Origin of the sequence: Rhizobium metallidurans (assembly GCF_014196505.1) — a bacterium.
Classification (GTDB): domain Bacteria; phylum Pseudomonadota; class Alphaproteobacteria; order Rhizobiales; family Rhizobiaceae; genus Rhizobium; species Rhizobium metallidurans.
This window is the reverse complement of the sequence record NZ_JACIDW010000001.1, coordinates 170,245-283,319: the sequence shown is the minus strand read 5'-3', so window position 1 is coordinate 283,319 and position 113,075 is coordinate 170,245. Positions and strand designations below refer to the sequence as shown.

Genomic DNA, 113,075 nt, shown 5'->3' with positions numbered 1-113,075 from the left:
GCGCCGATCGCCCTGTTCGAGGCCGAACCAGTCGCCCTTCACGCAAAAGGACAATATGTGCCTGTGCCCATCCGGCATCAGCCGATAGATCCGGATCGCGCCGGCTTCCACCTGGTAGAAGGCAAGCACTTTCTGGCCCTCGCTGTAGATCGTCTGATCCTGCTTCAGCCGGATCGTCTGGTCGGCGCGGGCGGCAGGTTCGAAGGCGCGCGGACGCGTGGGAACTTGGATAGGCTCCTGTCGCAGATCGTGAACGTGCAACATCGTATCTCCCTCCGTTCCCTGGAAGAATAGGCAAGTCCCGCGACGCGGCACATTCGAAATTCCCCTTACGTAGTCCTACGGAAGCTCTCTTCGCGCGGGCGGTGTATAACGCCCAAGCCCCACAGAACGACCGGGTCTTTCCGCAGGAGGGATCGATGGCATCGAGCGACGGCGAAGACCGCGACGCCGAACAGAACCGTGCCGAGATCATCGAACAGCTCGAGCGGATATTGAAAAGTCGCGAGTTCCAGGCGCCGGATCGGGGGCGTCGCTTCCTGCGCCATATTGTCGAGGAGGCGATCGGCGGACGAAGCGAGTGGTTGACCGCCTATAATATCGCGCAGGCCGTTTTTGGCCGGGGCCCGGACTTCGACGCGCAGAGCGATCCCGTCGTGCGGATCGAGGCCGGCCGCATCCGCCGCGCGCTGGAGCGCTATTACCTCGTCAGCGGAAGCGGCGATCCCGTTCATATCACCATTCCCAAAGGACATTACGCGCCGCATTTCGAGCGAAGAGCCGGGGTCGGCGAATCGGCAAATGGGCCTGCCGCCCGCTCGGGCGAGACGAGCGCAACGGCGCAGCCACGGCGGGGCGAACGCAAGCTTTCCTATCGGGATCTGCTGGTGCCGGTCGGTGTTCCCGCCATCTTCGCGGTGCTGGCCATGTTGGCTCTTATCCGTCCGCTCGAGGAATACCTCACGCCGGCGCCTAGCCGGCCTGCAGCAACCGAGGACCAGGCGGGCGGTGCGCGGATCGTCGTCGAGCCGCTCGCCACCCTCGGGGCTCCATCGGGCGGGGCGGAAATCGCCAGAGGCCTGAATGACCAGATCATCTCGCAGCTCACGAAGCTTGATGGCGTCGTGGTCCTGACCCCCGCCGGCTCATCTCCAGCGGCGACAACAGGGAGCGCGGTGTTCGCGTTGCAGGGCAACGTCACCTTCGAGGACGATGCCCTTCACGTGCAGTTGCGGTTGATCCGCCGCGCTGACGGTCGCGTGATTTGGGCGAAGCGGTTCGACCACGACACGACGGGTAAAACCGCCTTCGATCTCCAGGATGCGATCGGGACACGTGTCGTCAAGGAGATTTCGGCGATCAGCGAAATCAGGGACGCGTCGCGACCGCGCTAGCGACCTCATACGAGGAAGCCCGGCGCTCGGGGCCGTCGAGCGCGATCTTATTTCGGTCGTTCGGTTTTGAGGTTGGCGATCTCGGTGCCGACACCCAGCACCCGCAAGCCGCCAAAGAAGCGCTCCTGATCTTCGGCGCGCTGAAGCCGTCGGGAGACTTCCTCGCGGACGTTCTTCATCATCTCCGGCGCGTTGGCGTTCAGCCAGCCCTTCAGCTGGAGGGCCTCCTCGGTCTTGCCCTGCGCTCCGAGGATGGACATGAGGACCAGGCGGTGCATCGGGTTGTACTCCAGGTCAGACATACGCGACCAAAGCTCTGCGGCCTGCAGATCACCGCGCATGAAGGCGCAGAGCGCCATGCCGACTTCGTAATATCCCTTCGGTCCGGCATCCTTGTTGATGGCGCGAGACACGAGCTCGCAGCCGGATTGCCACTTTCCGGACATGGCAAGCCGCAACCCATATTCGCCGGCAACCTCCGTATCGTTGGCGTTGGCGGCATAGGCGGCGGCGCCGGATTTCAGTGCCTTGTCGATATCGTTGGTGAAGAAGCTGACCAGCATTTCCGCCTGCAGCGCCCGGGTGTTGCTCGGATCGATCGCCGTCGCCCGCTCCGCCGCCTCCGTCGCCCGCGTCATGGCATCGGGAGACGGCTGCGAGCCGAACTTGTAGCGAAACCGGATTTCATCGAGATAGACGAGGGAGAGCAGTGCCCATGACGAGGCGTTGGTCGGGAAGCGATCGGTGGCGCGAAGAAGACAGTCGCGGGCAACGGCTTGGCTTTGCGGATCCATTTCGCGACGATAGCTGTAGTAGGCCAATGTGCAGTCGTAAGCCCCGCTCATTGCGGTCATCGACGGCTCCGCGATCTGGTCGGTGCCGGTCGCGAAGATCGCGCCATAGGGTCGGGCCACCGCGACGGCGATATCCTGTCCGATGTCCGCTTGAATTTGCAGAATGCTCCTGGTGCCAAGATCGGCGTCGTAATTGTTGGCCCAGATTACGGCGGCGTCCGACCGCCGGATCAACCGGGAGATGGATCGCAGCTTGTTGCCGTCGCGTTGTACGCTGCCCTGCAGGGCAAAGCCGCTCGCGTTCCCATCACTGGTCCGAGATGGATCGGCGACGACGACGATGTCGTCGAACGTCGCGAGCTGACCGATGACCTCGTCCCTCAACCCCTGCGCGATGTCGGCGGTCGACCCTTCGGTCCCATCCGATTGAAACTCGTCCACGATGATCATCGGGCTGGACGTATCGGCGAGCGGGGATTGCCGCATGCCGATGCTGCTCTTCAAGGAGCCCGCGGGCAACAGGAGATAGCCGCCTGCAAGCGCGATCATGAACACGGCGCCGGCCGCCAGCACGGAGATGAACCGTGTGTCCCGCGTCTTGCGATCGACCGGCATGTGCAAGGTCTCGCGCTCCGACCGAGGCTCGGGATCGGCGGCTGCGCCGGTTGGCTCGGCATGGTCGAAATGGGGAACGTAGCCCCCCTTCGGAATCGTGATCACGATCGGATCGGCTTGCCCGGCAACCAGATAATAACGCTCGAGGCCACGGCGAATCCGGCCGGCTTCGATCCTGACGACGGGGTCGTTCTGTGCGTCGAACGAACTCTGCCTGCCGAAGATTTCGTTGGCGATGGTGAAGGCCTTGAGGAACTGGGCACGTCCCTCCAGCGTCTCGGTGACCACGAAGCGAAGGAATTTCCTGCCACGCTCCGGCGAGTGAAACTCGTCGCTGGCGAGAACGCGCTCTAGTTGTTGGAGAATGTCTTCGGGATTAGGTCTCGGTTCGCCCGAAAACTCGACCTTTGCGTTGCTCATGATGCCCCTCCGACACGACCACGCAATTCTATTCAGTCCCTGCTAATTAAGCATAGCTTATAACCATGAGTGGTTTCAATGGCTTTGTTGAACGCAGCCTAGAGTAGGCGGACGGGAACCGCCGGCAGGGCCTGACTGCGTGCAGCAACGGGCTGCGGCATACCGCCCGAGGTCAACACCATCCGCAACAATTCCGCAAGGTTGCGCGCTTCCATCTTTGCCATGACATTGGCGCGATGAACCTCGACCGTTCGGGCGCTGATGCCGAGATTGAAGGCGATCATCTTGTTCTGCAGGCCATCCAGAACGGCGGCGAGAACCTGGTGTTCCCGATCGGTCAACTGCCGCAGCCGATTGGCGACCATCTCGGTATCGACAGGCACTGGCGATGGAGGTGTTCGGCGTAACGCGGCCTGGTTGATCGCCGCGATGAGCGTCTGGTCCTCGAACGGCTTCTTGATGAAATCGGCGGCCCCGGCCTTCATCGCCTGCACGGCCGTTTCCACGTCCCCGTCGCCGCCGACGAGGATCGTGGGAATGTTCGCGTTCAGCGCATTCAGCCGCTCCAGCAGCTGCAATCCATCGACGCAGGACATCCGCGTGACTTTGACGAGGCATGCCCTGCCGGATACGGGTAGCTGATCCAGAAACGCCGAGGCGCTTTCATAGGCGCGGACCGCGAAGCCGGAGGATATCAGCAGGAACGTCAACGATCGCCGCGGTATCTCCTGGTCATCGACAAGGTGCACGGTCAGGTCATTCGCCATCGAGTAAGCTCTCCCTCAAATGCAACGAAAGCGCGAGAGCGCGGTTCCCCAAATCCACCCTCTATCTAACTGTATATTACCACTAACTGTATATTACCACGTCGCTGCCCTGTGCAGGCGTAGCATCGCGTAAACTCTATGGTAGCTTGAGCGTTGAAAACATTGCTCTTGGGTGCATCGGCTCGACCTCGAGCGCCGGGATGCGTTGATCCCGCTCAATGCCTGGTGGCCCCGAATGGCCTATGATCTCGGGACTTTCCCCAAGTTCTCGACGGAGCCCCTACGATGAGAAAGCTCGTCCTTGCGACAGGAATTGCGATCGCCGCCGTCATGGCGGCCCCTGTCGGTGCGCAACAGGATCGCAAGGAATATCGGCGCATGAACTGGGCCGAGAATCTGCCCGATGCGGTCAAGGCCTACCATGGCAAGAGGTTTTCGGTGGTCAGCTATCGCACGGCGATCGAGACTGGCGCGCTGCCTCAGCCGGGTACGGCGGATGAGGTTAAGGCGGTTCGGGCCGCGGCGCGGTCCAACAAGTGGCTGGTCGAACAGCTGAAGGCGAAGAAACTGACACCCAACGATATCGAATGGGTGATGCGGGCGCGCAACGGCAATCTCGTCTTCTACGTGGAATGATCCGGGCTTGCGGGTTGGTGGCGGTCCCGGCGGCTGGCTCCGCCGGGACCGGCATTCGCGATGTCGCGAATCTCTATAGCCGATCCGGAATAGCGCGCGGCGGATTGCTTGCGATCAATGACACGGTCGAACCCGTCCCGTTAGGCTCATGCCATCCGTGGGTAGCAGGGCGATCGCTATCCCAGGCAGCTTGGAGGACAGCTTGATGCGTGGTTTTGGGGTTCATTCGGAAGTCGGCAAGCTCAGAACGGTGATGGTCTGCCGGCCGTCGCTGGCTCACCAGCGTCTGACGCCGGGCAATTGCCATGATCTTCTTTTCGATGACGTGCTCTGGGTTCATGAGGCGCAGAAGGATCACTACGACTTCGTGCTGAAGATGCAGGAGCGCGGCGTCGAGGTTCTCGAGTTGCACGATATGCTGGCGCAGACGCTCGCCGACAAGCCGGCGCGCGATTTCGTGCTCGATCGCCGCATTACGCCGAATGTGCTCGGCTCGCAGATCGCCGAGGCGGTGCGGCCCTGGCTCGACGAGATGCCGGCGACACAGCTCGCGGCCTTCATGATCGGCGGGATCGCCATTTCCGACCTTCCCGACGTCGAGGCGAAGACGTTGATGCTGAGCGCGCTGTCGGAGACCGAGTTCGTCATTCCGCCCATCCCGAACACGCTCTTCCAGCGCGATCCCTCCTGCTGGATCTATAATGGCGTGACCTGCAATCCGATGTTCTGGCCGGCGCGACAGCCAGAGACGCTGATCCAGCGCGCGGTCTACAAGTTTCACCCGCTGTTCCGCGATGGCGATTTCAAGATCTGGTGGGGCGATAGCGACGAGGATTTCGCCAACGCCTCGATCGAGGGCGGCGACGTCATGCCGATCGGCAACGGCACCGTGCTGATCGGCATGGGCGAGCGCACCACCTATCAGGCGGTCGGCCAGGTCGCGCGCTCCTTGTTCAAGAACAAGGCCGTCACCAGGGTCATCGGTTGCCTGATGCCGAAGAGCCGCGCGGCCATGCACCTCGACACGGTCTTCAGCTTCTGCGACCGCGATGTCGTAACGCTTTTTGCCGAAGTCGTCGATCAGATCCGCTGCTACAGCATGGTGCAGACGGATGACGACGGCAATTTCGACATTCGTCCCGAGACGGAGCCGATGCTCGATATCGTCGCCAAGGCGCTCGGTGTCGGCAAGCTCAGGGTCGTGGAAACAGGCGGAAACGCCTACCAGGCCGAGCGCGAGCAATGGGATGACGGCAACAACGTCGTCGCCTTGGAGCCTGGCGTGGTGGTCGGTTACGACCGCAACACCTACACAAACACGCTGCTTCGCAAGGCGGGCATCGAGGTCATCACCGTTCGCGGTTCCGAACTCGGCCGAGGTCGCGGCGGCGGGCACTGCATGACATGCCCGATCTGGCGCGACCCCGCCTATTGACATCAGACATCCTGAAACAGCCCTACGGAGCAAGACCATGAGCTTCAATCTGCGCAACCGTTCGCTTCTGACCGTGCAGGATTATACGCCGCGTGAATTCCGTTATCTCCTCGATCTCGCGCGCGACCTGAAGCGGGCCAAATATGCCCGCACCGAGCAGCAGCACCTGAAGGGCAAGGAGATCTGCCTGATCTTCGAAAAGACCTCGACGCGCACGCGATGCGCCTTCGAGGTCGCCTGCTCCGATCAGGGGGCGAACGTGACCTATCTCGATCCGTCCGGCTCGCAGATCGGCCACAAGGAATCCTTCAAGGACACGGCGCGCGTGCTCGGCCGAATGTATGATGCGATCGAATATCGCGGTTCGGCGCAGCACGGGGTGGAGACGCTTGCCCGCTATGCCGGCGTGCCCGTCTATAACGGGCTCACGGACGAATATCATCCGACGCAGATGATCGCCGATGTCATGACCATGCGCGAGCATGCCGACAAGCCGATCGCCGATATCAAATACGCCTATATCGGTGACACACGCTCGAACATGGGGCATTCGCTGCTGATCGTCGGCTGCCTGATGGGCATGGATGTCCGGATTTGCGGGCCGAAATCGCTATGGCCGGCCGAGGAATACATCAAGATCGCGAGGGAATTGCAGGAGCGATCCGGCGCGCGGCTGTTGATCACCGACGATCCCAAGGAGGCGGTGAAGGGCGTCGATTTCATCCACACCGATGTCTGGGTGTCGATGGGCGAGCCGAAGGACGTCTGGCGCGAGCGCATCAAGCTGTTGACGCCCTATCAGGTGAACGAAGAGCTGATGAAGGCGAGCGGCAATCCGCAGACCAAGTTCATGCACTGCCTGCCGGCCTTCCACGATACCGAGACGACGCTGGGCAAGCAGATCGCCGAGGACTACGGCATGAGCAATGGCCTGGAGGTCACCGGCGAAGTGTTCGAATCCGAGGCCAACGTCGCCTTCGAGCAGGCGGAAAACCGGCTGCACACGATCAAGGCGCTGCTTGTCGCGACATTGGGAGACTAGGATGCGGATCGTCATCGCGCTTGGCGGCAACGCTCTTCTCCGGCGCGGGGAAGCGATGACCGCGGATGTCCAGAGACGCAACACGCGGGTGGCGGCCGAGGCGATCGCGCCGCTGGCCGCCGAGCATCAGCTGATCATCACTCATGGCAACGGGCCGCAGGTTGGCTTGCTTGCGCTGCAGGGCGCCGCCTACAAGCCGGATGAGGCCTATCCGCTCGACGTACTCGGCGCCGAGACCGAAGGGATGATCGGCTACATGCTGGAGCAGGAGCTCGGCAACGTGCTGCCTTTCGAGCAGCCGCTGGCGACGCTGCTCACCATGGTCGAGGTCGATGCCGACGATCCTGGTTTCACGAACCCCACCAAGTTCGTCGGCCCGGTCTACGAGAAGGGGGATGCCGATCGCATCCGCTCGGAAAAGAACTGGGTGTTCAAAGAGGATGGCGACAAGTGGCGCCGCGTCGTTGCCTCGCCGCTTCCCAAGCGCATCTTCGAGATCCGCCCGGTGCGCTGGCTGCTCGAGCAGCGCACCATCGTCATCTGCGCCGGAGGCGGCGGCATACCGACCATGTACGAGAAGGGCAGGGAGCGTCACCTTGTTGGCGTCGAGGCCGTCATCGACAAGGACCTTTGCTCGGAACTCCTGGCGCGCGAGATCGGCGCCGATCTCCTGATCATGGCGACAGACGCGCCAGCCGTCTGCCTCGACTGGGGCAAGCCGTCGCAAAAGGCCATTCACAAGGCCCGCCCCGGTGACATGAAAGAGTTCGATTTTCCGGCGGGATCCATGGGGCCGAAGGTCGATGCCGCATGTCATTTCGCCGAGACGACGGGCAAGGCTGCGGCGATCGGATCGCTCGCGGATATCGCCGGGATGGTGCGGGGCGATTTGGGCACGATCATCGATGGCCGCTTCGATGGGCTTAGCTGGCACGGGTGAGCAGTCGGACCGGAAGAGGCAAAGGTTAGAGAGAAGCAGCGGGGCGTATCGGCGCCCCGCTTTGCGTTTCGACGCTTTCCAGCCGCGCGATATCACCGTTTCGCCGTTGCCAGACATAGACGGGAATGCCGAGCATCAGAAGCACCATGCCGTAGAGCACCGGCTCGGCGCCCGAGCCATAGAGCGTGAACATGGCGAAGAGGAAGGCGATCAATTCGATGATCGTGACGCGCGGCGTCTTTTGCCCGTTGCTCAGCCGCGATGCGACAAGGGTTCCGGCAAGCGCGCAGAAGGCATAGGGGACGACGGCCGTCATCGTGCTCAGCCCGACCATCAGCCGGTAGACCGCCGCGAAGCTGTCCGATCCGACTGCCTGGACGAGGACGAGCAGGGTCGCGAAGGTGGCGGAAACGACCATGCCGATCGCCGGCACGCCGCGCGTGGAGAGGCGGGCGAAGAGCGGCGGAAACAGCCCGTCGCGGGCGGCGGCCATCGGCACCTGACCCATCAGCAGCGTCCAGCCATTGAGCGCGCCGATCGAGGAGATCACCACCGCGATCGAGATTGCCAGTTCGCCGCCTCGACCCCACATCAACCCCGCCGCTTGAGAGAAGGGCGCGACGGAATTGACAAGCTGCGCGCGCGGCACGACGCCCATCACGACGACGGTTCCAAGCACATAAAGAGCCGCGGCGATGGAGATACCGAGCACGGTCGAACGGGGGATTGTCCGGCGCGCGTCCCGGACATCGCCAGCGGGAACAGTGGCCGATTCCAGACCCAGATAGGCAAACATGGTCAGCGGCGCCAAGGCCGCGAAGGATTGCAGCAGCGACTGGCCGCTCGGGTTGAATTCGGCGAAATGAGAGGTGTCGATATAAAGAAGGCCGATGATGGCGACGGCGCCGAAGGGGATGAGCTTGGCATAGGTCGTCACCTGCGCGAAGAGCCCGGCCGCGTGGACGCCGCGCAGGTTGACGAGAACGATAGCCCAGATGACGCCGAGCGTCAGGATCGTTGCGGTGAGCCGGTTGCCGAAGACAGGGAAGAGATCGACCATTACGCCGGTGAAGGCGATGGCGATGACGGGAAGCGAAGACCAGATCGAGATCCAGTAGCCCCAGGCGATGAGAAAGCCGGCGAAATCACCATAGGCAAGCCGCGTATAGGCGTAAGGACCGCCGACGGCAGGCACCATGCCGGCAAGTCGCGCGAAGGTCAGCCCAAGGCAGATCGCGCCGGCACCCATGATCATCCACACCAGGATCGCCAGATTGCCGTAGGGCGCCACCGCGGCCGGCGAAAGATAGAAGCCGGACCCGACCATATTGCCGACGACGATCGCGGTACAGGCGGCAAGCCCGAGGCTTTTCCCGTTCTGCGAGGTTGTCATGAAATCCCTCCCGAAGATCGGTTCCCGCTGTGGGCGATAGCCGTGAGACGTTGGCCATGACACGCCTTGGATGGTGTCCCCTGTCGTGTGGCCACTCGCATCCTCTTCCCAATCCGCAGGCCTCGCAATCCGGATCAATGCGTAGTCCGCGACCCCTCGTCACGCCTTCACCAATCGCTTGAACGCGCTAGAATGCGATAGGGAGCTCAAGCGGAGACGACGATGCGGAACGAGCAGCGCTTTTTGACCATATCGATCGCGGCAACTATGGTGGTGGCGGCCCTGGGCATCGTCTTCGGCATTGTCTCGGGCTCGTTTTCGATCGCCTTCGACGGCGTTTATTCGCTGGCCGATGCGGCGATGACCGGGCTTGCGCTCTGGGTGTCGAGCCTGATCGTGCGGTCGGCGCAGAGTAATGAGAAGGCTGGCCGCATTCGCAATCGCTTCACCATGGGATTCTGGCATCTGGAACCCATCGTTCTGCTGCTGAATGGCTGCCTGCTGGTCACGGTCGCCGTCTATGCGCTAATCAACGCCGTCATCAGCATCATCAACGGCGGGCACGAGCTGTTTTTCGGCGCCGCGATCGTCTATTCCGGCGCCACGCTTGTCGTCTGCGTCGTGATGGCGTCGATCGGCATCGCGTTGAACCGCAGCCTGAAATCCGATTTCATCGCGCTCGACATCAAGGCCTGGATCATGTCGGGCGGTATCGCCTTCGCACTCCTCGTCGCCTTCGTGATCGGTCTCGCGGTGCTGCCGACGCCCATGGCCTGGATCGCCCGCTACGTCGATCCCGTTGTACTCGGCCTCGTCTGCCTGGTGATGATCCCACTGCCGATCGGCACGATCTGGAAGGCGCTGAGCGAGGTGCTGCTGATCGCGCCCGTCGACCTGCAGGAGCATGTCGACCAGGTGGCGTCGGAGACCGTCGAACGCCTTGGCTTCCTCTCGTACCGCGCCTATGTCGCCCGCGTCGGAAGGGCGACTGAGATCGAGCTCTACTTCATCGTTCCGCAGGGGTTGCCCGCCAAGACGATCGAGGAATGGGACGCGTTGCGCGACGACATCGGAGAGCGGATCGGCGGCGAGAGCGCCAATCGCTGGCTGACGATCGCCTTTACCGCCGATGCCGAATGGGCCGAGTAGGCGTCTTTTCGCCTCGCCGTCTGCTTTTGCCTTCACGTTGACTGCAATCAACGACGGTCCGCAACCTGCCGTGTACCATCCGCCCAATCTCAGACGCACGCAGCGGCATGACAGCCGTTGTCCAAACTTGGGTTCTGGAGGGGCGCATGGAATTCCACAAGTCATTTCCGATCGCCGTCATCGACGAGGATTTCGACGGCAAGAGTGCCGCCGGCCGCGGGATGCGCGCTTTGGCGGCCGCCATCGAGGCGGAGGGGTTTCGTGTCGTCTCCGGCGTGACTTATGAGGATGCGCGGCGTCTGGTGCATATCTTCAACACCGAGTCGGCCTGGCTGGTTTCCGTCGACGGCACGGAGGACAAGGCGTCGCGCTGGCAGGTGCTGGAGGAGGTCCTGAGCGCCAAGCGCCGCAAGAACGACCGGCTGCCGATCTTCCTGTTCGGCGACGACACCACGGCCGAGGACGTGCCGGCCAGCGTGTTGCGCCACGCCAACGCCTTCCTGCGGCTTTTCGAGGATTCCGCCGAGTTCATGGCGCGTGCCATCGTGCAGGCGGCGCGCAACTATCTCGACCGGCTGCCGCCGCCGATGTTCAAGGCGCTGATGGATTACACGCTGGAGGGAGCGTATTCCTGGCATACGCCGGGCCACGGCGGCGGCGTCGCCTTCCGCAAAAGCCCGGTCGGGCAGCTCTTCTACACCTTTTTCGGCGAGAACACGCTGCGGTCGGATATCTCGGTGTCGGTCGGCAGCGTAGGCTCGCTTTTGGATCACGTCGGGCCCATCGCGGAGGGGGAGCGCAACGCGGCGCGCATCTTCGGCACGGATGAGACCCTGTTCGTCGTCGGCGGCACATCGACCGCCAACAAGATCATCTGGCACGGCATGGTCGGGCGCGGCGATCTCGTGCTCTGCGACCGCAACTGCCACAAGTCGATCCTGCATTCGCTGATCATGACCGGCGCGACGCCGATCTATCTCATTCCGTCGCGCAACGGGCTCGGCATCATCGGGCCGATTTCCAAGGATCAGTTCACGCCCGAGGCGATCGCACAGAAGATCGGGGCCAGCCCGTTTGCCGGCGAGACCAGCGGCAAGGTGCGGCTGATGGTGATCACCAACTCGACCTATGACGGCCTTTGCTACAATGTCGACGCCATCAAGGCGTCGCTCAAGGATTCCGTCGAGGTGCTGCACTTCGACGAGGCCTGGTATGCCTATGCCAACTTCCACGAGTTCTACGACGGCTTCCATGGCATCTCGTCGACGCAGCCGGCGCGCTCGCAAAATGCCATCACCTTCGCCACCCATTCGACGCACAAGCTTCTCGCGGCCTTCTCGCAGGCGTCGATGATCCACATCCAGCACGCCGAAAACAAGAAGCTCGATGTCACGCGCTTCAACGAAGCCTTCATGATGCACACCTCGACCTCGCCGCAATACGGCATCATCGCGTCGTGCGATGTCGCCGCCGCGATGATGGAGCAGCCGGCCGGCCGCGCGCTGGTGCAGGAGACGATCGACGAGGCCATCAGCTTCCGCCGGGCGATGAACGCGGTACGCGGGCAGATGGGGCAGAGCTGGTGGTTCGACGTATGGGAGCCCACGATCGCCGAGGAGACGCCGAGCGACACGCATGCGGAGTGGGTGCTGAAGCCCGGCGACGCGTGGCATGGCTTTACGGGGCTTGCCGAAAACCATGTGATGGTCGATCCGATCAAGGTCACCATCCTGTCGCCCGGGCTTTCGGCGGATGGGACGATGCAGGAGCACGGGATACCGGCGGCCGTCATCACCAAGTTCCTCTCCTCGCGTCGGATCGAGATCGAGAAGACCGGGCTCTATTCCTTCCTCGTGCTGTTCTCGATGGGGATCACGCGTGGCAAGTGGAGCACGCTCGTTACCGAGCTCATCAACTTCAAGGATCTCTACGACAGCAACGCGCCATTGACGCGCGCGCTGCCGGCGCTGGCCGCCGCTCATCCGGAGGCTTACGGCAATATGGGCCTGCGCGATCTTTGCGAGCAGATCCACGCCATCTACCGCAAGGACGATGTGCCGAAGGCGCAGCGCGAGATGTATACGGTGCTGCCCGAGATGGCGCTGCGGCCGGCCGATGCCTACGACCATCTCGTCAAGGGGCGGATCGAGAGTGTCGAGATCGACAATCTGATGAACCGCATCCTGGCGGTGATGATCGTTCCTTATCCGCCGGGTATTCCGTTGATCATGCCCGGCGAGCGGATCACCGAAACGACGAAATCCATTCAGGATTACCTGCTTTACGCGCGCGATTTCGACCGCAAATTCCCAGGCTTCGAGACCGATATTCACGGCCTGCGCTTCGAGGCAGGGAGCAACGGGCGACGCTATCTGGTCGATTGCGTGGCGGATGGAGCGGTCCAATGATCCCGCGCGACGTGAAATCCCCGACGGTTGCGATACCGTTCAACAAGATGCTGAAGATCGTCGCGGTCGTCGATCGCGACAATCGCCAAGTGCAGGAACTGCTGGCGCAGCTGGCGGCAGACAACTTCGAGGTCGAGCTCCGCGATGACTACACGGCCGACGTTTCGGAAGACGCGTCGGTGGGCGCCTATATCGGCTCCGTGGAAGGTGGGCTGCTGCCCTATGCGCGCGGCTTTCTCCGCTCGCTGCGCGAGGCGGGTTTCCGCACGCCGGTCTGGGCGATGGCGGATACGCTCAGCATTGCCGACATGGATGTCGTCGAGATGGCGGGCGAGGTTGATGGCTTCGTCTATCTCGGCCAGCAGACGCCGGCCTTCTACGCCAAGCAGATCATCTCCAGCCTGATCAACTACGGCAAGTCGCTGCTGCCGCCGTTCTTCGGGGGCATGATGGCCTATGACGGAGAGGCCAATATCGCCTTCGATTGCCCCGGCCACCAGGGCGGGCAGTTCTATCGAAAGTCTCCGGCCGGCCAGCTGTTCTTCAAGTATTTCGGCGAGAGCATCTTCCGCAACGATCTGTGCAACGCCGATGTCGATCTCGGCGATCTCCTGATCCACGAAGGCCCCGCCGTCGAGGCGCAGAAGCAGGCGGCGCGGATTTTCGGGGCGGATCGCACCTATTTCATCCTGAACGGGACGAGCACCTCGAACAAGGTGGTGACCAACGCGGTGCTGCGCCCCGGCGATCTCGTGCTCTTCGATCGCAACAATCATAAGTCGCTGCACCAGGGCGCGTTGGTGCAGGCGGGTGCTATCCCGATCTATCTGCCGACGGCGCGCAATTCCTTCGGTATGATCGGCGCCGTCGATTGGGCGGCGTGGGACGAGGGCTGGCTGCGCCAGCAGATCGCGGCCCATCCGCTTCTGGCAGACAAGAGCCGGGCCAATGCCGAGCGGCCCTTCCGGCTCGCCTGCATCCAGCTCGCTACCTATGACGGCACGATCTACAATGTCCGCCAGGTGATGGAGAAGATCGGCCACCTCTGCGACTACGTCCTCTGGGACGAGGCCTGGATAGGCTATAACGCATTCCATCCGCTGTTCGAGGGCCATAGCCCGATGCGGCTCAAGGACCTCAAGCCCGACATGCCCGGCCTGTTTTCGACGCAGTCGGTGCACAAGCAGGGGGCGGGATTCTCGCAGGCGTCGCAGATCCACAAGCGCGACGAACATATCAGCGACCAGCGCCGCTTCATCGAGCACAAGCGCTTCAATGAATCGCTGCTGATGCACGTCTCGACATCGCCCTTCTACCCGCTGTTTGCCTCGCTCGACGTCAATGCGAAGGTGCATGAGGGCAAGGCCGGAGAGATGCTCTGGGACCGCTGCATCGGCCTCGGGATCGAAGTGCGCAAGAAGCTGCGCGGCTTCGTCCAGCACTATGAGAGCAAGGCGACAAGCGCCGAGGAACAATGGTTCTTCGATCCCTTCGTGCCGGACAAGATTTCCGTCACGGGGTCCAAACATACCGGCGATCTCGCTTGCATCAAATGGGAAGACGTGCCGACCGATGTCTTGAAGCGCGAGCAGCAGTGCTGGCGGTTCGACCCCGAGGCGACGTGGCACGGCTATGCCGGCTATGCGCCCGGTTACACGATGGTCGATCCCAACAAGCTGACACTGCTGACGCCGGGTATCGACCGGAAGACGGGGGAGTATCGCGATTTCGGCATCCCGGCGACCGTCGTTGCCAATTATCTGCGCGAGCAGCGTGTCGTGCCTGAGAAGTGTGATCTCAACAGCCTGCTCTTCCTGCTGACGCCGGCCGAAGACGAGAGCAAGCTCAACACGCTGGTCGCCAAGCTGGTGAAGTTCAAGAACCTGTGGGATCGCGACGCGCCGCTGCAGGATGTGCTGCCGACGGTCTTCGCCGCCAATCGCGAGCGCTATCAGGGCTACACGGTGCGGCAGGTCTGCAAGGAGATGCACAGCTTCTATCGCTCGGCCGGCGTCAAGGAACTGCAGCGCCTGTGCTTCCGCTCCGAGAGCTTTCCGGAGCCGGCGATCTCGTCGAAACAGGCCTACGAGGCGCTGGTCGCCAACAATGTCGACTACGTGCCGCTGTCGGAAGCAGCCGGGCGCATCTCGGCGACGCTGGCGCTGATCTATCCGCCCGGCATCGGCGTGATCGTGCCCGGGGAGCGCTGGGACAACAGGGCGCGGCCGATGCGCGATTATTTCCTGGCCTTCGAGGAGTCCTTCAACCGTTTCCCGGGCTTCAACTACGAGGTCCAGGGCGTGTTCCAGGAACGGATCGATGGGCGCATCAAGTTCCACACATATGTCGTGCGCGAGTAGGGCGAGGGGAGAGTGTCATCATGACCGATCACACAATGCATGCTGCGGCCGATACCACGGCCAAGAAAAAGATGAACCTGATGCAGCTGACCTTCATCGTTGCCGTCAACATGATGGGGTCGGGGATCATCATGCTGCCGGCGAACATGGCTCAGGTCGGCGCCATCTCGCTGCTCTCCTGGATCGTCACCGCGCTCGGCTCGATGGCGATCGCTTACGGTTTCGCGCAGGCCGGGCTGTTCAACCAGCGGCCCGGCGGCATGTCGGCCTATGCCGAGGATGCCTACGGCAAGGACGGCTATTTCCTCGTCTTCTTCCTGTATTTCCTGTCATTGGCGATCGGTAACGTCGCGATCGGCATCTCGGCGGTGGGGTATCTCGCCGGCTTCTTCCCGGTGTTGACCTCCACACCGGTCATGACCTGCGTCGCGCTGATCGCCCTCCTGTGGCTGACCACGGCCGCCAATTTCGGCGGCCCACGCATCACCGGGCGGATCGGGTCGATCACCGTATGGGGCGTCATCATCCCGGTCGGGTTGCTCTCGATCATCGGCTGGTTCTGGTTCAGCTCGAGCACGTTCGGCGCTGCCTGGAACCCGAAGGGGCTGACGCTGGCGCAGGGCATGGGATCGAGCATCTCGCTGACGCTCTGGGCGTTCCTCGGCATGGAGTCCGCGGCGCAGAACTCAGATGCCGTCGAAAATCCAAAGCGTGACGTGCCGCTTGCCTGCATGTTCGGCACGCTCGGCGCCGCCGTCATCTACATCCTGTCGACGACTGTGATCCAGGGCATCGTGCCGAATGCCGATCTCGCGGCGTCGACCGGTCCCTTCGCGCTTGCCTATGCGACCATGTTCAATCCGACCATCGGCTCGATCATCATGGCGCTCGCGGTGCTTGCCTGCGTCGGGTCGCTGCTCGGCTGGCAGTTCACCATCGCGCAGACGGCGCGCACGGCGGCCCAGGAGCGTATGTTCCCGGCGATCTTCTCGCGCGTGAACCAGATGGGCGCGCCGGTGCAGGGCATGATCATTCTCGGCATCGTGCAGACCGGCCTCGCCCTGATGACCATATCGCCGACGCTCAACGAGCAGTTCTCGGCCCTCGTGAACCTCGCCGTGGTGACCAACGTGCTGCCTTACATCGTGGCGCTTTCGGCTCTCTTCGTGATGATGAAGAAGGCGGGCGTGCCCCCGGGCAAGTACCGGCTGAACTCCATCATCGCCACGCTCGGCATGCTCTACAGCGTCTTCGCGATCTATGCCTCAGGCAAGGACGCGGTGCTTGGCGGCATGCTGGTCACGGGCATCAGTTTCATCATCTACGGCCGGATCGCGCCGCGCTTTGCCAGCGGCCTGAACCGTGCCGCGGCCGCAGAATAGTTCCGGGGAGGATGTGACATGCCAGGGAAAAAACAAGGGAACAAGCATTTGAAGACATTGCTGGCCGCGTCGATCCTCGCCGGCGCGACCGCCTCCACGGTGCTGTCGCCTGCCGAGGCGCAGACGCTCGATCGCATCAAGACAAGCGGTGCGCTGAAGCTGGGCTATGAGCCGGATGCCCGGCCATTCTCGTTCAAGACCGAACAGGCCGAGCCGGGCGGCTATGCGGTCGCGCTTTGCGGCAAGATCGCCGACAGCCTGAAGACGGCGCTGAATCAGCCGCAGTTGAATGTCGAGTGGGTGCCGCTGACGGATAAGGGCCGGGAGCCGGCTGTAAAGGATGGTACGGTGGATCTTGTCTGCGGTGCCGCGCCGATCACGCTTGCACGTCGCGCCGAGGTGTCCTTCTCGCTGCCGATCTTTCCGAGTGGCACCGGCGTGGTCCTGAGCAAGAGCGCGCCATTGGCTTTGACGGAAGTGCTGGCCTACGGGCAGCCCAGCAGCCGGCCGATCTGGCGCGGTTCTCCGGCCCGAACCGTGCTCGAGCACAAGACCTTCTCGTCGATTGCGGGAACGACCAGCGAGGGCTGGCTGGCTGAACGGATCAAGACCTTCCAGCTGGCGGCCACGTCGGTGCCCGTCGAGAGCTACACGATCGGTATCGAGCGCGTTGTCGACGGCAGCTCGGCCGCGCTGTTCGGCGACATGCCGCTTCTCATGGACGCGGTCGCTCGTAGCGACAATGCGGATAACCTCGTGGTGCTCAGGCGACATTTCACCTACGAGCCGCTGGGGCTCGAACTGGCGCGTGGTGACGAAGACTTCCGGCTCGCCGTTGATCGCGCTCTCAGCCAGACTTATGCCTCGGCCGATTTCGCGGGGCTTTTCACGACATGGTTCGGCGTGCCCGACGAGGCGATCGTCACCTTCTTCCGGCAGACCGCGTTGCCTGAATAAGCACACGGTTACGGCGCCGGCAGCCCTGCTCGCCGGCGTGCACGGCCGTGCGTGGCAGACGCCAGCATTTTGCAAACCGCCGCACTTCTTTCTCGAAATGCTTAGTCGGGCACCGATCGGAGCCCGCGTCGTCACGCTTTTTCCGTTGATAAGCATCATATTTGCTGCATCGCGGAACAATCCGACCCTCGAGCGAATTCGTACAAGGAGTGATGTGAATGCGGAGATAATCCATGAATCGGGAGCGCGGACGGAGGAGGCTGATGCTCAGACTGCCGGATATTCGGCATGTCCTGTCGGGCGTACCGACGGAAGCGCTCGGTGACATGTTCGAGTCCTACGCCTTGGCCGCCGACGCATTGGACCGGTTTCGCAGTGAAACACCGCTACAGGAAAGCCTGATCGCCGAATATGCGCAGTTGTGCCATGAGATAGAGCAGGAGGTGATCCTCTATTGCTCTGGCGGGTTGCGATCTCGCGGCTGATGGCGTTAGGCATTCCTGCTTTGATAGTCCAATTAGCCGGGGGCTTGCGCAAGCGGCGTTGCTTCGGTGTTCTCGCGCGGGGGCCACGCCCAGGCGCGCAGCAGTTCGTAGAACACGCTGAGCACGATCGGCCCGAGAAACAGGCCGAGCAGCCCATAGGATAATGTTCCGCCGATCACCCCGATCAGGATCACCAGCATCGGCGTCGAGAGACCTTTCGCCATCAGGATCGGCTTCAGGACATTGTCGACCAGCATGATCGGCACCGCCACGACGGTAAGCGCGAAGGCGACCGAGGTCGGCCATGAGAACCAACCCCAGATGACCGCGGGCACGAGGACGAGCCCGGGACCGAGCTGCATCACGCAGAGGATGAAGATGATGAAGGTCAGCGCTCCGCGCGCCGGCAGGTCGAAGAAGGCGAAACACAGGCCGCACATCAGCGTCTGCAGGAAAGCAACGCCGATCACCCCGCGCGAGACATTCCTGACTGTCGTTCCCGCCAGCTTCGCGAAGCCGACGCCCCGCTCGCCGGCGACGCGGCTCGCGAGAACCCGGATCGCCTCGGCAAGGCGCGTCGACTGGGTGAGGAAGAAGCCGGAGAGGATGACGGAGACGACGAAGCTCAAAACGCCGCCGCTGATCGAAGCCAGCTTCGCCACCACGATGCCCATCACGTTGAGGATCGGCTTTTGAAACTCTATGATGTTGGAAGCCAGATCGCCGGCCACCTTGTTCCATGCGGCGTAGGCGCGTTCGCCGATAACAGGCCATGCGCGAATGCTTTCAGGCGCGACCGGTAGTGCGAAGCTCTGCGTCTGGAGTTTGCCAACCAGCCCTTCCACCGCCCCTGCGAAATTGACGGCAACAAGCGCCAGCGGCGCGATGATGAGGACAAGGCAGGCGAGGACGATGGCTGTCGCGGCAATCACCGGTCGGTTTCCGATCAGCCGCGACAGCGCGTTGAACATCGGGTACAGCGCGACGGCAAGGATGGCCGACCAGACGACGATCAGCGCGAACGGCGCGATGAGAAGCATCGTCCAATAGGCGAACAGCCCGATGATCCCAAGTCGCACGAGGTCGCTAACCCTCGCCTCGATCGAGATCTGTCCGGCGTCTTTCGCTCCAATGCCCACGTCGTTCGTCTGGTCCATCGTCATATCCCGCGCAACGCGTTCCAGTGCGAACCCGACATCACTGCGTAATGTCGGGCACGACGTGGCGGACGCTGCCGTCCTCGACGAAGTCCGACGGCCGCTTCTGGCGCTTTCCAAGGTCTGGCTCCTCGAATTTGATGCGCTCGTAGGGGATGGATTGCAGGATGTGCGAGATGCAGTTGATCCGGGCACGCTTCTTGTCGTCCGAGGGAACGATCCACCATGGGGCGTGATTGCTGTCGGTCATCCTGAGCATCTCGTCATAGGCGCGGGTATAATCCCACCAGCGCTGATAGGACTCGACGTCCATCGGGCTGAGCTTCCACTGCCTGACCGGATCGTCGATGCGGCGCCGGAAGCGACGCTCCTGCTCCTCCTCGCTGACAGTCAGGAAGTATTTGAGCAGCGTCACGCCGCTTTCGACGATTGCCGCCTCGAAACGCGGCGCGAGCTCGAGGAACCGCTGCACCTTCTTCTCGCTGCTGAACCCCATGACTCGGTCGACGCCGGCGCGGTTGTACCAGCTGCGGTCGAAGATCACGACTTCGCCGGCCGCCGGCAGGTGGTTGATGTAGCGCTGCATGTAGATCTGCGATTTCTCGCGCTCGGTCGGCGCGGGCAGCGCGATCACGCGGAAGACCCGCGGGCTCACCTTCTCGGTGATCCGCTTGATCATGCCGCCCTTGCCGGCGGCGTCCCGACCTTCGAAGACGATAACCACCCTCGCGCCCGATTTCTTGACCCACGCCTGGAGATGCGCCAGTTCCACCTGCAGGCGGGCGATCTGCTTGTCGTAATCCCACGACTTCTTTTTCTTCTTGTCCTTGCCGTTGGATTTTGCTGATGGCTCCGGGTCGTGACCCTTGGTTTCCAGTATCTCGTCCATGGTTCTCCCTCCGTGCTTTTAAACCGTACGGCCTGCCGACGCCGTGCCTGCCCGGTCGTAGTTTCCGATCAGCGCCCGCAACGCTTCTTCCCTGCCGTTGAAGATGTTTTCCGGGCCGATCGTCGTGATCACGCCGGCGCGGCTCAGAATGCCGCGGCTCTCCTCGCTGAGATCGGCGATCGAGAAGGTGATGTTGCGCCTGGCAAGGATGTCGGCCACGGCCTCGAGCGCCGTGGCGCCGGTGCTGTCGATATGGGTGATCGCGCTGGCATCGAGCACCAGGCATCGGGTCTCTGGGGCAAGGTTTCGCGCCACCGAGGTCAGGCGGTTTCTGATGTAGTCGGCGTTGTAGAAGAGGATGCTGCCCTGCACCGCGAAGACGGCCGCGCCATCGATCGGGCGTGCCTCGGGGTAGCGGGCAAGGTCGAAGAAGCCGTGCCGGCCTTCGATCCGGCCGAGCAGGCCATCGCGGGGAAACATCGTCTGGCGAAGCAGATAAACCAGTGTCGCGGCGACCGCGACAATGACGCCATTGAGCACGCCGAAACTGATGGCGCCCCACATGGCGATCAGCGCGAAGATGAATTCCATGCGGCTGATGCGCCAGATCTTGCTCAGTTCGTGAACGTCGATGAGGCTGATTGCCGCCATGGCGAGGATTGCGGCCAGCGCCGGGATGGGAAGGATGCGGAGCGCGCTGTGGAGGAAGACGAGGGCCGCGATCAGCGTTGCGGCCGACACCAAGCCCGCAGCCTGCGAGACGCCGCCGGTCGACAGGTTGATTGCCGTGCGGGAATCCGAGACGCTGATCGGGAACGAGCCGAAAAGGCCGGGCGCGATGTTCGCCGCGCCGAGGCCGATCAGTTCCTGGTTCGCATCGACCTCTTCGCCGGTGCGCGAGCCGAAGCTGCGGGCCGCTACGATGCCCGCGCCGAAGCTTACCAGAAAGATCGCGGCGGAGCCGAGGATGATCTTGTCGAGCGGCATCTGATGGAGCGGGGGCAGCGAGAAGTTCGGCAGGCCGCTCGGGATGTCCCCGACGACGGCAATGCCGCGCCCTTGGAAATCGAAGACGGCCGAGAGCACCACCGAGAGGACGACGACCAGGACCGGCCCTGGAATCTTGAGCTGGAAGGCCCGGACCAGCCAAAGCAGCGCGAACATCAACAAGCCGAGAAGGAGCGAGGGCCAGTGGATCAGGCCGCTTTTGCCGGCGATTTCGACCAGTGGCGGCACGAGCCCGTCGGATTCGATTTTCACGCCGGTAAAGCGGCCGATCTGGCCGACGAGGATCGACAGCGACACGCCGGCGAAAAAGCCGACGAGGATGGGGCGCGACAGGAAGCTTGCGAGAACGCCGAGGCGTAGCAGCTTGGCGGCGATGCAGCATAAGCCGACACCAAGCGCGAGCGCCGCCGCGATGCCGACCCGATCGACCGGCGTACCGGCAGGGTAGGCGGCGACGATCGTTCCCATCGCCGCGGCAAGCACGGTCATGGTGGCGGCATCCGGGCCGACGACGAGTAGTCGCGAGGGTCCGAAAATCGCGTAGGCGATCGGCGCGACGATGCTGGCGTAGATGCCCGTCTCCGGCGGCAGGCCGGCAATGGCAGGATAGGCGATCGCGCTCGGCAGGCCGACCGCCGCGATCGATAGCCCGGCTGGAATGTCCCGGCGCAGCCAGTCTCGATTGAAACCGGCCAAGCCGCGCAACATCGGAATGCTGCCTATCACCGTTCGCTCCTCTTGCTCTCCGCGTTCTCCCGACATCTCCTCCCTTGCGGGCGGTCAGTGCTCGAGGAACACGTAGTTCATCCAGCTGTTCATGCGCAGAAGCACTTTCCGGAGAATGGCGACCTGGCGCCAGTATTTCGAATAGACCGCTACCTCGGCGACCACACCGCCGGGGAGTTGATAGCCCTCGGTGCTTTCCAGCAACTGGATCTGTGCCAGCGTCTGCCCCGGTGACAGGCGCTCCGGCGATTGCGGGTCGATCAACGCTCCGCTCGGCTGCAGCTGGCCCTGTGCCATCACGTCGATAATGCCTTGCACCTTGGCCTTGAAGATCTTGCCAGGGACGGCCTTGAACGACACCTCGGCTTCATCGCCAACGCGTACGCGTTGCAGCGAGTTCTGAATGAAGGCCGCGCCGAGCATCTGGTCGTCGCTGTTGATGAAGACCATCACCGGCCGCAGTGGCAATGGATTTGCCATCATGCCCGGGCGAAGGAAGACCTGCGTGACGTAGCCGGCGCTCGGCGCGCGCACGACCGTCTGCTCGAGATCGTATTCGGCATTCCTGAGTTCGGCCTGGAGGCGTGCGACGGTTGGGTTCGTGCCGTTGATCTCCGATTCATAGGCGAGCTTTGCCTGCGTGGCCTGCGCGCGCGCCGTGTCGACCGCTGCTTCCGAGGTCAGGTAGAGACCGCGCCGGTTTTCGACTTCGAGTTCGGAATAGACGGCTCCCCTGCCGCTCGACTTGGAGTTCTCATTCGATTGCTGAAACTTCTCGAATGCCTGCAACGAGCGATCGCGCGAGGCTTCGGCGCCGGTGACGGCGGCGTTCGCCGCATCGAGTGCCGCCTTCAATTGCAGCACCGTCTGCTCGGCTTCGGCAAGCGCCGCCTTTTTCTGGTCGACCGTGAACTGGTAGGGTCGAGGGTCGATGCGGAAGAGAACGTCACCCTTCTTGAGCGGCGCGTTCGGGATCACCGGGACCTCGACGACCTGCCCGCCGACAACCGGAATGACCGGGGCCGACGTGAAATAGACGCGCGCTTCGCTCGTATAGGGGTGGTTGTAGCTCATCAGCAGCAACAGGGTCGCGATCAGGAATATCCCGCCGAGAACCGCTGTTCCCAGCGTCCACTGGTTCACCGGAATGCGGAATATCTTGAAGATGGCGTAGCAGATCGCCGCGTAGATCAATATGAGAAGCAGGTCCATCAGGCGTTCTCCTTCTCCGGCGCTTGGCCTTCAAGTTCGGCGATGCGCGCATGCAGTCGCGCGATTTCAGCGTTGGCTTCCTGCGCCGGCGACAGCTTGCCGTCCGTGCGCATGCCCCAGCCGCGATCCTCGCGGTAGATCGTCGCCCAGATGAACAGGAACGGCCAGATGACGTGGAGGGTGAACAGGCTCACCCATCCCGCGATGTGGATCGCATCCTGATGCGGATGGTTTCTGGCCTTTGCGATCAGGTGCGGGATGTCGTGGATCGCGATCACCGCGTAGAACAGTGTGATCACGACGAAAAACAGAACGCCCAGTGCGAAATAGTCGAGGAACACGGTCTTTGCCTTTCGACAGCGAATGGTCGAACCTTGCGGGTGTGATGAATACGCAAAAACAATAGACCTGCGCCGACGGCGACGCCCGTAGCATCACGTAACATCTATCGGATCAGCGCCTGTCGATCGGCTGCTCGCGCCATGAAGACGCGTCGCCGATCGACGGTCTCAAGCCGGGAGGCGCCGCCGCCATGCCCGGTGCAGCCGCCATGGATCGCCATTCACCTGGATCGGAGGCGCCGCGTATCTTCGCGTATCTTACGTCTGCGACCATCCGAACCGCCCTATAATCGGCTCGTCTTCCGGGGGGAGATCGGCGGTGGGGGGTGCGATGAGCTGGAGAGAAAGCAATACGCCGCGACTGTCCGCTCTCGCCGTCGCCGAGGTCCATTTCCCCGATCAGGCCAGCAGGGTCCGGCATCTGTATCAGGTCAGCGACGCGTTTCGCAGCATGTGCGACGACCTCGCGGTGATCCTGGAGACGCTGACGCATCTCGATGATCTGCCACGCGCCGAGCGGGAGGTGCGCAGGCAGGAATACAAGGAACTGGAGAAAGCGCTTCTCAGCGAGATCGGCGAGGCGCTGTCCCAATCGAACGTCGTATCACTCAAGCGCTCCTGAGCGCTCGGACACGGATCGTGTCGCGTAGCAGCATTCATCGCCATTTGCACGGAAAGGTCGATGCGTCATGAAAGCAAGATCGTTCAAACTAGCCAACAGCCTGACCACCGGACTGGCGGTGCTGGCTCTTGTCATGCAGCCTGCGCCGTTCGTGTTCGCGCAAACGGCGGCTCCCGCTGCCGCGCCGGCCCCAACGGCACCGGCGGCTGCCGCGACCGCGCCGGATCTTCTGTCCGAGGACGAGCTGGAAATCCTGGTCGCCCGCATCGCGCTCTATCCCGACGAGCTGGTCGCCGCGATTTCGGCCGCGTCGCTTTTTCCGCTGCAGATCATCGAGGCGCAACGCTTTCTTGAAGCGAAGAAGAAGAACGCCGATCTCAAACCCAAGGACGATTGGGACGGCAGCGTGATCTCGCTGCTCAACTACCCCGACATAGTGAAGATGATGAGCGACGATCTCGACTGGACGCAGTCGCTCGGCGATGCGCTTACCAACCAGCAGAAGGATGTGCTCGTTGCCATCCAGCAGCTGCGCGACGAGGCGGTGGCGAAGAACATCATCAAGACGGACGACAAGGTGACCGTCGTTACCGAGAACAACAATGTGGTGATCCGCCCGACCGATCCGCAGAAGGTCTACATCCCGCAGTATGAGCCGCAGATGCTTTATGAGCCGGGTTACGCGGTCGAGCCGATCTCCTATTATCCAAGCGCTTACGACAATTATTATTATCCGGGCGCCGCGTTCTTTGCCGGCGCGGTCACCGGCGTGGCCTGGGCGGCGATCGTCAACTGGGATGATTGGGGGGTATGGGGTGGCCGTTGGAACGGCGATGTCGATATCGACTGCAACAATTGCTTCAACGACCGGAATTTCAACGGCAAGGTCAAGTGGAACGACGTCGACTGGACGAAGGTCGATCGCAGCAAGCTGAGCATGGACAAGAGCCAGCTCGCCAATCTCGACCGATCGGCGATCAGGTCCGGCCTTGAAGGCGACAAGCGTAACCAGCTGAAGAACCAGGTCGGCGATCGCCGACAGGATCTGGGGGCAGGGGGACGCAACACGGCCGCACGCGCCGACGACATCCGCAAGGGGACCGTCAACGGCCTCAAGGCCAACGCCAATCCGGGCGCCGCGAACAGGGCGGCGCAGAACCGGCCGAATGCGGCGAACCGTCCCGCGAATGCGTCACGGCCGGACGGCCGTCCCGGCAATGCCGGGGCCAATCGTCCGTCGAAGCCGTCAGGGAATGTGAAAAAAAAGTCCTCGGCGCCGAAGATGGCGGCAAGACCCGACAACCGCTCGCGGCAGCCGAGCGCGCTCGGTAACCCGCAATCCGGCCGCCGCGAAGCCATGGCGTCGCAGCGTGGCGGCCAGAGCATGGGAGGCGGTCAGCGCGGCGCCCCGCGGGCCAGCCGCCCACCACCCCGATCTTACGGTGGTGGCGGCGGCGGCCGTGGCGGCGGTGGCGGTCGTGGTGGCGGCGGAAGACGGTAGGATCCGACGAAGTTTATCGAGCCAATGGAGGCAACCATGGCATTGCGATTGAAGTTGATGCGTTTGCTGGTTGGCGTGGTGCTGCCCTTGACGTTCGCAAGTTCGTCCGTGGCGCAGACCGCCCTATCGGAGTTCATCGGTACGGCGCCGCAGCCGTCCTTCGACACGCCGGAACTGGCGCTCGACCGGTTGAAGGCGGTGCTTGCATCGAACGACGTGGACGGGCTTGCGGGGCTGCTCGGCCTGAAGGCCGACAAGCTCAGGGGAAACAATGCGGCAATGATCAGCTACGGGCTGATCCGCGAAGGCGCGTCACGGCTGATGAGGCTGGAGGACCTTGATGGCCGCAAGATCGTCGCCATCGGAGACAGGCTCTGGCCGCTGCCGTTTCCGCTCACGAAGGGTGCCAATGACAAATGGTCGTTTGACACCCGCACCGGACTGGAGGAGATCGTCAATCGACGCATCGGCGAGAACGAGCTCGCGACGATCGAGACCATCCATAATTTCGTCATCGCCCAGCACATCTATGCCTCTGAGGATCGGACCGGCTCGGGCATATACGAGTATGCGCAGAAGCTGATCAGCGCTCCCGGCAAGCGCGACGGTCTGTACTGGCAGGCAAGCCCTGGCGAGGAAGACAGCCCGGCCGGCCCTCTGGTCGAGACCGCCGCCTTCGGCAAGGCCAAGCGTGGTGACGGCTATTTCGGGTACCGCTATCGGATATTGACCTCGCAGGGCGATAACGTGCTGGGCGGCAAGCAGAGCTATATCGTCAACGGCCATATGACGGCCGGGTTCGCGGTGATCGCGTGGCCGGTCAAATACAGGGTGACGGGTGTCCAGACATTCATCGCCAACGGCACGAGCGTGATCTACCAGCGCGATCTCGGGCCGGAGACGGAGAAGAAGGCGGCCGCGATCAAGACGTTCAATCCCGATGAAAACTGGTCGGTCGTTTCCGAATAGACCGGAACGGGTTCGGGTGGCGGTTGTCCGAAGCAACCGCCACCCGTGAAGTCGATCAGCCGAAATCGAGAAGCCCCGACGAGGCGCTATTTGACCGGGGGCTCCCAGGTCAGGAACAGGCCGACATCGCCGGGGATGCCCTCCGGGAAGTTGATGATCATGGCCTTCAGACCATAGCCTTGTGGTTTGGCCAGTTGCTCGAACATGTCGAGAAGTTCCTTCGCCTTGCCCTGAAGCGTCTTCTGCCATCCCGGCAGGTTGTTGTTGATGGCGCGGCCGCCATCGTCACAGAAGCTTGAGGGGAAGCTGTAGATCATCGCCTCGTATTTTCCGTCCGCCGCGGCCTTCATGACGAGGCGCTTGATCATCGCGCGTTCTTTCTCGTCGATATGCTTGCGAAAGAAATCCTCGACGAACTCGGCATGCTTTTCAGCCTCCCGCGCCTTGATCCTCTCGTCGCGCTCCATCTCGGCGATCTGGAGCTCAAGGGCGCGTTTGCGCAATTCTTCGGCGCTGGCCATGGAATGGGGTGCGGATGTCTGCGTCGATGTCATCTCTACGTCCTCCAAGTTCATCCTCAACGGATGATAGGGCCTATGGAGAAGCGAAGGCAGTATGATACGCGGGGGTGGCTGTAAGATACGGTATGTTACGGCTTTGGCCCGGATCGCCCCGGAAAACACCGAAAACACCGGCCGCGGCGATCTATCCGCCCCGTTTCCAGCGGCGTGCCGCCTCCGCTTGCCGGCCGACGAAACGAATGTGCGTTACGGTAATATACGCTCCATTCGCGCGACATCATGCGATCGTCCCGCCCGTCGATCTAACCAGCCGGGGACGGACAGGATGAAAAAGATAAGACGAGGGATTTTGATAACGGTCGTTGCGTGTGTCTCCATGGGTCTTGCCGGGGAGACATCCGCGCAGACGATGAGCTACGCGGATGCGGTGACGAAACTCGCAAGCGATTGCGGCGCCGACATCCAGAAGCTGTGCAAGGGGCTGAACCTTGGGAATGGACGCATTGCCGACTGCCTGCAGCAGAACGCGGCGCAGGTCTCGCCGAGCTGCAAGGCTTCGCTGAGCACCGTTTTCCAATCGATCACCCAGCGCGAGCAGGCGCAGACGGCCTATGAGCGTGTCTGCCAGCGCGACATGTCGAAGAGTTGCTCCGGCATCAAGGGCGACGGGTTCGTGCTCGCCTGCCTGATCAAGAAGCAACCGCGTGTCAGCGACGAATGCAATCAGGCGATCACCAACGCGGGCTGGAGATGAAACGATGAAGCGGGTTCTTTCGAGAGCAGTCATTTTCGCCGCGGCGGCAATCCTTTCTCCCGCCCTTGCGTCGGCGCAGGAGGTGTCGCAGGAGCGCATCATCAACGGGCTCGGCAAGCTGACATCCGCCGCCCCGGCTATCGATCTTGAAATCCTGCGGCAGGAGGCGATCACCGGTGGCGACAAGCCGATGTCGGCGCTGCCGAACTGGAAACGGATCGCCAAGCTGCCGCAGATGGTCGTCGAGATCAATTTCGAGAACGATTCCGTCGCGATCCTGCCGAGCTCCTACCGCACGCTCGGGCTGCTCGCCGATGCGCTGCACCATCCGAACCTCTGGGACTACAAGTTCCTTGTCGTCGGGCACGCAAGCTCGACCGGCGATGACAAGTACAATCTCGACCTCAGCGAAAAGAGGGCGGCCGCCATCAAGGAGGCCCTGTCCACCACCTTCGCGGTCGATCCGCAGCGGCTTTACGCGGTCGGCGTCGGCGAATACATGCCGATCCCAGGGACAGATAGCACGGGTTCGAACAACCGGCGCGTACAGCTCATCAATCTTGGGGTCTTCAAGAAGAAGTCCTGAGCGAGCCGGGCAGGGCAGGGGACGTTCCGTCTTTCGCTCGTTAGCCCATGGCCATGTTCAAGCCGTCCCGCCGACAGGCAGCGGGACGGCTCGCGCCCCCGCGTTGGCGAAGCCGTTCGTCGATGCGATTTGTGCGAACTCCAAGGCCCGTTCCCGGCCTGGTGCTATCTTGGCTGTTGCGCTCACCCCTTGCCGATGGTCACGGAACCGGTAGCGCTAACAAAAACCTAACAGCAATAAAACTAGATCGCCGTCTGCTGCGTATAGCTTGCCAAAATGGCATGAAATGACGTGGAGCAGCAGTTGCGTCTTTTAATAATGGTGCTTGGTATACTGACAATACTCGCCTGGATTGTGGCTTTCTATCTCACCTCAGCCTATTATTAGCATTGGTTGAGCAGTCGCTGGTTCCAGCCGCACCAAATTTCGAAAGTCCATCTAGCCTGCCGCTCAAGCAACAGGCTAGACGCTTTAAACGCCCAATCAGAGGACAGAGACGTTCTCAGCCTTCGACTTGCCGGTCTTGCGATCCTGGCCGAGTTCGAAGCTGACCTTGTCACCTTCGCGGAGCGAGGCGCCGCGCGGGAGCGCGGTGATATGAACGAAAACGTCGGTTCCGCCGTTTTCTGGCGTGATGAAACCGAAGCCCTTGTCCTCGTTGAAGAATTTAACAGTACCCTCAGGCATGGATATTCCCTTTTAAGTGTTTTGCTTGCAATGGCGACGCGAACCTATAGTGCTGCGGCGCGTCCATCAACTAGAAGCATGCGTCGAAGCCGCTTCATTTGTATGAAATTCGGATTTTTGCCGGTGCGAGGCCCGATTTGGCGTCTCTCCAAGCGCCGTGGCGCCAAAATCGACAAAGTCCCGTTGCATCTTGCGCGGTGTGTCCTCTGGAAAAGAAAGCGACGATGACCATTCCAGCTGATTTCGATTGCCAGACCTGCGGCGCCTGCTGTTCGTACTCATCGAGTTGGCCAAGGTTCTCGACCGAAACGGATGCCGAGCTCGACCGCCTGCCCGCTCGCTACGTCGCGGATGACCAGGCGGGCATGCGCTGCCATGACAACCGCTGCTCGGCTCTGGACGGCACGGTCGGTTCCGGCACCTCCTGCCTGGTCTACGAGATCAGGCCGCAAGTGTGCCGCGACTGCCTTCCCGGTGACGGCGAATGCCTCGAGGCGCGCGCCGCCTATGGTTTCGTCTAGCCCGCTCTTCTATCCAGATACCGCCGCATCGCATCGAAGGAAAAAGCGCCGATCGGAAGCTCGCTCCCGCCATCAAGGGCGAGATCGGCGAGGATTTCCCCGACCACGCTGGTAAACTTGAAGCCGTGTCCCGAGCAGGGCGAGGCGATGACGACGTTGGCGCTCGATGGGGCGATGTCGAGCAGGAAGTCCTCGCTGGGAAGCATCGTGTAGCGGCATGTCGTGGCATTGGCCCGCACGCCGGCCGCGGCCGGCAGGCGCTTGCCGATAAAGCCGTCCAGCAATGCGGTGTCTTTATCGTTGACCGGCGGGTTCGGCTGGTTGGGGTCGATCGGCTCGCGGAAATGCGCATGTCGGCCGACCTTGACGCCGTCGACACCGATGGCCGGGAAGCCGAAATAGGAGCCCTCGTCACCCTCGTCGCGCAGGAAGCACGGCATGCGGCCGGGTTGCGTCACGAAGCCGTCCTTTGGCTGGTACCAGGCGACGACCTGACGGATGGGAACGGCATGGCCCCGCAATTCCGGCAGGAGTTCGGCAATCCATGAACCCGTGGCGACGATCACCTTGCGAGAGCGGTACGTTCCCCCGGCGGAACGGATGGTGACGCCTGCGTCGTCGTGTTCGATCGCCGTGACGCGTTCGCCGAAATGGAGCACGGCGCCATCTTCGGCCGCGAGCTTCAGATAGCCCAAAACCGCCGTTTCCGGCCGCAGATAGCCGCCTTGCGGGTCGAGTACGGCGATATCGTCCCGGTCGAGCTGGAACACGGGAAAGCGGCGGGCCGTCTCGTCGCGATCGAGCACCTCGTGCGCCAGGCCATGCATGGCGCAGGACGCCCGTGTTCCGCTGACGATCTTGCTGTCGGGAGCTCCGATCTGCAAGACGCCCGTTATCTCGAGCACGTCCGCCCGCAGCCTGGCTTCGAGCGCGCGCCAGTTCCGGTAGGCGCGCTGCAGCAGCGGCACATAGGAGGGGTCTTCGAAGTAGCCGAGCCGGATCAATCGGCTGTCACCATGCGACGAGCCAAGGGTATGGGCGGGATGATAGGCATCGATGCCTATCACCTTCACTCCCCGGGCGGCGAGGAAAGCCAAGGCGGCGCTCCCCATCGCTCCAAGGCCGACAACGGCGACGTCATATTGAGCAGTCATGGCTTTTCCTTCAGGCGATGGGAGGCGGCGTGTGCCTGATCAGTGCCCGCGCGTGTTCCATATCGAGCGATAGCGGTCTGTCGTCGGCGTAGTGGGGGACGACGCTCCGAACGGCGACGTGGAGCCTGTCGGTGCCGACCGCGCGTCGCGCCGTTGACGACAGAAAATCGTGCGCCTGGGCCGCCGCCATCAATTCGATGGCAAGTATGTATTCGGCGTTGTCGATGATCGAGAGAAGCTTGTTTGCGGCCGCCGTCGGATGGGCCAGGAAATCTTCCTGCAAGGCCGATGTCAGTCCGCCATCCAGCGACGCCGGGGCGGCAAGCCGCCGGTTTTCGTTGCTCAAGGCGGCGGCCGTGTACTGGGCGATCATGAAGCCGGAATTGCTTCCGGCATCGCTTGCCAGAAACGCCGGCAGGCCGCTGACAAGCGGATTGACGAGACGGTCCATGCGGCGCTCGCTCATGGCGGCGATCTGCGCAAGCGCGATGCCAAGGCTGTCGGCCGCCTGGCCGAGCGCTGGCGCAACGGCATGCGCTTCCGATGAGACGATAGGCGCATCGGGTGTGCCGGATACCGCGGGGTTGTCGGTGACGGAAGCGAGTTCGCGGTCGACCACGGCACAAGCCGTGTCGAATACATCACGCGCGGCCCCATGCGCATGCGGGACCGATCTCAGGCTCAGCGCATCCTGCGTGCGCTTGCCACGTGCGGCCTCGATCAGGTCGCTGCCCGCGAGATAGCGACGTAGCCGCGCGCCCACGTCCTGGATACCCTTCGAATGTCGCAGCGCCAGGACCTCAGCGTCGAAGGCCGCCATCTGGCCGCCGACGGCCTCAAGCGTGAGGGCGGCGATGGCGTCGGCCCAATCGAGCAATCGCTCCGCCCGGGCCAGCGCCACGCTGGAAAGGCCGGTCGCGCAGGCGGTGCCGTTGACGAGGCTCAATCCTTCCTTGGCGCCGAGCACCAGTGGCGCGAGATCGAGCGCTGCAAGCGCGTCGCGGCCGGACATGGATTTCCCGGCAAGGCGCGCGCTCCCCTCGCCAAGCAGCACGAGCGCCGTATGGGCGTTGTGCGTGAGATAGCCGGCCGAGCCCTTGGAGGGCACATCGGGAATGCAGTCGCGTTCCAGGAACGCCAGGAGATAGCGAAGAATATCGGGCCGCACGCCGGAGTGACCGTGGCCGAAATTGGCGATCTGTGTGGCGATGATGGCACGCACCTCGCGTGGCGCCAGCCTGTCTCCGACCCCGCAGGCATGGCTGAGGACGATGTTGCGGGACAAACGGCTTTGCGACTGGCGATCGACCACCGTATCGGAAAGCGCGCCGACGCCGGTGTTGACGCCATACGCCCGGACACCGGTCTCGACGATCCGCTCGACGATGCGGCTGGCGTTTTCCACGCGCTGCCAGGCGGCCTGCGAGAGCGCCAGCGTGTCTCCCCCGGCGATGCGGACGACATCCCGCCAGCCAAGGACGTTATCGAGGACGATTGTCATTGCCCGGTTCCGAAGTGACCGATGAACTGGCGGAACGCCGGTGAGCCGCCACCGCCGAACATTTCGTCGGGCGTGCCGCTGCTGTCGACAACGCCTTCGCGCATGAAGACGACCCGGTTCGAGACGTTGCGGGCAAAGCTCATTTCGTGGGTTACGACCAGCATGGTCATGCCTTCTTCGGCAAGCGCGCGCATGACGCGCAGCACCTCGCCGACGAGTTCGGGATCGAGCGCCGACGTCGGTTCGTCGAACAGCATGACCTTCGGCTTCATGGCGAGCGCGCGGGCGATCGCGGCGCGCTGCTGCTGGCCGCCCGAAAGATGAGCCGGATAGGCGTGGCGCTTGTCGGCGATGCCGACTTTCTCCAGCAAGGCTTCGGCCTCCGCGATGCATTCGGAGCGCGGGCGCTTCAACACATGCACCGGGCCCTCGATGATGTTCTGCAGGATCGTCATGTGAGACCAGAGATTGAAGGACTGGAACACCATGCCGAGTTCGGAGCGGATGTGGTCGACCTGCTTCTGGCTCGCCGGTCGGCTCTTGCCGCCCTTGTGGATCATCCTGATCTGTTCTCCGTCGACCCAGATCTCGCCGTCGGTCGCGGTTTCCAGCAGGTTGATACAGCGCAGAAAGGTCGATTTGCCGGAGCCGGAAGCGCCGAGAAGCGAGATGACATCGCCATCCTGTGCATCCAGCGAGATGCCGCGCAGGACTTCATGGATGCCGAAGCTCTTGCGGATATTGCGGACCGAAAGTCGGGTTACGCCGGGCATGGATGCTCCATCGGTTTGGTTCTGCTCTTATGCCTTCAACGCGGGCGGCGCGGCGCGGCGATGTCGCGAAAGCGAGTATTCAAGCAGGGCCATGGCCTGCAGGATTATGAAGTTCAAAACGAGATAGATGATGGCCGCGCAAAGGAAGACTTCCATCGTGCGATAGGTCTGCGAGATCAACCTTTGCGCGACGCCGGTTACCTCCCAGACGGTGACGAGGCTTGCGAGCGCCGTCGATTTCATCATCAGCACGACTTCGGTGGAATAGGCAGGCAAGGCGTGACGGAACGCGATCGGCGCCAGAATGCGGCGCACGAGCAGGAAGCCCGACATCCCGATTGAGCGCGCCGCTTCGATTTCGCGCGGCGAGACGGCGCGAATGCCGCCTCGGAAGATCTCGGCCGAATAGCCGGCCGTGCACAGCGCCAGCGAAAGCACGGCGCAGATAAAGGGCTCGCGCAGGAAGGGCCACAGGAACGAATAGCGGATGAAGCCGAACTGGCCGAGACCGTAGAAGACCAGGAACATCTGGATCAGCAAGGGCGATCCACGAAACACGAAGATGTAGCCCTTGGCAAAGGCGGAGAGGACCGGGTTGCCGCTGACGCGCATCCACACGATCAACAGCGCAAGCAGGCAACCCGAGACCACCGATACCGAAAACAGCGCCAGCGTGGTGGGGACGGCCTTTAGCAGCGTCAGCATGGTCTGGGTGAGAAAGGCGATATCCATGGGCTTGTCCTTATGCCTTTCCCATCGCCGCCGTCGGCATGCTGCGGTTGGCGCGTCGTTCGGCGCCGTTGAAGACGCGGTCGGACAGGCTCGTCAGGATCAGATAAAGAATGCCGCCGACGATGAAGAAGAGGAAATACTGCCGCGTCGAGCCCGCCGCCACCTGGCTGGTGCGCATCAGTTCGGCAAGGCCGGTCACGGAGATCAGGGCCGAATCCTTCAGGCTCAGCTGCCAGACATTGCCAATGCCGGGGATGGCGAAGCGAAAGACCTGGGGCATGATGATGCGACGGAAGCGCAGGGCGCGATGCATGCCGATCGCCGACGCCGCCTCGAGTTCGCCCTTGGAAATCGCCTGGAAGGCGCCACGAAAGACTTCCGCCTGATAGGCGCCGGAGATGATGCCGACGGCCAGCGCGCCGGCGATGAAGGACGGCATGCCAAGGAAGCCCTCGTAACCCATGGCCTTGCCGATCGCGGTCACGGCCGAAGAGCCGCCGAAATAGATCAGGTAGATGATCAGAAGCTCGGGCACGCCGCGAAAGACGGTCGTGTAGATATTGCCGAGCGTGGCGAGCGCCAGATTGCCGGATAGCTTCGCGGCCGCGACGATCGTGCCGATCACGGCGCCGATCGCGAGCGCTGTCGCCGTTACGCACAGCGTGATGAAGGCGGCAAAAAGCAGCAGCGCGCCCCATCCGCCGGAGCCGAATCCAATCAGTGACAATGATGCCATGGCGCGTTCCCCGCGTGCGTCGCTCGATCGACGTTGTCAGACATGCGGTCCCCGGCGCGAGCGCCGGAGACCGGGCCGTGTTCGCCTCAGGCCTTACTGCTGCGGGCTGACGTCGACCTTGAACCACTTCATCGACAGGTTCTTCACGGTGCCATCGGCAAGCGCCGACTTGATCGCTTCGCTGAACTTGTCGCGCAGGTCGGTATCGGCCTTGCGGATGCCGAGCCCTTCGCCTTCGCCCCAGATCGGCCCGATGATCTCCGGACCGGTAAAGGCGAGCGCGCCGCCCGCGGTCTCGAAGGCGCTGTTGAAATAGACGGCGTCATCGAAGCCGAGATCGATACGGCCGTTCTGCAGATCGAGGTCGCGATCGGCGCCCGTCTTGTACTCGCGAATCTGGGCGATCTCGCCGAAATTGTCGTAGACAAACTTGGCATAGACGGTGGCGGCCTGGATGCCGATCGTCTTGCCCTTGAAGGCTTCCTTCAGCGCGTCGATTTCCTTCACGCCGGTCTGGCCAGGCGTCATCTTGATGATTGCGCCGGTGCCGGCGGCATTGGCGAGCGGGCTGTCCTTGGCTGTGGCGAAAGCAGCCGGCGTGGCGGCGTAAGGAACCGTGAAGTCGATGATTTGCTTGCGCTCCTCGGTGATCGAGAGTGCGTCCATGATGACATCGAACTTGCCGGCGTTGAGCGCCGGGATCATGCCATCCCAGTCCGAGGCAACGAGCGTGCATTCGATCTTGGCGCGTTCGCAAAGGACTTTCGCCAGTTCTGGTTCGAAGCCGCCGAGCGTGCCGTCGGCATTCGTCATGTTCCACGGCGCATAGGCGCCCTCGAGCGTGATGGTGGCGGTCTTCCAGTCCTTGGCGGAAACGGGAGCGACAAGCGCCGAAAGCGCGACGGCGCTGGAAAGAAGAATGGCTGCGATTTTCATAGAGATCTCCTCTGAAGTTGTCGGTGGCCTTGCGGCTGCGTAATGCCGATCTGCGCCGGCTTGCCTGACACCTTCGAAGAGAAGTTGATCAGGTGGTTGTATAGGGTACCATATGAGATAATTTATGATATGCAAGAGGAAAGTCGATTGAATGGGCGGATTTCATTCGTGCAAAAGGAATAGGCAATGAAGCATTCCAGCGAGATGAAGCGTGAACTGGCGCAGAACGATAGCGCCCCGCTCTATGTCGGTGTCAAGCAGATGATCCTCGACCGTATCCAGAGCGGCGAATGGCCGCCGAAATTCCGCGTTCCCTCCGAAAACGAATTGGTCACCGAGCTCGGCGTCAGCAAGATGACGGCGAACAGGGCGCTGCGCGAATTGGCGGCGGAAGGGGAGCTTGTTCGCATCCAGGGCGTGGGCTCGTTCGTGGCGGAGCGCAAGGGCTATTCACCGCTGTTCGAAGTCAGGAACATTGCCGAGGAAATCGCCGAGCGCGGGCATTCACATGAGGCATCGGTCATTGTTATCGCAGAGGAACCGGCCTCTCCGGAGACTGCGGACGCGCTGGATCTGGATATCGGCGCGCCGGTCTTTCATTCCCTGATCGTTCACAGCGAGAACGGTGTCCCGGTTCAGATCGAGGATCGTTTCGTCAATCCGGCCACTGCGCCGGATTATCTCAAGCAGGACTTCTCATCGCAGACGCCGAACGCCTATCTGGTGGAGGCGGCGCCGCTGAGCGGTTCCGAGCATGTGGTCGAGGCTGCCATGCCGCAGGCCTGGGAGTGCAAGCTGCTGACGATCCTGAGAAACGAGCCTTGCCTGACCATCCGGCGCCGGACATGGTCGGGCCGGCAGGTCGTCTCGACGGCCCGGCTCGTCTATCCCGCGCACCGCTATCGCCTGGAGGCGAGAAGCGGCAAGGTTTTTGAAGAGTAATAGCCTATGTTGTATATGGTACTTAGGGTATAGGCGCGATGTTGCCAAGCGTCACGCGCGCCGAGCCGGACCGCTCGAGGACGCGGTCAGTGACTTTCCTCGGTGGGCATCAGGCCGATCCGTGCGGTCTCGACGAAGGGGAAAGAGCTTTGGGATGTGCCGTGTCGGCGCAAAGTGCACGCTATGCTCGCCGGCAATCCATCTGACCGCGTGGGTCAAGCTGCGCGAACCGGCGCTTCCTGGCTTGCAGGCAGCGCCGGACGTATCCGCGTAAAAGATGGCGCCATCCGCTGGCGCCGTCCTTATGCTTAGAAGCTTACGTTGAGACCGGCCTTGAGCGTGTGGTCGCGGACGTTGCCCGTCGTGCCGACGCCGTTGGAGAAGGTGCGCACGCTGTTGGTGATCACGTAGTTGTATTCGACGCGGGCTGAAACGTTGGACGTCAATTTCTGCTCGACGCCGGCGCCGAGTATATAGCCTGGCTTCCAGCCATCAGGACCGGCAACATTGCCGTTGTCGCGGAAGTTGGTCATTGCCAGGCCGGCCGTGCCGTAAATCAGCGTCTGGTCGATCGGCGCGCCGACCTTGCCCTTGGCGCTCAGGCGGTGACGTTCCTTGATCCGGCCGCCTTCCACCTTGACCCGGCTGTCGCCGAGATAGGAGGCTTCGACTTCGCCACCAACGACCGCGCCACCGACGGTGGTGTTGTAGCCTGCCTGCGCGCCGGCGCTCAGGCCCTTGTTGCCGGAAAACGGGTTGAGGTTCGGCGAGGACATGCCGCCGCTAACACCGACATAGGCGCCGTCCCATCCGCCCACGGACGGCTGGTCGTAGGAACCCAAATCGGCGGCGAGAACCGGCGTGGCAAGAAGGCTGATGGCAAGGGCTGCCGCAAAGGGATTGATACTCATGATTACGCTATACTCCATACGCATTGCTACGCACCTTGTCGCGCGTGAGCTTCTACTCGTTAAACCACGTCACTTGGATGCAATGCGCCCGGAACTTCGCCCCGGAACGTAGCATTGCCACGATCGTCCATCTCTAATTTTCACGATTTCATAAATAGTTTCTTAACTTGCTGACCAATCTCGCAGATGTGAACGGCTCTGTATTTCTGGCGTTCGATGGCTGAGGCAAGTGGTACTGTGGACAGATTCTTCTGCGCCGCAGCATGAATTTTCGGTCCGGCGATTGCCAATTGCAATGTATTGCACCATGGTGAGTATGAGCTTTAACTTATGATCCAGCCGCGAAGGTGATGGATTTGATGAGTGATGCATCGCAAGGACCGGTAAAAGTGCCGTTGCGGAACAATATCCGCGGATATGGCCGGTCGGTATTCTTGTTTCTCTTGCCGTGCCTCGCGGGCACGGCGCTGTTTCTTGGCGATCCACAGCGGTTTGAGAGCGTCGCTCGCTATTTCGGAGCTCAAATATCCGAAAATGCACCGCCTCAGCCCGTGGTTGCCGAGCCCGCCGCCGTGTCCACGCCGGCGCCGCCGCGATCGACAGATATCCCCGTTCGCCTCATCGAAGCCCCGGAGCCAGAGGTTGCGGGCCAGTTCCTGCGCATGTGGCGCGTGTCCGGGCCGGTGATCTGCAAGGCATTTCGCGACGCCGGTATCGAGACAAGCGAATGGCGCGCGCCGTCGATGCGCAGCACCAGTCGCGAATGCTATTTCCAGCGCATATACAGAAGGAACGACGTTCGGCCGCTGAGTTCGGTTTTCCTGAGGGTCAAGGGTAGCGCAAGCGGCGACATTGTCGAGATCAGAGGAAAACTTGTCGACCCGCCGATGGACGCGGATGGGCGGCTGGATGCCGGGCATATGAAGATATTCGAAACCTTGGTGCGGCAGGCAGGATGGAGTGACTTTCAGGATGCGCTCGCACCCATTCGAAGCCTTCGCGACTTCGAGAACGAGCGGTTCGGTGCCTATTTCAGTTTCAAGCGGGATGCCGCGAGCCCGGATAGCTACAATTTCATGCTTGTGGTCGCTGCCGGCGCGGGACCGCAGACGCGAACCAAGGCGTACTTCTCGGCGGAGCGTTGGGTCGAGGCGCCCGATCCCCGGATTGCGGAACTCTCCGTGCCGATAAGCCAACTGGCGTCGAAACAGGGTGCGTATCGGCAACAAGGCGTGGCGTCCCGGTGACCGCGGTCAACGGTGACGAAGGCGTCCGTTGCGGCACCGACGATCTTCCAGAGATGCTTGCTGCTGAAGGAATACATGCGAGGTGAGCCGATGCCGGGATCGAATTCAACCGGCTTTCGTGCCCAGCCGATTTGCGGACCGCGGCCAAGTCTCGACGGAAATTAGCGCTGGCGATATCGATAATCGCGATGTTAAATTCCCCGCGAACTTATGCAATGGATTCATGGATTCATGGATGAAGCGCGATGAACTCGGAGATCTTGCCGCCTTTCTGATGGTGGCTGAGGAGCGGAGCTTTACGCGCGCGGCGGCACAGCTTGGGACATCGCAATCCTCCCTCAGCCACACGGTTCGCCGCCTTGAGGAGCGGATGGGCGTGCGCCTGCTGACGAGGACGACGCGCAACGTTTCGCCGACGGAAGCGGGCGAGCAGCTCGTCGAGACTTTGCGGCCCGCCTTCAACGATATTCGTGGCCGGATCGACGCCTTGAGCGCGATGCGGCAAAAGCCTGCCGGTACGATCCGCATCACGTCGAGCCGGCACGCGGCGGAGACCATTCTCATGCCGGTCGCAAAGCGGCTGATGGCGGAGTATCCCGACATCAGCATCGAGATTTCGATCGAGCAGAGGCTGATCGATCTGGTGGCCGAACGCTACGACGCCGGCGTTCGGCTGGGAGAGCGGGTCGAGAAGGACATGGTCGCGGTCAAGATCGGACCGGAGTTGCGGATGGTGGTCGCCGGATCGCCAGACTATTTCAAGCGACATCCAAAGCCGGTGACGCCACATGACCTGACGCATCATACCTGCATCAACCTGCGGCTGCCCACGCTCGGCGGCCTCTATGCCTGGGAATTCGAGAAGGATGGGCGACCGCTCAACGTGCGCGTGGACGGGCAATTCATCTGCAACGATGTGCCGATGATCATCGACGCGGCGATCAGCGGTCTGGGGCTGACCTGCCTGCCGGATGATCACCTGGGTCCGTTGGTTCAAGAGGGGAAGCTGACAGCGGTTCTGGAAGACTGGTCGACGCCATTTCCCGGCTATCATCTTTATTATCCGAGCCGCCGCCTTGCTTCGCCCGCTTTCGCGCTTCTGGTCGACGCGCTGCGCTATCGGTGACGACAGGACGCAAGCCGTTTATGAACCGCTCGCATAGCATCATGCGGAACGGCGCACCTAGTCCTCGGCAATTGCCTGGCCTATTTCGTCTCGTGAGACAACAGGTGAAACGCTCATAGGAGTGCGACGGTGGAGATTAAAAGAAGCGGCGTGCTGGCGTCGGCGAAGGGGCCGGATGACTATTTCACCGGTTCCGTGCGACTTGATGCGCGATTTAGCGGCAGCGGAAATCTGAGCGGCGCGACCGTCATCTTCGAGCCCGGCGCGCGCACCGCGTGGCATACGCATCCTCTCGGGCAGACCTTGATCGTGCTGTCGGGGCTCGGCTTGGCTCAGCGCGAGGGCGGAGCGATCGAGGAAATCCGCCCCGGCGATATCGTCTGGTTCGAGCCAGGCGAAAAGCATTGGCATGGCGCCGCGCCCAACTGCGCCATGAGCCATCTGGCGATCGCGGAAATGAAGGACGGGTCCGCTGTCACCTGGATGGAGAAGGTCACGGATCTGGAATACGAGGGTCGGGATGCGCCATGAAGCCTTACATCATCTGCCACATGATCACCTCGCTCGACGGCGGTCTTCATCCGAGCCGCTGGACGGCCAGCCCGGATGGCAACCGGGCAATATGGTCGGCCGCCTATGAGGCCATACACAAGACGTTTGGCGCCGATGGCTGGCTGGTCGGCCGCGTCACGATGGCCGAGATGTCGAAGGCTGGTCCACATGCGCCAGCGGGACCATTTGACGTCGACCGCACGGTGCATGTTGCCAGGCCCGATGCCAGGAGCTTTGCCATTGCTGTTGATCAGCACGGCAAGCTGCATTTCAACGGTGGTGATTTCGATGGCGACCATGTGATCGTCTTGCTCGGCAAGCAGGTTTCCGATCAGCATCTCGCGGAGCTCGTCGCCGACGGTGTGTCCTATATCGTCTCCGACGGCCAAGAGATGGATCTGGCCCGCTTGCTGGAAACGCTGGGACGCGAATTCAGTATCCGCCGTCTGCTTCTGGAAGGCGGTGCCGGCGTCAATGGTTCGTTCCTCGCGGCCGGGCTGGTCGACGAGTTGAGCCTGCTCGTGGCGCCGGCCGTCGATGCGCGCAAGGGAAGCGACCGTGTCATCGAGTACGGGCAGGATGGCCTGGCGGGAAAATGCGAACTCTCGCTACTCTCCTGCGACAAGCTGGACGACGGGCTTCTGCACCTGAAATACGCGGTCAAGGCGTCGAGCTAGCAGCTTTCAAGCAGAGCGTCGCGCCGAGCATGGCGCAACGCCTCGCTTGCAGCCGGGGATTATTTCAGCGTTTCGGCCATGAACGAGCCGGCCCGGGCGGCGCCTTCAGCCGAAATCGTATGACCGAGCCCGGGAACGATGATCGTCTCCACGCTCATGCCAAGCGGCTGCAGCGCCGCTGCGGCGCGGGTCGTTTCAGCAGCCGGAATGACCGGATCGGCGCTTCCGTGCACCAGTAGCACGGGCGTCCTGACCGCTGGCGCAAGCGGAAGCGGCGAGGCGAGGCGGCCGGAGAAGCCGACGACGGCGCCGACTGGCCAGCGTCCCGACGCCACGGCGTCGAGCGCCATGATGGTGCCCTGCGAGAAGCCGACCAGAACGACGCGTTCGAGCCGGTCGGCAAAGCCGTTTTCGTTGATGATCGCCGACATGGTTGCGTCAAAAGCCGGGCGCGCCTCCTTGATGCGCCCGCTTCTGTTCTCCTCGGTCACGCCGGCGACGCTGAACCACTGATAGCCCGCGCCGAAGCTGGACGGGCTTGGCGCATTCGGCGACGCGAAGACGGCGCCGGGCAGGGCGTTCTTCCAGAGATCGGCCAAGGGCGCGAGATCGGGGCCGCTCGAGCCGACACCGTGGAGCATGATAACGAGCATAGGGGATGCGGTTGTCGACATGGCTATTCCTCTCGGATCGCGAACGGGAGCCGTGGACCGACGGGCACGATCCCCGTCGGGTTGAGCGCCTTGATCGAGTAGTAGCCGCGCTTGATGTGATCGATGCTGACCGTCTGGCGGACGCTTGGTATCGCAAGCATGTTGTCGACGTAACGCGTTAGGTTGGGATAATCCGCTAGCCGGCGCAGATTGCACTTGAAGAGCCCGTTGTACGCCGCATCGAAGCGCACCAGCGTTACGAAGAGCCGGACGTCGGCCTCTGTCAGACGCGTGCCGAAGAGGAACGGTCGCTGCCCTTCGAGGCGTGCCTCCAGTTCGTCGAGCATCGCGAATACGTCGGCGAAGGCTTCCTCGTAGGCGACCTGTGTGGTCGCGAAGCCGGTGCGATAAACGCCGTTGTTGAGCCGTGGATAGATACGCTCGTTGAGAGCATCGATCTCGGCGCGCAGATCTTCGGGGTAGAGATCCACCGCGCCATCGGCAAGTGCGCCGAAGCCGGAGTTGAGCATCCGCAAGATATCCGCCGACTCGTTGTTGACGATAGTGCGGCGTTCCTTGTCCCAGAGCACGGGAACGGTCGCACGGCCGGTGTACTGCGGGTCGGCGCTGGTGTAGATCTCGTGCATATAGGTGGCGCCGTTGAGCTCATCGCGATTGGCGCCCGGATAATCGCCGAAGCGCCAGCCCTGATCGGAAAGAGCCGGTTCGACCACCGAGACCGAAATCACATCTTCCAGCTTCTTCAGTGCGCGACCGATCAACGTACGCGAGGCCCAGGGGCAGATCAGCGCGACATAGAGATGGTAGCGACCAGCCTCGGCCTTGAACCCGGCCTCGCCGGTAGGCCCGGCGCTGCCGTCGGGGGTGATCCAATTGCGGAAGCCCGAAATTTGCCGGACGAAGCCGCCCTTGGCGTCGGTCGCCTGCACGGGATGCCAATCGGCGGTCCACTTTCCATCCACGAGCATGGCTGAACTCCTCATCTGTTCTTGCGCGTTGTCGGATGGAGATATGGCCCAGTTCCAGACTGATGATTATCCGGTCACGAAGATAATATTCCCTTCCGAAATGGAAACAATCATGTCCAGTCCTTGTCCCACACCGGTTGGCCACGAAAGGCGTTCGCCAGGAAGTCGACGAGCACTCTGACTTTCAGCGCCAGATGCCGGGCAGGCGGATAGACGGCGTAAAGGCCGCGCGGTTCATCCTCGAAGTCGGACAGCAGAGGAAGCAGCGCGTTGAGACGAAGCCGCGCGCCCGCAACGAAACTCGGTACGCGCGCGATGCCCAGCCCCGCTTCGGCTGCCGCGACGCAAGCCTCGGCGTTCGAGAACTGTATGCGTCCGCGAACCTCCGTCACCAGCGGCCGCGATCCGGCCTTGTCGCGGAATCGCCAGCTCAGCGGATCGCGGAAATTGGTGTCGATGATGCAGTCATGAGCCGCCAGGTCCGCCGGCGTCATCGGCACACCACGGCGGTCGAGATATGACGAGGCGGCAACGAGCACGATGCGCGCGGGGCAAAGCTTGCGCGCGATCAGGCTGCTATCGTCGGGTCGCCCGATGCGCACGGCGGCATCAAATCCTTCGTCGACGAGATTGACCGTCCGATCGGAGAAGCTGACGTCGAGATTGATGTCGGGGAAAGCCGTCGCGAATTGACTGAGCACGGGGGTGAGTTGCGTCGTGCCGAAGGTGATCGGCGCGGTGATCCGAAGCTGGCCGGATGGTGCACGCGAGGCATTGCGTACCGATGCATCGAGCGCGTCGAATTCTTCGAGAAGCGATTTCACGCGTGCGTAATAGGCGCGACCGGCCTCCGAAAGAGACAGTGCGCGCGTCGTTCGCATGATCAGTTGCACGCCGAGGCTTGCCTCGAGCCGCGAGACCAGCTTCGAAGCCTGGCCGCTGCTGGTGCCGAGACGGACCGCGGCGGCGGCGAAGCTTCCCGTATCAATGACGGCAACGAACATCCGGTCGCATTCGAGACGATCCAAATAGTTGTCCCCTTACCAACTCGCCGTAACGGTCATCCAATGTTGACTGCCTGACATGTGGCTGCCCAGGCAAAGAATTCCGGCGGCGCATGGCGCCGCCGGAAGACGTTGTCAGCCGAAGACCTTGAAGCGATCGCCGTCGTCCATGAACGCCTTTTCGCCGAAAGCGGCGGAGTTGGCGCCGAACGGCATCTGGGCGCGCAGCTTCCACGAGGCCGGGATGTTCCATTCGGCCGCGATCTCGGCGTCGGCCAGCGGGTTGTAATGCTGCAGGCTGGCGCCGATGTCGGATGCGGCGAGCGCCGACCAGACGGCGAATTGCGTCATGCCGCTCGACTGTTCCGACCAGACTGGGAAGTTGTCGGCGTAAAGCGCGAATTTTTCCTGCAGGCCCTTCACGACGTCCTGGTCCTCGAAGAAGAGAACGGTGCCGGCGCCGGCGGCGAAGCTGTTGATGCGCTTTTCGGTCGATTCAAACGCGTCGGCAGGGACGATCTTGCGCAGTGCGTCCATCACGAAGCCCCAGAGCGTGTCGCTCTCCGCGCCGTAGAGAACCAGAACACGCGAGCTCTGCGAATTGAAGGAAGACGGCGTGTGCTTGACGGCTTCCTGGATGAGCGTGGTGGCTTCGTCCTGGGAGATCGGCAGGGTCTTGCCGAGCGCATACTGGCTGCGGCGCTTCTTGATGGATTCAATCAGTGTATTGGTCATGTGGGGCACTATCCTCTTATATATATGCGGCCGCCCTACCGCTGGGAGGAGCAGTGAAATACGGCCGACAAGAAGGGATAGTCCATACGAGCGACGATGCATATTGCGTTGCACCAAGCGCTGAAGATTTTTTTGGCTACGGTTTCAACGGCAATTCGTCGCGCGCCAGTCGCGCCAACTCCCTTTCGTCCCGCACGCCGAATTCGAACCAGTCGATCAGCGCCTTGGCGGTCGCCTGACCACGGTCGCTGGTCACGTCGCAAGTCTGTTCCGTGCACCATTGTCTCAGAACACGATCCAACATCTCCATTGCTTCCGATGTCAGCGCTTCTTTCGGCCAGTCCGTCTTCGTCATCATACCCGCCCTCGTTTCGCACCACCGTAACGCGTATTGGATGCCGCGCTATGACCGCCGAAGCACAGTCGCTGAAAATCGTCGATGATCGTCCGCTATCGACCATGACGTTGAAATATTGGAACGCCACAACCGCGCCCGCGTTTACCCGTATCGGAGGTATTGCGTTATGGACCCGAAACGATGGAGCCGGCCGATCTACTTCCAGGCGAGCAGATACGGCGAATTTCGAACAGTGACGAATACAAGCGAAGCCGCGACGGCGCTGAATACGGCGTGGCCGATCTCGCGCGGGCGCAGTCTGAAGACGGCCAAGCGCACCTGCCAACAGGTTCTGAGCGGCAAGAGACCGCCTTCAGAGGCGCGAAATGCGTTCATCGCGGCCGCCGTCGAGGCCAATGTCTACGTAAAAGAACGATAGTCGGCACGGACACAACGTCGTCAATTCCTGTTCCCGTGGCTTGAGATTAAAAATCAGGAAAATCTTATTTAGATATGGTGCAAGGATAGAATTTTAACGATGCATTCAATCCGATCTGAACGAGCACATGCCACTGTGGGTTTCGTAATCTCGAGTGGGACAATCATGCTGACGCTGCAGAACGCCATTCTCGAAATGATCGCCAAGGGCGAGCCGGTGAGCGCCGTCGTGCATGAACTGTGCACGCGCGTGGAGGCTGCGATCCCATGGACCGTGTGTTCTGTGCTGACGGTCAAGGACGGGCGCATGCACCCGCTCGCAGGGCCATCGCTGCCCCCCGCCTATTCGCAAGCCATCGACAACATGGCCATCGGCCCGCTCGCCGGCTCCTGTGGAACGGCGGCCTATCATGGCGTGCCTGTCACGGTGACAGACATCGAAAACGATGCTCGGTGGCAGGACTTCAAAGCCATGGTGATGCCGCTGGGCTTCAAGGCCTGCTGGTCGACGCCGATCATGAGTGGCGATCGAGTTCTCGCGACCTTTGCCTTCTATTTTCGTGAACGACGCGGCCCGAGCCAGCTGGAGCGCGATATCGTGGATGCATGCGTCCATCTTTGCGCGATCGCGCTGGAGAGAAACGAACGCGCGCTCGAGCGTGAGGCGCTCACCTATACCGACGCCTTGACGGGTTTGCCCAACAGGGCGCGGTTCAACGAGGTTCTCAAGCAACAGCACCGGTCCGCCGATCGGAGTTGGGGCATGCTGCTTGTCGATGTCGATAATTTGAAACTGGTGAACGATACATTCGGTCATGGGGCGGGTGACGCGCTCATTCAGGTCGTGGCGCGCCGGATGGCCGCCACCATGCCCACCGAGACGACCTTCCGATTGGGTGGCGACGAGTTCGCGGTCATTCTGCATGACGGCCCGGAACCCGACCTCGCAGCGAAGGCCGAGGACATATTGCGGGAGATCAAGAGACCGGCCCAATGCGATAGCCACGTCATCTTTCCGGCCGCTACCGTCGGCGGTGCGATTGCCGCGATCGACGACACGCCCGATCAGGTCCGGCATAATGCGGATGTGGCGCTCTATCACGGCAAGGAGCGCAATCGTGGCCAGTATTCAGCCTATCATGCCGGGCTGGGCACCGCACTGACACGGCGCTTCCGCGCCATTCGCGACGTCAGTGTGGCGCTCGCGCAAAACCGCATCGATGCCCACTACCAGCCGATCCTGCGCCTCGACACGCGCGAGGTCGTTGGCTTTGAGGCACTCTGCCGGATGACCACGCATACCGGCGATGTCGTCTCGGCCGCGAACTTCCACGACGCGACGCTGGATGCCCAGGTCGCGTCCGAGTTGACCGAGCGCATGCTTTCGCACGTGGCCGCCGATGTCCGCCGCTGGCTCGATATGGGCCTGCCGTTCCAGCATGTCGGCATCAACCTGTCGGCGGCGGATTTTCACGCCGGGGACCTGCAGGAGCGGCTGTACAGCGCCTTCGCGGCGTCAGGCGTACCTCTGAAGCACGTCATCATCGAAGTGACCGAATCGGTCTATCTCGGCCAGGGCGATCATGTCGTGGCAAGCGAGATAAAGGCCATGCGCTCGAAGGGGCTACGTGTGGCGCTCGACGATTTCGGCACCGGCTTCGCCTCCTTGACGCATCTGCTGACCGTGCCTGTCGATATCATCAAGATCGACAAGTCCTTTGTCGATCGCCTGGTGCCCGGCGATGCGGGCGCGGTGATCATCGAGGGCCTGATGGGGATCGCCGAGAAGCTTGGCATCCGTGTCGTCGCCGAAGGAATTGAAACGGAGATGCAGGCCGAACACCTGCGCGCGCTCGGGTGCATGCTCGGGCAGGGCTATCTGTTCCACAAGGCGGTCGACCGCCACTCGGCCGCCTGGTTGTTGCAGGAGTTCGGCCAGTGTCAAGCGCCTGAGGAGCAGGCCATGTCACGTCAGGCGTAAAGGCTGCGATCAGGCCGTCAGCCGGAGATCCTGCCCGTGGAAATCCGCGAGCGTCATCACGACGTCGTCGATTTCGCTTTCCGTCCGCGCCGCATCCCAGCCGAGCGCTTCAGCCGCAACCCTTGCCATATCCAGCAGGCCCGCCATCGTCAACGCACCCTCGATCGCAATGGTCGTCCGGCGAAGAACGATGTCGGAGAGGTGGACGACGAACTCCCGCCGGGCGATCCAGTCGATCTCCAGCAGGCTGTAATGCCCGGCATCGGAAAGCCGGTCGCTGTCGCGATAGGGTGACGTTGCAGCGTGATCGAGGATTTCGGATGCCGTGGTGCCGTATCGCGACAGCAGCGTTTCGGCGCGCGTGATATCGATGCCGCTCTTTCGCGCCGCTGCCTCTATCCATGCTCCACGCTGAGCGGGATCGGCTGGAAACTGACGGCCGCCACCGATTGCCAGTTGCTGGGTCGACTTGCGACGCTGACGCTGCAGGCGCTTCAGCACGAGGTCGGCGACCTCCTCGGAGAAGCCACGGAACGTCGTCCACTTTCCCCCGACCAGCGAAACGACGGGGAAAGGACGCTCCGCCGTCGCTTCCATCACCGGTGCCGAGTGGTCGCGGCTGATGAGGCCCGGAGAGGAGGCATCGGAGGCCGGCAGCGGACGGATGCCGCTATAGGTGTAGACCACCTGATCGCGGCTGAAGCGCAGCGAAGGGAGAAGGGAGCGCACACTCTCGAGGAAATACTGGATTTCCGGCTCCTCGCAGCGCACCGTCTCGGGATCGTTCGCCGGTATGTCGGTCGATCCGACCATTGCGAGACCGAGATAGTCGTAGACCAGGCAGATGCGGCCGTCATCGGCCTCGAAGTAGATCATGTGGCCGTTGAGGCTTTTCACAAGTTCCGGATGATCGAGCAGGATGTGCGAGCCCTTGGTGCCGCCGATCAGCTTCGAGGGCGCGTCGAGCGATGCGTTGGCGTGATCGATCCATGGTCCGGCGGCGTTGATGACCAGCTTCGGGCGAACGGAAAACGTCTCGCCATTCGCGCGCCTGAAGGTGAGAACGCCGTTTTCCGATGAAAGCAGCGTCGTGAAGTTGGTGGCCAGCGCATTTTCGTTGGCTTGTAGCCCGTCCGCCACGAGTTCGTAAACCAGGCGTTCCGGGCGGCTGATCTTGGCGTCGTAGTAGATGCCACCCGCGACGATGGCGGGCGTGACATGCGGCATCTCCTTCAGCGCCTTCTTCTTGAACAGAAAGCGATGGTTCGGCATCACCCGGTTGCGGGCGCCGAAGAAGTCGTACATCCGCAGGCCGATCTTCACGAGAACGGCACCACGGCTGCGCGGTGCCGTGGTCGAGCCCGTCAGCGTCCTCAGCGCTGCCCAGATGCCGCGCGTCCAGGAGAACACGGGAATGAAGGTCGGGAGCGGCTCGACGCAATGCGGGGCGTTGCGCAGCAGTAGATTGCGCTCCAGCGTCGATTGCGCGACCAGCCCGAACTCGCCGGTTTCCAGGTATTTCAATCCGCCATGGATCAGGCGTGACGGCGCTGAACTCGTGCCGGAGCCGAAATCCGCCTTGTCGACGATCAGGCAGTCGACACCCTGCACGCAAAGGTCGCGGAACGTTCCCGCGCCGTTGATACCCGCGCCGAGGATGACGACGTCAATGTCCTTGATCGCGCCTAGGTCTTGGAAACGAAGCGTGTTGGCGGCGGAAATGTCGATCATCTGAAATCGTCCTGCTGAATGTCGTCTGTGAACCGTGCCCGGCGGGCGCGGTTCATATCTCAAGCCGACGGCTTGTCCGCCGTGAGCTTGCCGATCTTCGGCCAGATCGGCGCCATCGCATCGGCGATCTCGCGGAAGAGGTCATAGCGTTCTTGGTATGCGGCACTTCGCGCCGCATCGGGATAGCAACGGTGCGCGATGGCCGTCGTATCGCGTGGATCATGTCGAGGGCTTGCATAGAGGCCAGCACCCGCGCCGGCGCAAAGGGCGGCGCCCCATGCGGCCGCTTCGTCGGTTGCCGTAACGGTTGCCGGCATGCCGAGGATGTCGGCGAACATCTGCACGACGCGCTTGTTGCGCGAAATGCCGCCGGCAAGCCTCGCCTCCGAAAAGGCGAAGCCATCCCGCAAGGCGTCGACATGGATGCGGTGGTTGAAGGCGATGCCCTCGAGCACGGCGCGCAGCATGTCGCCGCGATTGTGCCAGCCGCCGAGGCCGAAGAAGCCTGCGCTGGCCGCCGCCCCATAGGGCGAGCCGAAGAGATAGGGGTGAAAGAGCGCGGTCAGCGGGCGCTCGAAGGCGGCCTCGATCTCCGGCGCGAGTAGCGCGTGAACCGAACCGCCGGATGCCTCGACCTTCTGGCGTTCGCTGGCGCAAAGCGTGTCGAGAAACCAGTCGTAGTTGGCCGTCGATGCCGGCGAAATCGACATGTTGTTCCACTGGCCGGGTTCGATGGCGTTGCGGCAGAACCAGCGGCGGTCCATCCGCGGATGAGGCGACAGCGTCTCGTTGATGGAGTAGGTGCCGGCGATGACGGCGACAACGTCATCGGCATAGCCGCCGGAACCAAGCGCGGAGGCGGTGACGTCGTGCAGGCCGGCAACGACAGGCGTTCCGACGGCCAGGCCGGTACGCTCCGCCGTTTGCGCGGTCACGTAGCCGATGATCTCGTCCGAGCGGGAAATCGGCGGCAAGGCCGACGCCATCTCCTCGATGTCGAACAATCTCAGGGCATCGAGATCGTAATCCTGCGTCCTAACGTTGGTGAACGAGGTGCTCGCCTCGGTGCGATCCGTGCCGATCACGCCACTCAGGCAGAAGCGCAGCCAGTCCTTGCACGACAGAATATGGCCGATCTGTCTGTAGCGCGCCGGCTCGTTCTTTTTGATCCAGGCGAGCAATGCGGATGGAGCCGAGACATGCGGGACCTGCCCGGTCAGTTCAAGCGCCTCGTCGGCGAGCGGACTGGCAAGCCAGGCCTCGACGATGTCGACCGAACGGCTGTCGAGCGACAGAAGCGCCCGGCCGAGAGGCGCATTGGTCTTGTCGGTCAGATAGATGCCGTCGCCATGCGCCGTGGCCGCGATCGCGGCGATGTCGCCGGCGGGACGTCCGCTGAGTTCGATGGCCTCGCGGACGGCGTCGGCCGTCTGTGTCCAGAGTTCGTTCATGTCACGCTCGACATGGCGCGCATGCGGCATGAACTGGGTCACGCGGCGGCGCGCAACCGCGATCGGCGTTCCGTCGACGTCGAAGATCACGGCCTTGGTGACGGTGAGGCCGCTGTCTATTCCAAGCAGACTTGGCATTCAGGCTTTACTCCGGCTGATGTGGTCGCGGACGCGCCTTGTCCTCCCGCGCGATGATCACGTTGATGTCTCGTGATCGCATGCGGTCGATATGGACGGCGGGCGTCTTGTCGTCGACGATGATGACGTCGAATTCGCTGAGGGCGGCGAAGCGATGCAGGGCGCGCCTCTCGAATTTCGTGTGGTCGGCCAGAAGGATGCGTTTGGCGGCGCAGTCGAACATGGCGCGTTTCGTGTCGACCATTTCCGGCGACTGGTGAAACACCAGATCGTCTGTGATCGCAGACATGGAAATAAAGGCGACGTCGGCACGCAAGCGGTGGATCTCGTTGACGGTGGTGCGGCCGACGAAGGCGTTGCACCAGTTATAATACTGCCCGCCGAGCGCCAGCAATGTCAGGTCCTGCATGCCCTTCAACGCGTTGATCAGCGTCAGCGAATTGGTGATGGCGGTGATCGGAACCTTCGCGGGAAGGTGATCGGCCATGGGCAGCACGGTGGTGGAATCGTCGAAGAAAATGGCCTGGCCCGGCTCGACGAACTGCATGGCCGCCGCGGCGATCATGTTCTTCTCCACCGACTGGCGGCCAGAGCGATAGACGTCGCTGGATTCGATCAGGCTGGAAGCGGCGGCGGTTACGATGCCGCGCGTCTTGCGGAACAGTCCGCGGCTGACGAGGTCGTCCACGTCACGATGGGCGGTCATCAGGCTGATGCCGAAGCGGTCGGTCAGATCCTCGATCCGCATCTGTCCTTCCGCCATGACCGCCTCGGCGATCATTTGCCGGCGCACCAGCTGACGCGTCTGGCGGCTGTCGCTCGGGAGTTCGTCGATGGGGAGCGCGCCTGCGCCTATCTTCTGTGTCACGATGGCCTCTGCGCTCGAACGACGGATATGCGCGTTGTATCGCGAAGATACGCAACTGTGGAGGAAAAAGGGGGCGCCTCGGCGAGGCGTCCCCTTCCTGTCTTACTGCTCGAGAACGAAGGGAGCCGTGTACTTGTCGACATTGTCCTTGGTGATCAGCAGGCAATCGAAGAGCTGCTTTTCGCTCTTGGCGCCGGTGCTGCCGGTCTTGATGACGTTGTCGGCCTGCTTGACGGCTTCTTCAGAGAAGACTGCGACCGGCTGGAGGACGGTGTACTGCAGTTCGCCGGCCTTGATCGCGGCAACCGCGTCGGGCGAACCATCGAAACCGCCGACCTTGACGTTTGCCAGCTTGCCGGCCTGCTTCAGAGCTGCGATCGCACCGAGAGCCATTTCGTCGTTGCCGGAGATGACGCCGATGATGTCAGGATTTGCCTGCAGCATCGACTGCATCTTGTTGTGGCCCTGCGTACGGTCCCAGTTGGCGACTTCCTTGGCGGACTTCACCAGATCGGGATACTGGGTCAGGACCGACTCGTAGCCGTTGGAGCGGGTGGCGGCGTTGTTGTCGGACGGAGAGCCGAAGAGCTCGGCATACTTGCCCTTGTCGCCGACAGCTTCGACCCACTGCTGCGCGCCGAGGGCCGCGCCCTGGGCATTGTTGGAAACGAGCTGCGCCTTGGCGAGGCCTTCCTGGTTGATTTCGGCGTTGACGAGGATAACCGGAATGCCCGCGGCAACGGCCTTCTTGACGGCGCCGACGGAGCCATCGGCGTTTGCCGGGTCGAGGATGATGGCAACCGACTTGTTGGTGATCGCGGTGTCGATGAGGTTGCTTTCGGTGTTGGTGTCACCCTTGTGCGCGCCGACTGTTGCGGTGTAGCCGAGCTTTTCAGCGGTCGCCTTGGCGACGTTGCCTTCGGTGAGCCAGTAGGGGTTGGACGGGTCGTTGACGATGATCGTCATCAGGCCCTCTGCCCATGCGGAGCTTACGAAGATCGGCGCTACGGTAACGGCCGCCAGAAGAACGCGCATGCCCTTTTTAAACATAGTCTCTCTCCCATTGATGAGTTCGTGTGGTGCCGGCTTCCCGGCGGTGCTTTCCGCGTCGTTGCGGAGAAGGTCTTGAGCGTGCGTCAGGAGGATTTGACCCGACGCCCGTATTGGATGCTGTTCATGAGAACGGCGAGAACGATGACCGCGCCGGTGAAGACCGTCTGCCAATAGGCCGACACGCCGATGATCACGAGGCCGTCGGACAGGAAGCCGATGACGAAGGCGCCGAGCATGGTGCCGCGTACGGTCCCCCGTCCGCCGGTGAGCGCGGCGCCGCCGATGACCACGGCCGCGATAGCCGTCAGTTCATAGGTGGTGCCGGCGGTCGGACCGGCGGACGTCAGCTGGGAGGAAAGGACCAGGCCGGCAACGGCCGCGCAGACGCCGGAGAACACGTAGACCAGGATCTTGACGCGCTTGACGGGTACGCCCGAGAGTTCGGCGGCGCGTTCGTTGCCGCCGGAAGCATAGAGCCAGCGGCCGAAAGCGGTCTTGCTGAGCACGATGGCGCAGATGATGGCGATGGTCGCGAGCACCAGAACACCGATCGGAATGCCGCCGAGGCTGTTGAAACCGAGCCAGTCGAAGCCGGTGTTGCCGAGTTCGGGGCGGCCGCCGAGGCTGTTGTAGGTCAGGCCGTTCGTCATCAGGAGCGCGATGCCGCGGGCAACGTAGAGAACGCCGAGCGATGCGACGAAGGCGGGCACCTTGAGATAGGCGATCAGCACGCCGTTGACGGCGCCGACCAGCGCGCCCATCGCGCAGGTGATCACGACCACGGCCCAGACCGGCGGATAGAGGATGACGCCGAAAGAGGAGAGCGTAACGCCCTGCATCAGGAAGCCCGCGATACAACCGGCGAGGCCCAGCGTCGAGCCGACCGAAAGGTCGATGCCGCCGTTCAGGATGACGAGCAGCATGCCGATCGCCAGAATCCCGAAGATCGCCACGTGCGAGGCCATGACCAGGAAGTTGTTGAGGCTGAAATAATAAGGCGACAGGAAGGAGAAGACCGCGATGATGACGATCAGCGCGAAGAACGCGCGACCTTCCAGCAGCAGGCGTACGATATTGAAATCCCGCCGTGGCCCGTTCGAAACTGTCTTTTTGTCGTTTGCTTCAGTGACTGACATAATCAGTGCTCCATAATTCCGGGCTAGTGCGCGACCACTGCTTCGCCAGAGGCGGCCATGATCTTTTCCTTGGTGACGTCAGAGCTGAACTCGGCGGAAATCTTGCCGCGATGCATGACGATGATGCGATGTGCGATGCTGAGGCATTCGGCGACTTCCGAGGTGGAGTAGATCACCGCCAGCCCCTGCTTGGCGCGTTCGGCGAGAAGCTTGAACACCTCGGCCTTGGCGCCGATGTCGATGCCTCGGCTCGGCTCGTCGAGCAGGATGACCTTCGGATGCGTCGCCAGCATCTTGCCTATGACGACCTTCTGCTGGTTGCCGCCGGAGAGCGATCCGATCGGGGCCGCGCCGCCGTCGGTCTTGATGTGAACCTTGCGGATCGAATCCGTCACCAGCTCGCGCTCGCGACCGCCCGACGTGAAAAGCCCCTTGGTGAAGGCGCCGATGCTGGCAAGCGACAGGTTGGAGCCGACGGTCATCGTCTGCACCAGGCCGTCTCGCTGGCGATCCTCGGGAACAAGGCCGAGGCCGCTTGCGATGCGGTTGGCGATGCTGAGGCCGGCCACGTCGCGCCCTTCGAGAAGGATGTGGCCGCCGCTTGCGTGCAGCCGACCGGCGACGCATTCGAGTAGCTCGGTGCGGCCGGCGCCCATGAGTCCGTAGATGCAGACGATCTCGCCGGCGCGCACGTCCAAAGACAACCGGTCGACCGCGTTGTAGGCGGCGCCGGAGGGGCCGGGAACCGTGAGTTCCTTGATCGAGAGGGCGACCTTGCCCATCTCGTAGCCATCAGGCGGGCTGCCGAGGTCGAAGTTCTCACCCACCATGTTGCGAACGATCCATTCGAGATCGATGTCCTTGCGCTCGGCATAGGCGGTCATGGTGCCATCACGCAGGACGACGGCATGGTTGGTGATCTGCAATGCTTCTTCGAGGTGGTGCGAGATGTAGACGATCGATACGCCGCGGCTGGTCAGATCACGGATGACCTTGAACAGCACTTCCACTTCGGCGGCGCTCAGCGCAGACGTCGGCTCGTCCATGATCAGGATACGCGAATTCACGGACAGCGCGCGGGCGATTTCGACGATCTGCTGCTGGCCGAGGCGGAGATCCTCGACGGGGGTGAGCGGATCGATATCCTCTTCCAGCTCTTCGAGCAGGGCGCGGGTCTGGCGCTCTTCCTCGGCGAAATCGACGGTTCCGCCGGTGATGATCTCGCGGCCCATGAAGATGTTGTCGCGGACGCTGAGATTGGGCGCGAGGCTGAGTTCCTGGTGGATGATCGAGATTCCGCATTCGCGGGCATGCGTCGAGGACACGAAGTTGACGGTCTGCCCGTCCAGCACGATCTCGCCCGATGTCGGGCGCACCACGCCCGACAGGATCTTCATCAGCGTCGACTTGCCGGCACCGTTCTCGCCGAACAGCGTGGTGACCTGGCCGCGATGAATGTCGAAGTTCACGCCCTTGAGCGCTTGCACGCTGCCATAGGTCTTGGCAACGTTGTGGGCGCTGAGCACGACCTCACCGATCTCGCCTTTGATCTGGCGTTGGCTTGCCTGGCTCATTTGACTTCAACCTTGACGGGGGTGACGAGCCAGTTCTTCGGGTTGATGAGCTTGAACACGCCGGTGACGGTGACCGTCTTGCCGGTCAGCTGCGTGGGGTCGATATTGCCCAGCACCGCCTTCTTCATCTCGTTGTTGATCGCCGAACCGGCATCCTGATACTCGATCTGATTGGTGAACTGGCCGAATTCGATCGTGCCCGTGGCATCGCGAAGATCGGTGCCGTTGATCGCCGGTCCGGTCTGCATGCGAATGACGATTTCGGGCGGCAGTCCATCGACCTGCACCGCGTTGATATTGCCCTTGCGCTCGCCGACGACACCGGAGAAGGACACGGGCAGAACCGGGCCGGTGGTCGTCGCGACGCCATACTTCTCGCCCGCCGCCTTCTTGTCGGCGATGACCGCGGGTGCAAGCTCGGCCGCAGCGACGGCGCGCTTCTCGACATCGGCCGCGATCTTCGGAAACTGCTCCACACCATAGGTGTCGGAGGAGAAAACCTGTTGGCGTACGTCGCTTTCGGAACCGATGTTGACGACCTTCGTGTCCAGCGCGATCGCGCCGACGACAACCGCGACCGCCGCTATGCCGACCGCGATTTTCAGTTTGCCGCTCTTCGGCTGGGAAGCCGCGTAGTCCGTTTCTATGCTCATTTTCTGACAACCTTCGGCGCGGGGCCGGATTTCCTGTTGAGGGAAAGAAGAAGGGATGGGGGGATTATCGACGTCGCGACCGGTCAGGTAGACGAAAATCGGGAAGGTCGCCGGCGAAGTCGCCAAGCGTCGATCGGGCGCCGGAGCCGAAGTGCTGGCGTGACGCCAAGCCATGTCTGGAAACAGAAATTCGCACCGCCGTGATCCTCCTCAATAACCCGGCGCTTGTTTCTCCTCCAACCGCCGGGCGTGTCACGCAGATACCGTGTTAGCCGTGAGCTGTGGTATCACCGTGTTATCAATGGCAATAAACATGTTATAAAGATCGCCCCTTGTCAATCGACCATTCGGCGGCGTTTTCGATTTCGGACCAAGCTGACGGCCGCTGCGCGTGATCGGATCGGTGCCTGACGCGGGTGGCTGCACGACAACGTTTTGTAATTCATTGCATTCCGGGTGCGCGTCTGGTCAATCAGGATGATTGATCACAAGTTATTGATAATAATGTTTTATTTTGATTTCGCGACGTTGCGTGCGTTGGCGCCGTATGGCGTCCTCGCCTCAGTCGCATAACGGCGCCCAATTTGGCGCCTTGCCGATCGGGTCAATTTGATGAGTTGCATTATAGCTGAAAAAAATTGCGGCGACAGAAAAAAAATTCATTTGCGGTGATAAGTTTGTGTTATATTCTACATAAGACGAAAATTCGGTGATTGCCGGTTTCCGGTTGCTGCCCAAGGCGAGGTCTTTCAGTCTGATCTTGCGAGGAGCAGTCGCAATGCTTGAACGGCGGCGCTAGGCGCGGGTCGCGGCGGTCGTCTGGGAGGAGTGACCATGAGTGGGATGAGGATGCCGTATCCAGCGGCATGGATTATCGTGGCGATTGTCGTGGCCGACGGGGCTTCCGATGTCTGAGCGTGGGCAGATCATCATCGGCATCGATGCCGGGACGTCGGTGATCAAGGCGGTCGCCTTCGAGCTCTCCGGGCGCCAGATCGCGTCCGCTTCGGCGCGCAATCAATATGCTACGGGCGATGACGGTTCGGCGACGCAGTCTCTCACTCAAACCTGGGTCGACTGCGTGACCGCGTTGCGCGGCCTCGGCGAAAAGGTGCCGGGGCTTGCCGAGCGCACGGCGGCCATTTCGGTTACGGGGCAGGGCGACGGCACATGGCTTGTCGGCGCCGGCAACCAGCCGGTTGGCGATGCCTGGCTATGGCTCGACGCGCGCGCAGCCCCCACCGTGACGCGGCTTAGCGCCGGTGCGGGAAATCGCGCGCGTTTCGAAGCGACCGGGACTGGTCTCAACACCTGTCAGCAGGGCGCTCAGATCGCGCATATGGATCGCAATCAGCCCGAACTTCTCGATCACGCTGAAGTCGCGCTTCATTGCAAGGACTGGCTCTATCTCAATCTCACGGGCGTCCGCGCCACCGATCCATCGGAAGCGAGTTTCACCTTCGGCAATTTCCGCACGCGGCGATATGACGATACGGCGATCGATGCCCTCGGGCTGTCGCGCCGCCGGTCGCTGCTGCCGGAGATCATCGACGGCACAGAGGTCACCCATCCGCTCTCCGCCGACGCGGCGCGGGCCTGTGGTCTTCTTGCCGGTACACCTGTCAGCCTGGGTTATGTCGATATGGTCATGACCGCGCTCGGCGCCGGCGTACGCAGCGCGGGTCAGAACGCGGCCTGTTCGACCGTCGGCTCCACCGGCGTCCACATGCGCGCGAAGGCGGTGGCCGACGTGCAGCTCAATGCGGAGGGGACGGGGTATGTGATCGCCTTGCCGATGCCCGGTATCGTCACCCAGGTGCAGACCAACATGAGCGCCACCATCAATATCGACTGGCTGCTGCAGATGGCCGGATCGCTGATGGCGGAGGGCGGCAAGACCGTGTCTCATGCCGATCTGATCGCCCGCATCGACAGCTGGTTCGCCGAGAGCCGTCCAGGCTCGGTACTTTATCATCCCTATATCTCCGATGCCGGCGAGCGCGGACCCTTCGTCAACGCCGCTGCGCGTGCCGGCTTCACTGGCCTCTCCATGCGTCACGGCTTTCCTGATCTGTTGCGCGCCGTCGTCGAGGGTCTCGGCATGGCGACGCGCGATTGCTACGCGGCGATGGGCGACATGCCCGAGGAGCTCCGGATCACCGGCGGCGCGGCGCGTTCGCGCGCGCTTCGCGGTTGCCTGTCGGCTGCGGTCAATGCGCCGGTCAGGGTATCGCGGCGCGAGGAGGCGGGCGCCGCGGGCGTCGCGATGATGGCGGCGGTCGCCATCGGTGCCTATCGCAACATGGATGATTGCATTGCCGAATGGGTGACGCCGCTGCTTGGCGAGGCCGAAGCGCCCGACAGCGAGCAGGCCGAGCGCTTCGAGCGCCTGTTCAAGGCCTATGTAATGGTGCGCCAGGCGGTTGCGCCTGCCTGGGATCAACTGGTCGCCACGCAATAAACGGAAACGCCGCGCTGGGCCGCGACGTATGCGCGGTCGCGCTGACTGAATTTGTTGATGCAAAGAGCATCCGAAGGAGCATGTTGATGACTGAGTCCGGAATGGTGGATCTGTTCGTGATCGGTGGCGGGATCAATGGCGCCGGCATCGCGCGCGACGCGGCGGGCCGTGGCCTGAAGGTCGTGCTGTGCGAGAAGGACGATCTGGCGCAGGGAACGTCGTCGCGCTCGGGCAAGCTGGTGCATGGCGGCCTGCGCTATCTGGAATATTACGAATTCCGGCTGGTGCGCGAGGCGCTCATCGAGCGCGAGGTGCTGCTCAACGCCGCGCCTCACATCATCTGGCCGATGCGCTTCGTGCTGCCGCATTCGCCGCAGGATCGCCCGGCCTGGCTCGTTCGCCTCGGCCTCTTCCTCTACGATCACCTCGGCGGCCGCAAGAAGCTTCCGGGCACCCGCACGCTCGATCTGCGCCGTGACCCCGAGGGCACGCCGATCCTCGATCAATACATCCGCGGCTTCGAATATTCGGACTGCTGGGTCGACGATGCGCGCCTCGTGGTGCTCAACGCGGTCGATGCCGCCGAACGTGGCGCCGAGGTCCTGACCCGCACGGCCGCCGTCTCCGCCCGGCGCGAGAACGGCGGCTGGAGCATCACCACCAAGAATAGCGTCACCGGCGAAACCCGCAATTTCCGCGCCCGCTGTATCGCCAACGCGGCTGGCCCCTGGGTGTCCGATGTCATCGGCCGCGTGGCTGGCGCCAACAGCAGCCGCAATGTCCGGCTGGTCAAGGGCAGCCATATCATCGTGCCGAAGTTCTGGGCGGGCTCGAACGCCTACCTGGTGCAGAACCACGACAAGCGCGTGATTTTCATCAACCCCTATGAGGGCGACAAGGCTTTGATCGGGACGACCGACATCTCCTACGAAGGCCGAGCCGAGGACGTCGCGGCGGATGAAAAGGAAATCGAATACCTGCTCACGGCCGTCAACCGCTACTTCAAGGAGAAGCTCCGCCGCCAGGATGTGCTGCACAGCTTCTCCGGCGTGCGGCCGTTGTTCGACGACGGCAAGGGCAATCCGTCGGCGGTGACGCGCGATTACGTCTTCGATCTCGAGGAGACCGGCAACGCGCCGCTGCTGAATGTGTTCGGTGGAAAGATCACCACCTTCCGTGAGCTTGCCGAGCGCGGCATGCAGCGGCTGAAGCATATCTTCCCGCAAATGTCCGATAACTGGACGGAGCACGCGGCACTTCCGGGCGGCGACATGCCGAAGGCCGATTACGAGACCTTCTTCAACGGTCTGAAGGAAGCCTATCCCTGGATGTCGCGCACGCTTGCCGGCCACTATGGCCGTCTATACGGCACCCGCACCCGCAAGATCGTCGGCGATGCAAAAGGTGTCGAAGGCCTTGGCCGCCACTTCGGTGGCCATCTCTACGAGGCCGAGGTTCGTTATCTCGTCTCGTCCGAGTGGGCGCTGACCCCCGAGGACGTGCTGAAGCGGCGCACGAAGCACTATCTGCACCTCACCGAGGCCGAGCAGGCCGGCTTCGCCGACTGGTTCGCCGGCGCGAACCTCGTTGCGGCCGCCTGAGGATACAAATTATGGCATTGACCCTTTCCTTAAACACCAATCCGCTCGTCAATCGTTTCGCCGAGCCGGATGATCTGATCGAAGCCGTGGCACGGGATCTGCGCATCCGCGACCTGCAACTCACCCACGAGTTCATCAATCCGAGCTGGCAGGCGCCCGTCATCCGCAGGCTGACCCGCAACATGTCGGCGGCGCTGCAGCGTACAGGCGTGCGGGTGACCTCGGGTATGACCGGGCCTTACGGCCGGCTCAACCATTTCGGTCATCCCGACGCCGACGTCCGTCGCTACTATGTCGAATGGTTCAAGACCTTCGCCGATATAACCGCTGATCTCGGCGGGACCTCGGTCGGAACGCAGTTCGCGATCTTCACCTACAAGGACTTCGACGATCCCGCGCGCCGCGAGGAGCTGATCAAGATCGCGATCGATTGCTGGGCCGAGGTTGCCGAGCACGCGAAGGCGGCGGGGCTCTCCTATGTCTTCTGGGAGCCGATGAGCATCGGCCGCGAGTTTGGCGAGACGATCGCCGAATGCATGAAGTTGCAGGACCGGCTGACCGCCGCCAACATGGCCGTGCCGATGTGGATGATGGCCGATATCGACCACGGCGACGTGACCTCGAGCAACCCCGATGATTACGAACCCTATGCCTGGGCGCGCGCCGTGCCCAAGGTCTCGCCGATCATCCACATCAAGCAGAGCCTGATGGACAAGGGTGGGCATCGTCCCTTCACGGCCGAATTCAACGCCAGGGGGCGCATCCAGCCACCGGAGTTGCTCAAGGCATTTGCCGAGGGTGGGGCGAGGGATAACGAGATCTGCCTCGAACTGTCCTTCAAGGAGCGCGAGCCGAACGACCGCCAGGTGATCTCGCAGATCGCCGAAAGCGTCGCGTTCTGGGCGCCCCACATCGACACCGGCATCGCCGACCTGCATATCTGAACGAGAGGCGAATCAAAAACAGAGGCGGGATATCCGCCTGGCCAAATCGGGAGAGACTGTCGATGAACGATCCGGAAGAATCGCTCGCGGTGCGAGCCGCCTGGCTTCACTACGCCGGCGGCTTGACTCAGTCCGAGGTGGCCAAACGCCTTGGGCTGCCCTCGGTGAAAACGCACCGCCTGATCGCCCGGGCGGTCGCCGAGGGCGTCGTCAAGATCAGCATCGAAGGCGATATCATCGAGTGCGTGGCATTGGAGAACAGCCTCTCCGAGCGCTTCGGTCTGCAATATTGCGAAGTGACGCCCTATGTCGGCGAAGACGAGTCGATCTTTCGCACGCTTGGCCTTGCTGGTTCGAACTTCCTGAAGCGTGAGATCGAGCGCGGCGACAATTCCGTGATCGGGCTTGGCCATGGGCGCACGCTGTCGACGGCAGTCCATCTCCTGCCGCGCGTCTCGGCCCGCGATCTGCGCTTCGTCTCGTTGCTTGGCGGCCTTACGCGCAATTATGCGGCCAATCCTTATGACGTGATGCATCGAATCGCCGAAAAGACCGGCATGCCGGCCTACGTGATGCCAGTGCCCTTCTTCGCCAACACCGCGGAGGATCGCGAGGTGCTTTTGGCACAGCGCGGCGTCAAGGAGGTGATGGATCTCGCCAATACCGCCACGCTGAAGCTCGTCGGTCTCGGCACGGTCGATACGCATGCGCAGCTCGTGCAATCGGGGATGATCGAGGCGCGCGAGATCAAGGAAGTGGCGGCTGCCGGCGGCGTCGGCGAAATCCTCGGCTACTTCTTCAATTCCAACGGCCGCATCCTCGAGACGGCATTGACCGAGCGCACACTTTCGGCCGCCTTGCCGCAACCGAGAACCGAGCGGCTAGTGGCGCTCGCCGGCGGGGTGGGGAAGGTCGAGGCGATCCGCGCCGTGCTTCGCAGCGGTAGCCTGCATGGCCTGATTACCGACGAAAACACCGCCGAGGCGCTTCTGCAGTAGCGCCGCGACAGATTGAAGACGAGATGGAATAGGATTGAACATGGCAAAATCACCGCGTTTCTGGATCGGCACCAGCTGGAAGATGAACAAGACGCTTGCCGAGGCGCAAAGCTTTGCCAGCGGGCTCAAAAATGCGGATGGCGCCCGCGATCCGCGTATCCAGCGCTTTGTCATCCCGCCCTTCACGGCGGTGCGCGAGGTCAAGTCGATGCTTGCCGACACGTCGGTCAAGGTCGGCGCGCAGAACATGCACTGGGCCGATGACGGCGCGTGGACGGGTGAGGTGTCGCCCGTCATGCTCAAGGACTGCAATCTCGGCATCGTCGAGCTCGGCCATTCCGAGCGCCGGGAATTCTTTGGCGAGACCGACGAAACCGTCGGCCTGAAGACAGAGGCGGCCGTTCGTCATGGTTTGATCCCGCTCATCTGCATCGGCGAGACGCTGGCCGACCGCGAAAGCGGCCGTGCGGCCGACGTGCTGGCGACGGAAGTTCGCGGCGCGCTCTCCAAGCTCACCGGCGCGCAGAAGGATGCCGAAATCCTGCTCGCCTACGAGCCGGTCTGGGCAATCGGCGTCAACGGCATTCCGGCGACGGCCGAATATGCCGATGCGCGCCAGGCCGAAATCATCGCCGTTGCCGAGCAAGTGCTGGGTCGCCGCATTCCCTGCCTTTACGGCGGCTCGGTCAATCCTGGAAATTGCGAAGAACTCATCTCGAGCCCACATATAGATGGGCTCTTCATCGGCCGATCGGCCTGGAACGTCGAGGGCTATCTCGACATCCTGGCGAAATGCGCCGCCAAACTTGACGCAAAACTCGAAGGAGAAAAAGCATGAAACTGGCAATCGCAGGAGACAGCGCGGGCGAAGGTCTCGCCAAGGTTCTCGCCGACCATCTGAAGGACCGCTACGAGGTGTCCGAGGTCTCGCGCACGAGCGCAGGCCCGGATGCCTTTTACGCAAGCCTTTCGGATCGCGTGGCGTCAGGCGTGATCGACGGAACCTATGACAAGGCGATTCTCGTTTGCGGCACCGGCATCGGCGTTTGCATCTCCGCCAACAAGGTCCCCGGCATCCGCGCCGCGCTGACCCATGACACATACTCGGCCGAGCGCGCAGCACTGTCGAACAACGCCCAGATCATCACCATGGGCGCGCGCGTCATCGGACCCGAACTGGCCAAGGCCATCGCCGATGCGTTCCTGGCGCAGACCTTCGACGAAAACGGCCGTTCCGCCGGCAACGTCAAGGCGATGGACGAACTCGACGCGAAATACAATCAGCGCTGATTGCTGTCGGCGGGCGGCCTGCGATCAGCGGACCGCCTGCATTTCCGGCATGTCTCCGGACGCAAGGCTATCTCGCTGGTCCGACTGATGGTGATCTGCGGTGTCGATTTCGCCGCCCGAAATTCCCGTCCGATCAAGCGTCGATTGCGATTCTCGGATGCCTCTTATGCAAATTTATCTCTGCTCATTATCAGGGCAATAAGATAAATAATTGGGCATTCAAACAGGAGATATGCAATGAAAATCGCCAACAGGATTGTCGAATACTTCCAGCTCGGCAAGGCATACCGTGAACTTTCCCGCCTTGACGACGCTGCTCTCAAGGACATCGGTGTTAACCGCGCCGATCTGAAGCGTCGCGTATACGGTCGCTGATCACCTCACTGCCTGATTGCTTCCGATGGGCCTGCTCAAGCGGGCCTTTATCGTTTTTAGGGCCTTTTCTCAGCAAAAAACGAGCGCGTTCGATACTGTGTATCCGCTCTCGAAAATGCCCCGTCATCGGCGCCGCTCCAAGCCGGCCAAGATGCCCGCGTTAACCTTTTGTTAACCAAATCATCGTTAATAAATCTCAACGATTTCTTAACGTAGATGACCAAATTGCTAACAGATGCCCGCTCCATCCGTATCAAGGGCCGCTCGTTTCTGGCGGTGATGCTGTCGCCGGACCTGCCGCTCGATGACTGGCTGGTACGGTTGGATGATCTGGCCGCGCGTTCGGCCGGATTTTTCCTCGGGCGTCCCGTCGTGCTCGATATCAGCGAGTTGGAGATCGATCGCGCGCAATTGAAGGAGCTGATCGCGGCGCTCGGCGAGCGCAATGTCAGCATCATGGGCATCGAAGGCGGCCGTCCGTCGCTCATCGGGCCAGGCATGCCGCCGGCGCTCAAGGGTGGGCGTCCGGTTTCCGATTTCGAAATGCCGCAGAACGAGCCTGTTCTCGAAGCGCCGCGCAAGCCTGACGCAATCGAGACGCGGCAAACTCCACAGTCACTGGTTATCCGGGAGCCGGTTCGCTCCGGGCAGTCGGTGATATTCGCGGAAGGCGACGTGACGATCATCGGATCGGTCTCATCAGGCGCGGAGGTCATCGCTGGCGGTTCGATCCATGTCTACGGCACTTTGCGCGGACGAGCGATGGCGGGGTCGTTGGGCAATGCGTCGGCGCGGATCTTCTGCCGCAAGCTCGAGGCGGAACTGGTTGCCATCGATGGCATCTACAAGATGGCGGAAGACCTGGAGCCGGGGCTTCGCGGACAAGCCGTCCAGCTCTGGCTGGAAGACGACGCGATCAAGGCCGAGAAACTTAGCTGAGCCCAGGTTGGCCAGGAATTAGGAGAGAAAGATGGGGAAAGTCATCGTCGTCACTTCAGGCAAGGGCGGAGTTGGAAAGACAACCTCCACCGCGGCCCTCGGAGCGGCTCTTGCGCAGAGAAACGAGAAGGTTGTCGTCGTCGATTTCGACGTCGGGCTTCGTAACCTCGATCTGGTGATGGGCGCCGAGCGCCGGGTCGTCTACGACCTGATCAACGTCATCCAGGGCGACGCCAAGCTGTCGCAGGCGCTGATCCGCGACAAGCGTCTCGAAACGCTGTTTCTCCTTCCCGCCTCGCAGACGCGCGACAAGGACAATCTGACGGCCGAGGGCGTCGAGCGCGTCATGGCCGACCTGAAGCGTCACTTCGACTGGGTCATCTGTGATAGCCCCGCTGGCATCGAGCGCGGCGCGACGCTTGCCATGCGCCATGCCGACGTTGCCGTCGTCGTCACCAATCCCGAGGTCTCGTCGGTTCGCGACTCCGATCGCATCATCGGCCTGCTCGATTCGAAGACGCTGAAGGCGGAGCGCGGCGAGCGCATGGAGAAGCATCTGCTTCTCACCCGCTATGATGCGAACCGCGCCGAGCGCGGCGACATGCTCAAGGTCGACGACGTGCTGGAGATCCTCTCCATTCCGCTGCTCGGCATCATTCCCGAGAGCATGGACGTCCTGCGCGCTTCCAACATCGGCGCCCCCGTCACGCTCGCCGACAGCAAGAGCGCGCCCGCCATGGCATACTTCGACGCCGCGCGCCGACTGGCCGGCGAAGAAGTGGCGATGACGGTCCCCGGCGAGAAGCGCGGTATCTTCGGCAAGATTTTTGGAAGGAAGGCCGCATGAGCATTTTTCGGCTTTTTGGAAAACAGAGAACCGCACCGGCTGCCCGCGAGCGACTGCAGGTGCTTCTGGCGCACGAGCGGTCTTCGACCGGGTCGGATCTGATTTCGGTTCTCCGCGAGGAAATCCTCGCCGTCATCGCCAAGCATGTCCAGGTCGACAATGATCGCGTGCACGTCAAGATGGACCGCGATGAGCACATGTCGATTCTCGAGATCGATGTCGAGATCCCGCTGAACGCAGCCCGCGCTGCCTGAGCGAGAATAGGGGAGGCGGCACTCTCGGTGCCGCTCTTCCACAGCGAAATGGCCGGCTTAGTTCCGGCCCTTCGGCAAGTTACCAGTTATTCTTGGCCAGTTCCCACTCGCCATCAGCGCCGATCTCGACGCGCTTGTTGCCGCGGTAGAAGACCGGCTTGCCCGACTTCTTGTCGATCGCGAAGCGGCTGGGCGAAAACTTCGCCTTCTCCTTGCCGTCCAAGGCAAGCGTCAGCGCTTCCTTGAACTTCCCGTTTTTGCATAGTGCCATGAACTGGGCTTCATTCATCGGAGCACTCCTTGGTGGCGCATGCCGTTGTTTGACCGCCGTACGCGGCCGCAATGGTTGAGAGCTGTGACCTACTGCAGACGCATGGCGTTCGGCAAGCCGAATGTCACCTTAGCGTCCGCCTGCGATCATACGCCGGGCCGGCGATGAACGGGCGGATGTCTTCGCCCCATCACCGCTCTGCCGATGTCCTGTCCCCATAAGGGCATGCGAGGTAGCCTCGATCAACCGGCCATCAGTCCGGTCACGCCTCGTCTCCAGTAGCCCGCAGCCAGCGTCTGGTCGCGTCCGTAGGACAGCGTGTCGCGCCAATACTCGCGGATCTCTTTGGTGGCCTCGTTCTCGGAGGCAAACCAGCCGAAGCTCGAGACGCCCTCGGGCCATTCCACCGCACGGATGGCGCGGACCAGTTCGCCGTGCTCGCCGCCGGGAACGCCGTTGCGGTGGATCCAGCGAAGCTCGATACCCTTGGGGTGGGTGATCGGCTGCTCGTCGGTCGCCCGCGCGACTTCGACGAAGGCATGGCCGCGCGCATCGGGCGGCAGTCGCTCCAGGATGCGGCTCAGCGCCGGCAATCCGGTCTCGTCGCATCCCATGATGTACCAGTCCGCGGGTCTAACCGGGCGGCCGAGAGGCCCCATGATACCGACCTGATCGCCCTCCCTGGCATGCATGGCCCAGCTGCAGCCGACGCCTTCGTGCGAGCCATCGCCATCGCCGTGAACGACGAAATCGACGTCGACATAGCCTGCCTTCACATCCATCTCGCGAATGGTGTAGACACGCGCGACCGGCTTGCGCTCCTCCGACGGCCAGAACGTGAGGCCGTTCGGACCGGCGATCGGCCACACCGGCTCGGGGACATCGGCTGTCGGAAAATACATCCGGATGTGCATGCTGGTGGTGCTGTCGAAGCGCTCGAGATTGCTCCCCGTCAGACGCACGCGTCTCATGCCTGGCGTCACCTGCCAGGCGCGCTCGACGCGCATCAATCGGAACGAAGAGAGTGTCGTGTCGCCGGCGAGATCGCCAGTCCAGACGAATTGCGGCTTTTCGCTCTTGGCATAGAGCTCGACGGCGACCCCGAGAAGCTCCTTGGCGCGGCGAAGGCCCTCTTCATCCGGCGACGAGGCTTCCATCGTCAGCCGCTCGGGCGTCATGTCGAAGCGCGCGGAAGCGAAGGGGAATTCGAAGGTTATGCTATCATCGGTCTGAACAACGGCGGCATCGAAGCTCGCCAGCCGATCGACGATCAGGTGCAGGTATTCAGGCAGCTTCAGCAGTCTAATTTCAGTGCTGCCGCGTAATCGTGTGGGTTCGGTCATCGGGTATCACCTCGGGTAAACGACCGGGGAATGGCAAGCCATCCCCGATGGGACATCGGACACCCCGATCCCGGCCGTGGAATGATCCCGAAGCTCGTGTTGCTTCCATCGCCTGTTGTATCTGCCCTGAAGTGCGCATGTAGGCAACGGTATAGGCGACGTCTCTCCGGTTTTCTACACCCATGCCGATGTTAGACGCCCGCAAACTTGGCAATCCGCAAGAAGACGGCTGAATTCAGCCGATCGATCGGTGATGGCGGCCGCCATCGATGGGCTGCTTCGTGCAACCGGGCGTATTCTTGCGCGGAGCACGGCATCCCTGCTAAAGCCGCCTGCGACAGGCTGCATCCGGAAACGCGAGAAGACGATCCATGGCGACACTGCGCCAAGTTGCTGAACGGGCGGGCTGTTCCACGGCGACGGCGAGCCGCGTTCTGAACCACAGCGGACCGGTTAGCCCCGCGATGGTCGGCAAGGTCCGCAAGGCGGCGGGCGAACTCGGCTATCGCGCTTCAGGAGCAACTGCCAGGGGCGGCAGAAGGCCCGTCATCGGCGTGCTCGTGCCGAGCCTGACCAACCCGGTCTTCGCCGCCTCCCTGTCCGGTATCCAGAACCGCATGCTGACCGCAGGGCATAGCGTGCTGATCGCTCAGTCCAACTATGACCCGCTGCAGGAAGCGAACGCCGTGTCCGGCCTGATGAGCGAGCGCCCGACCGGCTTGATCCTGACCGTCTGCGACGGCCTGAGCAGTCAGGCGCTGCTCGCGGATCTGCCGCCGACTGTGCTCTTGCACAATCTGCCGACGGAACGCTTTCCAGCCGCCGTCACCGTCGACAATTTCGCGGCCGGCCGTGATCTCACGCGCTATCTGCTGCAGATGGGGCACGAGAGGATTTTGTTCGTCTCCGGCAGCTTTGTCGCTTCCGATCGCGCCGCGCGCCGCTACCGGGGCTATCTTGAAGCATTGCGGGAAGCCGGAAAGCAACCGCTCGACGCGATGCAGATCTCGTTCGTGTCGGAATATGATCAGATCGATATCCTGGCGGCGATCAGGGACGGTCGGCCGACCGCCATCATCGGGTCGAATGATCTTTTGGCACTGGGCGTGATCGCGGCTTTGCGGCGCGAGGGACTGACGGTCCCACAAGACATGTCGGTTGCCGGGTTCGATGGGATCGTCATCGGCAAGCTGATCGATCCGCCTTTGACGACGGTGAACATGCCTGATGCCAGCATGGGCACGACCGCGGCGTCGCTGCTCCTCGACATTGCCGAAAACGCCGCGCCCGAGCGGCATCTCGAACTCGCCTACTCGCTTCACAAGGGCGGGACCGTTCGCGATCTGAATCGGCCGTCCCGATAAAAAAAAGCCGCCGCACCAGGGTGCGACGGCTCGGTATGACCATCGGCTCGCGCTTAGCTGCGCGGCAGCATGCCTTCGACATCTGCGGCTGCATCGTCGAGCGCTTCCTTCGGCGCTGCCGACTGGTCGACGATGCGCGAGAGGTTGTCGACGATCGTCTGGGTGACGCGAACGCCGTTGGAGCCCGGGAAGGCATACCATGGAACCATCAGCGGCATCTGCTTCAGGCCGGCCTGGAACAGCGGGTTCTTGGCGTAGAAGTCGCCGAGATAATCAGGCGACTTGGCGGCAAGCTCGTTGTTCGGAACGTAGCCCGTGCCGGGTACGACAACCGAGGCGCCGTAAGGACCGGCCGCGAACTTGGCGAACTTCCAGGCGGCTTCCTGCTTGGCGGCGTCCTTGGTGAGGATGACGACGGCGTTGCCGCCGGTCGGCAGGCGACCCTTGGCGGGATCGAGCAGCGGCAGCGGCGCGGTCCGCAGATCGAACTTGTCGCCGACATTCTTGATGGTGTTGCGCAGCGCGCCGGTGGTCTGGAACTCGAAGCCGACCTTGCCGGCCGCGAATGCCTGCTCGCCAGCGGACTTGGTGAACACCGGCAGACCGCCTTCCTTGACCATGCGCTCGATGACTTCGCCGGCCTTCTGGCCTTCCGGACCGTTGAACGTCACCTTGCTCTCGTCTTCGCTGAGCATGGTGCCGCCGGCGCCAAACAGCAGCGCCGAGAACATCCAGTCGTCGCCCTGCCAGCGGAAGTCGATGCCATCGACGCCGTTGCCGAGCGCCTTGATCTTGGCGCCGAGCGCGATGACTTCGTCCCAGGTCTTCGGCGGGTTCTCGGGGTCGCCACCGGCGGCCTTAACGAGATCGGCGTTGTAGTACATGATCGGGGTGGAGGTTGCGAACGCGAGGCCGATCTGCTTGCCCTTGACCTGGGCGAGCTTCAGGATCGTGTCGGAGAAGCCCTGGGCGGCCATGTCGCCGTCCTTCTGGACGAGCGGGCCGAGATCGACGGCGACGTCGCGCTCGTCGATCATGCGCAGGCGGTTCAGGCCGATGAAGGTCAGGTCCGGCATTTCGGAGGTGCCGACCTGGCGAAGGATCGTCTGGATGCCTTCTTCATAGGTCGCCGACGGGCTGGCGAACTGGATCTTGATGTCGGGGTTCTCTTCCATGAACTTCTTCGAGATCGTGTCCATCACGTCCTTGAAGAAGCCCGGCATCGGATAGTGGACCGTCAGCGTCGTCTCGGCGAAAGCCGGTACGGTTGTCGCCATCGAGATGGCCGCCGCGGCGAGAAGCTGGGTGATACGTTTCATCGCTCGTTCTCCTGTTGAAGCGACCGGTCAGCCTTTGAGACCGGTCATGGTGATACCCTCGACGAAGCGCTTCTGCGCGAGCAGGAATGCGGCGACGAGGGGAATGGTAATGATCATGGTGGCGGCCATCAGCGCGCCGTAGTCGTCACCGGCCTCGGCGGCGCGGAAGTACATCAGGCCGAGAGGCGGCGTGGCGTACTCCTGCCTGGTGATGACGACGAGAGGCCAGTAGAGGTCGTTCCAGTGGGCCACGACCGAAAAGATCGAGAAGGCAGTGACGGCTGGCCAGGCATTCGGCACTATCACACGCGCCACAATGCCAAGCTCGGACATGCCATCCAGGCGCGCCGCATGGATGAGGTCATCCGGCATGGCCCGGAAGAACTGCAGGAACATGAAAATCGCGAAGACCGAGATCGAGAACGGAGCCACGAGCGCGGTATAGCTGTTGAGCAGCGACAGGCTGTTGAAGCCGACATAGAGCGGCAAGGCGGTCGCATGGATCGGCACCAGCAGGCCGAGCATGACGAGAACCATCATCAGCCGCGCCGCGCGGAACTTCAGCTTCGCCATGGCGTAGGCGCAAGGAATCGCGACCAGCACCTGGAAGAACAGGATCATCGCGCAGACCAGAATGCCGTTCAGGAGCAAGGTGCCCATCGGCACGCGGGCCAGCGCCTTGGTGAAGTTTTCGATGTAGTAGAAATTCGTCGGGATCAGCGACAGGGCGGAGGTGAAGATTTCACTCTGCGCCTTGCCTGCTGTCGACAGCATGAAGACATAGGGCGAGAGGAAAAGCAGGGCGCCGAAGGAAAGCAGAGCCAGGCGTGTGACGCGACCCAGGGTCCACCGGTTGGCGATCATCGTGTTCGAGCTCATGAATAGTGCACCCGGCGGTCGAGAACGTTGTACTGGAGGAAGGTGAGCACCATCAGGATGGCGATGAACACCACGGTCATCGCCGAGGCGTAACCGACGCGCAGATAGACGAAGCCTTCCTGGTAGATGCTGAAAAGCAGCACCTCGGATGCGCGATTCGGGCCCCCTTGGGTCAGAGTCTGAACTGTTTCGAAGACCTTCACCGAGTTGATGATGCTGATGGTGGTGACGAACAGCGTTGTCGGTCCGAGCATCGGCCAGGTGACAAGACGGAACCGGTCGAATGCCGAGCGCGCGCCATCGACCTCGGCAGCCGCGTAAAGTTCACGCGGAATTGCGGTGAGGCCCGCGAGGAAAAGCACCATGTTGAAGCCCACCGACTGCCAGACGCCGATGATCGACAGGCTGTAGAGCACGGTGCTCGAAGCGGCCAGCCAGTTGGGGCCTGGGATGCCGACCAGCGCCAGCAGGCTGTTGATCGGCCCGATGGTCGGGTGAAAGAGATATTGCCACACGGTGGCCATGGCGACGATCAACGACGCCACCGGCAGGAAGTAGACGGTGCGGAAAAAGCTGCGCGCCGTCCTTTCGCCTTCGATCAGCAGGGCGACCACGAGGCCGAGAACGATGGAGACCGGCGCGACGATCGCGGTATAAAATGCAGTGTTCCACAGCGCCTTGCGGAAAGTGCGGTCGCTCATCAACTCCGCATAGTTCTCGAAGCCGACAAAGCGAAACTTGCCCATGCCGAGTTCGAAGTTGGTGAAGCCGAGCAGCGCGACGGCGACGATCGGCAGAATCACGAAAACAATGATCAGGATGATGGCCGGCAGCGCGAGAAGCCAGGCCATGCGCTCTTCGTTGCGTTCGCGCGCAGCCGCGGTCTTGCGGGCGGCGGGTGCGCCAATGGCGATGCTAGCCATGAGCCTTCTCCAGCGTCGCGTCGATCGTAAGCGGGCTTGCGCGCAGGCGGCTGCCATCCTCGGCGAAGACCAGAGCCTTGTCCGGCGACAGCGAGAGGGCAACGGGCATTCCAGCCGAAATGCCGCCCGCGTCCGCCGGTGAAAGCTTCGCGATCATGACTTCGCCGATCGCATCGAGCTTGCAGTAGAGAATGACCTCCGAGCCGAGGAATTCGATACGTTCGACCTTCGCCGCGAGGCCGTCCTGACGGTTGTCCGCCAGACGCACGAATTCGGGGCGGATCGCCAGGCTCACCGGCGTACGGGCCGGAACGGAGGTATGCAGGCCGAGCCTGATGCCGCCGAAGGACACCACGCCGCTCTCGGCGAGCGCCGGCACCACATTGATGCGCGGCTGGCCTACGAAACGGGCGACTTCGACGTGAGCGGGGTCGTCGTAAATGACCTGCGGGCTCGCCAGCTGGAGAAGATTGCCGCCGATCATCACCGCCACGCGATCGGCCATCGACAGGGCCTCGGCCTGATCGTGGGTGACGTAGACGGTCGGCACCCCGGCGCGCCGGTGCAGCTCGACGATCTCGCCGCGGGCGTGGACACGCAGGTTCGCATCGAGGTTGGAAAGCGGCTCGTCCATCAGGAACACGCTCGGATGGCGCACCATGGCGCGCGCCAGGGCGACGCGCTGGCGCTGGCCGCCCGACATCTGGCCGGGCTTGCGGTCCAGCAGATGATCGATCTTCAGCGACTTCGCCATTTCGGTGACATCACGCGCGATGGCCGCGGTGATCGCGCGCTGGCCCGGCAGCAAGGGGCCGATGAACGGGAAGCGCTGCGCGCCGGAGAGACGGCGCATGGCGAGCGGAACGGCGATGTTCTGGCTGGCCGTCAGATGGGGATAAAGCGCGTAGGACTGGAAGACCATTGCGACGTTGCGGTCAGCGGCCGCGATGGCGGACATGTCCTCGCTGCCGATGATGATCTCGCCCTCGTCGGCGTGATCGAGGCCGGCGAGGATGCGCAGCAGCGTGCTCTTGCCGCAGCCCGACGGGCCGACGAGCGCAATGAACTCGCCCGGCTCGACGTCGAGGCTGACGCCCTTGAGAATGGCGTTGCCGGAGAAGGATTTGGTGATGCCGCGAAGGGAAAGCGCGCTCATTCCGCCTGCTCCCGCTGCTTCTTCGGCGTTGCCCGCGGATAGACTTCCTCCAAGACCTCGTCGAGGAAGTAGGCGGTCATGCCCGGCACGGCCACCAGTTCGGTCGTGACGTCGTCACCAAGTTCGTGCACGGCCGCGCCGACAAGACGCTCGCCCGGCATTTCGCGTTCCATCTCGCCCAGGATGAAGGCGGCCGGAGGCGCCCAGACGACGGAGGTCTGACCGAACGCGCCCTTCCACGTCCAGTGCAGGTGACCGCTGCCGAAGAGCGCGACGTCGTGGGCGGCGATCAGGTCGTAGAGCCGGCGGCGCTGCGTTGGGCGCACGCTCCAGTAGCCGGTATCGCCTTCGTTGGCGTCGTCCACGAACAGCGGCTTGTGAGCGAAGATGGCGACGCGGCGCTCGCCCCGCTCGGCAAGCGTCTTCTGCAGCCAATCGAACTGCGCCTGTTCTTCCGCATCCTCGAAGCCCATCAGCAGGCTGTTGAGGCCGATGATGCGCCACTCGCCGATGTCTTTCGCCCAATAGTCGGGACCGACGAGATTGCGCCAGCGCGCCAGACGCTCCGGATTGACCGGCTGAGCCGAACCGGGGAGATGGCCGACATCGTGGTTGCCGGGAACGATCAGCATCGGGATGGAGATTTCGCGCATCAGATCCATGGAGAAGACCAGATCCTCGTCCTTGTCCGCGCCGTCAATGCTAAGGTCACCCGTGTGGACGATGAGATCAGCGCCGGTCTCTTCGATCCAGCGGGCCAAGGGCGCCCAGTTGCCGTTGAAATGCGGCTTGTTGGGGCTCAGATGTGTATCGGTGATGTGGATGATCTTCACGGCGCTTCTCCAGTTCCAAGGCGCCGACCGAACTCAGGCCGCCGACTTCTTCCGGCGCCTCTTTAGAGCCATCATGTGTCGTGGGCGTAACACGGCTTTCCAACCGCGTTTCATTTTCGTCATCGAATTGTCACCGCATATCCGGGCGGCATTCAGCCCTCTTGACTGCAGCCGAAATGGAGCTGTGATCATCCATTCGATGCAGACGACCGCGATAACGCGCGGACCGTCATCTAACTGTAAAGGAAACATTCTAACTAGCTCCTGGACAGATTGCACAGCTGTGCAACAGGAGTTTGAAGATGAGCCAGCGAGCGTTTCTGGAATTGCGGTCGGTTGCCTGCAGATATGGCAACACCCAGGTTCTGGAGGACATAGACCTGAACATCGAGCGCGGCGAGTTCGTCGCCTTGCTTGGGTCTTCCGGTTGCGGAAAGACGACGTTGCTGCGTGTTCTCGCGGGCTTCGTAACGCCGTCCTCGGGCTCGGTTTCCGTACGCCGCCGCGAGGTGACGCACCTGCCGCCCGACAAGCGCGGCATGGCGCTCGTTTTCCAGTCCTACGCGCTGTGGCCGCACATGACCGTGGCCCAGAACATCGGCTACGGCTTGAAACTGAAGAAGGTGCAGCGGAGCGAAATCGACAGCCGCGTCGCCGCGATGCAGTCTCTTCTCGGGCTGGATGGGCTTGGAGCAAGAAAGCCGGCGGCCCTGTCCGGCGGCCAGCGCCAGCGCGTCGCGCTCGGCCGCGCGCTGGCTGTCGATCCGGAGATCCTGCTGCTCGACGAGCCGCTTTCCAATCTCGACGCACGCATCAGGCTCAGCGTCCGACACGAGTTGCGCGCGTTGCAGAAGCGCCTCGGCATCACCGCCGTTCACGTGACGCATGATCGCGAAGAAGCGATGGTTATGGCCGACAGGATCGTGATCCTGAATGCAGGCCGGATCGCGCAGCAGGGCACGCCGGAGGACGTCTACAACCGGCCGGCCTCGGCCTTCGTCGCGGCGTTCATGGGCGCCGAGAACGTGATCTCGCTGAACGGGGCGCCGCAGGGCAGCGATTTTCTCATCGAGGCTGGCCCCTCGAATGCCGCCGGCCGCGTTGCACTGATGGGGCGAGATCTCGCGCAGGGCGTCGTCGAGGCGCGCTTCCGGCCGGAAGCGGCGCAGATCCACCCCGCCGAGACCGCCGTCGTCGGCCCGGGCGTCACGCTCGAGGGCGAGATCGCGGCCGTCAGCTACCCCGGTGGTCACTGGCGCCATGCCGTTCATGTCGGTGATCGCGAAATCATGGCCGACGCGAGCCGCGCCTTCGGGCCGGGCGAGCGCGTCCGGGTACATGTCCCCGCCGACGCGCTGTTTCTTTTCAATTCGCCGGGTTCGCAGCCGGCAAACACCATTTCCCGGGTTTTGCCCGGGAAAGTCCACGCCTGACCCTTTTGATTGCCTGACCTTTAGAACCTTACCTTTTCATAACAAGGAGAAGCCTCATGCAGAGATTGACGTATGCCGCTATCGCCATTGCTCTCGCGACGTTGCCGGTAAAGGCCGCAGAGCTGACGGTCGCCACCGCCGGCGACCAGAACATGGTCGATTACATCAACCAGTATCTCGGACCGTTGTTCGAGAAGGCCAATCCGGGCGACACCGTTCGCGCGGTCGGCACCGGCCCCGGTGATGCGGGCTCGCAGAAGATCCTCGAGCGCTTCGACGCGCAGGCCGCGGCCGACAGCAAGGTCTGGGACGTCGACGTTGCCGTCGTGCACGAAAAGTTCGCGGGTCCGATGGTTCAGAAGGGCTACCTCGAGAAGTATCGCGGCAACATCGAAACCGGCAAGCTCGTGACCCGCGGCAATGCGAAGAACGCGCTCGGCTCGGATGTCGATGGCTACGTGATGCCGATGTTCAACAGCCAGACGGCGATCGCCTACAATCCGGCGCTGGTTCCGAACCCGCCGAAGAGCTACGCCGAACTCGCCGAATGGGCAAAGGCAAATCCGAAGCAGTTCGGCTACAACGGCATCAAGGGCGGCGCATCAGGCGTGAGCTTCGTCATGGGCTGGGTCTATGCCTTCGGGGGCGGCGATGCCAACAACCTGATGACGGGTCCGTTCAAGCAGGATGAGACCACGAAGTGGGATGGCGCTTTCAAGAGCCTCGCCGACTTCACCAAGAACGCCACGCTGACGCCTGGCAACGCCGGCACGCTCGACCTTCTCAGCCGCGGCGAAATCGCCATGGGCCCGGTCTGGGTCGACATGTTCTACAGCTGGCAGGCCAATGGCCAGCTGCCGCCGGAAATGAAGCTGGTGCTGCCCGCACCTGGCATGCCCGGCCAGCCGATGCACTATGTCGTTCCTCAGAAGTCGGGTAACAAGGCGCTTGCCGAGAAGTTCATCGCGCTGGCGACCAGCCCGGAAGTGCAGGCCGAAGGCATCGTCAAGCGCTTCAACTGGTATCCGGGTATCGACGCCAACTTCGTCAAGCCGAAGCTCGACGAGGCGACCTGGAACAAGCTGTTCGTCGACATCACGCCTGAAGACCTCGCCAACAACGGCAAGCCTTTCCCGATCGCGCCTTATAACACCGCGATCCTCGAAGCCTACGAAAAGTCCGTAAAGTAATCCTGCGTGCCGCCTTCTCCTCCCGGGGGGAGGCGGTTCGACGTGCTGGATGAGAGGTAGCACACGGTGTCGCCGTCGTTCGCTCGGAGGCGCCGGTCTCTGTCACCGTTATCTCTCATCCGCCTCGCTCGCGCTTCAAGGTCATGAAATGTCGAAACGCTTACTCGGTCTCCTGCTCGTCCTGCCCGCGCTGGCGGTCATCGCGGCGCTGTTCATTCTTCCGCTGATCATGTCGGCGGTGGGCGCCTTCAGGGTGGAAGGCGGCGCCTTCGGCCTCGACAATTTCGCCAAGACGTTCGATCTCTACACCAAGGATATCATCTTCACTGTCGTTATCGTCAGTCTCTCGACGGTGCTGATCGGCATCGGCGCTGTCGCGATTGGCGGTTATCTGACGCTCGGCGAGAATCCCAAGGCCGTCGCGATCCTGCGTTGGCTCTATCGCTGGCCGATGTTCATTCCATTCATCGTCGTTGGCCAGATCCTGCGCACCTTCCTTTCGAAGAACGGCATGATGAACAATACCGCCGTAAGCCTGGGTCTGATCACACCGCTCGATGCCGTCAGTTTCCTCGACTGGCGCGGCATCGTCATCGCCTTCGTCTGGAAGCAGACGCCGTTCGTGGCGTTGCTCGTCGCCGGCGCGATGGCCTCCATCAACCGCGATACGATCGAGGCCGCCCGCAATCTCGGCGCCTCGAAATTGCGGCTGCTGTTCGAGATCATCGTGCCGCAGGTCGCCGTCACGCTCACCGTCGGCCTCATTCTTTCCTTTGTCACCATGATGTCGGTGCTTTCGGTGCCCTTGATGATCAATGCGCAATCACCGACGATGCTTACCGCCGACATCGCCTTCCGCGTCAACGCCTATGGCGATTACGGCGTCGCCAATGCGCTTGGATTGGTATCCCTGGTGCTCGCGTCTTCCGTGGCATGGATCTATCTCCGCCAAAGCCTCAAGGAGCGCGCATGATGACGACGGCTTCTTCTTCGCGATCGCTTCTCGCCGCGCTGTGGTGGGTACCGCGCGGCATCGTCTTCGGATTGATGGCCTTCTTCATCTTCGGCCCGCTCGCCAATCTGGTTTTGTGGACGGTCGCCGAGAAATGGTACTTTCCCTATAGCCTGCCCCTGGAATACGGCTTCAGTTCATGGGCCAAGGTCTTCGCGCCGCGGGGCGGTGCGTTGGATTCGTTGCGCAACTCGCTTGTTGTCGCCGTCTTGACGGTGATCGTCTCTCTCATCCTCGCCATTCCGGCGGGATATGCGCTGGCGCGGCTCAAGCTGCCGCTGCGAAGCGCCATCCTGCTTGCCTTCCTCATTCCGCAGGCCTTCCCGAACCTCACGGTCTACGTGAACGTGGCGCGCATCTTCTACGAGATCGGCCTCAACGGCACGATCCCGGGCGTGGTTCTGGTGCACGTCTCACATGGTCTCGTCTACGCGGTCTGGATCGCCACCGCGGCCTTCTCGGCGATCGATACCGAGTTGGAGCAGGCCGCGCGGGTGACGGGGGCGGGGGCGTTGCGAGCCTTTTTCGATATCACGCTGCCGCTGGCCGCTCCCGGCCTGATGGCAAGCGCGATCTTCGTCTTTCTGGAAAGCCTCGACGAATTCACCGGCAGCTACTTCGTCGGCGCGCCTGATGTGAACATGCTGCCGCTGTTGCTCTACACGACAGCCTCCGGCGGCAACTATCAGATCGCCTCGATCACGGCGCTGCTGCTGCTGATCCCGTCGCTCGTCTTCATGCTGATCGTCGAACGTTTCCTGAAAGCAGACGTGCTCTCGCGCGTCGGCCACTGAGGCGCATGCGCTTGGCGGCTACGCTTTCGCCGCCGGGATTGCAGGAACGATCTTATGGACGTCGTCTCCGACGAAGACGATGACATAGCCGCCATCATCTGCAGCCGCGGTCGCCCATGATCCGAGCTGGGCGGCGTACGGTTCCTCGCGCCACGACAGCGGATGATCGGGATCGACGAGCACCGTCAGTTGCTTGCCCTGGCCATAGACCATCATCTTGGCGACCGTCGGGTCCCATTCCGCACCGAGCTCAAGGTCTGTCATCCACGCGCACAGAAAGTCCCGGCATAGATCAGGGCGGTCGTCGTAGATGCGACAGCCCTGTCCCGTCACGCAGTTCACGCACGGTTCGTTCGCAGGCTTCGAAAGCAGCTCGATCTCGGGCAGCCGACAGCACAATGTGCAGGCGCCGCAGGAGCGGGTCTCCATACCGGATGTGGCCATTCCTATCATCGTACGCGGCAAGGGGTTGGAGGTTCGTGGGTCACGTCTCGCTCACCTCCGCAGTGCCGGTTTTCGGTGCGATCGTCACCTGCGCGCCATAGGCCTCGCGCATGTCGCTTTCCTCGCCCGGCTGACGATCGGCGGCGTGGTGAAGCAGTCTTGATGCGTATCCGGCCGCGTCCGATCCCTCGATCAGGGTGACGTCGGCATTGCCGGGATTATAGGAGCGCTCGAACCAATCGACGGGTTGCTGCAGGAAGTTCATCTCGAATGCCCGATTGGTGACGCCATGGCCGACGATGATGACATTGTCGCTGCCGTCGCGTGTGCCGTGCAGCGTTGTCTGGAGAAACAGGCGCATTCTTTGCGCGACATCGGCGCGGCTCTCGCCATCCGGCGGTCGTGCATAGAACTTTCCGCTGTTGTTGCGCAGCCTTGCCCATTTCTCGAATTCGTCGGGAAACTTCTGCCGCTGTTCCGCGTGGTCGTAGATCTCGGTGAAGAGGCCGAAATCTTGCTCACGCAATAGATAGTCTTCCCTGACCTTGCCGATCAGGTGCCGCGGCAGAACCGCAAGTAGTGCATCCTTGGTCTGGCGCGTTCTCAAGAATGGCGAGTACCAGATATGAAGCTGAACGCTGGCGTCGTCCAGCGTATCGAGATAACACGCAATCGCTTCAGCCGCGCCGATAGCCTGCTGGTGTCCCCATCGCGTCAAGGGAACATTGTGATCGCCGAACTGGCCGTAGGCCCGCTCATCGAGATTGCCGAGGGATTCGCCGTGGCGAACGAGAAAGATGCGCATCATGCGGCCCGGATTGTCCGAAATGGAATCGCCATATCATGAACGCTGCGCCCGCCGGGGGCAACGGCGGGCACGCGGTGTCCGCAGGGGGCTTATCCCCGCTGGCGTAGCTCGCTTCGCAAAACGTAAACCAGAAGTCCGGCCAGCATCGCGGCCAGCGCGAACCAGGTGAGCGCATATTGGAGGTGGTTGTTCGGGAAACTCACCTGCGTCAGTCCGCCGACCGGAAGGCCGCCCGGATTGGCGGTCGCGTCGGCGTCGATGAAATAGGGGGCGATGTCGGCCACGCCACGCTTTGCCGCCATCGCGTCCACGTCGCGGGAGTACCAGCGGTCGTTTGCGGGGTCGTTCGACCTGATGAAGGTGCCGCCCGGCTCGTTGAGGCGGAGCAACCCGGTAATCTTGACCGGGCCGGAAATCTGGCCGTCGCTGCGGGAGTTCACGTCGCGTTTGTTCGTCGGCACGAAGCCCCGGTTGATCATGACCGACGTGCCGTCGGCAAGCGTCAGGGGCGCGATCACCCAATATCCGGCGCCGAGCTCCGTTGCCGCATAGACAAGGCTTTCCTTGTCGCTTTGCAAGGTGCCCTCGGCGGTCACGCGGCGATATTCGTCGTTTTCTTTCGTGATGCCTTCCCACTCAGCGCGGGCCGGAGCCGCGGTGGGTTCGGCATTGATGCGCTGATCGATGCGAGCGATCAGGTCCAGTTTCCAGGCGCGGCGTTCGAGCTGCCAGACGCCAAGCGCGAAAACCGCGCACATGACGACGAAGAGAAGGCCGCAGAAGATCGTCAATGCGATCGTGGAACGATGTTTGGGAGCTTGTTCTGCTGTAGATTCCGTCAATGTCTCATACCGTAACGGGCGGCGTTGTCGCCGCCCGACTATTGTGCCGTTCAGGGCATGCTTTTCATCATTTCCGGGCTCATGGGCATCATGTTTGTGTTCAGATGATGCATGACCCACATCGAGCCGGAGAGAGCGATCACTACGAGGAGAAGCGTGAAGATCAGAGCCATCAGGGTCCAGCCGCCCTCGGAGCGTGCGTTCATATGGAGGAAGAAAATCATGTGCACGACGATCTGTATCACGCCGAAGCCCATAACCAAAGCCGCCGTGACGGCCCTGCTGTCGAATACTCCTGCCATGACCAGCCAGAACGGAATGGCGGTCAGGATCACTGACAGGATGAAGCCGATCATGTAGCTCTTGAAGGAGCCGTGCGCGGCCTCGTGCCCGTGGCTGTGCCCATGATGGGCTTCGTGAGCATCCTCGTGTGTTGGGGCGTGCGAACTCATCCGAGAACTCCCATAAGATAAACGATCGAAAATACGCCGATCCAGACGACGTCAAGGAAGTGCCAGAACATCGAAAGGCACATCAGGCGACGCCGGTTTTCGGTGGTCAGGCCGTGCATGGAAACCTGCACCATCAGCGTAACCAGCCAGATGATGCCGAAGGTGACGTGCAGGCCGTGCGTGCCGACGAGCGTGAAGAAAGCCGACAGGAACGCGCTACGGCTCGGGCCCGCACCCTCATGGATGAGGTTCGCGAACTCGTAGAGCTCAAGTCCGATGAAAACCGCGCCCAGGAGGCCGGTGACACCGAGCCAGAACAGCGTCTCGGCCTTCTTGGCCCGTTCCATCTGCAGCATGGCAAAGCCATAGGTGATGGACGACAGCAGCAGCATGGACGTGTTCACGGCCACCAGCGGCAGTTCGAACAAGTCCGCGGGCGAGGGACCGGCCGCGTAGTTGCGGCCGAGAACGGCGTAGGTTGCAAACAGGATCGCGAAGATCAGGCAGTCGCTCATCAGGTAGAGCCAGAAACCCAGCATGGTGCTGTTTTCCGGGTGGTGCTCTTCCTTCATGTAGAATTCTGGCTTTTCAGCCATGTCGATTGCAGTGTTGCTCATGGTCTTATGCCTGTCCGGCAAGCAGCTTGGTGCGCTTGTCTTCCGTTTCCACGACTTCCTCTAATGGGATGTAGAAGTCACGCTTGTAGTTGAAGGTATGACCGATGCTGACGACGAGCAGCGCAACCGCGGAAACCGCGACGAGCCACCAGATGTACCAGATCATCGCGAAACCGAAGACCACGCTGAGCGCGCCGAGGATGACGCCGGTGCCGGTGTTCTTCGGCATGTGGATCGGCTGGAAGCCTTCCGTCGGACGATCGTGGCCGCGGGCCTTCATGTCGTACCAGGAGTCGTGATCGTAAACGATCGGCGTCTTCGCGAAGTTGTAGCTCGGCGGCGGCGACGAGGTCGACCATTCGAGCGTGCGTCCACCCCACGGATCGCCGGTGGTGTCACGCAACTGGTCGCGCTTCACATAAGTCATGACGAGCTGCATCAGGAACGAGCCGATGCCAAGCGCGATCAGGAACGCGCCGAACGCGGCGATGATGAACCAGATCTGCAGCGACGGATCATCGAACTGCGACATGCGGCGGGTGACGCCCATCAGGCCGAGAACGTAGAGCGGCATGAAGGCGAAGTAGAAGCCGATCAGCCAGAACCAGAAGGACATCTTGCCCCAGAACGGATCGAGCTTGTAGCCGAAGGCTTTCGGGAACCAGTAGTTGACGCCCGCCATGAGGCCGAACACCACGCCGCCAATGATGACGTTGTGGAAGTGTGCGATCAGGAACAGCGAATTGTGCAGCACGAAGTCGGCCGGGGGGATGGCCAGCATGACCCCGGTCATGCCGCCGATGACGAAGGTGATCATAAACCCGATCGTCCACAGCATGGGCACTTCGTAGCGGATGCGGCCGCGATACATCGTGAACAGCCAGTTGAACATCTTCGCCCCTGTCGGGATGGAAATGATCATCGTGGTGATTCCGAAGAACGAGTTGACGCTCGCGCCGGAACCCATGGTGAAGAAGTGGTGCAGCCAGACGAGGTAGGACAGGATGGTGATGACCACGGTCGCGTAGACCATCGAGGCATATCCGAACAGGCGCTTGCCGCTGAAGGTCGCGACCACCTCGGAAAAGATGCCGAAAGCGGGCAGCACGAGGATGTAGACTTCCGGGTGACCCCAAATCCAGATGAGGTTCACATACATCATCGGGTTGCCACCAAGGTCGTTGGTGAAGAAGTTGGTGCCGACGTAACGGTCGAGCGAAAGAAGCGCGAGCGTTGCCGTCAGGATCGGGAAGCTGGCGACGATCAGCACGTTGGTGCAGAGCGAGGTCCAGGTGAAGACGGGCATCTTCATCATCGTCATGCCGGGCGCGCGCATCTTCACGATGGTCGCGATCAGATTGATCCCCGACAACGTCGTTCCGATACCGGCGACCTGCAGGCCCCATATGTAATAGTCGACGCCGACGCCGGGACTGTATTCGATACCCGAGAGCGGCGGGTAGGCCAGCCAGCCCGTACGGGCAAATTCACCGACGAACAGCGAAATCATGATCAGGATCGCGCCGCCAGCCGTCATCCAGAACGAGAAGTTGTTCAGGAAGGGGAAGGAGACGTCACGCGCGCCGATCTGCAAGGGAACCACGAGGTTCATCAGGCCGGTGACGAACGGCATGGCCATGAAGAAGATCATGATGATGCCGTGGGCCGTGAAAATCTGGTCGTAGTGGGACGGTGGGAAAACGCCGGGATTGCCGTTGAAGGCAATCGCCTGCTGCGTGCGCATCATCAGCGCGTCGGCAAAGCCGCGCAGAAGCATGATCAGGGCAAGAACGACATACATGATGCCGATCTTCTTGTGATCGACGCTCGTGAACCATTCTTTCCACAGATAGGTCCAGAGCTTGAAATAGGTGATAAGACCGAGGACCGCGATCCCGCCGAGCACGACCGCGCCGAATGTCGCGACGAGAATCGGCTCGTGGTAGGGAATGGCCTCGATCGTCAACCGTCCGAAGATCAACTTCATTAGGTCAGGATTGGAAAACATGGAATAACCCGTTCATTGGTGTCTTTTGGGGGCAAAGCACCTAGCTTGAACTATTCGCTAGGTGTGGACGTGCTGGTGCCGGGTGCCGGCTTGGTCTGGCTGTCATGCTGCATGGTGGCGCCGGACATGTTTTCCATCCCGGGCATATTCTCCATGCCGGGCATGTTTTCCATGCTGCTGGCGTCGTTGGCCGGCGCATCGCTTGCGCTGACCGGTGTGGGCGGGGCAGCGCCATCGAGCGGCACGCCTTCGAACTTCAATTTGTCGCGGTTCTCGAGGCTTTCCTTGCCGGCGCCGCCCATCATGTCGATGTGCATCATTTCGCTCATGCACATCTTGCCCGGCGTCGCGCACATGTTCAGGATCGCGCTATAGAGATCCTTGTCCGTGGTCGCGTAGTAGCGAACCGGTTCGCGCTCGCTTGGACGCTCGAGCTTGAGATAGGTGTCGCGATTGAGCGTGGTGCCGACGTTCTTGACCTGAGCCACCCAGCTGTCGAAGCCCTGCCGGTCCATGCCGCGGAACTTGAAGCGCATGTTGGAGAAGCCGGCGCCGCTGTAGTTCGCGGAAAAGCCGTCGTAGGCGCCTTCCTTGTTGATGACCGCATGCAGCTTGGTCTGCATGCCTGGCATCGCATAGATCTGTCCGGCGAGCGCGGGGATGTAGAACGAGTTCATCACGGACGAGGCGGTGATCTCGAAGTTGATCGGAACATCGATGGGGGCAGCGAGTTCATTGACGGTGGCAATCCCGAGATCGGGATAGAAGAAGAGCCATTTCCAATCCAGCGCGACGACCTGGACCCTGAGGGGCTTGGTGTCGCCGGGAATCGTACGTTCCGCATCGATGCGATCGAGCGGGCGGTAGGGATCGAGCTTGTGCGTGGTGATCCAGGTGATCGCGCCGAGCACGATGATGATGGCGAGCGGAGCGGACCAGATGACCACTTCGAGACGCGTGGAATGATGCCATTCCGGATCATACGTGGCGGAGGTGTTCGACTGGCGGTAGCGCCAGGCGAAGAACAGCGTCAGAAACATCACCGGGATGATGATCAACAGCATCAGCAGGACCGATACGATGATCAGGTCACGCTGTTGCATGGCGATGTCGCCCGAGGGCGACATGACCACCAGATTGCATCCTGCGAGCATGAAAAATAGCGGCAGAATGACGAGGTGGCGGGAAAACTTTGACAGCTTTTGCACGTCGTTATTGCTCTTTTTGTTTCGTCACATCCGCGACTAAAGCACACAAACGTAAAGTAACATGAGGTTTTTGGTCGCAGTGCAGCAGAATTGCGGCGCTGCGGGATACGACGGCGCGCATGCGATGTCAAAAGTTAGTGCGACAAAGAGACGCATTTAATGCGCCGCGCCAAATTCCTAGCCGACGCGGCGTCGCATTCGTGCAACTATATATCCTCGAAAGGCCATTCGGCCACCGTTCACAACCTTATTTTAGCGCTATCACGCACGATTCTGCGGGCCGCTCGAATTTTCGAAGGTCGTGATAAACTATTTCTGCATTCCGCCCTTGATAAGCACGCCAGTTAGTTCAAACTCTTACGTGAGGCGCTTTGCCGCAGCGCCTTAACGAGGGAGGCGTTTTGAATATGGCTAATGTGACTAACTATGGTCCTTCGTCCACGTCGATGGAGCGTGACGCGAGACAAATTCATGCTGACAAGCCGGTGGCGCCGAACAGCATTGCAATCGGTGTCGTCATTGGACGTACATCTGAATTTTTCGATTTCTTCGTCTACGGGCTAGCGTCGGTGCTGGTCTTTCCGCAGCTTGTCTTTCCGTTCGCGCCAGACAGGCTGACGGCCACTCTTTATTCGTTCGCGATCTTTTCGCTTGCATTCATGGCACGTCCCGTCGGGTCGGTGGTCTTCATGACGATCGACCGGCTGTACGGTCGCGGCACCAAGCTCACCATCGCCCTGTTTCTGTTGGGGGGATCCACCGCATCCATTGCGTTTCTGCCTGGTTACAACGAGATCGGCGTCTGGTCGATCGCGCTTCTGGCACTTTTCCGACTGGGGCAGGGATTCGCCCTCGGCGGGGCATGGGACGGCCTGGCTTCACTGTTGGCGTTGAACGCGCCGCAGAGCCAGCGTGGATGGTACGCGATGATCCCGCAGCTGGGTGCGCCGATCGGCTTCGCGCTGGCAAGCCTGCTGTTCGGCTATTTCGTCGCCAACCTTTCGTCCGAGGACTTCCTGAGCTGGGGCTGGCGCTATCCGTTCTTCGTCGCCTTCGCCATCAACGTCGTCGCGCTCTTCGCGCGCCTGCGCCTCGTCATGACGAAGGAATTCGGCACTGCGCTGGAACAGCATGAGCTCGAGGCCGCGCCTATCCGCGACGTCGTGCGCATTCACGGTCGCGACATCCTGATCGGCGCTTTCGTGCCGCTGGCGAGCTTCGCGATGTTCCACCTCGTGACGATCTTTCCGCTCGGTTGGATGAGCCTTTACGGCAATCAGCCGATCGGCGCTTTCATGCTGGTGCAGACGGTCGGCGCCATGGTCGGGGTTCTGGCCATCGTCGCCTCCGGCTTGATGGCTGACCGTATCGGCCGGCGCGGACAGCTGGCGGTTTGCGCGGTTCTGATCGCGATCTTCAGCTTCGTCGGCCCGATCATGCTCGGTTCGGGTTCGAACGGGCACGATGCCTTCGTGATCATCGGCTTCGGCGTCCTCGGCCTGTCTTTCGGCCAGGCCACGGGCTCGATCTCGTCGCGCTTCGGCCGCGGATACCGCTACACCGGCGCGGCGTTCACGTCCGATCTGGCCTGGCTCGTCGGCGCCGGCTTCGCGCCGCTCGTCGCGCTTAGCCTGTCCAGCCGCTTCGGTCTGACCTTCGTTGGCTACTACCTGCTGTCAGGCGCGATCTGCACGCTGGCGGCTCTGGCCTTCAGCCGGGCGCTCGAGCAGCGCGACTGATTGATCGCCACCAATAAGCAAAGCCCGCCTGAACTGACGTTCGGGCGGGCTTGTTGCGTTTATCTGCACGGCACCGCGGGACGCTTAGAGCCTTTCCTGGTTAGCTTGAAGCATTCTGCCGGAGCAGGTTTTCGTCAGGGCAAAGGCGATTGGCGAAGGGCATACCCCTAGGTACGGTCGAGCCGATCGCCTTTGATCCTGGCGGAAAGATGCCCGGCCCCAGCCGGTTTGCGAAGCAAACCAGCGGGGTTGGCTGAAACGGGCCGCCTGATCGTCCGGCCGGCTTGGCCGTATGCGTTGGCTACGACGCGCGCCGGCCGGGCGACCATCCGACTCCGTTTGAGCCAACAGAATGCTTCAATCTAACCAGGAAAGGCTCTAATTCACCGGTTCCGGCTTCTTTGCCGCGCGCGCGGCGGTCAGTTCGGCTGTCGTGTGGTTCAGGCGGTCTGCGAGAACACGCATGATCTCGACCGCCATCTCTGGAAAATCACTCAGCAACTTCAGGAAATGCTCCTTGCTGATCCGGAGCACTTCGAGCGCCGAGGTGGCGCGAACGGTTGCGGTACGGGACACGTCGCAGAGGATCGCGATCTCACCGACGATGGAATTGGGATCGACATCGGCAACCTTGATGTCGCCGGCAGGCGAGCGAACAAGAATGTCGGCGGTACCCGACAGGACCACATAGGCTGCGTCGCCCGGGTCTCCCTGTCGGAACAGGTCCTGACCTGCGTTGTATGTCATGCGGTCCGAGGTGAAGGCCAAAAGCTTGAGCTTGGCCGGTGCTATCCGTGAAAAGATCGGCACGCGCCGCAGCATCTCGACTTCGTCTCTAAGCAGCATGAGCTTATTTTCTCCCTGCGCGCTCATGGCGCGCTTGCTAGAATGACGCGCGTCCTTTTTGACAGGACGTCACTTTTGTAGCCCCTGTAGAATATTACGATAACAGTTCCTTGAACATACCGTTCTGTTCGGAAAGTTCCGGAAAATTACCGGCTTCGACCAGGCTTCCGCGGTCGAAAAGCAGGATTCGGTCGAAAAGCGCGGCCAGTCTGGCGTTCGAGAGAACCCACACGATCGCCGGGCGCTCGCCCTCGTGATGCAGGTCGTTGACGAGATTGTTGGTGATCTGGTCCTGCACCCGCTGATCCAGCGCCGACAGCGGCCGGTTGAGAATGATGTAGTCGGAACGCCTCAGCAGCGTTCGCGCGAGATTCAGTTTCTGGCGCTGAACCATCGTCAGCCGCTTCCCACCGGAGCCCACGTCGAACTCGAGCCCGATCGACAGCACATCGTCGAAAAGATCGAGAGAATCGAAGAGGCCGACCATGAGCGACCGGATGCCTTCGGAAGCGTCGGCGCGCTGGTAGGCGATACGACCGAACAAGACGTTGTCCATCAGGCTTGCCGACGAGATGAAGTGCTCGGGATTGTAGCGCTCGATGACCGCCGAGAGATCATCGGGAATGTTTTCGTGGAACTGCTTGCGCGCGCTGACGATCTTTGCCGTCAGCTCGTCGGTGAGGAGACCGAAGCGGTGGCGGGGTTCGATGTAGGCGAAGCTCAGCCGAATGATGGCCGAACGGTCTTCCGGCGTGGCGTCGTCGAATTTCCGGCTGCTGAGCTTCTGCAGCAGAGCTTGATAGGTCGGAATGTCGTCCGCCGTCATGAAGGTCAGCTGCTGGAAGAACGGATGGTCCGGCGGCAGGTCGTGGAAGAGTTCGACCGCGTTCTCCGCGATCTCCAGGCCCATGGCGTAGAGATCGTTGCTCAATCCCGTTTCTCGGAAGAGTGCCTGAAAATAGGGATGGGCGGCGAGGCGCCGGTTGTTCATGATCGGCCGCTTCATGGAGCCGAAAAGCAGGTTCTCGCCCACTGTTGCCTGGGCGTTGTAGCTGTCGAAGTCGAACGGAACGACGATGTCGCCCAGTTCCGACTGCTGCATTTTCTCACGCAGGGCGGCCCGGAGGTCGACGATATGCTCGGCAAGCTTGGTGTGGATCTGCGTATCCACCGTCGAGCGCAGCGCGAGGTCGAGAATGTCCTCGGTGATCAGCACGGCGTCGAGAACCGGGCGCATGGCCGTCAGGATATCGGCTGGGCCGGTGGCGCCGGCAGCGCGGTAATCCACCCAGTCGCTGTTTGGATCGAGCGTCGGATTGCCGGCCTTTATCGCTTCGGCGGCATGCCACTTCGCTTCCTGCGCCGTCTGCTCGTCGTAATCGGGCTCGGTCAGAGGCGCGTGTTTCAGACCGTAAAGAAGGTTGTCGCGCAGCGTGCCCTGGAAGAAATAGAGATCCGAAGAAGCATAGGAGATCCTGCGGCCGGAAACCGATTCCGGCAGTTCCAGCAGATCCTTCCCGTCGATGGTGATGCGACCGGAGTTTGCCCAGACCACGCGGCCAAGCGCCTCGGCGAATGCCTCCGCGCCGCTCGAATTGGGGCCGACGATGGCGACCGTCTCGTTCGGCTTGATTTCGACGGAGACGTGGTCGATCAGCTTGGCGCCACTGTCGTCGCTGACGGCCAGATTGGTGACGATGATGGGAGCCGCCAACATGGCGACATCGTCCATGGCGACCTTGTGAATGCTATCGTCGATCAGCGGCTCGACGTTGAACTGCTCGTAGACCTGCTGGTATTTGACCTGCACGTCCTGGCGCATCTGGTCCCAGTCGATGAGTTCCTTCAGCGGCCCCGGCAGATCCTTGTAGGCGCTGATGACGGCCACGAGCTGCCCGATATCCAGGCGACCCTGGAGCGCCAGATAACCGCCGATCGCGTAGAACAGGAACGGCGTCACCTGCGCGAGGAAGTTGTTGAGAAACTTGACCAGGAACTTCCACTGATAGAGATCGTAGCGGATCGAGAAGATCAGCCCCAGCCGGGCGGCGATGTCGGCCCGTTCGAGGTTCGACGTGTCGTTGCCGTGGATCGTGCCGATGCCATCGACGATTTCGCCGACACGGCCGGAAAGTTCGCGTGCCGTCAACTGGCGCTGGCGACCGAGTTCCAGCAGCCGCTTGCGCATGCGGGGGATGACGATCGCCTGAACCCCGACGATCGCGGCGGCGATCATTCCCAGCCAGAAGTTCTGCACGATAATGAAGGCAAGCGCCGTCAGCGCCTGGCCGCCGAGGAGCGCGGGCGAGACGAAAGCATCGCCCGTGAAGCCGCCCATGGGCTCGACTTCGTCCTTGATCATGGTGGCGATTTCGGCGGACTTCACACGCTTGAAGTGATTGGGCGGGAAGCGCAGAACCCGGTCGATGAGCTGAAAGCGGATGCGCCGCAGCATGCGCTCGCCGAGCCGGCCCTTGTAGGTGTTGATGTAGAACTTGAAGAGACCGTTGAGGACGACAAGCGCCAGGAAAACCAGGCTGAGCGCCATCAGCATCTGTTCGCGGCCGAGCTGGAGGCCCTGGAAAATCTCCACCTTTCCAATCAGCGGAAACGTGTAGGAAAGCTCCATGAAGGTCTGTGTTGCACCCTCACCCTCGAAGCCGGATCCCTGAATAGGTCCGTTGACGATCTGCTTCGGCAGGTCGAACGACAGGAAGTAGGGCACCATCGAAAACGCGACGACTGCCAGAATCCAGAGCTGCTGCAGCCGCGTGTTCGACCAGATGTAGCGCGCGAGGCTTTTTTCCATTGCTAACCGTCGATTGTCTGGAAAATGTGAGACATCAATCCTGCACGAGAGGGCGGTGGTACCGAGAACAGGATCATGCTACCGGATCGCTCAACAAAAACAACGCGAAGCGGCGTGCATTGCTGGATGCCGATTCTCGCGGGAGTCTGTTTTATATCACATGATTTTCATAAAGCGCGAGAGTTTCACGCGAGCATGGCGCGAATGATTTCCGCTGTTCGTCTTGCGCCCTCAAGGTCGATATCGAGATCGGCGGTGGTTCGCTTTGGAGCCGCGAGCGCCGCGCTCACCGTCGCCGCCACATGATCCACCGTCAAGCCTTTCTCGGGCAGCAGTTCGGCGAGGCCCAGCTTGGCAAGGCGCTCGGCCCTGACGGTCTGTTCCGTCTCTCCGCCGGCCACGAACGGGATCAGGATCGGCCGGCAGTCGGTCCGCAGCAGGTCGCCCACCGTGTTGTATCCCGCCTGCGAAATGGACACGCGCGCGGCGCCGAGAAGCGACGGGAAATCCTTGCGGAACCGGACGAGCGTGACGTTCGGTGGTATCGCCTGCGACAGGGTCGCGAAATCCACCTCCGGCAGGTTCGGGCCGCTGATCAGTAACCAGCGCAGGTCAGCCGGCAGCATCTTCGCGGCCTGGGCGGCAGCATCAAGCAGCTCCATTCCAACCGCTCCGCCACCGGCGGATGCGATGATGTCGAATGTCTCCGACGCCTGCTCGGGCGGTGGTGGCGCCACGATCCCGGTATAGGTGATCTTGTCGGCGATATCGTGTGTCAGCGGGAATGTGTCCTCAAGGCGAACGAAACCAGGGTCGCCGTGAACGAGAACGATGTCGAAATGCGCCTGCACGAGGCCCACGGTTTCGGCGTCGCGGCCGGCCTTGCGGTTTTCCTGCAATATGTCGCGTACCGAACTCAAGAGTTTTGGTCGCGGGCTCGAACCTTCGATCGCTTCGATGAGAGGCAGAAGTTCGAAGCGCATCTGCCTGCGCCCGAAAGGAAACGCCTCGATAATGACGACGTCCGGCCGCGTGTCGTGAAACGCCCGCAGCAAGAGATCGCGGCGTCGATCAATAAAATCCTGGTCGACCGCAACACCGCGTTCGTCGGCGAGGCCTGAAAAGCCGGCGTTGCTCGCCACCACGGGCGGCAATGCGACCGTCTTCAGCCCCGCCGCCGGGAAGCCCGCGACAGGCAGGCCGCCGGTCACGACAGTCACGTCGAATCCATCGTTCTGCAGGGCATTGGCAATGCGGCTCGCGCGCGCGATGTGACCGATGCCGAGCAGATGCTGAACGTAGAAGAAAACACGCGGAGCGCTCATGATGCCTTCTGCCACTCCTGTTGGAACAACTGGCTGAGCTGGTCGATGCTGGCGTTGTAGTCGAAATGGCTGCGTACGCGCATTTCGGCGGCGTCTCCCAGCCTGCTCCGCAAGGCGGGATCGCGAATGGCGGTCTCCAGCGCCTTCGCCAGGGCCTTAGGATCATCGGGATCGACCAGAAGGCCGTTTTCACCGTCCACCAGCAGCTCCGGAACGCCGGACACGGAGGTGGAGATGCAGGGCAGGCGCTGGCTCGATGCCTCGACCAGAACGTTCGGCAACCCGTCGCGATCGCCATTGGCGGCGATGCGGCAGGCGAGCGCGAAGAGATCGGCGCGGCGGTAGTGATCCAGGACGTCCTCCTGGGCCAGCGCGCCTTTCCAGATGATGCGCTCGGAGAGTTTGAGCTCGGCTGCCAGTGCTTTCAGCTTCGCAAGCTCGTCACCGCCGCCGATATGCTCGAAACGCCAGTGCAGATCGCCGGGCAGGAGCGCCAGCGCACGCAGCAAGGTGTCGTACCCCTTCTTCTCGACCGCCCGTCCGACACTGAGAAGGAAAACCGGTTTCGTGGGATCGCTGCCATCGTCCGCGGATCGCTCGCCGGGAAAATGGCCGAAGCGTGCGAGGTCGAGACCGTGATAGCTGAGATGCACGGCGTCCTTGCGCGATGTCAGCGTGTGCATGTGCTCGTAGCCATTGCGGGTGCAGGTGACGGCCCACCGGGCGCTGGAAAGCTTTTCCGTCAGCTCCCAGTCGGGCGATGTCCAGATGTCCTTGGCATGTGCCGAGCAAGTCCAGGGCACGCCGGTCAAAAGGCTCGCATATTCGGTGACGGACGCGGGCGTGTGGATGAAGTGCGCATGCAGCCACTGGCCGCCATCCGGCCATTCGCGGGCGAGCACCATCGCCTGGCCAAGCCTGCGGAAGCGATTGCGAGAGATGTCGCGCGGCAAGTCCTTGAAAAAGCGCTTGATCAGCGCGCCGAAGCCGGGCTTTCGGAAGCTGGAGAACAGCCCCTTCAGCACCCGCACCGGCTCCTCGTGCAGGTATTCCGGCAGATAGACGACCCGCGCCTTGATCTCGTCATGGACGGGATGGCGCTTCTTGTCGGTCGGGCGACGCATCGAGATCAGGGTCAGGTCGAACCCGGCCTTCTCCAGACCGAGCAATTCCTGCGCTATGAAGGTTTCCGAAAGGCGCGGGTAGCCCTTCAAGACGACAAGCAGTTTGCGGCGTGGCGGCAATGATACGACTTTCACTCGGCGCCGACGACGGAAAGGTGGCGTCCACGGTTGTCGAGCCAGCTGCCAACTGTCTCGGAGATATGGTTCAGGCCTTCAAGCCGCATGTTGGAGCCGCTCATCGAGGGCGGCTGACGGTGCGGCAGGCGCTTCAGCGCGTCGGCCATTACCGTGGCGTCGGCCGATGCTTCCGGCAGGAGCATCTCGACAAGGCCGAGTTCGCTGGCGCGCCTCGCGCGCAGGAGTTGCTCCTCGCGCGGCTTGACGCGAGGCACGATCAGCGCGGGTTTGTCGAAAGAGAGGATTTCGCAATAGGTGTTGTAGCCACCCATCGCCACCACGCCCGAAGCGCCGGCGATCAACTCCTCCATGTTGTTATCGAATTCGATAACCTGGATGTAGGGGATCTTGGCGCCCTTCTGGACCAGCGCGGTGCGCTCCGCGGCCGGCATGTAGGGGCCGAGCACGACAAGCGCCTTCTGCTGCAACGTCGGGTCCTGCTCGTAGGCATTCATCACGTCGTGCACCAGATCGGAGCCATCGCCGCCGCCACCGGTCGTGACGAGGATATAGTCGTCATTTCGCGCATTGATCGAGGTCTTGTTGGCCGAGACGCTGCGCTGCAGGAAGCCTACGAAGTCCATCTTGCGGCGAACGCTGGCGGGCACGTCGAGGCCGACCAGCGGGTCGTAGAAATCGGGCGGGCCATAGACCCAGATCGAATCGTAATATTGATCGATCTTCTGCATCACGCCGTTCTTCTTCCACTCGGCGTCGAGCAGGTGAGGGGCGTCCATGATCTCGCGCAGGCCAAGCACGAGTTTCGTGCCGCGCGCCTTGAGATAGGCCAACGTCTCCTCGACCTCGCCTTTCAGGCCCATCGGTTCCTTGTCGACGATAAAGATGTCGGGCTGGAACGTCTCGGCCGTGTGGCGGATGATCGATTCGCGCATCTTCAGTGTATCCTGAAGATCGATATGGCTTGCCATCGACGTATATTCGCCGTTGCGCAGCTTGATCACGCTCGGCACCTTCACGAAGTCGACGCGGGCGCGGTAGTCGAAAGCGCCGGCGATCGTCGCGCCCGAGATGATCAGGATGTTCAGGCCGCGATAGTCCTCGACCAGCGCATGCGCGATGGTGCGACAGCGTCGCAGATGGCCGAGCCCGAACGTATCGTGGCTGTACATCAGGATGCGTGCGTCTTCCAGGCGCCGGGCCATGGACATTCCTTCCGGGCTACTCATCATCTAGCACCGCTGCTTCCAACGGCGCTGGCGACCGATCGGGGGAGGATCAATCGTGGGCCGTTATTTGTAGGGATCTGCCGCATCGCGCAAGCCGTCTCCCAGAAAGTTGAACGCCAAAATAACCAAGACCACCGGTATAATTGGGAAAAGCAACCACGGATAGAACGCAATAACACTTACGCTCTTGGCCTCCGTGAGCAGGATTCCCCAGCTGGTGATTGGCGGGCGAAGGCCAAGCCCGAGGAAGCTCAGCGCCGTCTCGCCGAGAATCATGCTGGGAATGGAAATCGTCGCGGAGGCAATCAGATGCGACATGAAGCCCGGCACGAGATGCCGGCCGATCACGCGCGGCGTACTGGCACCCATCAGCTGCGCCGCCTGCACATAATCCTCCTCGCGCAAAGCCAAGAGCTTCGAGCGCACGGCACGCGCCAGACCCGTCCAGTCGATGATCCCGAGAATGATCGTGATCCCGAAATAGATCACGAGCGGGCTCCACGTCACCGGCATGATCGCCGCCAGCGCCATCCATAACGGCAGGCTGGGAAGCGACTGAAGCACCTCGATCAGCCGTTGGACGATCAGGTCGAATACACCGCCGCGGTATCCGGCAAGCCCACCGATGACAATGCCCAGAAAGAAGCTGATCGATATGCCGATCAGCCCGATGGTCAGAGAAATACGGGCGCCATAGAGAATGCGCGACAGCACGTCGCGTCCCAGGCGGTCGGTCCCGAGGAGAAACATCTGCCCCCCCGGCGCCGGGCAGACGACGTGGACATTCGATTGCACGAGACCCCAGAACTTGTAGGAATCGCCGCGGCAGAAAAAGCGGATGGGCTGAACATCGTCGGGGTTGTCGGTATATGTCCGCCGCAGCGTGTCCATATCGAGCGACATGGTGCGTCCGTAGACGAAGGGTCCGACGAATTTTCCCTTGTCGAACAGATGGATGCGTTGCGGCGGTGAATGAATGAAATCCACGTTCTTGGTGTGCAGGCTGTAAGGCGCCACGAACTCCACGATCAGGATCATCAGGTAGACGGCGATGAGGAAGACCGCCGATGCCACCGCCAGGCGGTGCTGCTTGAATTTCCACCACATGAGCTGCTTTTGCGAAGCAAGGTGGATGCGTGATTGTGCGGCCGTCATCGTTTCGGTCGCCATCGGATCGAATGGCGCTGTCGAAACGAAGTGCGGCAGCGGCGCGCCGGGTGGGGGCAAGGGCGACATTATTTGGTGCTCCTGCCTTGCAGGCGAATACGTGGGTCGAGGAAGCCGAGGGCGATGTCCGATATCAGCACGCCGATGACGTTCAGGAACGCAAGAAACATCAGGAAGGAGCCGGCTAGATACATGTCCTGGCTTTGGAGCGCCTTGATCAGCATCGGGCCGGTGGTCTCGAGCGACAGCACGATGGCGACGATCTCCGCCCCCGATATGATCGACGGCAGGATCGAGCCGATGTCGGCGACGAAGAAATTCAGCGCCATGCGCAGCGGATACTTGACCAGCGCACGCAGCGGATGAAGGCCCTTGGCACGCGCCGTCACGACATATTGCTTCTGCATCTCGTCGAGCAGGTTGGCGCGAAGCCGCCTGATCATTCCGGCGGTGCCGGCGGTGCCGACGATGATGACGGGGATCCACAGATGCGAGAGGATCGATCGCGCCTTTTCCCAGCTCATCGGCTCGGCGAGGAATTTCTGGTCCATCAGGTGGCCGATGGTGACGCCGAACCAGATATTGGCGAAATACATCAGGATCAGCGCCAGCATGAAATTCGGAATGGCAATGCCGAGCAGGCCGAACAGCGTCAGGCCGTAATCGCCCCAGCTGTATTGGTGGGTCGCGGAGTAGATGCCGATCGGAAACGCGATCAGCCATGTCAGCAGAATGGTTGAGAACGACACCAGGATGGTGAGCCACAACCGGTCGCCCACGACCTCCGAGACCGGCAGCTGGTATTCGAACGAATAGCCGAAGTCGCCCTGCAGCATGCCGCCGACCCAGTAGAAATAGCGGACCACGGCCGGCTTGTCGAAGCCGTACTGTTTGCGGAGTTCCTCGATCTCCTGAAGGTTGGCGCTTTCCCCCTGCGCCCGCAACTCGGCGATCTGGCTTTCGAAGAAGTCGCCGGGTGGCAGTTCGATAATGGTGAAGACCAGCGCCGAGATCACGAACAGCGTGGGCACCATGGCGGCGATGCGCCAGAGAATGTATCTCAGCATCGCTCAGGCCTCCTTGAACCAGAAGGTGTCGGGCATGTAGATGCCGAGATAGGATGTCGGGTCGAAGCCGTAGAGGCCCTGCTCCGGCACGTTTTGCAGTTTCGCCGACTTCAAAACGGGCTGCAGCGTGCTGTTGATCAGCCCGATCGAAAAGACCTGCTGCGTGTAGAGCGACAGCATCTGGTGCCAGATCGCTTGCCGTTCCTCGAAGCGCGAGGTCGCGCCCCAATGGCTGAGCAGGGCCACAAGCTGCTCGGCTTCCGGCAGGTCGGGCGCGGTCCCGCTCTGTCCGGCGGACAGATGGTACATGCCCCAGAGAGGCCATTGCAGCTGGTCATCCATGGTCGGTGCCAACTGGCTGGGCGACATGTCGGCGGTCGCCACCCCGTTGTCGATGCCGAACCAGATCGACATCATGATGCGGCCGCTCATCGCGCGGTTCTGGAAGATGTCGCGTTGCGAGGTGCGAGTATAGAGCGCAAGGCCAACCTGGCGCCAGTGATCGCGCACGAGTTCGAGCACGTCGGTGTCCAGATTGCTCTCGCCCGCGGTTTCCACCGTGATTTCGGCGCGGCGTCCATCCGGCAACAGGCGGATGTCTTCGCTGTCGCGCTCGGTCAGTCCCAGTTCGTCGAGCAACCGGTTGGCCTCGTCGGGATCATAGGCGATGTAGGCGTCGGCATATTCCTGCTTGAACAGCGGACTATCTGGCAACACCGTGTCGGCGCTTGGCTTGCCGAGGCCATAGAACGCCACCATGTTGATCTCGTGCCTGTTGACGGCGAGCGAAAGCGCGCGCCGGAAGCGCGTCTCCCGGAACAGCTTGCGCCACACATCGTCGGCGCAGTTCAGGTTCGGCAGCAAGGCCACGCGCGAGCCGCGTATCTGCTTCCAGAGATTGACCTTTACCGGGAAGCGCTTCTCGGCGTCCTTCAGGTACGTGTAATCGGTGAAGTCGACACCAGTCGCCTGCAGGTCGGATTCGCCCGCGCCAGCCTTGGCGGCGATGATCGAGGACGAGCTGACGTTCATGATGAACCGGTCGATATAGGGCAGTTGCACGCCGTTCTCGTCGATCCGATGGAAGTACGGATTGCGCACGAAGACGAACTGCTCCGCAGGCGGCGCTGTCGTGTTGACCCATGGGTCGAGCGATGGAAGGCTGGGGTTTTCGGGTCGCGAGGCGCGCGACATCTTGATGTGCAGATCGACCCACTTCTTGACCCGGTTCTCCTTCATCAACGCGGAGAGACGAAAGTCGTCCTGATACTTCTTGTGGAACTGCTTCAGATAGTGGCCTGGACCGTAGATGACCAGCGGCAGCGGCCCGGCGAGCGCCGGCATGAAATTCGGGTTCGGTCGTTCCCAGGTGTAGCGCACGGTCAGGGGATCGAGCATCTCGAACCGCGGCAGATTCCCGTGAGGACGAAGTTCCAGCGCGCCGCCGCCCGGCGTCAGCTCCTTGTTGAGGATGACGTCTTCCCACCAGTAGCGGAAATCGTCGGCGGTGAACGGCGATCCATCGGACCAGCGATGCCCTTCCCGCAGATAGAAGGTGAAGACGGCGTCGTTTTCCGAGGTGAAGCCCATGAGGATGTCGGGCTGGATCTGCAGCTTTTCATCATAGCCGACGAGCCTCGAATAACCGTAGACCGTCATGTAGCGGATGTCCTTCGCGCTGCCGATAATGGTGCGCACGGTGCCGCCGTAGACGCCGGGCTGCAGCCCGGCTTTCTTCATGTTGATGATGCGTGGATGGGTCGGCAGGCGTTCCACCATCGGCGGAATGCGGCCCGCCCGCAGCCAGTCACGCAGGAATTCGGGTTCGATATCGCGGTCGCCCACCGCCTTTGCCAATGAGGGGGCAATGGTCGCTCCGACCAGTCCCCCGATGAAACCACGACGCGTTACCATGCGCGCAACTCCTTCACGTCGGCGCCTTTGCGCGCACGCACGAAATGCCCGTTGCCGAGGTCGGCATAGGCGAGTTCCGATGCGTCGTCGTGCTCGGCGGTAAAGGTCACGCCCCAGTTCTGCTTGTCCGCCGCGCCGTTTTTGCGAAGGGCTTCGAAGTCGAGCGGCCGGTCGAGATCGGGGAACGGCACGGCTGCCAGGAGCGATTTCGTATAGGGGTGAACGGGATCGCGCAGGATGATTTCACGCGGGGCGATCTCGACGATACGTCCCTTGCACATGACCGCGATGCGATCGGCCATGTAATCGACCACGGCCAGATTGTGCGAAATGAACAGATAGGTCAGCCCGAGTTCCTTCTGGAGATCCTTCAGGAGGTTGAGGATCTGCGCCTGCACCGAAACGTCGAGTGCGGAGACGGGTTCATCAAGAATGATGAGTTTTGGCCCGAGCGCCAGCGCGCGGGCGATGCCGATGCGCTGGCGCTGGCCACCGGAAAAGCTGTGCGGATAGCGGTTGAGATAGCGCTTATCGAGCCCGATCGCGCCCATTAGCGCCTCGACCTTGCGATTGCGTTCGGCGCCGTCGCCACGATCATGGATCTCGAGCGGCTCGCTGAGGATGTTGCGCACGGTCATACGCGGCGACAACGACGACACAGGGTCCTGGAAGACCATCTGGATATTGGTGCGCAATTGCTGAAGGTCGTCGCCGGTCACCGACAGGACATCGACGACATCCTTGCCATCGTTGAAGATCACCGAGCCGCTGTCCGGCGCCATCGCCCGCATAAGGATCTTGCTGACGGTCGTCTTGCCGCAGCCGGATTCGCCCACCAGTCCGAGACACTCGCCACGGCGGATATCGAAGCTGACATCGTCGACCGCTCGAACGCCCGCGTGATCGCGCATGCCGAACAGGCCGCGGTTGCGCGTCTTGAAAGTCTTGGTGAGATTTTTCACCGATAGCAGGACGTCCGGCCCCTCGATCTCGACCTTTCTCTTCTTGCCGACGAGGGATTCGAGGTTGACGGGCACGTCGCGCAACGCCTTCAGCCGCTCGCCTTCGCGCATATCGAAGTGCGGAACGGCGGCCATCAGGCCCTTCAGATAGGCGTGCTGCGGATTGCGGAAGATCGATTCCACCGGTCCGGCCTCCATGATCTCGCCGTGGTAGATCACCACCACTTCGTCGGCCATGTTGGCGACGACGCCGAGATCGTGGGTGATCAGCAGCATCGCCATGCCGAGCTTGTGCTGCAGATCCCGCAGAAGTTCGAGTATCTGCGCCTGGATCGTCACGTCGAGCGCCGTCGTCGGCTCGTCGGCGATCAAAAGGGCAGGTTTGCAGATCAGCGCCATGGCGATCATGGCGCGTTGGCGCATGCCGCCCGACAGTTCGAAGGGGTACATGTCGAATGTCCGCTTCGGATTGGCGAAACCGACGAGGCCGAGCATCTCCTCCGTCTTCTGCCGCGCTTCCTTTTTCGTCGCCTCCGTATGGATCAGCAGCGATTCGCTGATCTGGTTGCCCACGGTGTGCAGCGGCGACAGCGACGTCATCGGCTCCTGAAAAATCGTCGCCATCCGTCGGCCGCGCAAATCCCGCATCTCCTCGCTGTCGCGCGAATATTGCAGGATATCGGTGGCCTTGCCATCCAGAGGGTCGGTGAAGACAATGCTTCCCGATGCCTGAGCCGAGTTTGGCAGGATACCCATGATGCTCTGGCTGATGACCGATTTGCCCGAACCGGACTCGCCAACCAGCGCCGTCACCTTGCCGGGCAAAATGCGCAAATTCGCGTTCTTTACGACACGCAGCTTGTCGCCGAAAACCGAGAAGGAGATATCAAGATTTTCAATGCGCAGCAGATCGGACGCGGACGCCATACCAATGAAATTCCCCAGTTTTCTTCGTTCCCTTTACGACGACACTAGCGTACGGCAATCAGGGTGTCCAGTTGATGACGAACACATTGAAATTGGGGACATTTCTGCATTTTATTCGGCCAAGCCCAGGCCGTCGGCCCGGGGTTGTTATCGCATGAAGCTATCCGCGGTCGCGGCACGTCGCACAGCTTGCCCTCGGCGTCTCGAAATTCCGCTTGTCGGTCAAACGCCCGGCAAGCGGCGAGATATTTTCACAACACCGGTATGAGCGGCTGTCGGAGGCGCATCTCGCGGTCACGTTCTCGTCAGTTGTCCAATATGGCTTTTGGCGGGTTTAATTCGCCGCGCTCTTACACTAGATCAGAGATCCTTTCTGTTTTAGGCGAGACCCGCTTTGCAAAGCACCTCTGTATTCGACGCTCTTTCAAACAAGATCGAGACCCGCACGGCGCGCGCCGGTATCATCGGCCTTGGCTATGTCGGCTTGCCGCTTGCCATGGCGATTGCCCGCAGTGGCTTCCCCGTCACCGGGTTCGATGTCGATCCGAAGAAGATCGTCGCCATCGATGCGCGCCGCTCCTATATCGACGCGGTCAACAGCGCCGATCTGCAAATCGAGATCGATGCCGGACGGTTTGCCGCGACGACCGAGTTTTCCGGCCTTGCCGATTGCGATGTCATCGTCATCTGCGTGCCGACGCCATTGACCAAGCACCGCGATCCCGACTTGTCCTTCGTTGAGGCGACTTCGCGCACGATCGCCGAGCATCTTCGCAAGGGCCAGCTCGTCGTGCTGGAATCGACGACATATCCAGGGACCACCGACGATGTGGTGAAGGTGATCCTCGAGAAGACCGGCCTGAAATCCGGAACGGACTTCTTCGTCGGTTTCTCGCCGGAGCGTGAAGATCCCGGCAACCAGCATTTCAACACGGCCACGATCCCCAAGGTTGTCGCCGGCGACGGCGCGGAGGCCCTGTCGCTGATGTCGGCCTTCTATGGCGCCGCCGTGAAGACCGTGGTTCCAGTGTCGTCGAATGCCACCGCCGAAGCGGTCAAGCTGACGGAAAACATCTTCCGGTCGGTCAACATCGCGCTCGTCAACGAGTTGAAGACGGTCTACGCGGCCATGGGCATCGACGTCTGGGAAGTGATCGATGCGGCAAAGACCAAGCCGTTCGGCTACATGCCGTTCTATCCGGGTCCGGGGCTGGGTGGTCACTGCATCCCGATCGATCCCTTCTATCTCACCTGGAAGTCGCGGGAATACGAGTTGCCGACGCGCTTCATCGAACTCGCCGGCGAGATCAACTCGGCGATGCCGCGTTATGTGGTCGGCAAGCTTGCGGAAGCGCTGGATATTCGTGTCGGCAAGGCGCTTAGCCGCTCGCGCGTTCTCATGATCGGCCTCGCTTATAAGAAAAACGTGGCGGATATTCGCGAAAGTCCGTCGTTGCGGCTGATCGAGGTGATCGAGGAGCGTGGTGGCCGGGCGGATTATCACGATCCGCATGTGCCCGAAATTCCATCCACGCGGGAGTATCAGGCTCTGAAGGGGCGTCGCTCCGTGGCGCTTACCGACGAGGTGCTGGCAGGCTATGACGCGATCCTGATCGCAACGGATCACGATGGCGTCGATTACAAGAGTCTTGCCGAAAGCGGCGCGCTGATTGTCGACACGCGCAACGTGTTCGCGCGGCTCGGGATCGCCGCCGATACGATCGTCAAGGCGTGACCTCGTCGATCGACAGCGTCTTGCCGGTGATCTGGCTGGCGGCGACCGCGTAGCCGCCGCTTGCTCCATCGATGAAATGCATATGATCGCGCGAAAGCGGCGTCGGCACGAAGCAGGTCATGAGCGCCGATGTCTGGCTGTGAAGCCCATAGCGCGCGATGCCGTCGCCCTGCGCCTTCTCCAGCAGCGCGCGGATGAGGCCGAGACGATGTGCGTCGATGTCGAGCGTCATCTTCAGGCCGTCGTCGAACTTGCGAAAATCGGAGTTGCCGGCGACATCGCGCTTGTAGAGCCGGGCATCGAAGCTTCCGAATTTCAGGTTCAGCTTGTGCAGGACAACGGTGAGCGCGATCTGCAGCATGATGATGATACGCTGCCGCAGCCGCCCCGCGTGCGGCGCCGTCGCGCGGACCTCCCGGTTGATACCTTTCAGCGAGAAGCCAAGCGCCGGCCCGTCGGCTGGCACCGGATGCGCATCGCGGCTCTGCTCGGTGGAGATGGCGACCACGTCGCTGACCAGCTTTCGGAATTCCGGCGTCACGCCACGCTCGCCCGGCACCGCGATGATCGAAGCGATCTCGCCGTTGCTGGATTCGATCGGGTTCCAGCGGCAGGAAAGCCCGGTCAGATCCGGGCGCGCGCCTGCTGGCGCCGGTTCGATGGCATAGTTGCCCTCCTTCATCTGCTTCTCTGCCCAGCTGCCTCCGCCGCCCGCGAACATCGCGTAGCTGACGAACGGGCTCGCCGAATAACGCGCGACGCGCACGTCCAGTCCCTCGCGCCGGATGTCGCTGATCGGCACCAGGGCAATGCGCAACGTCAGCTGCAGATCTTCCTCGGCCCATCGCTGAGCCGCGGCAAGCGCGTCACGCGCAGCCGCTTCCATCGAGCCGGGCAGGGCGACGATCGCGCCGTCGCCGCCGAAAACAAAGGGATAGTCGCCCTTCCCAAGCGCATTCAGCACAGCGGAGATGACGCTCGCGCCCGCCATGTTCACGTCCTTGTAGCGCCCATCCATGATCGCTTGCGTCGAGCCGACGATATCGGCGACCGCCAGCACCCAATCATCGGGCAGGCGCCGATAGTTGTTTGTATCGGTGACGCCCTCGAACTGATCGAAGACCGGCACGCCGGCGAAGAAGCTGTCGTTCGAAATGTCGTTCATACCAGAACTTAGAACAGACAGCCCGATCTGCGGCAATGCCATTTTCGGCTCGGGCCGATCTTGCCCGATTCCAATTCGACATGCGGCCGGCAAGACGATAACCTTCATGTGAGTTTGCCGCGTGCCGGCGCGTGCCTGCTTGCGCGCTTGAACCTTTGCCGCTAGCTCTGTCGCCAGCGCATATGCCTGCAACGCGGGCTTGCATCCATCCTTTCTTCCCACGAACGCGATGTCCCGACATCCGCTTTCAAGACTTACGAACGGACATAGTCGCAGATGAGCCGCCTCGACAGCTTCATTCGCCGTTTGACGGCCCAGCGTGATATTCTGAACTCCATCGTCGATATGGTTCAGCCAATCGAGGGCCCAGTGCTGGAATTCGGGCTTGGGAACGGCCGCACCTACGATCATCTGCGCGAGCATTTTCCCGATCGCCGCATCATCGCCTTCGACCGCGATGTGCGCTCCTATTCCTCCTCGACGCCGCCTGCCGAGAACATGGTGACAGGCGAGATCCGCGAATCTGGCCAGGCGTTCGTCGGTATCGGTGCTGCTCTCGCGCATGCCGATATCGGCACGGGGCACGACGAGATCGATGCGGTGACGCTGACGTGGCTGCCGCAACTGATGGTCGGCGTTCTGGCAACGGGCGGCATCGCTGTCAGTGGTCTGCCCATTGAACGGCCCGAGCTCGAGCCGCTGCCGCTTCCACCAGGCATCAAGGAAGGCCGCTACTACCTTTACCGTCGGCGCTGATCAGGGCAGGAACAGCACGTCGTATTGGTCGATGTCGCCGGGCAGCTCCTTCACGGCCATTTCCTTCTCTCCATCTTCGAAGAAGACAAGGCAGCGATCGTAGAAGCCGGCAAGCGTGGCGATGAACTCGTTTGTCCGCTCCGGGCCGTAGAAGCTTGGCGTGAACTCCATGTAGAGCGGCACACGGCGCGACAGGAGCGGAACCATGGACCGGCAGGCGACCGGCTCGTATCCTTCGATATCCATCCAGATCAGGCCGATCGCGGCGGGCTCGATCGAAAGGTCGGCCAATATCTCCGTCACTGGCCGAACCGGGACGCTGATTTTCGTGTCGCTCGGGCTCTGTCGGATCGCGCTGCTCTTGCCGTGATTATTGGCATTCATGAAGAAGTCGATCTCGCCCGACATGTCACCGGCGGCGCAATTCACAGCAGTCACTTTGTCGTCGAGCCGATTTTGCCGCAGGTTGAGCTGCAGCAGCGGAAAGTTGCGTGGGTCGGGTTCGATGGTGACGATGTGCCGATAGGCGCCGCTGAGCGCGAAATACACCGTCTGCGTGCCGATATTGCCGCCGATCTCGAGCAGATGTTTGTCGCCTCGCAACAGGCCGCGTTGGCGCAGGATCGTCAGCAACCGGTCGACGTGATCGCGCTCGAAATGACCTTTGCGAAACACCTTGCGGCCGATGTAGTCGGCGGGAGAAAAGGTCATCAGGTGATCGCCGGCATCGACCGTCATGGAGACGACACGCGGCCCGATGCTTTCGATCAAAATCCGGCGGCCGGTGCGCGTGTTAAGCAGCCTGCGCGCGATCGCGTTGCGCGCCTTGCGCCAGCGTTTTGTCCAGTATTTGGCGGTCAGCCGCGATTGGCCCGGCATCAGGTCTGTCCTTCGAGCAGTTCGATCGCCTTGTCTCGCGGAATGACATAGACTTTCAAGGGCAGCGCGCGGCCCCTGACGCTGATTTCACGACTTTCTATGCCGCGCATGTCGGCGCCGGCGAGCGCGGCCACCGGTTCGGAGACGACAAGCGCGACCTCGAATTCCTTCGCGGCCGCCTCCAGGCGACTGGCGACGTTCACCATGTCGCCGATCGCAGTCGTGCTGCGGGCGCGGCCAAAGCCGAGCGTTCCCACCACCGCCGGGCCTGTATGAATGCCGATGGCGATGCGCAGCGGCATCGACAGTTCGTCCGACAGTTCCTCGCTCAGCTTCTGGATGTCGCGTGCGATCGACGCCGCGGCCGTCAGGGCTTGCCGGCAGGCTTCCTCGGGCGAAGTGCCGATGCCGAAGAGCGCCATTGCGCCGTCGCCGATGAATTTGTCCACCCGGCCACCTGCCTTTTCGACAGCATTGCCGACCAGCGCGAAATAGCGGTTGAGCAGGAAGACGATATCGAAGGGCAGGCGGTCCTCGGTGAGGGCGGTGAAGTCGCGAATGTCGCAGAAGAGGACGGCGATCTCGCGTTCTCGACCGGGCGCCGTTTCCTGCGTGTTGATGGGGAGGGCCGCTTCGGCCGCGCGAAGAAGCAGCGGCACCACCGTCACGTCGTGGGTTGGGCGCAACTGGCAGGCAAGCCGGACGTCGGGCGCGGCATTGATCCGCTTCAGCGTCGATTGCTCCATCCGGTCGGGCGCGGGGAGGGCGTCGAGATTGCTCAGCACTTGCACCCGACAGGTGGAACACTGACCCTTGCCACCGCAGACGGAATAGTGCGGGATACCCCCAAGCCGGCTCGCTTCGAGAACCGTGGAGCCGCGCGGAACACGCACCAGTTCCCCGCCTTGATAATGCACGGTGATCTGGTCGGCGCGCTCCTTCCAGCGGCGATGCGTCCTTGCCGCGAAGACGAGAAACAGAGCGCCCGCGAACGACCCGTAAAGGCCGGTGCGGATCATCGTGACCTGCGCGACCGCCTGCGGATCCTTCATGTAGCGCGAATTGAGATTCGCCTCGTATCTGCCGACATTGGCAATTCCCTCATAGGCTGGCTCGGCAATGGTGCGGCCCATTTCGATAAAGCCGAGGATGGCCAGCACAGGCAAGAGGATGGCCACGACCAGCAGAGACGCCTGTATATTGCTGTACCAGGTGCGATAACGTAGCCAGTAATGCAGGCCGATGCAGGCGTGGAACCACACCACAACGAGTGCTACGACCTGGCGCAACCCGTTGCCGGGCGCGGTAATCCACAGCGTGCGCACGACCGTTTCGTAATTGTCGCGGTATCCGTAAAGCGCGCTGACGACACGCGTGCCGACGACATGGTCGATCAACAAAATGGGAATTGCCAGGCCAAGAACGATCTGCGCAAGCTCGCCCTTCGGCATGACAAGGCTGCGCCGGACGTAGATCGATCGCATGACGAGTGCGATATGGGTCAAAATCGCGCCGTACAGGAGCAAGGTGCCGACCGGATTTCGCCACAGTGCGGTGAAAAGCCGCCTGCCTTCTTCCGCCGCGGTAACGGAAATGAGGCCGAGCGCATGATTGGAGAAATGCAGGAGCACAAAGGCGAACATGACAAGGCCGGAGCCCAGCCGCGCGCGCCTGATCGAGCGTTCCGAAAAAATGCTGCTGCCTGCCGCGACGCTCGCCATTCAATCCCGTTCTTGAAACCCAAATCACATTTGCACTAGTGATAGGGCAATTGAGGTTTTAGTGCCGCCTTTCGACCGTCCGTGCACGTCACATGTTCGTCAGCAAGCCGTAAGGATGAAGACCATAGCAAACTTTCGCCCGGCGGGCACAGGGGCCGGTTTTGAACACTGCGTCTCAATATGGATGACCTCATGCGCATAGCATTCTACGCGCCGCTGAAGTCGCCCAACCATCCGGTGCCATCGGGGGATCGGCTGATGGCGCGGCTGCTGATCCGCGCCCTGCAGATGGGTGGGCACACGGTGGAAATCGCGTCCGAATTCCGCAGTTTTGCGTCGACACCGGAAGCGGCGGTCGGCCTCGAAGGCGAGATGGCCTGCGAGCTGCAGCGACTGCGGGCCAAGTGGTCGAGCGCGGGCAAGGCTGATTTATGGTTCTGTTATCACCCCTATTACAAATCGGTGGACCCTTTCGGGCCGGCGCTATCAGCGGAATTCGGCTTTCCCCTCGTTACCGCGGAAGCTTCCTACTCTCCCAAGCGCGATCAGACCGACTGGGCGCCGCACCAGGCGCGGATCGGCGCGATGGTCAGGGATGCCGCGATCAATATCGCCTTCACGCGGCGCGATCGATTGGGCCTGGAGCAGGCGATCCCTGAAGCGCGCATCGCGGCACTTGCCCCCTTCATCGACACCACGGCATTTGAAGAGCTGCAGCCAGTACCGGAGCCGACGCGGCTGATCACCGTTGCGATGATGCGCGCCGGCGACAAGATGCAAAGCTACACGATGCTTGCCGAAGCGCTTGCCGCGATCAGGCACAAGCAGTGGACGCTCGCCGTCGTGGGGGATGGTCCGATGCGCGGTGAGGTTGAGCGTCTCTTTTCGGCATTCGAGCCGGGAAGGATCGATTGGCTTGGAGAGCGTGGCGCGGATGGTATCGCTCAAGAGCTCGGCAAAGCGGGCGTCTACGTATGGCCGGGCTGCGGCGAGGCTTATGGGCTTGCCTATCTCGAGGCACAAGCCGCGGGCCTGCCGGTCGTCGCGCAGAATACGGCCGGGGTTCCCGAAGTCGTCCAGGCTGGCTTGACCGGATTGCTGACAGCGGAAGGGGATGTTGCCGCCTACGCTTCGGCGATCGACGCATTGCTCGACGATCCCTCCAGACGCACGGCGATGGCGCGCGCCGCGCGCCGCTTTGTCTTGAGCGAAAGATCGCTTGATATCGCGGCAAAGGTGCTCGACGACATTTTATGCAGATACACAGGAAAACAACGATGACGGCTCATGACATCTGGACGCCATTGCTGACCGAGCTTGACCGGTGGCAGGCCGCTGGCAAGGTCGCCCGTTTCTGGCTTCGCGACGACGACGCGATCGAGCCGACGCCGGCGCTGGAGAAGCTGTTGGAGCTAACCGCCGATGCCGGCCTGCCCTTGACGCTCGCCGTCATTCCGGCGTCCACGGGCGAGGCGCTGGCAACGCGGCTGGCTGACGAGCGGCATGCGCTGGTGGCCCTGCATGGATGGTCGCATACCAACCACGCGGGACCTGACCAGAAGAAGCAGGAACTTGGCGCGCATCGCGCGCCTGATGTCGTGCTTGGTGAACTGCGCGACGGTTTTGCCATTCTGCAGCGGTTGTTCGGGCGGCGGTTCATGCCGATGCTGGTGCCGCCCTGGAACCGGATCAGCGGCGCGCTGATCGCGGAATTGCCGACGCTCGATCTTAAGGTACTGTCCGTCTATGGGGCTGCCAAGGCGGATAGCCCGATCAAGCTGCTCAACACGCATGTCGATATCATGAACTGGCACGGCATCCGTGGCGGCAGGCCACATGCCGAGCTGGTTGCCGATGTGGTAGCGGAACTGCGCACTCGCTTCGATGATGACGCGGAGCCGATCGGCATTCTCACGCATCATCTGGTGCATGACGAGACCGCCTGGGCGTTTCTCTCCAACCTTCTGACCGAGACGAGCGCCCATCCGGCGGTCAGATGGGCATCGGCAACGTCACTGGTCGAGAGCTAGCTGGTCTAGAGTTCGAGAACCTGGTTGTCGCGGGCGGCGAACGAGGCCGGGAAGGCGGCCTGGGCCTGCTTTTCCATGGCTTCCAGCTGCGCGTCGGTGCGCGAGGGCGCGTGGTGGAAGAGCGCGAATTGCTTGGTGCCCGCCATCTTCGCCAGTTCGATGCCATGCTCCCACGTCGAGTGGCCAAAGCCCTTGAAGCGCTGCATTTCGTCTTCGTTGTAGGTGCAATCGTAGACGGCGAGATCGACGTCCCTCATCATTTCCAGCGCGACCGGATCATGGTGACCGGGCGTATGTTCTATGTCGTAGATCAGCGCGATGGAGCGGCCCTGATACTCGATTCGATAACCGATCGCCCCACCGGGGTGATTGAGCATGAAAGTCTTGATCCTGACGCCCGGATGAGGCTCCAGGACCTGTCCGGCGTGAAAGTCGCGAAAGCTCATCGTCGCCTGACAGATGTCGGTCTTCACCGGGAACCATGGGGGGCTGATGAATTGCTCGATCATCTCGCGCGTCGTCATCTTGCCGTCGAGATGACCGGACCAGATGCGCAGATCGATCGCCGGATAATAGATGGCCTTGAAGAACGGCAGACCGATGATGTGGTCATAGTGACAGTGGGTGAAGAACAGATCGACGTCGCGGACCTGATCGTTGAGCATGCAAAGCCCAGCCTCGCGGGCGCCAGAGCCCGCGTCGAAGATCATGCGGTGTTCGCCACAGCGAATCTCGATGCAAGAGGTGTTGCCACCATAACGATCGAACTCAGGTCCGGAGACCGGGATACTGCCGCGAACGCCCCAGAACTTTACTTGAAAGAGATCTTTACTCATCGCTTTTTCAAAATGGTCCGACCCCACCGCGCTAACGTGATCCTCATTGGAACCTGATGCCAAGCGTGGCATTCCTCAAGCCGTCTTGTCTTACGTACCGCATCCACACTATCAACCAAACCGGTGGAAATTCTTAAGCAACCGGGTTTTGTCGCAGAAAGCAACAGCTTATGGTTCGATTTCGGTAAATTACGGTGCGCGATCTGCCAGCTCACGGTGCCGAATCCTGATTTTCCTGAAAAATATATGGGAATTCGAATACGGGAATTCAAATGGCGCACGGCCCGACTTAAGTCGAAGGATTCGGCTGACAACGCGCGCGCAGAAATCAGGCCAAGGCCTCCCAGCCTTGCCTGATTTCATCTGCCGCTGCTTTCGCTTTCGCAGGCTTCGCCAGGAAAAAACGCTGGCTAAGTCATGATCAAATGGTTTTGCGACCTGCGCGCGGGGAGCGCTTAGGCTCCGTTCGGCACAAAGACAGCCACACTTTCGCGGTCGACTGCTAGCGGTTCCCGGACATCCAGTTCAGCGAACGGTTCATCCGCGCCAGTCGCAAGCACACGGCTCCACCCAGTGATCCCGTTCACCTCAGGCAAACGGATATCGCAGTCGCCGCCAGCGTTGAACACCAGGAACAGACCGGCCGCCTTTTCGACGTCGGGCGTGCTGGCGCTATAGGACATGTAGACACTGAGCAGGCGAAGTTCCGGATCGCTCCAATCCTCTTCCCCCATCTGCTCGCCATCGGGCCGATACCAGGCGATTTCGGTTCGCTCATCCTCGCCGATGGCGCCGGTCAGAAAGCGCTCCTGGCGAAGTTCGGGATGATCCTTTCGCAGCGCGATTATCTTCTGGCAGAAGCTGAGGAAGGGGTCGTCCAGGCCGGACCAGTCGACCCAGCCGATCTCGTTGTCCTGGCAATAGGCGTTGTTGTTGCCGCCCTGGCTGTTGCCGACTTCATCGCCGGCGACGATCATCGGCACGCCCTGGCTGAGAAGCAGCGTCGCCATCATGTTGCGTCGGCGCCGCGAGCGCGCATCGCGGATGCCAGCGTCGTCGGTTGCGCCCTCGGCTCCCATATTGTCCGAGTGATTGTCCGAATGGCCGTCGCGATTGTCTTCGCCGTTCGCCTCGTTGTGCTTGTCGTTGAATGAGACCGTGTCCATCAGCGTGAAGCCGTCGTGGGCGGACAGGAGATTGACCGATGACGTCGCCGCGCGGTCAGAGTGGTTGAACTGCAGCTGCGAGCCGGTGAGGCGCGAGGCGATATCCGGCGCCATGCCGCCATCGCCCTTCCAGAAGCGCCTGACGTCGTCGCGGAACTTGTCGTTCCACTCCCGGAATGGATGCGGAAAGCCGCCGACCTGGTAACCGCCTTCGCCGACATCCCAAGGCTCGGCGATCAGCTTCACGCCTGACAGGATGGGGTCCTGGCGGATCGCGCCGAAGAAGATGCCCTGGCGGTCGAAGTCGAGATCCTGGCGCCCAAGCGTGCTGGCGAGGTCGAAGCGGAAGCCATCGACGTGCATCACGCCGACCCAGTAGCGCAGGCTGTCGAGCACCATGCGCATGACCATGGGGTGCGCGACGTTCAGCGTATTGCCGGTGCCCGTTGTGTCATAGGTGTGGCGCGGATCGTCGGGCGAGAGGATATAGTAGCTGGCATTGTCGAGGCCGCGGAAGGAGAGTGTCGGCCCGCGCTCGCTGCCCTCGGCGGTGTGGTTATAGACCACGTCCATGATGACCTCGATACCGGCGGCGTGGAACGCCTTCACCATGGTCTTGAACTCGGTGATCTTGCTTCCGGACAGATATCGTGGCTGCGGCGCGAAGAAGCCCAGTGTCTGGTAGCCCCAGTAATTGGTGAGGCCCTTCTCGAGAAGATAGCGGTCGTTGGGAAAATGCTGGATCGGCAGCAGCTCGACCGCTGAAATGCCAAGCTTCGTCAGGTGATCGATGATCGGCTCGCTGCACATGCCGAGAAACGTGCCGCGCAGTTCATCCGGTACGTCGGGATGCGTCATCGTCATCCCGCGCACATGCGCCTCGTAGATGATCGTGTCCGTCCAGGTCCGGCGGATTGCCTGATCGCCGTCCCAGTCGAAATCCGGGTCCTGCACGATCCCCTTGACCATGTAAGGGGCGCTGTCGCGGTTGTCGAAGGAGAGATCGTCATCCTTCGCGCCGATCGTGTATCCGTAAAGCGCGTCGTCCCACTCAAGCTCGCCAAGTACCTGCTTGGCATAGGGGTCGAGCAGCAGCTTGTTCGGGTTGAACCGATGACCAGCCTTGGGGTCGTAAGGGCCGTGGGCGCGGTAGCCGTAGACGGTCCCCGGGCCGACGCCGGCGATATAACCCGACCAGATGTCGCCCTCGCGCTTGGGCAGCGCCATGCGCGCAACCTCCTCCTTGCCGTCGGGCGAGAAGAGGCAGAGCTCCATCTGTTCGGCATGGGCGGAAAATACCGCGAAATGCGTTCCCTGGCCGGTATACTCGGCACCGAGTTCGGGCTTGAGAAAGTCGAGTTCTGAAAACGAAAAGCTCATGGAACGCCCCGGGCTTGGTTGTTGGCCTGCAGGGAACGTTGTTGCGCTGCAAAGGTTCCTTGGATCAAGGCGAGGGCGTATCGATTTGCGCCACCGCAATCACGGCATCAGCTGTCCGCCGTTGACCTCGATGATCTGGCCGGTGATGTAGCCCGATAATGTCGGCGATGCGAGAAACAGGTAGGCGCCGACGCAATCCTCCGATGTGCCGACGAAACCCATCGGGATCGATTTGCGCTGCATCTCCATCTGCTCGTCATTGGTGTAGCGTTCATGAAACGGCGTGGCGATCACGCCCGGAGCGACCGCGTTGACGCGAATGCGGTCGGGAACGAATTCCTTCGCCTGGCCACGGGTGATGGTCGATACGAACCCCTTGGCGGCGGCGTAGAGAATGGCGCCGCCACCGCCACCGTTGCGGGCCGCGATCGATGTGGTGTTGACGATGAAGCCGCCCTGCTTCTTGAGCCACGGGTGCGCCGCGCGGGTCGCGGCGAGCACCGAGCGGGCGTTCAGGTCCATCACCTTCTGGTAATGCTCGTCGGTGTATTCCGAGGTCGGCTTGCGGCCGAGCATTCCGCCGGCATTGTTGATCAAGCCATCGAGATGGCCGAACGTCTTGGCGGTCTCTTCGACCACACGCTCGGTTTCTCCCTCTTTCGACACGTCGCCATGCACGAGATGGACGTGGCCGCCTGTTTCCTTGATCTCGTCGGCCAGCGCTTCCGCCTGTTCGCGGCTGGAATTGTAGTGAATGCCGACCTTCATTTCCTGGGCAGCAAGCGCCCTGGCGAGCGCCGCGCCGATTCCTGTCGAGGCGCCGGTGATGAGAACGGCCTTGCCGGCCAGGTCGGGAATTTTGATTGCCGCAAGCGACTGCGCAAGATGTGCCATGAAAACGATCTCCCAGTTCTGTGGAAAGGCCGGCGTTCGTCCGGCCAAGATGTGCCCCGCCGGATTAGATTGGAGATCAGCTGGCCGCGTCAAGCTCCGGATAGTGACGGAAAATGCCGTCTTCATTGAAGGCAAGGCGGCGAGGGGAGGCGAGATAGGCGGCGATCCGGGGCCGCTCGCGCACCGCCGCATGCAAGTCGGCCAGGGCATGGTAGCGGTGCTGATATCCCTTCATCGCATTGGGAAATGCATAGCAAAGCCCCTCGATCACCTGGAACAGCGACAGATCGACATAGGAAAGTTCCGAGCCAACGATATGCTTCGCGCCGCTCGGGTTCTGCTTCAGCATGCGCTCGAAATAGCCGAGATATTTCGGGATACGGTCATCGATGAACGCCGTGGAGCGCGCCTTCGCTTCGGCCTTCTGATCTTCGTAGTAAAGTCCCGTCGATATCGGATGGTGGGTGTCGTGAACCTCGCAGACGAAATCGGTAATCGTCAGCTGAAGCCCGTTCGCGACGTGGCGCGGGCCTTCATCGGAAGGAGCGAGGCCGAGCTTCGGGCCGAGGTAGAAGAGAATGTTGGCGACGTGCGAGACCATGAGGTCGCCGTCTTGCAGAAACGGCGGGGCAAATGGGATGGTCGAATTCAGCCCTTTATCCAGGATTTCCAGCATGGCATCGGTTCCCAGCCCGGGCTGGTCGTGTCGCGTGACATCGACATAGTCGGCGCCTGCCTCCTCGAGTGCGAGACGCACGAACTCGCCCCGTCCCTGAATGCCGTTCCAGTAGTAGAGTTGATACGCCATCGGCGCCTCCGTGAAAGGCGCCTGGTCGTTCTATCGTCGTTCAGGCGCCGCCTGTTGAAATATATCGGCGATTGGCATCGCCGCGAGCTTTCTACTTGCGGCCATATCGGCGTGAAACAGCCACGATACGTTCAAGCGCCGACCGACGCACCGAAAT

General features: G+C 62.0%; 106 protein-coding genes and 1 pseudogene (2 of these 107 only partly in view). 45 read left to right on the top strand and 62 right to left on the bottom strand.

The window, feature by feature from the left end:
• Window positions 1-264 carry the beginning of a helix-turn-helix domain-containing protein gene (locus tag GGQ67_RS01305; protein WP_183898371.1) on the bottom strand. Its footprint begins 384 nt before the window's first position, so the window shows 264 of its 648 coding nt (coding positions 1-264); its start codon is at window positions 262-264; its stop codon lies beyond the left edge, outside the window.
• Window positions 265-419: 155 nt separating this feature from the next.
• Between GGQ67_RS01305 and GGQ67_RS01300 the strand changes: the two genes are divergently transcribed.
• Window positions 420-1,394, top strand: a complete 975-nt coding sequence (locus GGQ67_RS01300) for a hypothetical protein (RefSeq protein ID WP_183898370.1) — start codon at window positions 420-422, stop codon at window positions 1,392-1,394.
• 47 nt (window positions 1,395-1,441) lie between these two features.
• Here the strand turns inward: GGQ67_RS01300 and GGQ67_RS01295 are convergent, their stop codons facing one another.
• Window positions 1,442-3,223 (bottom strand): hypothetical protein, encoded by a 1,782-nt coding sequence (locus GGQ67_RS01295; RefSeq protein ID WP_183898369.1) that lies wholly within the window; start codon window positions 3,221-3,223, stop codon window positions 1,442-1,444.
• A gap of 98 nt (window positions 3,224-3,321) precedes the next feature.
• Complete coding sequence (locus tag GGQ67_RS01290; RefSeq protein ID WP_183898368.1) at window positions 3,322-3,990, bottom strand: response regulator transcription factor; 669 nt, start codon at window positions 3,988-3,990, stop codon at window positions 3,322-3,324.
• 285 nt (window positions 3,991-4,275) lie between these two features.
• Here GGQ67_RS01290 and GGQ67_RS01285 point away from each other — a divergent pair, with 285 nt between their 5' ends.
• The 4 genes from GGQ67_RS01285 (at window position 4,276) to arcC (ending at window position 8,043) form a co-directional block, all read left to right on the top strand.
• Window positions 4,276-4,626: a hypothetical protein gene (locus GGQ67_RS01285; protein ID WP_183898367.1), complete on the top strand. Its 351-nt coding sequence runs from the start codon at window positions 4,276-4,278 to the stop codon at window positions 4,624-4,626.
• 205 nt (window positions 4,627-4,831) lie between these two features.
• The gene (gene arcA / locus GGQ67_RS01280; protein ID WP_183898366.1) at window positions 4,832-6,061 is read left to right on the top strand and encodes an arginine deiminase; all 1,230 of its coding nucleotides are present in this window, start codon (window positions 4,832-4,834) and stop codon (window positions 6,059-6,061) included.
• A gap of 37 nt (window positions 6,062-6,098) precedes the next feature.
• A complete protein-coding gene (locus GGQ67_RS01275) occupies window positions 6,099-7,103 on the top strand; it encodes an ornithine carbamoyltransferase (protein WP_113199426.1) in 1,005 nt (334 codons plus the stop codon).
• A 1-nt stretch (window position 7,104) separates the two neighbouring features.
• Window positions 7,105-8,043 (top strand): carbamate kinase, encoded by a 939-nt coding sequence (gene arcC / locus GGQ67_RS01270; RefSeq protein WP_183898365.1) that lies wholly within the window; start codon window positions 7,105-7,107, stop codon window positions 8,041-8,043.
• Between the two features lie 25 nt (window positions 8,044-8,068).
• Here arcC and GGQ67_RS01265 read toward each other — a convergent pair whose 3' ends face one another.
• A complete protein-coding gene (locus tag GGQ67_RS01265) occupies window positions 8,069-9,436 on the bottom strand; it encodes an amino acid permease (protein ID WP_183898364.1) in 1,368 nt (455 codons plus the stop codon).
• Between the two features lie 222 nt (window positions 9,437-9,658).
• Between GGQ67_RS01265 and GGQ67_RS01260 the strand changes: the two genes are divergently transcribed.
• The 6 genes from GGQ67_RS01260 (at window position 9,659) to GGQ67_RS01235 (ending at window position 18,177) form a co-directional block, all read left to right on the top strand.
• The gene (locus GGQ67_RS01260) at window positions 9,659-10,585 is read left to right on the top strand and encodes a cation diffusion facilitator family transporter (RefSeq protein ID WP_183898363.1); all 927 of its coding nucleotides are present in this window, start codon (window positions 9,659-9,661) and stop codon (window positions 10,583-10,585) included.
• Window positions 10,586-10,731: 146 nt separating this feature from the next.
• Complete coding sequence (locus GGQ67_RS01255; protein WP_183898362.1) at window positions 10,732-12,993, top strand: Orn/Lys/Arg family decarboxylase; 2,262 nt, start codon at window positions 10,732-10,734, stop codon at window positions 12,991-12,993.
• On the top strand, window positions 12,990-15,353 hold the full coding sequence (speC, locus tag GGQ67_RS01250; RefSeq protein WP_183898361.1) for an ornithine decarboxylase: 2,364 nt from the start codon (window positions 12,990-12,992) through the stop codon (window positions 15,351-15,353). Before GGQ67_RS01255 ends, speC begins: the two co-directional genes overlap by 4 nt.
• 20 nt (window positions 15,354-15,373) lie before the next feature.
• Window positions 15,374-16,735: a putrescine-ornithine antiporter gene (gene potE, locus GGQ67_RS01245; RefSeq protein ID WP_183898360.1), complete on the top strand. Its 1,362-nt coding sequence runs from the start codon at window positions 15,374-15,376 to the stop codon at window positions 16,733-16,735.
• Window positions 16,736-16,753: 18 nt separating this feature from the next.
• Complete coding sequence (locus GGQ67_RS01240) at window positions 16,754-17,692, top strand: amino acid ABC transporter substrate-binding protein (RefSeq protein WP_183898359.1); 939 nt, start codon at window positions 16,754-16,756, stop codon at window positions 17,690-17,692.
• A gap of 233 nt (window positions 17,693-17,925) precedes the next feature.
• On the top strand, window positions 17,926-18,177 hold the full coding sequence (locus GGQ67_RS01235) for a hypothetical protein (protein WP_183898358.1): 252 nt from the start codon (window positions 17,926-17,928) through the stop codon (window positions 18,175-18,177).
• A 32-nt stretch (window positions 18,178-18,209) separates the two neighbouring features.
• Here the strand turns inward: GGQ67_RS01235 and GGQ67_RS01230 are convergent, their stop codons facing one another.
• The 5 genes from GGQ67_RS01230 to GGQ67_RS01210 form a co-directional block, all read right to left on the bottom strand.
• Window positions 18,210-19,334: an AI-2E family transporter gene (locus tag GGQ67_RS01230; RefSeq protein ID WP_183898357.1), complete on the bottom strand. Its 1,125-nt coding sequence runs from the start codon at window positions 19,332-19,334 to the stop codon at window positions 18,210-18,212.
• Between the two features lie 40 nt (window positions 19,335-19,374).
• Window positions 19,375-20,223, bottom strand: coding sequence for a polyphosphate kinase 2 (ppk2, locus tag GGQ67_RS01225; RefSeq protein WP_246400059.1), 849 nt, complete (start codon window positions 20,221-20,223; stop codon window positions 19,375-19,377).
• An 18-nt stretch (window positions 20,224-20,241) separates the two neighbouring features.
• Entirely contained in the window at window positions 20,242-21,939 is a 1,698-nt protein-coding gene (locus GGQ67_RS01220; protein WP_210279517.1) for a SulP family inorganic anion transporter, read from the bottom strand.
• 72 nt (window positions 21,940-22,011) lie between these two features.
• The gene (locus tag GGQ67_RS01215; RefSeq protein WP_183898355.1) at window positions 22,012-23,169 is read right to left on the bottom strand and encodes an HlyD family secretion protein; all 1,158 of its coding nucleotides are present in this window, start codon (window positions 23,167-23,169) and stop codon (window positions 22,012-22,014) included.
• Window positions 23,169-23,510 carry a DUF3302 domain-containing protein gene (locus GGQ67_RS01210; RefSeq protein WP_183898354.1) on the bottom strand — a complete coding sequence of 114 codons (342 nt, stop codon included), beginning with the start codon at window positions 23,508-23,510 and terminating at the stop codon, window positions 23,169-23,171. The genes GGQ67_RS01215 and GGQ67_RS01210 overlap by 1 nt, the downstream gene beginning before the upstream one ends.
• Before the next feature lie 331 nt (window positions 23,511-23,841).
• On the opposite strand from GGQ67_RS01210, the gene GGQ67_RS01205 reads away from it, so the two are divergent.
• From GGQ67_RS01205 to GGQ67_RS01195, 3 genes are all read left to right on the top strand, one after another.
• Complete coding sequence (locus GGQ67_RS01205) at window positions 23,842-24,132, top strand: hypothetical protein (RefSeq protein WP_183898353.1); 291 nt, start codon at window positions 23,842-23,844, stop codon at window positions 24,130-24,132.
• A 67-nt stretch (window positions 24,133-24,199) separates the two neighbouring features.
• Window positions 24,200-25,633 (top strand): DUF3300 domain-containing protein, encoded by a 1,434-nt coding sequence (locus GGQ67_RS01200; RefSeq protein ID WP_183898352.1) that lies wholly within the window; start codon window positions 24,200-24,202, stop codon window positions 25,631-25,633.
• Between the two features lie 36 nt (window positions 25,634-25,669).
• Window positions 25,670-26,602 (top strand): DUF2950 domain-containing protein, encoded by a 933-nt coding sequence (locus GGQ67_RS01195; RefSeq protein WP_183898351.1) that lies wholly within the window; start codon window positions 25,670-25,672, stop codon window positions 26,600-26,602.
• Between the two features lie 86 nt (window positions 26,603-26,688).
• Here the strand turns inward: GGQ67_RS01195 and GGQ67_RS01190 are convergent, their stop codons facing one another.
• Window positions 26,689-27,156, bottom strand: coding sequence for a hypothetical protein (locus tag GGQ67_RS01190; RefSeq protein ID WP_183898350.1), 468 nt, complete (start codon window positions 27,154-27,156; stop codon window positions 26,689-26,691).
• Window positions 27,157-27,499: 343 nt separating this feature from the next.
• Between GGQ67_RS01190 and GGQ67_RS01185 the strand changes: the two genes are divergently transcribed.
• Together GGQ67_RS01185 and GGQ67_RS01180 are read left to right on the top strand one after the other, a co-directional pair.
• Window positions 27,500-27,877 (top strand): hypothetical protein, encoded by a 378-nt coding sequence (locus tag GGQ67_RS01185; RefSeq protein WP_183898349.1) that lies wholly within the window; start codon window positions 27,500-27,502, stop codon window positions 27,875-27,877.
• Window positions 27,878-27,881: 4 nt separating this feature from the next.
• Window positions 27,882-28,463, top strand: a complete 582-nt coding sequence (locus GGQ67_RS01180) for an OmpA family protein (protein ID WP_183898348.1) — start codon at window positions 27,882-27,884, stop codon at window positions 28,461-28,463.
• Window positions 28,464-28,946: 483 nt separating this feature from the next.
• Here the strand turns inward: GGQ67_RS01180 and GGQ67_RS01175 are convergent, their stop codons facing one another.
• The gene (locus tag GGQ67_RS01175) at window positions 28,947-29,150 is read right to left on the bottom strand and encodes a cold-shock protein (RefSeq protein WP_183898347.1); all 204 of its coding nucleotides are present in this window, start codon (window positions 29,148-29,150) and stop codon (window positions 28,947-28,949) included.
• A gap of 224 nt (window positions 29,151-29,374) precedes the next feature.
• Between GGQ67_RS01175 and GGQ67_RS01170 the strand changes: the two genes are divergently transcribed.
• Window positions 29,375-29,671 carry a YkgJ family cysteine cluster protein gene (locus tag GGQ67_RS01170; protein WP_183898346.1) on the top strand — a complete coding sequence of 99 codons (297 nt, stop codon included), beginning with the start codon at window positions 29,375-29,377 and terminating at the stop codon, window positions 29,669-29,671.
• Here the strand turns inward: GGQ67_RS01170 and solA are convergent.
• The 6 genes from solA to GGQ67_RS01140 form a co-directional block, all read right to left on the bottom strand.
• Entirely contained in the window at window positions 29,668-30,825 is a 1,158-nt protein-coding gene (gene solA / locus GGQ67_RS01165; RefSeq protein WP_183898345.1) for an N-methyl-L-tryptophan oxidase, read from the bottom strand. The two genes, GGQ67_RS01170 and solA, sit on opposite strands and share 4 nt — an antisense overlap.
• A 10-nt stretch (window positions 30,826-30,835) precedes the next feature.
• Complete coding sequence (locus GGQ67_RS01160; protein WP_183898344.1) at window positions 30,836-32,326, bottom strand: HAL/PAL/TAL family ammonia-lyase; 1,491 nt, start codon at window positions 32,324-32,326, stop codon at window positions 30,836-30,838.
• Complete coding sequence (locus tag GGQ67_RS01155; RefSeq protein ID WP_047503518.1) at window positions 32,323-33,099, bottom strand: ABC transporter ATP-binding protein; 777 nt, start codon at window positions 33,097-33,099, stop codon at window positions 32,323-32,325. Before GGQ67_RS01155 ends, GGQ67_RS01160 begins: the two co-directional genes overlap by 4 nt.
• 27 nt (window positions 33,100-33,126) lie before the next feature.
• A complete protein-coding gene (locus GGQ67_RS01150) occupies window positions 33,127-33,831 on the bottom strand; it encodes an ABC transporter permease (RefSeq protein ID WP_183898343.1) in 705 nt (234 codons plus the stop codon).
• Window positions 33,832-33,841: 10 nt separating this feature from the next.
• Complete coding sequence (locus tag GGQ67_RS01145; protein ID WP_183898342.1) at window positions 33,842-34,567, bottom strand: ABC transporter permease; 726 nt, start codon at window positions 34,565-34,567, stop codon at window positions 33,842-33,844.
• A 93-nt stretch (window positions 34,568-34,660) separates the two neighbouring features.
• Window positions 34,661-35,503: a transporter substrate-binding domain-containing protein gene (locus tag GGQ67_RS01140; RefSeq protein WP_183898341.1), complete on the bottom strand. Its 843-nt coding sequence runs from the start codon at window positions 35,501-35,503 to the stop codon at window positions 34,661-34,663.
• Window positions 35,504-35,689: 186 nt separating this feature from the next.
• Here GGQ67_RS01140 and hutC point away from each other — a divergent pair, with 186 nt between their 5' ends.
• Entirely contained in the window at window positions 35,690-36,445 is a 756-nt protein-coding gene (gene hutC, locus GGQ67_RS01135) for a histidine utilization transcriptional repressor HutC (RefSeq protein WP_183898340.1), read from the top strand.
• Between the two features lie 308 nt (window positions 36,446-36,753).
• Here the strand turns inward: hutC and GGQ67_RS01130 are convergent, their stop codons facing one another.
• Entirely contained in the window at window positions 36,754-37,356 is a 603-nt protein-coding gene (locus GGQ67_RS01130) for an outer membrane protein (RefSeq protein ID WP_183898339.1), read from the bottom strand.
• Between the two features lie 359 nt (window positions 37,357-37,715).
• On the opposite strand from GGQ67_RS01130, the gene GGQ67_RS01125 reads away from it, so the two are divergent.
• From GGQ67_RS01125 to GGQ67_RS01110, 4 genes are all read left to right on the top strand, one after another.
• Window positions 37,716-38,603, top strand: coding sequence for a DUF6030 family protein (locus tag GGQ67_RS01125; protein ID WP_183898338.1), 888 nt, complete (start codon window positions 37,716-37,718; stop codon window positions 38,601-38,603).
• Between the two features lie 235 nt (window positions 38,604-38,838).
• A complete protein-coding gene (locus GGQ67_RS01120; protein WP_183898337.1) occupies window positions 38,839-39,729 on the top strand; it encodes a LysR family transcriptional regulator in 891 nt (296 codons plus the stop codon).
• Window positions 39,730-39,858: 129 nt separating this feature from the next.
• Window positions 39,859-40,260, top strand: coding sequence for a (R)-mandelonitrile lyase (locus GGQ67_RS01115; protein ID WP_183898336.1), 402 nt, complete (start codon window positions 39,859-39,861; stop codon window positions 40,258-40,260).
• Window positions 40,257-40,958, top strand: a complete 702-nt coding sequence (locus GGQ67_RS01110; protein WP_183898335.1) for a RibD family protein — start codon at window positions 40,257-40,259, stop codon at window positions 40,956-40,958. The genes GGQ67_RS01115 and GGQ67_RS01110 overlap by 4 nt, the downstream gene beginning before the upstream one ends.
• A 59-nt stretch (window positions 40,959-41,017) precedes the next feature.
• On the opposite strand, the gene GGQ67_RS01105 is transcribed toward GGQ67_RS01110, so the two are convergent.
• The 5 genes from GGQ67_RS01105 to GGQ67_RS01085 form a co-directional block, all read right to left on the bottom strand.
• Window positions 41,018-41,632 carry an alpha/beta hydrolase gene (locus GGQ67_RS01105; protein WP_183898334.1) on the bottom strand — a complete coding sequence of 205 codons (615 nt, stop codon included), beginning with the start codon at window positions 41,630-41,632 and terminating at the stop codon, window positions 41,018-41,020.
• A gap of 2 nt (window positions 41,633-41,634) precedes the next feature.
• Window positions 41,635-42,600 carry a glutathione S-transferase family protein gene (locus tag GGQ67_RS01100; RefSeq protein ID WP_183898333.1) on the bottom strand — a complete coding sequence of 322 codons (966 nt, stop codon included), beginning with the start codon at window positions 42,598-42,600 and terminating at the stop codon, window positions 41,635-41,637.
• A gap of 110 nt (window positions 42,601-42,710) precedes the next feature.
• On the bottom strand, window positions 42,711-43,628 hold the full coding sequence (locus GGQ67_RS01095) for a LysR family transcriptional regulator (protein WP_183898332.1): 918 nt from the start codon (window positions 43,626-43,628) through the stop codon (window positions 42,711-42,713).
• 111 nt (window positions 43,629-43,739) lie between these two features.
• A complete protein-coding gene (locus GGQ67_RS01090; RefSeq protein WP_183898331.1) occupies window positions 43,740-44,339 on the bottom strand; it encodes a nitroreductase family protein in 600 nt (199 codons plus the stop codon).
• Between the two features lie 136 nt (window positions 44,340-44,475).
• The gene (locus GGQ67_RS01085; protein ID WP_246400058.1) at window positions 44,476-44,697 is read right to left on the bottom strand and encodes a hypothetical protein; all 222 of its coding nucleotides are present in this window, start codon (window positions 44,695-44,697) and stop codon (window positions 44,476-44,478) included.
• A gap of 47 nt (window positions 44,698-44,744) precedes the next feature.
• Between GGQ67_RS01085 and GGQ67_RS01080 the strand changes: the two genes are divergently transcribed.
• From GGQ67_RS01080 to GGQ67_RS01070, 3 genes are all read left to right on the top strand, one after another.
• Window positions 44,745-44,933, top strand: coding sequence for a hypothetical protein (locus GGQ67_RS01080; RefSeq protein WP_183898893.1), 189 nt, complete (start codon window positions 44,745-44,747; stop codon window positions 44,931-44,933).
• Complete coding sequence (locus tag GGQ67_RS01075; RefSeq protein ID WP_343056444.1) at window positions 44,930-45,115, top strand: DUF982 domain-containing protein; 186 nt, start codon at window positions 44,930-44,932, stop codon at window positions 45,113-45,115. The genes GGQ67_RS01080 and GGQ67_RS01075 overlap by 4 nt, the downstream gene beginning before the upstream one ends.
• A gap of 162 nt (window positions 45,116-45,277) precedes the next feature.
• On the top strand, window positions 45,278-47,095 hold the full coding sequence (locus GGQ67_RS01070) for an EAL domain-containing protein (RefSeq protein WP_183898849.1): 1,818 nt from the start codon (window positions 45,278-45,280) through the stop codon (window positions 47,093-47,095).
• A 9-nt stretch (window positions 47,096-47,104) separates the two neighbouring features.
• Here the strand turns inward: GGQ67_RS01070 and GGQ67_RS01065 are convergent, their stop codons facing one another.
• The 7 genes from GGQ67_RS01065 to GGQ67_RS01035 all read right to left on the bottom strand — a co-directional run bounded on the left by GGQ67_RS01065 (window position 47,105) and on the right by GGQ67_RS01035 (window position 55,699).
• Window positions 47,105-48,826: a glycerol-3-phosphate dehydrogenase/oxidase gene (locus GGQ67_RS01065; RefSeq protein WP_183898329.1), complete on the bottom strand. Its 1,722-nt coding sequence runs from the start codon at window positions 48,824-48,826 to the stop codon at window positions 47,105-47,107.
• 59 nt (window positions 48,827-48,885) lie between these two features.
• Window positions 48,886-50,415 (bottom strand): FGGY-family carbohydrate kinase, encoded by a 1,530-nt coding sequence (locus tag GGQ67_RS01060; RefSeq protein ID WP_183898328.1) that lies wholly within the window; start codon window positions 50,413-50,415, stop codon window positions 48,886-48,888.
• A gap of 7 nt (window positions 50,416-50,422) precedes the next feature.
• Window positions 50,423-51,283 (bottom strand): DeoR family transcriptional regulator, encoded by an 861-nt coding sequence (locus GGQ67_RS01055; protein ID WP_183898327.1) that lies wholly within the window; start codon window positions 51,281-51,283, stop codon window positions 50,423-50,425.
• A 102-nt stretch (window positions 51,284-51,385) separates the two neighbouring features.
• On the bottom strand, window positions 51,386-52,333 hold the full coding sequence (locus GGQ67_RS01050; RefSeq protein ID WP_183898326.1) for a D-ribose ABC transporter substrate-binding protein: 948 nt from the start codon (window positions 52,331-52,333) through the stop codon (window positions 51,386-51,388).
• Between the two features lie 86 nt (window positions 52,334-52,419).
• Window positions 52,420-53,472: an ABC transporter permease gene (locus GGQ67_RS01045; protein ID WP_183898325.1), complete on the bottom strand. Its 1,053-nt coding sequence runs from the start codon at window positions 53,470-53,472 to the stop codon at window positions 52,420-52,422.
• A 23-nt stretch (window positions 53,473-53,495) separates the two neighbouring features.
• The gene (locus tag GGQ67_RS01040) at window positions 53,496-55,046 is read right to left on the bottom strand and encodes a sugar ABC transporter ATP-binding protein (RefSeq protein WP_183898324.1); all 1,551 of its coding nucleotides are present in this window, start codon (window positions 55,044-55,046) and stop codon (window positions 53,496-53,498) included.
• Window positions 55,043-55,699, bottom strand: a complete 657-nt coding sequence (locus tag GGQ67_RS01035) for a DUF2291 domain-containing protein (RefSeq protein WP_183898323.1) — start codon at window positions 55,697-55,699, stop codon at window positions 55,043-55,045. Before GGQ67_RS01035 ends, GGQ67_RS01040 begins: the two co-directional genes overlap by 4 nt.
• A 907-nt stretch (window positions 55,700-56,606) precedes the next feature.
• On the opposite strand from GGQ67_RS01035, the gene GGQ67_RS01030 reads away from it, so the two are divergent.
• The 3 genes and pseudogenes from GGQ67_RS01030 to GGQ67_RS25195 all read left to right on the top strand — a co-directional run.
• On the top strand, window positions 56,607-58,160 hold the full coding sequence (locus tag GGQ67_RS01030; RefSeq protein ID WP_183898322.1) for an FGGY-family carbohydrate kinase: 1,554 nt from the start codon (window positions 56,607-56,609) through the stop codon (window positions 58,158-58,160).
• An 86-nt stretch (window positions 58,161-58,246) separates the two neighbouring features.
• Entirely contained in the window at window positions 58,247-59,761 is a 1,515-nt protein-coding gene (locus GGQ67_RS01025; protein ID WP_183898321.1) for a glycerol-3-phosphate dehydrogenase, read from the top strand.
• An 11-nt stretch (window positions 59,762-59,772) separates the two neighbouring features.
• Window positions 59,773-60,594, top strand: a pseudogene (locus GGQ67_RS25195) (sugar phosphate isomerase/epimerase family protein); the annotation flags it as partial.
• 4 nt (window positions 60,595-60,598) lie between these two features.
• Here the strand turns inward: GGQ67_RS25195 and GGQ67_RS25625 are convergent.
• Window positions 60,599-60,721: an Arm DNA-binding domain-containing protein gene (locus GGQ67_RS25625; protein ID WP_183898320.1), complete on the bottom strand. Its 123-nt coding sequence runs from the start codon at window positions 60,719-60,721 to the stop codon at window positions 60,599-60,601.
• A 46-nt stretch (window positions 60,722-60,767) separates the two neighbouring features.
• Between GGQ67_RS25625 and GGQ67_RS01015 the strand changes: the two genes are divergently transcribed.
• The 7 genes from GGQ67_RS01015 (at window position 60,768) to minE (ending at window position 65,408) form a co-directional block, all read left to right on the top strand.
• On the top strand, window positions 60,768-61,703 hold the full coding sequence (locus GGQ67_RS01015) for a sugar-binding transcriptional regulator (RefSeq protein WP_183898319.1): 936 nt from the start codon (window positions 60,768-60,770) through the stop codon (window positions 61,701-61,703).
• Window positions 61,704-61,743: 40 nt separating this feature from the next.
• Complete coding sequence (locus tag GGQ67_RS01010) at window positions 61,744-62,541, top strand: triose-phosphate isomerase (protein WP_183898318.1); 798 nt, start codon at window positions 61,744-61,746, stop codon at window positions 62,539-62,541.
• A complete protein-coding gene (derI, locus tag GGQ67_RS01005) occupies window positions 62,538-62,993 on the top strand; it encodes a D-erythrulose-4-phosphate isomerase (protein WP_018896957.1) in 456 nt (151 codons plus the stop codon). Before GGQ67_RS01010 ends, derI begins: the two co-directional genes overlap by 4 nt.
• A gap of 237 nt (window positions 62,994-63,230) precedes the next feature.
• Entirely contained in the window at window positions 63,231-63,368 is a 138-nt protein-coding gene (locus GGQ67_RS01000; RefSeq protein ID WP_183898317.1) for a DUF1127 domain-containing protein, read from the top strand.
• A 216-nt stretch (window positions 63,369-63,584) separates the two neighbouring features.
• On the top strand, window positions 63,585-64,307 hold the full coding sequence (minC, locus tag GGQ67_RS00995) for a septum site-determining protein MinC (RefSeq protein WP_183898316.1): 723 nt from the start codon (window positions 63,585-63,587) through the stop codon (window positions 64,305-64,307).
• Window positions 64,308-64,338: 31 nt separating this feature from the next.
• A complete protein-coding gene (gene minD, locus GGQ67_RS00990; RefSeq protein ID WP_018896961.1) occupies window positions 64,339-65,154 on the top strand; it encodes a septum site-determining protein MinD in 816 nt (271 codons plus the stop codon).
• A complete protein-coding gene (minE, locus tag GGQ67_RS00985; protein WP_183898315.1) occupies window positions 65,151-65,408 on the top strand; it encodes a cell division topological specificity factor MinE in 258 nt (85 codons plus the stop codon). The genes minD and minE overlap by 4 nt, the downstream gene beginning before the upstream one ends.
• 79 nt (window positions 65,409-65,487) lie before the next feature.
• Here minE and GGQ67_RS00980 read toward each other — a convergent pair whose 3' ends face one another.
• Window positions 65,488-65,697, bottom strand: a complete 210-nt coding sequence (locus tag GGQ67_RS00980; protein WP_112822703.1) for a hypothetical protein — start codon at window positions 65,695-65,697, stop codon at window positions 65,488-65,490.
• Between the two features lie 224 nt (window positions 65,698-65,921).
• Window positions 65,922-67,022, bottom strand: coding sequence for a siderophore-interacting protein (locus tag GGQ67_RS00975; RefSeq protein WP_183898314.1), 1,101 nt, complete (start codon window positions 67,020-67,022; stop codon window positions 65,922-65,924).
• A 371-nt stretch (window positions 67,023-67,393) separates the two neighbouring features.
• Between GGQ67_RS00975 and GGQ67_RS00970 the strand changes: the two genes are divergently transcribed.
• Window positions 67,394-68,386 (top strand): LacI family DNA-binding transcriptional regulator, encoded by a 993-nt coding sequence (locus GGQ67_RS00970; protein WP_183898313.1) that lies wholly within the window; start codon window positions 67,394-67,396, stop codon window positions 68,384-68,386.
• A 53-nt stretch (window positions 68,387-68,439) separates the two neighbouring features.
• Here GGQ67_RS00970 and GGQ67_RS00965 read toward each other — a convergent pair whose 3' ends face one another.
• The 5 genes from GGQ67_RS00965 to GGQ67_RS00945 are packed head-to-tail and all read right to left on the bottom strand — an operon-like array spanning window position 68,440 to window position 73,496.
• On the bottom strand, window positions 68,440-69,705 hold the full coding sequence (locus GGQ67_RS00965; protein ID WP_183898312.1) for an ABC transporter substrate-binding protein: 1,266 nt from the start codon (window positions 69,703-69,705) through the stop codon (window positions 68,440-68,442).
• A gap of 27 nt (window positions 69,706-69,732) precedes the next feature.
• Window positions 69,733-70,569, bottom strand: a complete 837-nt coding sequence (locus GGQ67_RS00960) for a carbohydrate ABC transporter permease (protein ID WP_183898848.1) — start codon at window positions 70,567-70,569, stop codon at window positions 69,733-69,735.
• Between the two features lie 11 nt (window positions 70,570-70,580).
• Window positions 70,581-71,507, bottom strand: a complete 927-nt coding sequence (locus GGQ67_RS00955) for a carbohydrate ABC transporter permease (protein ID WP_183898311.1) — start codon at window positions 71,505-71,507, stop codon at window positions 70,581-70,583.
• Complete coding sequence (locus GGQ67_RS00950; RefSeq protein ID WP_183898310.1) at window positions 71,500-72,663, bottom strand: ABC transporter ATP-binding protein; 1,164 nt, start codon at window positions 72,661-72,663, stop codon at window positions 71,500-71,502. The genes GGQ67_RS00955 and GGQ67_RS00950 overlap by 8 nt, the downstream gene beginning before the upstream one ends.
• The gene (locus GGQ67_RS00945; RefSeq protein WP_183898309.1) at window positions 72,660-73,496 is read right to left on the bottom strand and encodes a metallophosphoesterase; all 837 of its coding nucleotides are present in this window, start codon (window positions 73,494-73,496) and stop codon (window positions 72,660-72,662) included. The genes GGQ67_RS00950 and GGQ67_RS00945 overlap by 4 nt, the downstream gene beginning before the upstream one ends.
• 302 nt (window positions 73,497-73,798) lie before the next feature.
• Between GGQ67_RS00945 and GGQ67_RS00940 the strand changes: the two genes are divergently transcribed.
• The 4 genes from GGQ67_RS00940 to GGQ67_RS00925 all read left to right on the top strand — a co-directional run bounded on the left by GGQ67_RS00940 (window position 73,799) and on the right by GGQ67_RS00925 (window position 77,925).
• On the top strand, window positions 73,799-74,929 hold the full coding sequence (locus GGQ67_RS00940) for an ABC transporter ATP-binding protein (protein ID WP_183898308.1): 1,131 nt from the start codon (window positions 73,799-73,801) through the stop codon (window positions 74,927-74,929).
• 56 nt (window positions 74,930-74,985) lie between these two features.
• A complete protein-coding gene (locus GGQ67_RS00935) occupies window positions 74,986-76,119 on the top strand; it encodes an ABC transporter substrate-binding protein (protein WP_183898307.1) in 1,134 nt (377 codons plus the stop codon).
• A 148-nt stretch (window positions 76,120-76,267) separates the two neighbouring features.
• Window positions 76,268-77,092, top strand: coding sequence for an ABC transporter permease (locus GGQ67_RS00930; RefSeq protein ID WP_183898306.1), 825 nt, complete (start codon window positions 76,268-76,270; stop codon window positions 77,090-77,092).
• Complete coding sequence (locus GGQ67_RS00925; RefSeq protein WP_183898847.1) at window positions 77,092-77,925, top strand: ABC transporter permease; 834 nt, start codon at window positions 77,092-77,094, stop codon at window positions 77,923-77,925. Before GGQ67_RS00930 ends, GGQ67_RS00925 begins: the two co-directional genes overlap by 1 nt.
• A gap of 18 nt (window positions 77,926-77,943) precedes the next feature.
• Here GGQ67_RS00925 and GGQ67_RS25190 read toward each other — a convergent pair whose 3' ends face one another.
• The 7 genes from GGQ67_RS25190 to cyoA form a co-directional block, all read right to left on the bottom strand.
• Entirely contained in the window at window positions 77,944-78,189 is a 246-nt protein-coding gene (locus GGQ67_RS25190) for a hypothetical protein (RefSeq protein WP_246400056.1), read from the bottom strand.
• Window positions 78,190-78,409: 220 nt separating this feature from the next.
• Window positions 78,410-79,174 carry a histidine phosphatase family protein gene (locus GGQ67_RS00915; RefSeq protein WP_183898845.1) on the bottom strand — a complete coding sequence of 255 codons (765 nt, stop codon included), beginning with the start codon at window positions 79,172-79,174 and terminating at the stop codon, window positions 78,410-78,412.
• A 92-nt stretch (window positions 79,175-79,266) separates the two neighbouring features.
• Window positions 79,267-80,019 carry an SURF1 family protein gene (locus GGQ67_RS00910; protein WP_183898305.1) on the bottom strand — a complete coding sequence of 251 codons (753 nt, stop codon included), beginning with the start codon at window positions 80,017-80,019 and terminating at the stop codon, window positions 79,267-79,269.
• A 50-nt stretch (window positions 80,020-80,069) separates the two neighbouring features.
• Window positions 80,070-80,471: a cytochrome o ubiquinol oxidase subunit IV gene (gene cyoD / locus GGQ67_RS00905; RefSeq protein ID WP_183898304.1), complete on the bottom strand. Its 402-nt coding sequence runs from the start codon at window positions 80,469-80,471 to the stop codon at window positions 80,070-80,072.
• Window positions 80,468-81,088: a cytochrome o ubiquinol oxidase subunit III gene (gene cyoC / locus GGQ67_RS00900; protein ID WP_183898303.1), complete on the bottom strand. Its 621-nt coding sequence runs from the start codon at window positions 81,086-81,088 to the stop codon at window positions 80,468-80,470. Before cyoC ends, cyoD begins: the two co-directional genes overlap by 4 nt.
• Before the next feature lie 4 nt (window positions 81,089-81,092).
• Window positions 81,093-83,096 (bottom strand): cytochrome o ubiquinol oxidase subunit I, encoded by a 2,004-nt coding sequence (cyoB, locus tag GGQ67_RS00895; RefSeq protein ID WP_183898302.1) that lies wholly within the window; start codon window positions 83,094-83,096, stop codon window positions 81,093-81,095.
• 50 nt (window positions 83,097-83,146) lie between these two features.
• Window positions 83,147-84,304, bottom strand: a complete 1,158-nt coding sequence (gene cyoA, locus GGQ67_RS00890; RefSeq protein WP_183898301.1) for a ubiquinol oxidase subunit II — start codon at window positions 84,302-84,304, stop codon at window positions 83,147-83,149.
• 407 nt (window positions 84,305-84,711) lie between these two features.
• Here cyoA and GGQ67_RS00885 point away from each other — a divergent pair, with 407 nt between their 5' ends.
• Entirely contained in the window at window positions 84,712-86,043 is a 1,332-nt protein-coding gene (locus tag GGQ67_RS00885) for an MFS transporter (RefSeq protein WP_183898300.1), read from the top strand.
• Window positions 86,044-86,421: 378 nt separating this feature from the next.
• On the opposite strand, the gene GGQ67_RS00880 is transcribed toward GGQ67_RS00885, so the two are convergent.
• The 9 genes from GGQ67_RS00880 to GGQ67_RS00840 form a co-directional block, all read right to left on the bottom strand.
• Window positions 86,422-86,889 carry a cyclic nucleotide-binding domain-containing protein gene (locus tag GGQ67_RS00880; protein ID WP_183898299.1) on the bottom strand — a complete coding sequence of 156 codons (468 nt, stop codon included), beginning with the start codon at window positions 86,887-86,889 and terminating at the stop codon, window positions 86,422-86,424.
• A 94-nt stretch (window positions 86,890-86,983) separates the two neighbouring features.
• Window positions 86,984-89,698: an ABC transporter ATP-binding protein gene (locus GGQ67_RS00875; protein WP_183898298.1), complete on the bottom strand. Its 2,715-nt coding sequence runs from the start codon at window positions 89,696-89,698 to the stop codon at window positions 86,984-86,986.
• Window positions 89,699-89,883: 185 nt separating this feature from the next.
• Window positions 89,884-91,023: a glycosyltransferase family protein gene (locus GGQ67_RS00870; RefSeq protein ID WP_183898297.1), complete on the bottom strand. Its 1,140-nt coding sequence runs from the start codon at window positions 91,021-91,023 to the stop codon at window positions 89,884-89,886.
• The gene (locus tag GGQ67_RS00865; protein ID WP_183898844.1) at window positions 91,020-92,267 is read right to left on the bottom strand and encodes a glycosyltransferase; all 1,248 of its coding nucleotides are present in this window, start codon (window positions 92,265-92,267) and stop codon (window positions 91,020-91,022) included. The genes GGQ67_RS00870 and GGQ67_RS00865 overlap by 4 nt, the downstream gene beginning before the upstream one ends.
• A gap of 11 nt (window positions 92,268-92,278) precedes the next feature.
• Window positions 92,279-93,487 carry a glycosyltransferase family protein gene (locus tag GGQ67_RS00860; protein WP_183898296.1) on the bottom strand — a complete coding sequence of 403 codons (1,209 nt, stop codon included), beginning with the start codon at window positions 93,485-93,487 and terminating at the stop codon, window positions 92,279-92,281.
• A gap of 87 nt (window positions 93,488-93,574) precedes the next feature.
• Entirely contained in the window at window positions 93,575-94,747 is a 1,173-nt protein-coding gene (locus GGQ67_RS00855; RefSeq protein WP_183898295.1) for an ABC transporter permease, read from the bottom strand.
• Entirely contained in the window at window positions 94,747-95,745 is a 999-nt protein-coding gene (locus GGQ67_RS00850) for an ABC transporter permease (protein ID WP_183898294.1), read from the bottom strand. The genes GGQ67_RS00855 and GGQ67_RS00850 overlap by 1 nt, the downstream gene beginning before the upstream one ends.
• 3 nt (window positions 95,746-95,748) lie before the next feature.
• On the bottom strand, window positions 95,749-97,659 hold the full coding sequence (locus GGQ67_RS00845) for an ABC transporter substrate-binding protein (RefSeq protein WP_183898293.1): 1,911 nt from the start codon (window positions 97,657-97,659) through the stop codon (window positions 95,749-95,751).
• The gene (locus tag GGQ67_RS00840; protein ID WP_183898292.1) at window positions 97,653-99,548 is read right to left on the bottom strand and encodes an ABC transporter ATP-binding protein; all 1,896 of its coding nucleotides are present in this window, start codon (window positions 99,546-99,548) and stop codon (window positions 97,653-97,655) included. Before GGQ67_RS00840 ends, GGQ67_RS00845 begins: the two co-directional genes overlap by 7 nt.
• A gap of 394 nt (window positions 99,549-99,942) precedes the next feature.
• Between GGQ67_RS00840 and GGQ67_RS00835 the strand changes: the two genes are divergently transcribed.
• A complete protein-coding gene (locus tag GGQ67_RS00835) occupies window positions 99,943-101,283 on the top strand; it encodes a nucleotide sugar dehydrogenase (RefSeq protein WP_183898291.1) in 1,341 nt (446 codons plus the stop codon).
• On the opposite strand, the gene GGQ67_RS00830 is transcribed toward GGQ67_RS00835, so the two are convergent.
• Window positions 101,273-102,448 (bottom strand): DUF3095 domain-containing protein, encoded by a 1,176-nt coding sequence (locus GGQ67_RS00830; protein WP_183898290.1) that lies wholly within the window; start codon window positions 102,446-102,448, stop codon window positions 101,273-101,275. The two genes, GGQ67_RS00835 and GGQ67_RS00830, sit on opposite strands and share 11 nt — an antisense overlap.
• A gap of 276 nt (window positions 102,449-102,724) precedes the next feature.
• Between GGQ67_RS00830 and GGQ67_RS00825 the strand changes: the two genes are divergently transcribed.
• Window positions 102,725-103,204, top strand: coding sequence for a class I SAM-dependent methyltransferase (locus GGQ67_RS00825; protein ID WP_183898289.1), 480 nt, complete (start codon window positions 102,725-102,727; stop codon window positions 103,202-103,204).
• Here GGQ67_RS00825 and GGQ67_RS00820 read toward each other — a convergent pair whose 3' ends face one another.
• Entirely contained in the window at window positions 103,205-104,083 is an 879-nt protein-coding gene (locus tag GGQ67_RS00820; protein WP_183898288.1) for an FkbM family methyltransferase, read from the bottom strand.
• Window positions 104,083-105,804 carry an adenylate/guanylate cyclase domain-containing protein gene (locus GGQ67_RS00815; protein ID WP_183898287.1) on the bottom strand — a complete coding sequence of 574 codons (1,722 nt, stop codon included), beginning with the start codon at window positions 105,802-105,804 and terminating at the stop codon, window positions 104,083-104,085. The genes GGQ67_RS00820 and GGQ67_RS00815 overlap by 1 nt, the downstream gene beginning before the upstream one ends.
• A 192-nt stretch (window positions 105,805-105,996) precedes the next feature.
• Between GGQ67_RS00815 and GGQ67_RS00810 the strand changes: the two genes are divergently transcribed.
• Complete coding sequence (locus tag GGQ67_RS00810) at window positions 105,997-107,085, top strand: glycosyltransferase family 4 protein (RefSeq protein WP_183898286.1); 1,089 nt, start codon at window positions 105,997-105,999, stop codon at window positions 107,083-107,085.
• The gene (locus GGQ67_RS00805; protein ID WP_183898285.1) at window positions 107,082-107,834 is read left to right on the top strand and encodes a polysaccharide deacetylase family protein; all 753 of its coding nucleotides are present in this window, start codon (window positions 107,082-107,084) and stop codon (window positions 107,832-107,834) included. Before GGQ67_RS00810 ends, GGQ67_RS00805 begins: the two co-directional genes overlap by 4 nt.
• Before the next feature lie 5 nt (window positions 107,835-107,839).
• On the opposite strand, the gene GGQ67_RS00800 is transcribed toward GGQ67_RS00805, so the two are convergent.
• From GGQ67_RS00800 to GGQ67_RS00780, 5 genes are all read right to left on the bottom strand, one after another.
• On the bottom strand, window positions 107,840-108,670 hold the full coding sequence (locus GGQ67_RS00800; protein ID WP_183898284.1) for an MBL fold metallo-hydrolase: 831 nt from the start codon (window positions 108,668-108,670) through the stop codon (window positions 107,840-107,842).
• Window positions 108,671-109,125: 455 nt separating this feature from the next.
• Window positions 109,126-111,216: a glycogen debranching protein GlgX gene (gene glgX / locus GGQ67_RS00795; protein WP_183898283.1), complete on the bottom strand. Its 2,091-nt coding sequence runs from the start codon at window positions 111,214-111,216 to the stop codon at window positions 109,126-109,128.
• A gap of 99 nt (window positions 111,217-111,315) precedes the next feature.
• Window positions 111,316-112,110, bottom strand: a complete 795-nt coding sequence (locus GGQ67_RS00790) for an SDR family NAD(P)-dependent oxidoreductase (protein ID WP_183898282.1) — start codon at window positions 112,108-112,110, stop codon at window positions 111,316-111,318.
• A 76-nt stretch (window positions 112,111-112,186) separates the two neighbouring features.
• Entirely contained in the window at window positions 112,187-112,918 is a 732-nt protein-coding gene (locus tag GGQ67_RS00785; protein ID WP_183898281.1) for a glutathione S-transferase, read from the bottom strand.
• 91 nt (window positions 112,919-113,009) lie between these two features.
• Window positions 113,010-113,075, bottom strand: partial view of a hypothetical protein gene (locus GGQ67_RS00780; RefSeq protein WP_183898280.1) — the 3' portion only. It continues 108 nt past the right edge of the window; only the last 66 of its 174 coding nucleotides appear in the window; the start codon falls outside the window, past its right edge — the gene reads right to left on this strand; its stop codon occupies window positions 113,010-113,012.

What these genes read in the sequence shown, in the direction of transcription:
- GGQ67_RS01300 (WP_183898370.1), top strand. Translation starts at nt 420, where the DNA reads ATGGCATCGAGCGACGGCGAAGACCGCGACGCCGAACAGAACCGTGCC.
- GGQ67_RS01295 (WP_183898369.1), bottom strand. Translation starts at nt 3,223, where the DNA reads ATGAGCAACGCAAAGGTCGAGTTTTCGGGCGAACCGAGACCTAATCCC.
- GGQ67_RS01290 (WP_183898368.1), bottom strand. Translation starts at nt 3,990, where the DNA reads ATGGCGAATGACCTGACCGTGCACCTTGTCGATGACCAGGAGATACCG.
- GGQ67_RS01285 (WP_183898367.1), top strand. Translation starts at nt 4,276, where the DNA reads ATGAGAAAGCTCGTCCTTGCGACAGGAATTGCGATCGCCGCCGTCATG.
- arcA (WP_183898366.1), top strand. Translation starts at nt 4,832, where the DNA reads ATGCGTGGTTTTGGGGTTCATTCGGAAGTCGGCAAGCTCAGAACGGTG.
- GGQ67_RS01275 (WP_113199426.1), top strand. Translation starts at nt 6,099, where the DNA reads ATGAGCTTCAATCTGCGCAACCGTTCGCTTCTGACCGTGCAGGATTAT.
- arcC (WP_183898365.1), top strand. Translation starts at nt 7,105, where the DNA reads ATGCGGATCGTCATCGCGCTTGGCGGCAACGCTCTTCTCCGGCGCGGG.
- GGQ67_RS01265 (WP_183898364.1), bottom strand. Translation starts at nt 9,436, where the DNA reads ATGACAACCTCGCAGAACGGGAAAAGCCTCGGGCTTGCCGCCTGTACC.
- GGQ67_RS01260 (WP_183898363.1), top strand. Translation starts at nt 9,659, where the DNA reads ATGCGGAACGAGCAGCGCTTTTTGACCATATCGATCGCGGCAACTATG.
- GGQ67_RS01255 (WP_183898362.1), top strand. Translation starts at nt 10,732, where the DNA reads ATGGAATTCCACAAGTCATTTCCGATCGCCGTCATCGACGAGGATTTC.
- speC (WP_183898361.1), top strand. Translation starts at nt 12,990, where the DNA reads ATGATCCCGCGCGACGTGAAATCCCCGACGGTTGCGATACCGTTCAAC.
- potE (WP_183898360.1), top strand. Translation starts at nt 15,374, where the DNA reads ATGACCGATCACACAATGCATGCTGCGGCCGATACCACGGCCAAGAAA.
- GGQ67_RS01240 (WP_183898359.1), top strand. Translation starts at nt 16,754, where the DNA reads ATGCCAGGGAAAAAACAAGGGAACAAGCATTTGAAGACATTGCTGGCC.
- GGQ67_RS01235 (WP_183898358.1), top strand. Translation starts at nt 17,926, where the DNA reads ATGAATCGGGAGCGCGGACGGAGGAGGCTGATGCTCAGACTGCCGGAT.
- GGQ67_RS01230 (WP_183898357.1), bottom strand. Translation starts at nt 19,334, where the DNA reads ATGGACCAGACGAACGACGTGGGCATTGGAGCGAAAGACGCCGGACAG.
- ppk2 (WP_246400059.1), bottom strand. Translation starts at nt 20,223, where the DNA reads ATGGACGAGATACTGGAAACCAAGGGTCACGACCCGGAGCCATCAGCA.
- GGQ67_RS01220 (WP_210279517.1), bottom strand. Translation starts at nt 21,939, where the DNA reads ATGTTGCGCGGCTTGGCCGGTTTCAATCGAGACTGGCTGCGCCGGGAC.
- GGQ67_RS01215 (WP_183898355.1), bottom strand. Translation starts at nt 23,169, where the DNA reads ATGGACCTGCTTCTCATATTGATCTACGCGGCGATCTGCTACGCCATC.
- GGQ67_RS01205 (WP_183898353.1), top strand. Translation starts at nt 23,842, where the DNA reads ATGAGCTGGAGAGAAAGCAATACGCCGCGACTGTCCGCTCTCGCCGTC.
- GGQ67_RS01200 (WP_183898352.1), top strand. Translation starts at nt 24,200, where the DNA reads ATGAAAGCAAGATCGTTCAAACTAGCCAACAGCCTGACCACCGGACTG.
- GGQ67_RS01195 (WP_183898351.1), top strand. Translation starts at nt 25,670, where the DNA reads ATGGCATTGCGATTGAAGTTGATGCGTTTGCTGGTTGGCGTGGTGCTG.
- GGQ67_RS01190 (WP_183898350.1), bottom strand. Translation starts at nt 27,156, where the DNA reads ATGACATCGACGCAGACATCCGCACCCCATTCCATGGCCAGCGCCGAA.
- GGQ67_RS01185 (WP_183898349.1), top strand. Translation starts at nt 27,500, where the DNA reads ATGGGTCTTGCCGGGGAGACATCCGCGCAGACGATGAGCTACGCGGAT.
- GGQ67_RS01180 (WP_183898348.1), top strand. Translation starts at nt 27,882, where the DNA reads ATGAAGCGGGTTCTTTCGAGAGCAGTCATTTTCGCCGCGGCGGCAATC.
- GGQ67_RS01175 (WP_183898347.1), bottom strand. Translation starts at nt 29,150, where the DNA reads ATGCCTGAGGGTACTGTTAAATTCTTCAACGAGGACAAGGGCTTCGGT.
- GGQ67_RS01170 (WP_183898346.1), top strand. Translation starts at nt 29,375, where the DNA reads ATGACCATTCCAGCTGATTTCGATTGCCAGACCTGCGGCGCCTGCTGT.
- solA (WP_183898345.1), bottom strand. Translation starts at nt 30,825, where the DNA reads ATGACTGCTCAATATGACGTCGCCGTTGTCGGCCTTGGAGCGATGGGG.
- GGQ67_RS01160 (WP_183898344.1), bottom strand. Translation starts at nt 32,326, where the DNA reads ATGACAATCGTCCTCGATAACGTCCTTGGCTGGCGGGATGTCGTCCGC.
- GGQ67_RS01155 (WP_047503518.1), bottom strand. Translation starts at nt 33,099, where the DNA reads ATGCCCGGCGTAACCCGACTTTCGGTCCGCAATATCCGCAAGAGCTTC.
- GGQ67_RS01150 (WP_183898343.1), bottom strand. Translation starts at nt 33,831, where the DNA reads ATGGATATCGCCTTTCTCACCCAGACCATGCTGACGCTGCTAAAGGCC.
- GGQ67_RS01145 (WP_183898342.1), bottom strand. Translation starts at nt 34,567, where the DNA reads ATGGCATCATTGTCACTGATTGGATTCGGCTCCGGCGGATGGGGCGCG.
- GGQ67_RS01140 (WP_183898341.1), bottom strand. Translation starts at nt 35,503, where the DNA reads ATGAAAATCGCAGCCATTCTTCTTTCCAGCGCCGTCGCGCTTTCGGCG.
- hutC (WP_183898340.1), top strand. Translation starts at nt 35,690, where the DNA reads ATGAAGCATTCCAGCGAGATGAAGCGTGAACTGGCGCAGAACGATAGC.
- GGQ67_RS01130 (WP_183898339.1), bottom strand. Translation starts at nt 37,356, where the DNA reads ATGAGTATCAATCCCTTTGCGGCAGCCCTTGCCATCAGCCTTCTTGCC.
- GGQ67_RS01125 (WP_183898338.1), top strand. Translation starts at nt 37,716, where the DNA reads ATGAGTGATGCATCGCAAGGACCGGTAAAAGTGCCGTTGCGGAACAAT.
- GGQ67_RS01120 (WP_183898337.1), top strand. Translation starts at nt 38,839, where the DNA reads ATGAAGCGCGATGAACTCGGAGATCTTGCCGCCTTTCTGATGGTGGCT.
- GGQ67_RS01110 (WP_183898335.1), top strand. Translation starts at nt 40,257, where the DNA reads ATGAAGCCTTACATCATCTGCCACATGATCACCTCGCTCGACGGCGGT.
- GGQ67_RS01105 (WP_183898334.1), bottom strand. Translation starts at nt 41,632, where the DNA reads ATGTCGACAACCGCATCCCCTATGCTCGTTATCATGCTCCACGGTGTC.
- GGQ67_RS01100 (WP_183898333.1), bottom strand. Translation starts at nt 42,600, where the DNA reads ATGCTCGTGGATGGAAAGTGGACCGCCGATTGGCATCCCGTGCAGGCG.
- GGQ67_RS01090 (WP_183898331.1), bottom strand. Translation starts at nt 44,339, where the DNA reads ATGACCAATACACTGATTGAATCCATCAAGAAGCGCCGCAGCCAGTAT.
- GGQ67_RS01085 (WP_246400058.1), bottom strand. Translation starts at nt 44,697, where the DNA reads ATGATGACGAAGACGGACTGGCCGAAAGAAGCGCTGACATCGGAAGCA.
- GGQ67_RS01080 (WP_183898893.1), top strand. Translation starts at nt 44,745, where the DNA reads ATGACCGCCGAAGCACAGTCGCTGAAAATCGTCGATGATCGTCCGCTA.
- GGQ67_RS01065 (WP_183898329.1), bottom strand. Translation starts at nt 48,826, where the DNA reads ATGATCGACATTTCCGCCGCCAACACGCTTCGTTTCCAAGACCTAGGC.
- GGQ67_RS01060 (WP_183898328.1), bottom strand. Translation starts at nt 50,415, where the DNA reads ATGCCAAGTCTGCTTGGAATAGACAGCGGCCTCACCGTCACCAAGGCC.
- GGQ67_RS01050 (WP_183898326.1), bottom strand. Translation starts at nt 52,333, where the DNA reads ATGTTTAAAAAGGGCATGCGCGTTCTTCTGGCGGCCGTTACCGTAGCG.
- GGQ67_RS01045 (WP_183898325.1), bottom strand. Translation starts at nt 53,472, where the DNA reads ATGTCAGTCACTGAAGCAAACGACAAAAAGACAGTTTCGAACGGGCCA.
- GGQ67_RS01040 (WP_183898324.1), bottom strand. Translation starts at nt 55,046, where the DNA reads ATGAGCCAGGCAAGCCAACGCCAGATCAAAGGCGAGATCGGTGAGGTC.
- GGQ67_RS01035 (WP_183898323.1), bottom strand. Translation starts at nt 55,699, where the DNA reads ATGAGCATAGAAACGGACTACGCGGCTTCCCAGCCGAAGAGCGGCAAA.
- GGQ67_RS01030 (WP_183898322.1), top strand. Translation starts at nt 56,607, where the DNA reads ATGTCTGAGCGTGGGCAGATCATCATCGGCATCGATGCCGGGACGTCG.
- GGQ67_RS01025 (WP_183898321.1), top strand. Translation starts at nt 58,247, where the DNA reads ATGACTGAGTCCGGAATGGTGGATCTGTTCGTGATCGGTGGCGGGATC.
- GGQ67_RS01015 (WP_183898319.1), top strand. Translation starts at nt 60,768, where the DNA reads ATGAACGATCCGGAAGAATCGCTCGCGGTGCGAGCCGCCTGGCTTCAC.
- GGQ67_RS01010 (WP_183898318.1), top strand. Translation starts at nt 61,744, where the DNA reads ATGGCAAAATCACCGCGTTTCTGGATCGGCACCAGCTGGAAGATGAAC.
- derI (WP_018896957.1), top strand. Translation starts at nt 62,538, where the DNA reads ATGAAACTGGCAATCGCAGGAGACAGCGCGGGCGAAGGTCTCGCCAAG.
- GGQ67_RS01000 (WP_183898317.1), top strand. Translation starts at nt 63,231, where the DNA reads ATGAAAATCGCCAACAGGATTGTCGAATACTTCCAGCTCGGCAAGGCA.
- minC (WP_183898316.1), top strand. Translation starts at nt 63,585, where the DNA reads ATGACCAAATTGCTAACAGATGCCCGCTCCATCCGTATCAAGGGCCGC.
- minD (WP_018896961.1), top strand. Translation starts at nt 64,339, where the DNA reads ATGGGGAAAGTCATCGTCGTCACTTCAGGCAAGGGCGGAGTTGGAAAG.
- minE (WP_183898315.1), top strand. Translation starts at nt 65,151, where the DNA reads ATGAGCATTTTTCGGCTTTTTGGAAAACAGAGAACCGCACCGGCTGCC.
- GGQ67_RS00980 (WP_112822703.1), bottom strand. Translation starts at nt 65,697, where the DNA reads ATGAATGAAGCCCAGTTCATGGCACTATGCAAAAACGGGAAGTTCAAG.
- GGQ67_RS00975 (WP_183898314.1), bottom strand. Translation starts at nt 67,022, where the DNA reads ATGACCGAACCCACACGATTACGCGGCAGCACTGAAATTAGACTGCTG.
- GGQ67_RS00970 (WP_183898313.1), top strand. Translation starts at nt 67,394, where the DNA reads ATGGCGACACTGCGCCAAGTTGCTGAACGGGCGGGCTGTTCCACGGCG.
- GGQ67_RS00965 (WP_183898312.1), bottom strand. Translation starts at nt 69,705, where the DNA reads ATGAAACGTATCACCCAGCTTCTCGCCGCGGCGGCCATCTCGATGGCG.
- GGQ67_RS00960 (WP_183898848.1), bottom strand. Translation starts at nt 70,569, where the DNA reads ATGATCGCCAACCGGTGGACCCTGGGTCGCGTCACACGCCTGGCTCTG.
- GGQ67_RS00955 (WP_183898311.1), bottom strand. Translation starts at nt 71,507, where the DNA reads ATGGCTAGCATCGCCATTGGCGCACCCGCCGCCCGCAAGACCGCGGCT.
- GGQ67_RS00950 (WP_183898310.1), bottom strand. Translation starts at nt 72,663, where the DNA reads ATGAGCGCGCTTTCCCTTCGCGGCATCACCAAATCCTTCTCCGGCAAC.
- GGQ67_RS00940 (WP_183898308.1), top strand. Translation starts at nt 73,799, where the DNA reads ATGAGCCAGCGAGCGTTTCTGGAATTGCGGTCGGTTGCCTGCAGATAT.
- GGQ67_RS00935 (WP_183898307.1), top strand. Translation starts at nt 74,986, where the DNA reads ATGCAGAGATTGACGTATGCCGCTATCGCCATTGCTCTCGCGACGTTG.
- GGQ67_RS00930 (WP_183898306.1), top strand. Translation starts at nt 76,268, where the DNA reads ATGTCGAAACGCTTACTCGGTCTCCTGCTCGTCCTGCCCGCGCTGGCG.
- GGQ67_RS00925 (WP_183898847.1), top strand. Translation starts at nt 77,092, where the DNA reads ATGACGACGGCTTCTTCTTCGCGATCGCTTCTCGCCGCGCTGTGGTGG.
- GGQ67_RS25190 (WP_246400056.1), bottom strand. Translation starts at nt 78,189, where the DNA reads ATGACAGACCTTGAGCTCGGTGCGGAATGGGACCCGACGGTCGCCAAG.
- GGQ67_RS00915 (WP_183898845.1), bottom strand. Translation starts at nt 79,174, where the DNA reads ATGCGCATCTTTCTCGTTCGCCACGGCGAATCCCTCGGCAATCTCGAT.
- cyoD (WP_183898304.1), bottom strand. Translation starts at nt 80,471, where the DNA reads ATGAGTTCGCACGCCCCAACACACGAGGATGCTCACGAAGCCCATCAT.
- cyoC (WP_183898303.1), bottom strand. Translation starts at nt 81,088, where the DNA reads ATGAGCAACACTGCAATCGACATGGCTGAAAAGCCAGAATTCTACATG.
- cyoB (WP_183898302.1), bottom strand. Translation starts at nt 83,096, where the DNA reads ATGTTTTCCAATCCTGACCTAATGAAGTTGATCTTCGGACGGTTGACG.
- GGQ67_RS00885 (WP_183898300.1), top strand. Translation starts at nt 84,712, where the DNA reads ATGGCTAATGTGACTAACTATGGTCCTTCGTCCACGTCGATGGAGCGT.
- GGQ67_RS00880 (WP_183898299.1), bottom strand. Translation starts at nt 86,889, where the DNA reads ATGCTGCTTAGAGACGAAGTCGAGATGCTGCGGCGCGTGCCGATCTTT.
- GGQ67_RS00875 (WP_183898298.1), bottom strand. Translation starts at nt 89,698, where the DNA reads ATGGAAAAAAGCCTCGCGCGCTACATCTGGTCGAACACGCGGCTGCAG.
- GGQ67_RS00870 (WP_183898297.1), bottom strand. Translation starts at nt 91,023, where the DNA reads ATGAGCGCTCCGCGTGTTTTCTTCTACGTTCAGCATCTGCTCGGCATC.
- GGQ67_RS00860 (WP_183898296.1), bottom strand. Translation starts at nt 93,487, where the DNA reads ATGGCCCGGCGCCTGGAAGACGCACGCATCCTGATGTACAGCCACGAT.
- GGQ67_RS00855 (WP_183898295.1), bottom strand. Translation starts at nt 94,747, where the DNA reads ATGTCGCCCTTGCCCCCACCCGGCGCGCCGCTGCCGCACTTCGTTTCG.
- GGQ67_RS00850 (WP_183898294.1), bottom strand. Translation starts at nt 95,745, where the DNA reads ATGCTGAGATACATTCTCTGGCGCATCGCCGCCATGGTGCCCACGCTG.
- GGQ67_RS00845 (WP_183898293.1), bottom strand. Translation starts at nt 97,659, where the DNA reads ATGGTAACGCGTCGTGGTTTCATCGGGGGACTGGTCGGAGCGACCATT.
- GGQ67_RS00840 (WP_183898292.1), bottom strand. Translation starts at nt 99,548, where the DNA reads ATGGCGTCCGCGTCCGATCTGCTGCGCATTGAAAATCTTGATATCTCC.
- GGQ67_RS00830 (WP_183898290.1), bottom strand. Translation starts at nt 102,448, where the DNA reads ATGAACGACATTTCGAACGACAGCTTCTTCGCCGGCGTGCCGGTCTTC.
- GGQ67_RS00825 (WP_183898289.1), top strand. Translation starts at nt 102,725, where the DNA reads ATGAGCCGCCTCGACAGCTTCATTCGCCGTTTGACGGCCCAGCGTGAT.
- GGQ67_RS00820 (WP_183898288.1), bottom strand. Translation starts at nt 104,083, where the DNA reads ATGCCGGGCCAATCGCGGCTGACCGCCAAATACTGGACAAAACGCTGG.
- GGQ67_RS00815 (WP_183898287.1), bottom strand. Translation starts at nt 105,804, where the DNA reads ATGGCGAGCGTCGCGGCAGGCAGCAGCATTTTTTCGGAACGCTCGATC.
- GGQ67_RS00810 (WP_183898286.1), top strand. Translation starts at nt 105,997, where the DNA reads ATGCGCATAGCATTCTACGCGCCGCTGAAGTCGCCCAACCATCCGGTG.
- GGQ67_RS00805 (WP_183898285.1), top strand. Translation starts at nt 107,082, where the DNA reads ATGACGGCTCATGACATCTGGACGCCATTGCTGACCGAGCTTGACCGG.
- GGQ67_RS00800 (WP_183898284.1), bottom strand. Translation starts at nt 108,670, where the DNA reads ATGAGTAAAGATCTCTTTCAAGTAAAGTTCTGGGGCGTTCGCGGCAGT.
- glgX (WP_183898283.1), bottom strand. Translation starts at nt 111,216, where the DNA reads ATGAGCTTTTCGTTTTCAGAACTCGACTTTCTCAAGCCCGAACTCGGT.
- GGQ67_RS00790 (WP_183898282.1), bottom strand. Translation starts at nt 112,110, where the DNA reads ATGGCACATCTTGCGCAGTCGCTTGCGGCAATCAAAATTCCCGACCTG.
- GGQ67_RS00785 (WP_183898281.1), bottom strand. Translation starts at nt 112,918, where the DNA reads ATGGCGTATCAACTCTACTACTGGAACGGCATTCAGGGACGGGGCGAG.